The sequence below is a fragment of the Sphingomonas sp. SUN039 genome, assembly GCF_024758725.1.
Taxonomy (GTDB): Bacteria; Pseudomonadota; Alphaproteobacteria; order Sphingomonadales; family Sphingomonadaceae; genus Sphingomonas_O.
In genome coordinates this window covers 1,827,600-1,939,753 of the sequence record NZ_CP096972.1, presented here as the reverse complement: position 1 = coordinate 1,939,753, position 112,154 = coordinate 1,827,600, and the positions used below count along the sequence as shown (strand labels likewise).

General features: G+C 65.2%; 111 protein-coding genes and 1 tRNA gene (2 of these 112 cut by a window edge). 64 read left to right on the top strand and 48 right to left on the bottom strand.

Features of this window, described 5'->3' with window-relative positions; all coding sequences use genetic code 11:
• The 7 genes from M0209_RS09520 to M0209_RS09490 form a co-directional block, all read left to right on the top strand.
• On the top strand, window positions 1-556 hold the end of the coding sequence (locus M0209_RS09520; protein WP_258888038.1) for an NAD(P)/FAD-dependent oxidoreductase. It extends 1,031 nt beyond the left edge of the window; the window shows 556 of its 1,587 coding nt (coding positions 1,032-1,587); the start codon falls outside the window, past its left edge; the stop codon is at window positions 554-556.
• Window positions 553-756, top strand: a complete 204-nt coding sequence (locus tag M0209_RS09515) for a hypothetical protein (RefSeq protein ID WP_258888037.1) — start codon at window positions 553-555, stop codon at window positions 754-756. The genes M0209_RS09520 and M0209_RS09515 overlap by 4 nt, the downstream gene beginning before the upstream one ends.
• Window positions 757-834: 78 nt before the next feature.
• A complete protein-coding gene (locus M0209_RS09510; RefSeq protein ID WP_258888036.1) occupies window positions 835-1,905 on the top strand; it encodes a VOC family protein in 1,071 nt (356 codons plus the stop codon).
• Window positions 1,906-1,918: 13 nt separating this feature from the next.
• On the top strand, window positions 1,919-2,863 hold the full coding sequence (locus tag M0209_RS09505) for a fumarylacetoacetate hydrolase family protein (RefSeq protein ID WP_258888035.1): 945 nt from the start codon (window positions 1,919-1,921) through the stop codon (window positions 2,861-2,863).
• A complete protein-coding gene (locus M0209_RS09500; RefSeq protein ID WP_258888034.1) occupies window positions 2,860-3,381 on the top strand; it encodes a cupin domain-containing protein in 522 nt (173 codons plus the stop codon). Before M0209_RS09505 ends, M0209_RS09500 begins: the two co-directional genes overlap by 4 nt.
• Before the next feature lie 77 nt (window positions 3,382-3,458).
• Entirely contained in the window at window positions 3,459-4,784 is a 1,326-nt protein-coding gene (gene hisD, locus M0209_RS09495) for a histidinol dehydrogenase (RefSeq protein WP_258888033.1), read from the top strand.
• The gene (locus M0209_RS09490) at window positions 4,781-5,530 is read left to right on the top strand and encodes an SDR family NAD(P)-dependent oxidoreductase (protein WP_258888032.1); all 750 of its coding nucleotides are present in this window, start codon (window positions 4,781-4,783) and stop codon (window positions 5,528-5,530) included. Before hisD ends, M0209_RS09490 begins: the two co-directional genes overlap by 4 nt.
• Before the next feature lie 574 nt (window positions 5,531-6,104).
• On the opposite strand, the gene M0209_RS09485 is transcribed toward M0209_RS09490, so the two are convergent.
• Window positions 6,105-6,178 (bottom strand) — tRNA-Gly (locus tag M0209_RS09485).
• Window positions 6,179-6,225: 47 nt separating this feature from the next.
• Window positions 6,226-6,969, bottom strand: coding sequence for a class I SAM-dependent methyltransferase (locus M0209_RS09480; RefSeq protein ID WP_258888031.1), 744 nt, complete (start codon window positions 6,967-6,969; stop codon window positions 6,226-6,228).
• A gap of 171 nt (window positions 6,970-7,140) precedes the next feature.
• Between M0209_RS09480 and M0209_RS09475 the strand changes: the two genes are divergently transcribed.
• Window positions 7,141-8,571, top strand: a complete 1,431-nt coding sequence (locus tag M0209_RS09475) for an aldehyde dehydrogenase family protein (RefSeq protein WP_258889611.1) — start codon at window positions 7,141-7,143, stop codon at window positions 8,569-8,571.
• Window positions 8,572-8,708: 137 nt separating this feature from the next.
• On the opposite strand, the gene M0209_RS09470 is transcribed toward M0209_RS09475, so the two are convergent.
• The 4 genes from M0209_RS09470 to M0209_RS09455 form a co-directional block, all read right to left on the bottom strand.
• Window positions 8,709-10,574: a CHASE3 domain-containing protein gene (locus tag M0209_RS09470; protein WP_258888030.1), complete on the bottom strand. Its 1,866-nt coding sequence runs from the start codon at window positions 10,572-10,574 to the stop codon at window positions 8,709-8,711.
• 9 nt (window positions 10,575-10,583) lie between these two features.
• Window positions 10,584-14,705 (bottom strand): translocation/assembly module TamB domain-containing protein, encoded by a 4,122-nt coding sequence (locus M0209_RS09465; RefSeq protein ID WP_258888029.1) that lies wholly within the window; start codon window positions 14,703-14,705, stop codon window positions 10,584-10,586.
• Entirely contained in the window at window positions 14,702-16,666 is a 1,965-nt protein-coding gene (locus M0209_RS09460) for an autotransporter assembly complex family protein (protein WP_258888028.1), read from the bottom strand. Before M0209_RS09460 ends, M0209_RS09465 begins: the two co-directional genes overlap by 4 nt.
• A 317-nt stretch (window positions 16,667-16,983) precedes the next feature.
• A complete protein-coding gene (locus M0209_RS09455; protein WP_258888027.1) occupies window positions 16,984-17,226 on the bottom strand; it encodes a hypothetical protein in 243 nt (80 codons plus the stop codon).
• Between the two features lie 83 nt (window positions 17,227-17,309).
• On the opposite strand from M0209_RS09455, the gene M0209_RS09450 reads away from it, so the two are divergent.
• Entirely contained in the window at window positions 17,310-17,483 is a 174-nt protein-coding gene (locus M0209_RS09450; protein ID WP_258888026.1) for a hypothetical protein, read from the top strand.
• 91 nt (window positions 17,484-17,574) lie between these two features.
• On the opposite strand, the gene M0209_RS09445 is transcribed toward M0209_RS09450, so the two are convergent.
• From M0209_RS09445 to M0209_RS09425, 5 genes are all read right to left on the bottom strand, one after another.
• Window positions 17,575-18,465 carry a 50S ribosomal protein L11 methyltransferase gene (locus M0209_RS09445; RefSeq protein WP_258888025.1) on the bottom strand — a complete coding sequence of 297 codons (891 nt, stop codon included), beginning with the start codon at window positions 18,463-18,465 and terminating at the stop codon, window positions 17,575-17,577.
• 25 nt (window positions 18,466-18,490) lie between these two features.
• Entirely contained in the window at window positions 18,491-19,192 is a 702-nt protein-coding gene (locus tag M0209_RS09440; protein WP_258888024.1) for a L,D-transpeptidase family protein, read from the bottom strand.
• Window positions 19,193-19,238: 46 nt separating this feature from the next.
• Entirely contained in the window at window positions 19,239-20,138 is a 900-nt protein-coding gene (gene bla, locus M0209_RS09435) for a subclass B3 metallo-beta-lactamase (RefSeq protein WP_258888023.1), read from the bottom strand.
• Window positions 20,128-20,805, bottom strand: coding sequence for an SDR family NAD(P)-dependent oxidoreductase (locus tag M0209_RS09430; RefSeq protein ID WP_258888022.1), 678 nt, complete (start codon window positions 20,803-20,805; stop codon window positions 20,128-20,130). The genes bla and M0209_RS09430 overlap by 11 nt, the downstream gene beginning before the upstream one ends.
• 124 nt (window positions 20,806-20,929) lie before the next feature.
• The gene (locus tag M0209_RS09425) at window positions 20,930-22,288 is read right to left on the bottom strand and encodes a methyl-accepting chemotaxis protein (RefSeq protein WP_258888021.1); all 1,359 of its coding nucleotides are present in this window, start codon (window positions 22,286-22,288) and stop codon (window positions 20,930-20,932) included.
• Window positions 22,289-22,457: 169 nt separating this feature from the next.
• Here M0209_RS09425 and sdhC point away from each other — a divergent pair, with 169 nt between their 5' ends.
• The 3 genes from sdhC to sdhA are packed head-to-tail and all read left to right on the top strand — an operon-like array spanning window position 22,458 to window position 25,095.
• Window positions 22,458-22,910, top strand: coding sequence for a succinate dehydrogenase, cytochrome b556 subunit (sdhC, locus tag M0209_RS09420; protein ID WP_258888020.1), 453 nt, complete (start codon window positions 22,458-22,460; stop codon window positions 22,908-22,910).
• Complete coding sequence (gene sdhD, locus M0209_RS09415) at window positions 22,907-23,293, top strand: succinate dehydrogenase, hydrophobic membrane anchor protein (protein ID WP_258888019.1); 387 nt, start codon at window positions 22,907-22,909, stop codon at window positions 23,291-23,293. Before sdhC ends, sdhD begins: the two co-directional genes overlap by 4 nt.
• A complete protein-coding gene (gene sdhA, locus M0209_RS09410) occupies window positions 23,290-25,095 on the top strand; it encodes a succinate dehydrogenase flavoprotein subunit (protein WP_258888018.1) in 1,806 nt (601 codons plus the stop codon). Before sdhD ends, sdhA begins: the two co-directional genes overlap by 4 nt.
• 1 nt (window position 25,096) lies before the next feature.
• Here sdhA and M0209_RS09405 read toward each other — a convergent pair whose 3' ends face one another.
• The 4 genes from M0209_RS09405 to M0209_RS09390 all read right to left on the bottom strand — a co-directional run bounded on the left by M0209_RS09405 (window position 25,097) and on the right by M0209_RS09390 (window position 26,428).
• Window positions 25,097-25,420, bottom strand: a complete 324-nt coding sequence (locus M0209_RS09405) for a hypothetical protein (protein ID WP_258888017.1) — start codon at window positions 25,418-25,420, stop codon at window positions 25,097-25,099.
• A gap of 359 nt (window positions 25,421-25,779) precedes the next feature.
• Window positions 25,780-25,998 (bottom strand): hypothetical protein, encoded by a 219-nt coding sequence (locus M0209_RS09400; protein ID WP_258888016.1) that lies wholly within the window; start codon window positions 25,996-25,998, stop codon window positions 25,780-25,782.
• 1 nt (window position 25,999) lies between these two features.
• A complete protein-coding gene (locus M0209_RS09395; protein WP_258888015.1) occupies window positions 26,000-26,185 on the bottom strand; it encodes a PIN domain-containing protein in 186 nt (61 codons plus the stop codon).
• A 6-nt stretch (window positions 26,186-26,191) separates the two neighbouring features.
• Window positions 26,192-26,428 carry a ribbon-helix-helix domain-containing protein gene (locus M0209_RS09390; protein ID WP_258888014.1) on the bottom strand — a complete coding sequence of 79 codons (237 nt, stop codon included), beginning with the start codon at window positions 26,426-26,428 and terminating at the stop codon, window positions 26,192-26,194.
• 123 nt (window positions 26,429-26,551) lie between these two features.
• On the opposite strand from M0209_RS09390, the gene M0209_RS09385 reads away from it, so the two are divergent.
• From M0209_RS09385 to M0209_RS09375, 3 genes are all read left to right on the top strand, one after another.
• The gene (locus M0209_RS09385) at window positions 26,552-26,848 is read left to right on the top strand and encodes a nucleotidyltransferase family protein (RefSeq protein WP_258888013.1); all 297 of its coding nucleotides are present in this window, start codon (window positions 26,552-26,554) and stop codon (window positions 26,846-26,848) included.
• Window positions 26,838-27,191, top strand: a complete 354-nt coding sequence (locus tag M0209_RS09380; RefSeq protein WP_258888012.1) for a DUF86 domain-containing protein — start codon at window positions 26,838-26,840, stop codon at window positions 27,189-27,191. The genes M0209_RS09385 and M0209_RS09380 overlap by 11 nt, the downstream gene beginning before the upstream one ends.
• Window positions 27,192-27,819: 628 nt before the next feature.
• On the top strand, window positions 27,820-29,079 hold the full coding sequence (locus M0209_RS09375; protein ID WP_258888011.1) for a hypothetical protein: 1,260 nt from the start codon (window positions 27,820-27,822) through the stop codon (window positions 29,077-29,079).
• A gap of 24 nt (window positions 29,080-29,103) precedes the next feature.
• Here M0209_RS09375 and M0209_RS09370 read toward each other — a convergent pair whose 3' ends face one another.
• On the bottom strand, window positions 29,104-29,406 hold the full coding sequence (locus M0209_RS09370; protein ID WP_258888010.1) for a polyhydroxyalkanoic acid system family protein: 303 nt from the start codon (window positions 29,404-29,406) through the stop codon (window positions 29,104-29,106).
• A 90-nt stretch (window positions 29,407-29,496) separates the two neighbouring features.
• Between M0209_RS09370 and M0209_RS09365 the strand changes: the two genes are divergently transcribed.
• Entirely contained in the window at window positions 29,497-30,774 is a 1,278-nt protein-coding gene (locus tag M0209_RS09365; RefSeq protein ID WP_258888009.1) for an aminotransferase class V-fold PLP-dependent enzyme, read from the top strand.
• 64 nt (window positions 30,775-30,838) lie between these two features.
• A complete protein-coding gene (locus M0209_RS09360; protein ID WP_258888008.1) occupies window positions 30,839-31,807 on the top strand; it encodes a C13 family peptidase in 969 nt (322 codons plus the stop codon).
• Here the strand turns inward: M0209_RS09360 and M0209_RS09355 are convergent, their stop codons facing one another.
• Window positions 31,808-32,989, bottom strand: coding sequence for a cell wall hydrolase (locus M0209_RS09355; RefSeq protein ID WP_258888007.1), 1,182 nt, complete (start codon window positions 32,987-32,989; stop codon window positions 31,808-31,810).
• Here M0209_RS09355 and M0209_RS09350 point away from each other — a divergent pair.
• Window positions 32,988-33,245: a GlsB/YeaQ/YmgE family stress response membrane protein gene (locus M0209_RS09350; RefSeq protein WP_258888006.1), complete on the top strand. Its 258-nt coding sequence runs from the start codon at window positions 32,988-32,990 to the stop codon at window positions 33,243-33,245. The genes M0209_RS09355 and M0209_RS09350 overlap by 2 nt on opposite strands.
• 1 nt (window position 33,246) lies before the next feature.
• On the top strand, window positions 33,247-34,692 hold the full coding sequence (creD, locus tag M0209_RS09345; RefSeq protein ID WP_258888005.1) for a cell envelope integrity protein CreD: 1,446 nt from the start codon (window positions 33,247-33,249) through the stop codon (window positions 34,690-34,692).
• Here the strand turns inward: creD and M0209_RS09340 are convergent.
• On the bottom strand, window positions 34,689-35,150 hold the full coding sequence (locus M0209_RS09340) for an Hsp20 family protein (protein WP_258888004.1): 462 nt from the start codon (window positions 35,148-35,150) through the stop codon (window positions 34,689-34,691). The genes creD and M0209_RS09340 overlap by 4 nt on opposite strands.
• A 264-nt stretch (window positions 35,151-35,414) precedes the next feature.
• Between M0209_RS09340 and M0209_RS09335 the strand changes: the two genes are divergently transcribed.
• The 10 genes from M0209_RS09335 (at window position 35,415) to lpdA (ending at window position 47,742) form a co-directional block, all read left to right on the top strand.
• Window positions 35,415-36,200 carry a succinate dehydrogenase iron-sulfur subunit gene (locus M0209_RS09335; RefSeq protein WP_258888003.1) on the top strand — a complete coding sequence of 262 codons (786 nt, stop codon included), beginning with the start codon at window positions 35,415-35,417 and terminating at the stop codon, window positions 36,198-36,200.
• Between the two features lie 4 nt (window positions 36,201-36,204).
• Complete coding sequence (locus M0209_RS09330) at window positions 36,205-36,669, top strand: PaaI family thioesterase (RefSeq protein ID WP_258888002.1); 465 nt, start codon at window positions 36,205-36,207, stop codon at window positions 36,667-36,669.
• Window positions 36,666-37,787, top strand: coding sequence for a cell division protein ZapE (zapE, locus tag M0209_RS09325; protein WP_258888001.1), 1,122 nt, complete (start codon window positions 36,666-36,668; stop codon window positions 37,785-37,787). The genes M0209_RS09330 and zapE overlap by 4 nt, the downstream gene beginning before the upstream one ends.
• Window positions 37,784-38,587 (top strand): hypothetical protein, encoded by an 804-nt coding sequence (locus tag M0209_RS09320; protein WP_258888000.1) that lies wholly within the window; start codon window positions 37,784-37,786, stop codon window positions 38,585-38,587. Before zapE ends, M0209_RS09320 begins: the two co-directional genes overlap by 4 nt.
• A 56-nt stretch (window positions 38,588-38,643) precedes the next feature.
• Window positions 38,644-40,050: a M20/M25/M40 family metallo-hydrolase gene (locus tag M0209_RS09315; RefSeq protein ID WP_258887999.1), complete on the top strand. Its 1,407-nt coding sequence runs from the start codon at window positions 38,644-38,646 to the stop codon at window positions 40,048-40,050.
• Window positions 40,051-40,157: 107 nt separating this feature from the next.
• Window positions 40,158-41,120: a malate dehydrogenase gene (gene mdh / locus M0209_RS09310; protein ID WP_258887998.1), complete on the top strand. Its 963-nt coding sequence runs from the start codon at window positions 40,158-40,160 to the stop codon at window positions 41,118-41,120.
• Between the two features lie 274 nt (window positions 41,121-41,394).
• Entirely contained in the window at window positions 41,395-42,279 is an 885-nt protein-coding gene (gene sucD / locus M0209_RS09305; RefSeq protein ID WP_258887997.1) for a succinate--CoA ligase subunit alpha, read from the top strand.
• Window positions 42,280-42,296: 17 nt separating this feature from the next.
• Window positions 42,297-45,128: a 2-oxoglutarate dehydrogenase E1 component gene (locus M0209_RS09300; protein WP_258887996.1), complete on the top strand. Its 2,832-nt coding sequence runs from the start codon at window positions 42,297-42,299 to the stop codon at window positions 45,126-45,128.
• Window positions 45,129-45,137: 9 nt separating this feature from the next.
• The gene (gene odhB / locus M0209_RS09295) at window positions 45,138-46,334 is read left to right on the top strand and encodes a 2-oxoglutarate dehydrogenase complex dihydrolipoyllysine-residue succinyltransferase (RefSeq protein WP_258887995.1); all 1,197 of its coding nucleotides are present in this window, start codon (window positions 45,138-45,140) and stop codon (window positions 46,332-46,334) included.
• A gap of 13 nt (window positions 46,335-46,347) precedes the next feature.
• The gene (gene lpdA, locus M0209_RS09290; protein ID WP_258887994.1) at window positions 46,348-47,742 is read left to right on the top strand and encodes a dihydrolipoyl dehydrogenase; all 1,395 of its coding nucleotides are present in this window, start codon (window positions 46,348-46,350) and stop codon (window positions 47,740-47,742) included.
• A 20-nt stretch (window positions 47,743-47,762) separates the two neighbouring features.
• Here lpdA and M0209_RS09285 read toward each other — a convergent pair whose 3' ends face one another.
• From M0209_RS09285 to M0209_RS09275, 3 genes are read right to left on the bottom strand one after another with little or no spacing between them, the layout of a single operon-like run.
• Complete coding sequence (locus M0209_RS09285; RefSeq protein ID WP_258887993.1) at window positions 47,763-48,605, bottom strand: SDR family NAD(P)-dependent oxidoreductase; 843 nt, start codon at window positions 48,603-48,605, stop codon at window positions 47,763-47,765.
• Window positions 48,598-49,821, bottom strand: a complete 1,224-nt coding sequence (locus M0209_RS09280) for a nitrate/nitrite transporter (protein WP_258887992.1) — start codon at window positions 49,819-49,821, stop codon at window positions 48,598-48,600. Before M0209_RS09280 ends, M0209_RS09285 begins: the two co-directional genes overlap by 8 nt.
• A 15-nt stretch (window positions 49,822-49,836) precedes the next feature.
• Window positions 49,837-50,496 carry a TetR/AcrR family transcriptional regulator gene (locus M0209_RS09275; protein ID WP_258887991.1) on the bottom strand — a complete coding sequence of 220 codons (660 nt, stop codon included), beginning with the start codon at window positions 50,494-50,496 and terminating at the stop codon, window positions 49,837-49,839.
• Window positions 50,497-50,560: 64 nt separating this feature from the next.
• Here M0209_RS09275 and M0209_RS09270 point away from each other — a divergent pair, with 64 nt between their 5' ends.
• The 15 genes from M0209_RS09270 to M0209_RS09200 all read left to right on the top strand — a co-directional run bounded on the left by M0209_RS09270 (window position 50,561) and on the right by M0209_RS09200 (window position 64,447).
• Complete coding sequence (locus tag M0209_RS09270) at window positions 50,561-51,889, top strand: hypothetical protein (protein WP_258887990.1); 1,329 nt, start codon at window positions 50,561-50,563, stop codon at window positions 51,887-51,889.
• Entirely contained in the window at window positions 51,886-53,313 is a 1,428-nt protein-coding gene (locus tag M0209_RS09265) for an acyl-CoA reductase (RefSeq protein WP_258887989.1), read from the top strand. The genes M0209_RS09270 and M0209_RS09265 overlap by 4 nt, the downstream gene beginning before the upstream one ends.
• Complete coding sequence (locus tag M0209_RS09260; RefSeq protein WP_258889610.1) at window positions 53,313-54,125, top strand: SDR family oxidoreductase; 813 nt, start codon at window positions 53,313-53,315, stop codon at window positions 54,123-54,125. The genes M0209_RS09265 and M0209_RS09260 overlap by 1 nt, the downstream gene beginning before the upstream one ends.
• Window positions 54,126-54,187: 62 nt before the next feature.
• Window positions 54,188-55,681: a hypothetical protein gene (locus tag M0209_RS09255; RefSeq protein WP_258887988.1), complete on the top strand. Its 1,494-nt coding sequence runs from the start codon at window positions 54,188-54,190 to the stop codon at window positions 55,679-55,681.
• A gap of 86 nt (window positions 55,682-55,767) precedes the next feature.
• The gene (locus M0209_RS09250) at window positions 55,768-56,607 is read left to right on the top strand and encodes an SDR family NAD(P)-dependent oxidoreductase (RefSeq protein ID WP_258887987.1); all 840 of its coding nucleotides are present in this window, start codon (window positions 55,768-55,770) and stop codon (window positions 56,605-56,607) included.
• Between the two features lies 1 nt (window position 56,608).
• The gene (locus tag M0209_RS09245) at window positions 56,609-57,673 is read left to right on the top strand and encodes a hypothetical protein (RefSeq protein ID WP_258887986.1); all 1,065 of its coding nucleotides are present in this window, start codon (window positions 56,609-56,611) and stop codon (window positions 57,671-57,673) included.
• The gene (locus M0209_RS09240; protein WP_258887985.1) at window positions 57,670-58,419 is read left to right on the top strand and encodes an SDR family oxidoreductase; all 750 of its coding nucleotides are present in this window, start codon (window positions 57,670-57,672) and stop codon (window positions 58,417-58,419) included. Before M0209_RS09245 ends, M0209_RS09240 begins: the two co-directional genes overlap by 4 nt.
• A 10-nt stretch (window positions 58,420-58,429) precedes the next feature.
• The gene (locus M0209_RS09235) at window positions 58,430-58,723 is read left to right on the top strand and encodes a DUF1330 domain-containing protein (protein ID WP_258887984.1); all 294 of its coding nucleotides are present in this window, start codon (window positions 58,430-58,432) and stop codon (window positions 58,721-58,723) included.
• Window positions 58,723-59,520 carry a phosphatase PAP2 family protein gene (locus M0209_RS09230; RefSeq protein ID WP_258887983.1) on the top strand — a complete coding sequence of 266 codons (798 nt, stop codon included), beginning with the start codon at window positions 58,723-58,725 and terminating at the stop codon, window positions 59,518-59,520. The genes M0209_RS09235 and M0209_RS09230 overlap by 1 nt, the downstream gene beginning before the upstream one ends.
• A 12-nt stretch (window positions 59,521-59,532) precedes the next feature.
• A complete protein-coding gene (locus tag M0209_RS09225) occupies window positions 59,533-60,186 on the top strand; it encodes a carboxymuconolactone decarboxylase family protein (RefSeq protein WP_258887982.1) in 654 nt (217 codons plus the stop codon).
• Window positions 60,187-60,232: 46 nt separating this feature from the next.
• On the top strand, window positions 60,233-60,952 hold the full coding sequence (locus tag M0209_RS09220) for an alpha/beta fold hydrolase (protein WP_258887981.1): 720 nt from the start codon (window positions 60,233-60,235) through the stop codon (window positions 60,950-60,952).
• 140 nt (window positions 60,953-61,092) lie between these two features.
• Complete coding sequence (locus M0209_RS09215; protein WP_258887980.1) at window positions 61,093-61,323, top strand: lipoyl domain-containing protein; 231 nt, start codon at window positions 61,093-61,095, stop codon at window positions 61,321-61,323.
• Between the two features lie 4 nt (window positions 61,324-61,327).
• Window positions 61,328-62,431: a Gfo/Idh/MocA family protein gene (locus tag M0209_RS09210; RefSeq protein WP_258887979.1), complete on the top strand. Its 1,104-nt coding sequence runs from the start codon at window positions 61,328-61,330 to the stop codon at window positions 62,429-62,431.
• 10 nt (window positions 62,432-62,441) lie between these two features.
• A complete protein-coding gene (locus tag M0209_RS09205) occupies window positions 62,442-63,398 on the top strand; it encodes an alpha/beta hydrolase (protein WP_258887978.1) in 957 nt (318 codons plus the stop codon).
• On the top strand, window positions 63,395-64,447 hold the full coding sequence (locus M0209_RS09200; protein ID WP_258887977.1) for an alpha/beta hydrolase: 1,053 nt from the start codon (window positions 63,395-63,397) through the stop codon (window positions 64,445-64,447). The genes M0209_RS09205 and M0209_RS09200 overlap by 4 nt, the downstream gene beginning before the upstream one ends.
• On the opposite strand, the gene M0209_RS09195 is transcribed toward M0209_RS09200, so the two are convergent.
• Complete coding sequence (locus tag M0209_RS09195; RefSeq protein WP_258887976.1) at window positions 64,444-65,235, bottom strand: enoyl-CoA hydratase/isomerase family protein; 792 nt, start codon at window positions 65,233-65,235, stop codon at window positions 64,444-64,446. The genes M0209_RS09200 and M0209_RS09195 overlap by 4 nt on opposite strands.
• Before the next feature lie 102 nt (window positions 65,236-65,337).
• On the opposite strand from M0209_RS09195, the gene M0209_RS09190 reads away from it, so the two are divergent.
• On the top strand, window positions 65,338-66,996 hold the full coding sequence (locus tag M0209_RS09190) for an FAD-dependent oxidoreductase (RefSeq protein ID WP_258887975.1): 1,659 nt from the start codon (window positions 65,338-65,340) through the stop codon (window positions 66,994-66,996).
• Complete coding sequence (locus M0209_RS09185) at window positions 66,993-67,271, top strand: hypothetical protein (RefSeq protein WP_258887974.1); 279 nt, start codon at window positions 66,993-66,995, stop codon at window positions 67,269-67,271. The genes M0209_RS09190 and M0209_RS09185 overlap by 4 nt, the downstream gene beginning before the upstream one ends.
• Here the strand turns inward: M0209_RS09185 and M0209_RS09180 are convergent.
• Window positions 67,258-68,253 carry an NAD(P)-dependent alcohol dehydrogenase gene (locus M0209_RS09180; RefSeq protein WP_258887973.1) on the bottom strand — a complete coding sequence of 332 codons (996 nt, stop codon included), beginning with the start codon at window positions 68,251-68,253 and terminating at the stop codon, window positions 67,258-67,260. The genes M0209_RS09185 and M0209_RS09180 overlap by 14 nt on opposite strands.
• 142 nt (window positions 68,254-68,395) lie before the next feature.
• On the opposite strand from M0209_RS09180, the gene M0209_RS09175 reads away from it, so the two are divergent.
• The 4 genes from M0209_RS09175 to M0209_RS09160 are packed head-to-tail and all read left to right on the top strand — an operon-like array spanning window position 68,396 to window position 71,989.
• A complete protein-coding gene (locus M0209_RS09175) occupies window positions 68,396-69,391 on the top strand; it encodes a thiamine pyrophosphate-dependent dehydrogenase E1 component subunit alpha (protein WP_258887972.1) in 996 nt (331 codons plus the stop codon).
• A complete protein-coding gene (locus tag M0209_RS09170) occupies window positions 69,388-70,377 on the top strand; it encodes an alpha-ketoacid dehydrogenase subunit beta (protein WP_258887971.1) in 990 nt (329 codons plus the stop codon). The genes M0209_RS09175 and M0209_RS09170 overlap by 4 nt, the downstream gene beginning before the upstream one ends.
• Window positions 70,374-71,249, top strand: a complete 876-nt coding sequence (locus M0209_RS09165; RefSeq protein WP_258887970.1) for an SGNH/GDSL hydrolase family protein — start codon at window positions 70,374-70,376, stop codon at window positions 71,247-71,249. The genes M0209_RS09170 and M0209_RS09165 overlap by 4 nt, the downstream gene beginning before the upstream one ends.
• A complete protein-coding gene (locus M0209_RS09160) occupies window positions 71,246-71,989 on the top strand; it encodes an alpha/beta fold hydrolase (protein WP_258887969.1) in 744 nt (247 codons plus the stop codon). Before M0209_RS09165 ends, M0209_RS09160 begins: the two co-directional genes overlap by 4 nt.
• On the opposite strand, the gene M0209_RS09155 is transcribed toward M0209_RS09160, so the two are convergent.
• The 4 genes from M0209_RS09155 to M0209_RS09140 form a co-directional block, all read right to left on the bottom strand.
• Window positions 71,982-74,069 carry a PKD domain-containing protein gene (locus tag M0209_RS09155; RefSeq protein WP_258887968.1) on the bottom strand — a complete coding sequence of 696 codons (2,088 nt, stop codon included), beginning with the start codon at window positions 74,067-74,069 and terminating at the stop codon, window positions 71,982-71,984. The two genes, M0209_RS09160 and M0209_RS09155, sit on opposite strands and share 8 nt — an antisense overlap.
• Window positions 74,066-74,995 (bottom strand): acyl-CoA dehydrogenase family protein, encoded by a 930-nt coding sequence (locus M0209_RS09150; protein ID WP_258887967.1) that lies wholly within the window; start codon window positions 74,993-74,995, stop codon window positions 74,066-74,068. The genes M0209_RS09155 and M0209_RS09150 overlap by 4 nt, the downstream gene beginning before the upstream one ends.
• Window positions 74,992-76,170 (bottom strand): acyl-CoA dehydrogenase family protein, encoded by a 1,179-nt coding sequence (locus tag M0209_RS09145; RefSeq protein ID WP_258887966.1) that lies wholly within the window; start codon window positions 76,168-76,170, stop codon window positions 74,992-74,994. The genes M0209_RS09150 and M0209_RS09145 overlap by 4 nt, the downstream gene beginning before the upstream one ends.
• Before the next feature lie 74 nt (window positions 76,171-76,244).
• Window positions 76,245-76,562 (bottom strand): non-heme iron oxygenase ferredoxin subunit, encoded by a 318-nt coding sequence (locus tag M0209_RS09140; RefSeq protein ID WP_258889609.1) that lies wholly within the window; start codon window positions 76,560-76,562, stop codon window positions 76,245-76,247.
• 64 nt (window positions 76,563-76,626) lie between these two features.
• Between M0209_RS09140 and M0209_RS09135 the strand changes: the two genes are divergently transcribed.
• Together M0209_RS09135 and M0209_RS09130 are read left to right on the top strand one after the other, a co-directional pair.
• A complete protein-coding gene (locus tag M0209_RS09135) occupies window positions 76,627-77,772 on the top strand; it encodes an acyl-CoA dehydrogenase family protein (protein ID WP_258887965.1) in 1,146 nt (381 codons plus the stop codon).
• On the top strand, window positions 77,772-78,692 hold the full coding sequence (locus tag M0209_RS09130; protein ID WP_258887964.1) for an acyl-CoA dehydrogenase family protein: 921 nt from the start codon (window positions 77,772-77,774) through the stop codon (window positions 78,690-78,692). The genes M0209_RS09135 and M0209_RS09130 overlap by 1 nt, the downstream gene beginning before the upstream one ends.
• Here the strand turns inward: M0209_RS09130 and M0209_RS09125 are convergent.
• The 7 genes from M0209_RS09125 to M0209_RS09095 all read right to left on the bottom strand — a co-directional run bounded on the left by M0209_RS09125 (window position 78,689) and on the right by M0209_RS09095 (window position 85,389).
• Window positions 78,689-79,609, bottom strand: coding sequence for a TIGR03619 family F420-dependent LLM class oxidoreductase (locus M0209_RS09125; protein ID WP_258887963.1), 921 nt, complete (start codon window positions 79,607-79,609; stop codon window positions 78,689-78,691). The genes M0209_RS09130 and M0209_RS09125 overlap by 4 nt on opposite strands.
• Before the next feature lie 16 nt (window positions 79,610-79,625).
• Complete coding sequence (locus M0209_RS09120; RefSeq protein WP_258887962.1) at window positions 79,626-80,804, bottom strand: MaoC family dehydratase N-terminal domain-containing protein; 1,179 nt, start codon at window positions 80,802-80,804, stop codon at window positions 79,626-79,628.
• A gap of 103 nt (window positions 80,805-80,907) precedes the next feature.
• Window positions 80,908-81,258 carry an EthD domain-containing protein gene (locus M0209_RS09115; RefSeq protein ID WP_258887961.1) on the bottom strand — a complete coding sequence of 117 codons (351 nt, stop codon included), beginning with the start codon at window positions 81,256-81,258 and terminating at the stop codon, window positions 80,908-80,910.
• A gap of 4 nt (window positions 81,259-81,262) precedes the next feature.
• A complete protein-coding gene (locus M0209_RS09110) occupies window positions 81,263-82,639 on the bottom strand; it encodes an aromatic ring-hydroxylating dioxygenase subunit alpha (protein ID WP_258887960.1) in 1,377 nt (458 codons plus the stop codon).
• Between the two features lie 110 nt (window positions 82,640-82,749).
• Window positions 82,750-83,304 (bottom strand): nuclear transport factor 2 family protein, encoded by a 555-nt coding sequence (locus M0209_RS09105; RefSeq protein WP_258887959.1) that lies wholly within the window; start codon window positions 83,302-83,304, stop codon window positions 82,750-82,752.
• A 10-nt stretch (window positions 83,305-83,314) separates the two neighbouring features.
• Window positions 83,315-84,154, bottom strand: a complete 840-nt coding sequence (locus tag M0209_RS09100) for an SDR family NAD(P)-dependent oxidoreductase (protein ID WP_258887958.1) — start codon at window positions 84,152-84,154, stop codon at window positions 83,315-83,317.
• A gap of 2 nt (window positions 84,155-84,156) precedes the next feature.
• A complete protein-coding gene (locus M0209_RS09095; protein WP_258887957.1) occupies window positions 84,157-85,389 on the bottom strand; it encodes an MFS transporter in 1,233 nt (410 codons plus the stop codon).
• Between the two features lie 170 nt (window positions 85,390-85,559).
• Here M0209_RS09095 and M0209_RS09090 point away from each other — a divergent pair, with 170 nt between their 5' ends.
• The 5 genes from M0209_RS09090 to M0209_RS09070 are packed head-to-tail and all read left to right on the top strand — an operon-like array spanning window position 85,560 to window position 90,981.
• Entirely contained in the window at window positions 85,560-86,726 is a 1,167-nt protein-coding gene (locus tag M0209_RS09090; RefSeq protein WP_258887956.1) for an acyl-CoA dehydrogenase family protein, read from the top strand.
• A gap of 16 nt (window positions 86,727-86,742) precedes the next feature.
• Window positions 86,743-87,600 (top strand): CoA ester lyase, encoded by an 858-nt coding sequence (locus M0209_RS09085; protein ID WP_258887955.1) that lies wholly within the window; start codon window positions 86,743-86,745, stop codon window positions 87,598-87,600.
• On the top strand, window positions 87,597-88,871 hold the full coding sequence (locus M0209_RS09080; protein WP_258887954.1) for an acetyl-CoA hydrolase/transferase family protein: 1,275 nt from the start codon (window positions 87,597-87,599) through the stop codon (window positions 88,869-88,871). Before M0209_RS09085 ends, M0209_RS09080 begins: the two co-directional genes overlap by 4 nt.
• A complete protein-coding gene (locus tag M0209_RS09075) occupies window positions 88,871-89,638 on the top strand; it encodes an enoyl-CoA hydratase/isomerase family protein (RefSeq protein WP_258887953.1) in 768 nt (255 codons plus the stop codon). The genes M0209_RS09080 and M0209_RS09075 overlap by 1 nt, the downstream gene beginning before the upstream one ends.
• A gap of 2 nt (window positions 89,639-89,640) precedes the next feature.
• A complete protein-coding gene (locus M0209_RS09070) occupies window positions 89,641-90,981 on the top strand; it encodes an SRPBCC family protein (protein ID WP_258887952.1) in 1,341 nt (446 codons plus the stop codon).
• Here the strand turns inward: M0209_RS09070 and M0209_RS09065 are convergent.
• The 5 genes from M0209_RS09065 to M0209_RS09045 form a co-directional block, all read right to left on the bottom strand.
• Entirely contained in the window at window positions 90,978-92,210 is a 1,233-nt protein-coding gene (locus M0209_RS09065) for an MFS transporter (RefSeq protein ID WP_258887951.1), read from the bottom strand. The two genes, M0209_RS09070 and M0209_RS09065, sit on opposite strands and share 4 nt — an antisense overlap.
• A gap of 117 nt (window positions 92,211-92,327) precedes the next feature.
• Window positions 92,328-93,122, bottom strand: coding sequence for an SDR family NAD(P)-dependent oxidoreductase (locus tag M0209_RS09060; RefSeq protein ID WP_258887950.1), 795 nt, complete (start codon window positions 93,120-93,122; stop codon window positions 92,328-92,330).
• Entirely contained in the window at window positions 93,122-93,874 is a 753-nt protein-coding gene (locus tag M0209_RS09055) for an SDR family NAD(P)-dependent oxidoreductase (RefSeq protein ID WP_258887949.1), read from the bottom strand. Before M0209_RS09055 ends, M0209_RS09060 begins: the two co-directional genes overlap by 1 nt.
• Window positions 93,875-93,969: 95 nt before the next feature.
• A complete protein-coding gene (locus M0209_RS09050) occupies window positions 93,970-94,491 on the bottom strand; it encodes a nuclear transport factor 2 family protein (protein WP_258887948.1) in 522 nt (173 codons plus the stop codon).
• Entirely contained in the window at window positions 94,478-95,692 is a 1,215-nt protein-coding gene (locus M0209_RS09045; RefSeq protein ID WP_258887947.1) for a cytochrome P450, read from the bottom strand. Before M0209_RS09045 ends, M0209_RS09050 begins: the two co-directional genes overlap by 14 nt.
• 43 nt (window positions 95,693-95,735) lie before the next feature.
• On the opposite strand from M0209_RS09045, the gene M0209_RS09040 reads away from it, so the two are divergent.
• From M0209_RS09040 to M0209_RS09025, 4 genes are all read left to right on the top strand, one after another.
• Entirely contained in the window at window positions 95,736-96,299 is a 564-nt protein-coding gene (locus tag M0209_RS09040) for a TetR/AcrR family transcriptional regulator (protein ID WP_258887946.1), read from the top strand.
• 104 nt (window positions 96,300-96,403) lie between these two features.
• Window positions 96,404-97,549 carry a sulfotransferase gene (locus tag M0209_RS09035; protein ID WP_258887945.1) on the top strand — a complete coding sequence of 382 codons (1,146 nt, stop codon included), beginning with the start codon at window positions 96,404-96,406 and terminating at the stop codon, window positions 97,547-97,549.
• Window positions 97,546-98,583, top strand: coding sequence for a hypothetical protein (locus M0209_RS09030; protein WP_258887944.1), 1,038 nt, complete (start codon window positions 97,546-97,548; stop codon window positions 98,581-98,583). The genes M0209_RS09035 and M0209_RS09030 overlap by 4 nt, the downstream gene beginning before the upstream one ends.
• Window positions 98,584-98,597: 14 nt before the next feature.
• Window positions 98,598-99,677, top strand: a complete 1,080-nt coding sequence (locus tag M0209_RS09025) for an alpha/beta hydrolase (protein WP_258887943.1) — start codon at window positions 98,598-98,600, stop codon at window positions 99,675-99,677.
• A gap of 4 nt (window positions 99,678-99,681) precedes the next feature.
• On the opposite strand, the gene M0209_RS09020 is transcribed toward M0209_RS09025, so the two are convergent.
• From M0209_RS09020 to cofE, 5 genes are all read right to left on the bottom strand, one after another.
• Window positions 99,682-100,605, bottom strand: a complete 924-nt coding sequence (locus tag M0209_RS09020; RefSeq protein WP_258887942.1) for a TIGR03619 family F420-dependent LLM class oxidoreductase — start codon at window positions 100,603-100,605, stop codon at window positions 99,682-99,684.
• Window positions 100,602-101,471, bottom strand: coding sequence for an SDR family NAD(P)-dependent oxidoreductase (locus tag M0209_RS09015; RefSeq protein ID WP_258887941.1), 870 nt, complete (start codon window positions 101,469-101,471; stop codon window positions 100,602-100,604). The genes M0209_RS09020 and M0209_RS09015 overlap by 4 nt, the downstream gene beginning before the upstream one ends.
• A 62-nt stretch (window positions 101,472-101,533) precedes the next feature.
• A complete protein-coding gene (cofC, locus tag M0209_RS09010) occupies window positions 101,534-102,106 on the bottom strand; it encodes a 2-phospho-L-lactate guanylyltransferase (protein WP_258887940.1) in 573 nt (190 codons plus the stop codon).
• Window positions 102,103-103,023, bottom strand: a complete 921-nt coding sequence (gene cofD, locus M0209_RS09005) for a 2-phospho-L-lactate transferase (RefSeq protein ID WP_258887939.1) — start codon at window positions 103,021-103,023, stop codon at window positions 102,103-102,105. Before cofD ends, cofC begins: the two co-directional genes overlap by 4 nt.
• Complete coding sequence (cofE, locus tag M0209_RS09000) at window positions 103,020-103,769, bottom strand: coenzyme F420-0:L-glutamate ligase (RefSeq protein ID WP_258887938.1); 750 nt, start codon at window positions 103,767-103,769, stop codon at window positions 103,020-103,022. Before cofE ends, cofD begins: the two co-directional genes overlap by 4 nt.
• A gap of 82 nt (window positions 103,770-103,851) precedes the next feature.
• Here cofE and cofH point away from each other — a divergent pair, with 82 nt between their 5' ends.
• On the top strand, window positions 103,852-106,260 hold the full coding sequence (gene cofH, locus M0209_RS08995; RefSeq protein ID WP_258887937.1) for a 5-amino-6-(D-ribitylamino)uracil--L-tyrosine 4-hydroxyphenyl transferase CofH: 2,409 nt from the start codon (window positions 103,852-103,854) through the stop codon (window positions 106,258-106,260).
• A 17-nt stretch (window positions 106,261-106,277) separates the two neighbouring features.
• A complete protein-coding gene (gene npdG, locus M0209_RS08990) occupies window positions 106,278-106,934 on the top strand; it encodes an NADPH-dependent F420 reductase (protein WP_258887936.1) in 657 nt (218 codons plus the stop codon).
• Window positions 106,935-106,986: 52 nt separating this feature from the next.
• Here npdG and M0209_RS08985 read toward each other — a convergent pair whose 3' ends face one another.
• Both M0209_RS08985 and M0209_RS08980 read right to left on the bottom strand, forming a co-directional pair.
• Complete coding sequence (locus M0209_RS08985; RefSeq protein WP_258887935.1) at window positions 106,987-108,144, bottom strand: glycosyltransferase family 1 protein; 1,158 nt, start codon at window positions 108,142-108,144, stop codon at window positions 106,987-106,989.
• An 11-nt stretch (window positions 108,145-108,155) separates the two neighbouring features.
• Window positions 108,156-108,860 carry an endonuclease/exonuclease/phosphatase family protein gene (locus M0209_RS08980; protein ID WP_258887934.1) on the bottom strand — a complete coding sequence of 235 codons (705 nt, stop codon included), beginning with the start codon at window positions 108,858-108,860 and terminating at the stop codon, window positions 108,156-108,158.
• A gap of 170 nt (window positions 108,861-109,030) precedes the next feature.
• Between M0209_RS08980 and M0209_RS08975 the strand changes: the two genes are divergently transcribed.
• A complete protein-coding gene (locus M0209_RS08975) occupies window positions 109,031-109,642 on the top strand; it encodes a DUF2490 domain-containing protein (protein WP_258887933.1) in 612 nt (203 codons plus the stop codon).
• Window positions 109,643-109,659: 17 nt separating this feature from the next.
• On the opposite strand, the gene M0209_RS08970 is transcribed toward M0209_RS08975, so the two are convergent.
• Complete coding sequence (locus tag M0209_RS08970; protein ID WP_258887932.1) at window positions 109,660-110,481, bottom strand: sulfite exporter TauE/SafE family protein; 822 nt, start codon at window positions 110,479-110,481, stop codon at window positions 109,660-109,662.
• 123 nt (window positions 110,482-110,604) lie between these two features.
• Window positions 110,605-112,154, bottom strand: the end of a protein-coding gene (gene rpoC, locus M0209_RS08965) for a DNA-directed RNA polymerase subunit beta' (RefSeq protein WP_258887931.1). Its footprint extends 2,719 nt past the window's final position; 1,550 of the gene's 4,269 nt are visible here — the last part of the coding sequence; the start codon falls outside the window, past its right edge — the gene reads right to left on this strand; the stop codon is at window positions 110,605-110,607.

Genomic DNA, 112,154 nt, shown 5'->3' with positions numbered 1-112,154 from the left:
CAATTGCATCAACGCGACGAGCTTGCAGGGCTTTCTCGACAGCTTCGAGCCACTGCGCCGGGGACAGCCGGGGATCGAGAACCCGCTGCACGGCGGCGGGATCATCGATTTTCCGGGGCTGCAACCGGAGGGCAAGTCGCAGCTCTATCTCACCAGCTACCAGCCCTATAATCTAGGCCGTCAGGGTCCGGGGCGCTGGGACGAGATCAAGGAGGATGTCGCGGACCGGCTGATCGACAGTCTCTCGCACTTCTTCCCCGGCCTGAACGAAAGTGTGATCGCCCGCGAAGTGGACAGTCCGCTCGACATGGAACGCTGGTCGCCTAACAGTTTCGTGAATGGCGAGGTGCACGGCGCGGGGCTCCAATTCTTCCAGACCATGGGTTTCCGCCCGACGCCCGAGCTTTCCCGATATGCAGTGCCCGGCGTGGAGCGGCTCTACCTGTGCGGACCCTTTATGCATCCCGGCGGCGCGATCTTCGGCGTCGGGCGGCCCACTGCGATCAAGGTGATGGACGATCTGGGCATCGATTTCGACAAGGTGATCCGGCCATGAAAATCTACGACGCAAACAGCCAAGAACTGATGCAGGTCCGTGCCATCGAGCGCGACGGCAACGACCTAGTCATCCGGGGCAAGATTTTCGGCGCGATGCCGATGGTCGCCAAGCTCAAGCCCGCCGAAGCTCGGGCCGCGCTGAAATTGCTCGACGCGCGGACGATCCTGTTCCTGCTGACGCTCTTGTTCCGCCGATAGATAGGCTTCGATAAAATCGGCTTCGCGCACGTGCCCCGATGCGGCAAGCGGGGCGCAGGCAGATGAGCGAGTGGTGCAATGGGTGTCTTGGGAATCGAAAGCGCGGTCTTCGGTGTCGGCGATATTGCCGAGCATGCGCGCTTCTGGACCGACTTCGGCCTGACACCGGTTCGCATCGGCGTCGATGAGGCCGTGCTCGAAGTCGCCTCGGGCTCGCGCGTCGTGCTCTACCGCCACGGCGACCCGCGCCTCCCGTCGCCCGATCCGTTCGAGGGTGATGGCGTCAAGGAAACCGTCTGGGGCGTCGACAGCACCGAGACGCTGGAACGCCTCGCGGCAAACCTCGCCACCGACCGCGAGGTGCGCCGCGACGCCGACGGGACCGCGCATTGCGTCGCCGACGACGGCCAGCCGATTGCGCTCCGCGTCTGGGCGAAGCGCACGGTCGTTTCCGACACCAGCCCGGTCAACGCGCCGGGCAATATCCAGCGGCTCAACCAGCACCGCATCTGGCGCAAACGCGCGATGCCGAAGACGATCAACCACATCGTCTTCTTCTCGCCCGACTATGTCGCGAGCGCGGAATTCTACATCCATCGCCTCGGCTTCCGCTACACCGACCACAGCAAGGGCACCGGCATCTTTGCGCGCGCCGACGGGACCAGCGAGCACCATTCGATCTTCTGGGTGAATTGCGACCTGCCCGTCGCGCCCGATCATTTCAAATTCATGCACATCGCCTTCGGCTGCGACGACATCGATGAGGTGATGCTCGGTGCGAATTTGATGGAGTTCAAGGGCTGGAAGAACACGACGATGAACACCAGCGGCGGCATCTCGCGCCACCGCATCTCGTCGGCGATCTATTATTATTGCGAGATACCGGGCCATGCGGGCGAGGCCGAGTATCACGCCGATACCGATTACCTGAACGACGACTGGGTGCCGCGCGCCTGGGATTTCAAATTCGGCTCGCTGCTCTGGGCGAACGCGACGCCACCGATCTTCCGTGGCGACGACATCCCGTGGGACATGACGTTCGATCCGGAAATGAAGAGCTTCGACCCCTATCGCCGCGACAAGCCGGGCAAGCAGCCGATCGCCGGGCCGCTCGCCGAACTGACCCACGACGACGAACACGCGATCTGAACAGGAACACATGATGCGGCTTGCGACACTCAACGATGGTACGCGCGACGGACGGCTGGTCGTCATCGCGCCCGATGGGATGTCTTGCGCCGAAGCGCCGGTGGCAACGCTGCAGTCGGCGCTCGAAGACTGGGATGCAGTGTCGGCGGCGCTCGCGGCAGTGACCGACTTTCCGATCGCGCTCGACGGGACGAAGCTCGCAGCACCCTTGCCGCGCGCGTGGCAATGGCTCGACGGCTCGGTGTTCAAGAGCCACGGCGCGCTGATGGACAAGGTGCTCGGCATCGACAAGCCGCCGGTCGACTGGCCGCTGATGTATCAGGGCGTGTCGGACACTTTTTATGCGCCGCGTGCCGACGTGCCGATGGCCGATGAGGGGCTCGGCATCGATTTCGAAGGCGAGTTCGGCGTGATCATCGATGCGGTGCCCATGGGGACGGCCGCGCAGGATGCAATGCGACACATCCGCCTGGTCGTGCAGATCAACGACTGGTCGCTGCGGACGCTCGCGGGGCCGGAGATGAAGACCGGTTTCGGCTGGGTGCAGGCCAAGCCGCCGTGCGGCATGGCACCCTTTGCGGTGACACCCGACGAACTGGGCGCCGCCTGGGCGCAGGGCCGTGTCCACGCCGACCTGCTCGTCGACTGGAACGGGCGGCGTTTCGGCGCGGCGAACGGCGGGGCAATGGGGTACGGCTTTCACGAACTCGTCGCGCACGCCGCACGGACGCGCAGTCTCGTTGCGGGCACGGTGATCGGATCGGGGACCGTCTCGAACGAGAATTTCCGCGAGGTCGGATCTTCGTGCATCGCCGAACGGCGCGGGATCGAGATTGTCGACGAAGGCGCGGCGAAGACCGAGTTCATGCGCTTCGGCGACACCGTCCGCATGGAGGGACGACTGCCCGACGGGCGCTCGCCTTTTGGCATTCTCGAGCAAAAGGTGGTCAAGGCGTGAGCGAACTCAGCGATTCAGGCCTGCCGCTCGTCCAGCGCGTTGTCACCGGGCACGATGCGAACGGGCGCGCGATCGTCAAATCGGAAGACCGGTCGCCGACCAGGATGATCCCGAGCGGCGACGCGGCCTTCCTCCAGATCTGGACGACGCCTGCCGTCCCCGCCGACAACAATGACGAAACCGACGGACGCCATCGCGAAGTCGGTCTGACGCTGATGGGCGGCAGCGCCGCACGCGTCGTCGACATGCTGCCCGGCCAGCAATCGCCGATGCACCGAACCAACAGCCTCGATTTCGGAATCGTCGTCGAGGGCGAAATCGAGCTCGAACTCGACGACGGCGTCACAACGCGGGTGGGGAAGGGCGGAATCATCGTCCAGCGCGGGACCAACCACCTGTGGCGCAATCCCGGCGACACGGTCTGCCGGATCGCCTTCGTCCTGATCGAAGCGCCGGCCTATCTTCATGGCGGCGTGCCCTTGCCCGAGCACAAGCCGGAAGACGTCGGTACGCATTAGGCTCGGCACGCGCTTCGGGCGCCATCGGCCAACCTCGGCATCGACATGTTCGCTGCCACGAACGACAGGAGTTAGACATGGCGGAATGGCTGAAGCGCGGCGCGATGGCCGACCAGAAGGCGGCGATCGACCGGAAGGTTCGCGAGACTGTGGAAGCGACGCTCGCCGATATCGAGGCGCGGGGCGATGCGGCGGTGCGCGCGCTTTCGATCAAGTTCGACGGAATGGACCGTGATAGCTATCGCCTGACACAGGCGGAGATCGACCGGTGCGTCGATAGTCTCAACCCTCAGGACATTATCGACATTGAGTTCGCGCAAGCACAGGTGAAGAACTTCGCGCAGATCCAGCGCGCGACGATCCTCGACACCGAAGTCGAGACACTTCCCGGCGTGGTGCTCGGGCACAAAACAATCCCGGTGCAGAATGCGGGCTGCTATGTCCCCGGCGGCAAATATCCGCTGCTTGCTTCGGCGCATATGAGCGTGGTGACGGCGAAGGTCGCGGGCGTGCCGCGCGTCATCACCTGCGCGCCGCCGTTCGAGGGCAAGCTCGCCCCCGCCATTGTGGCGGCGCAAGCCATGGCGGGCGCGGACGAAATCTATTGCCTCGGCGGGATTCAGGCAGTCGGCGCTATGGCGCTGGGCACCGACAGCATCCGCCCCGTCGACATGCTCGTCGGCCCCGGCAACGCCTTTGTCGCGGAGGCCAAGCGCCAGCTGTTCGGGCGCGTCGGGATCGACCTGTTCGCCGGGCCGACCGAGACGATGGTGATCGCCGACGAGACGGTGGACGGCGAAATCTGCGCGACCGATCTGCTGGGCCAGGCCGAGCACGGGCCGGACTCGCCCGCGATCCTCATCACGACCTCGCGCAAGCTCGCCGAGGAGACGATGCGCGAGGTGACGCGCTTGCTCGAAATCCTGCCGACAGCGGGCATCGCGCGGGTCGCGTGGGAGAATTGGGGCGAGGTCATCCTGTGCGCCGACGACGAGGAAATGGCACAGGTCAGCGACCATATCGCCAACGAGCACGTCCAGGTGATGACGCGCGACCCCGACTGGTTCCTGAACCGTCTCGTCAATTACGGCGCGCTGTTCCTGGGGCCGCGCACCAATGTCGCCTATGGCGACAAGGTGATCGGGACGAACCATACGCTGCCGACGCGGAAGGCGGGGCGTTACACCGGCGGGCTGTGGGTCGGCAAGTTCCTGAAAACCCACACCTACCAGCGCATCACCACCGACGAAGCGTCGGCGATGATCGGCGAGTATTGTTCGCGGCTGTGTGCGCTCGAAGGATTTGCGGGCCACGGCGAACAGGCCAATCTCCGCGTGCGCCGCTATGGCGGGCGCAACATCCCCTATGCAGGCCGCGCCGAACCGCTCGAAGCGGTGGCATGATCCTGCCGAAGACCCCCAGCTTCCGCCTCGACGGGAAACGGGCGCTGGTAACAGGCGCAGGGCGCGGCATCGGCCTCGCGCTCGCGGCGGCGCTGGCGGAGGCGGGGGCGCACGTCACGCTGGTTGCCCGGACCGAAAACGAGATTGCGCCCGCCGCCGTCGAGATGCGTGGCGACTGGGCGACGCTAGATGTGTCGGACCTCGGCGCGGTCGCGACTTTTTTTGACGCGCGACCGGCGTTCGACATCCTCGTCAACAACGCCGGAACTAACCGTCCCAAGCCGATGACCGAAGTCAGCGAGGCGGATTTCGACGCGGTGCTCGACCTCAACGTCAAGAGCGCGTTCTTCGTGGCGCAGGGCTGCGTCCGCAAAATGCTGGCCGAGGGCAAGGGCGGCAGCCTGATCCATATCGGCAGCCAGATGGGCCATGTCGGCGGGCCGAACCGGAGTCTCTATTGCGCGTCCAAATGGGCGCTGGAGGGGATGAGCAAGGCCTTTGCGCTCGACCTTGCCGCGCGCGGCATCCGCAGCAACACGATCGCGCCCACCTTTATCGAAACCCCGCTGACCAGGCCCTATTTCGACGATCCCGCCTTCAAGGCCTCGGTACTCGCCAAGATCAAGCTGGGTCGGATCGGGCGTGTCGAGGATTTGATGGGCGCGGCATTGTTCCTCGCGTCCGAAGCCTCGGCGCTGGTCACCGGCACGAGTATTGTTGTCGATGGCGGCTGGACGGCGGACTAGCGCGTTAGTGGGTGACGGGGCCGGCGCTCGAAAGCGCGGCCCCTCATTCAGGATGTGGAGCGGGTGAAGGGAATCGAACCACGGCGTAGCGCGGCAGCGCGTAGCCCAACAAAAAACTCGAGGGTTCGGGCATGGGCAAAGCCCATGCCGTCGGTCAGTGCTGTGCACTGCCGTCCGAGCTTGCGCATGGCCGAAATAGGCGCAGCCTATTTCGGGCCTGCGCTGCGCTGGAGCGGGTGAAGGGAATCGAACCACAGCGTAGCGCGGCAGCGCGTAGCCCAACAAAAAACTCGAGGGTTCGGGCATGGGCAAAGCCCATGCCGTCGGTCAGTGCTGTGCACTGCCGTCCGAGCTTGCGCATGGTCGAAATAGGCGCAGCCTATTTCGGGCCTGCGCTGCGCTGGAGCGGGTGAAGGGAATCGAACCACAGCGTAGCGCGGCAGCGCGTAGCCCAACAAAAAACTCGAGGGTTCGGGCATGGGCAAAGCCCATGCCGTCGGTCAGTGCTGTGCACTGCCGTCCGAGCTTGCGCATGGTCGAAATAGGCGCAGCCTATTTCGGGCCTGCGCTGCGCTGGAGCGGGTGAAGGGAATCGAACCCTCGTCGTAAGCTTGGAAGGCTTCTGCTCTACCATTGAGCTACACCCGCATGCCCGCGCCATGGCGCGGCACGCTTCGCCGGTCAAGGTTGTGCCGTCAGCGCGGTTTGCGAAAGCGCATGATGAGTTTGTCGGTCTTTCCGCTGATCGAGGGATCGTTCGAGCGGGCGGTGTGCGGGTCGGCGGGATTGGCGAGCAGCGACGATTGCGCCTCCAGGCGGAAACCGGCAGCCTCGACCTGGCTGCGCACGACCGCGGGGTCGATGCGGTGCAAGGTCGAGGTCGCGCCGAGGCCTGTGCCGGGGGCCGAGTGGTCCTCGATATAATAGACCCCGCCGGGCTTCAGGGCGGCAAAGATCGCCTTGTTGACGGCGGCAGGGTCGGCGGTCGGGCCGTTCTGCAGGTCGTGATAATTCTCCGACGTCCACACCTCGTCGAGCGGCTCGGGCGCGGCGAATTTCGCCATCTCGACGGTAAGCACCGTCACATTGGGATAGGGTGCGGCGGCGGCATTGATCCGGTCCATTGCGCCCGGCCGCTGCAGCGCACTGAGCGGCATGACCGCATAGACCTTGCCCTTGGGGCCGACGGTCCGGGCAAAAATGCGCGTGAAATAGCCGCCACCCGGCAACAGGTCGGCTACCTTGTCGCCGGGTTTGATGCCGGCGAACGCCACGACTGCGGCGGGCTTGCGGTTGGCATCGCGCGCGGTATCGGCGGCTGGCCGCAGCGGATCGGCGACCGCCGCTGCAATGGCGGGCGAGGGTTTGGCGGAGGCGGCAACAGAGAGGGTCGATGCAATCAGCGCGGCTGCGCCCGCCAGAGCCAAAGGTCGATTCACGCTATCTCTCCCGATGCTGCCGATGCCGGAGAGTGCGTCAGACCGCGGCATCTGTCCAATCCGAAAGGCAGTCCGGCGGATCCTTCGCCCCGCTGCGGCGCTTTGCCATTGCAACCGGCGGGACGCTGGCCGAAACAGTCGCCAAACGAAACGCATATGGAGAGTCGGGTCATGGACAGCTATCTGAAACACTATATCGATGGACGCTGGGTCGACAGCATCGGCGGCGCGCGGCACGAGGTGATCTCGCCGTCGACCGAAGAGCCCTGCACCGAGATCAGCATCGGGACTGAGGCCGATGTCGACGCAGCGGTCGTGGCGGCGCGGCGTGCCTTTGCAACGTTCAGCCAGACCAGCGTCGAGGAGCGGTTGGCGCTGTTGGCCCGTATCGTCGAGGAGTTGAAAAAGCGCGTGCCCGACCTCGGTCGCTCGATGGCGATGGAAATGGGGGCGCCGGTCAGCTTTGCCTCGACGGCACAGGCGTTCGCCGGGATCGGCCATTTCGGGGTCACCGCGCGGGTGCTCAAGGATTTCGTGTTCGAAGAGACCATCGGCACCGTCCGCGTCGTGCATGAGCCGATGGGGGTCGTCGGCATGATCACGCCGTGGAACTGGCCGCTCAACCAGATCGCGCTGAAGGTCGCGCCGTGCATCGCGGCGGGCAATACGATGGTGCTGAAACCGTCCGAAGAATGCCCCGGCAACGCGGCGATCCTGGCCGAGGCGATGCATGCGGCGGGCGTCCCCGCAGGCGTGTTCAACCTGGTGCAGGGCAATGGGCCGCTGACCGGCAACGCAATCTCGTCGCATCCCGACATCGATATGGTCAGCTTTACGGGTTCCACCCGCGCGGGGATTTTGATCGCGAAGGCGGCGGCCGATACCGTCAAGCGTGTGCATACGGAATTGGGCGGAAAGGCGGCGAATGTCGTGCTGCCCGACGCCGATTTTGCCACGCATTTGCCGCCGACGGTGCAGGGCATCGTCGCCAATTCCGGGCAAAGCTGCATCGCGCCGACACGCATCCTCGTGCACAAGGACCGCGAGGTCGAGGCGGTCGGGTTCGTGAAGGCCTATCTCGAAGCGGTGCCGGTCGGCGATCCTATGACCGAAGGGCCGCACATCGGCCCGGTCGTCAACAAGGCGCAGTTCGACAAGATCCAGGGGCTGATCCAGTCGGCGATCGATGAAGGCGCCAAGCTCGAAACCGGCGGCACCGGCCGCCCTGCCGACATGAACCGCGGGTTTTATGTGCGCCCCACATTGTTCAGCGGCGTCACCCCCGATATGCGGATCGCGCAGGAGGAAGTGTTTGGGCCGGTTGCCACGATCATGACCTATGCCGATGAGGACGAAGCGGTGCGCGTGGCGAACGATACGCCGTTCGGCCTGTCGATGACAATCTCGGGCGACCCGGCCAAGGCGGCGGCACTGGCCCCGAAAATGCGCGCCGGGATCGTGACAATCAACAGCTGGGGACCGGATGCGGGCGCACCGTTCGGCGGTTACAAGCAATCGGGCAACGGGCGCGAAAACGGTGTCTACGGTCTGCGCGAATTCATGGAAGTGAAGTCGGTGATCGGCGCGCCGGTCGCGGCCTGAGATCGAACCGGTTGAGATGAGCACCTCGCCGAGCGCCAGCGAGGTGCCCTTTCGAGCGTTAGCGAGAACACTTTGCTTACGGCAAGAGACCTCGCTGGCGCTCGGCCGGGCTCCTCGCTAACGCTCGGAGAGGAAACTCACACCGTCCGGTTGACCCCGCCGCCGTCCAGTACATCGCGGATCTTCCGGGCCAGGTCACGCATCCCGTACGGCTTCGACAGAAACGCGACGCCCACGTCGATCATGCCATTATGGACGACGGCGTTGCGGGTATAGCCGGTGGTGAACAGGATTTTCAGGTCGGGGCGCTTGATCGCTGCGGCATCGGCCAATTGCCGGCCGGTCATCTCCGGCATTACGATGTCTGTAAACAACAGTGTGATTTCGGGCTGTTCGTCGAGGGCGCGAAGCGCTTCGGCGGGGGAGGCGGCGCTGATCGCGGTATAGCCCAGCTCGCGCAGGGCATCGACGGCGTAGTGGCGGACGCGCGCTTCGTCCTCGACGACGAGGATGACTTCGGTGCTGACGCCGCCGGGGAGAGCATCGGGCACGGACGCCACCGGATCGACGATATCAGCCCCGGTGAAACGCGGCAGGTACAGCTTGACCGTCGTGCCCTCGCCGATTTCTGAATAGGCGGCGACATGGCCGCCCGATTGCTTGGCAAAGCCGAACACCTGGCTGAGCCCGAGGCCGGTCCCCTTGCCCACCGGCTTGGTGGTGAAGAACGGGTCGAAGGCGCGTTCGATGGTTTCGGGCGACATGCCGCTGCCGGTATCGGTAACGCAGATCAGGACATATTGCCCCGCCGTGACCTCGGGCCGTGACCGTGCATAGGAATCGTCGATATGGGCGTTCGCGCTTTCAACAGTGAGCTTGCCCCCTTGAGGCATCGCGTCGCGGGCGTTGATCGCAAGGTTGAGGATCGCATTTTCGACTTCGCCAGGGTCGGCGTAGCAGCGCCACAGCCCTGCGCCATAGACGCACTCGACCTGCACGGCTTCGCCCAACGTCCGGTGGAGCATGTCGCACATCCCGCCGACCAGCTTGTTCACGTCGAGCGGGGTCGGGGCGAGCGGCTGGTTTCGGGCAAAGGCGAGCAGCCGCGCCGTCAGGGTCGCGGCGCGCGTTGCGCCCTCGCGCGCATTGTCGAGCAGCTGATCGGCCTTGTCGGGGTCGCTTCGTAACCGCCGTTTGGCCAGTTCGATCCCGCCCAGCACAACCGCGAGCATATTGTTGAAATCATGCGCGATCCCGCCGGTCAGCGCGCCCAATGATTCCATTTTCTGGAGTTGACGCACCTGTGATTCGGCCTTTTCGCGCGAGGCAACCTCGGTCTTCAGCGCCGAAAGCGACAATTCGGCATCGCCGCGCGCGCGGTCGACCTCGGCATATTGCCGCCGCGCCTGTGCCAGCCAGAGCAACGACAGCAGGATGACCGCTGCTGCCCCCGCGACGAGGCCGACAACCATCAGACGGAGCAGCGTCCGCGATGAATCGGTCAGTTCGTTCGTGCGCGCCACGCCCCATCGGCGTTCGTTCTCCGCGATCGCGCGGACGCGATCCATCATCACCCGGCCGCCGTCGTTCTGCACGATGGCAATGGCGGCATCGGCGCGACCCGCCTTGTCGAGTTCGATCGTTGTCCGCAATTCTTCGAGCTTGCCATCGAGCAACGTTTTCAATTGCGCCGAAACGCGCATGCCGCGCGCGCCCTCGCGCGACGCCACGCGGGCCAGCGCCGGCGCAATCTGGCTGACACTGGCTTCATAGGGGGCGAGGTATTTTTCGTCGCCGGTGAGCAGAAACCCGCGTTGCCCGGTTTCGGCATCGCGCGCTGCGTTGACCACATCGGTGACTGCGCGGCGATATTCGGACACCGCAACTAGGTCGTCGTTGTTTGCCGTCAACCGTACTGCGAGAAGCAGGCTGCCCATGACCATCAGGCCGAGCAGCACGAACGAGGCGATAATGGGAAGCGGGATGCGGCGCGAACGGGTCATCGGCATCGCTCAATAATCCTTCGACACACGCACGCTCGCACTTTGCCGTCCGACCGTCGAAATCGTCGACAGCAGCGACAGCCAGCGCGTGATTGCGAACTCGACACGCGTCGCGGAATAGCCTTGGCCGTCGGTGATCAATTCCACATAGGTGCGCCGCGTGATGTATTTGCCGACCGCTAGCGCGGTCTTGTTGCCGACGCTCGCATCCGCCGCGACGAAGCGCAAGCGGTCGAGGCCGATGGCCTTTCGCACCGCATTGATCGGGTCGAGCCCGCCGCCGCCGCGCAGGCTCGCAACCGCAGCGGCCAGTTGCAAAGCTTCAGGGGCGGACAAATTGGTGATCGAGGTGCCGAACAACAGCCGCGACAGCAGTTCATCCTGCGGCAGTGCGGGGATGCTGGTGAAGGCGATCACCGGTTTCTGGCCGGTGCCGGTCACGCTGACTGTGGCGTTGAGCGACTGGATGTTCGAGCTCGCGACAATGTCGAGCACCGGGTCGGGCGGGAACGCGCCCTGGAACCGGATAACGCCGCGCGTGAGTTCGAAACGTTTGCCGGCGAACTCGTACCCGCCGCGCACCACATCGGCGCGGCCAACGATGCGCGGCGCGTCGAGCGACCCGGTCACGTTCAGGTCGGCACTCCATTCGCTGTCGAGGCCGAGGCCGGTAACCGCAAGCTGGCTGTCGGCACGCGCCTTGACGTCGAGCGCCCAGAGCGTTGGCGCGGCGCGGATGCGCGGGGAGCCGAACGGGCGGTTGATCTCGCGGACCTTGAGTGTCGGCACCTGTTGCGCGGCGGTCGCCTGACCCAGCCGGAACGCCCCCCGGTCGATGACGACATCGCCGCTGATCCGGCCGTCGGGACCATTCGACACGATACGCAACGGCCCGGTAACGGTTGCGGCGAAATCGTCGCGGGCGATCAGCGATGCCTGTTTCGCGTCGATGCTGATGTCCATGCCGAAACCGCTGGCGGCGGCGAGGTCGAAGCTGGCTTTCCCCGCCACCGTGCCGCGTCCGGCATTGGCGGTGAACTGGTCGATAACAAGGCGCGACTGGTCGAAGCGTCCGAACGCTTTCAGGCCGGTCAACACTGTCCCGCTCACCGGGCTTTCGAGCCGCAGGTTTTCGGTGCGGAGCGATCCCTTGATGACCGGGCGGGCGATGCTGCCGGTCACATCCGCGCCGATGGCAAGCGGCCCCGATACGTCGAAACTTTCGACCCCGGTCAGCCGCCACAAGGTATCGGCAGGGCCGTTGTAGCGGAGTTGCGCGAACAGCGGCGCATTGTCGAGCCGGTCGTAGAGCGACGCCCCGCCGCCGAGCGGCGCGATGCGCGCCTGCGCCTGGCCGATGGTCTTGCCCGCCGACACCGCAATCGCGCGCACCGCAAGGCCATTGCCGTCGAGGACCGCGTTCACGCCCGCGTCGACCGGAGTCGAGACGAGCAACAGCCCGGCGCGGGTCAGGTTGCGGACGCGCAAGTTTGCGCTGCCGGTCGGCGTGCCACCGCCGGTCGGTTGGCGGAAGGTGATGCGCCCGCTCGCCGATCCACCAAGGCCGAGGTCGGGCTGGACGATGTCGAGGACGGTCAGGGGCAGCCGCTCCACCGTCGCGTCCAGTTCGGTCGCGGCACCGCCGAACTTGCCGCCGACCGTCGCACTGCCCCCGGCAAAGCTGACGGCGGTCGGCGCGAGCCGCCACGCATCGCCCTCGCGGGTGATCACGGCGGGCGAATTGAGCTTGATCGGGCGCTTGTCGACCGTCCCTTCGGCATTGACGACGAAACGGTCGGGCGACACGTCGACTACCGAGCGGATGTCGAAGCCGCGCCCGCGCGATCCGGCGAAATTCGCCTTCACCTGGCCCGTGCCATCGACCAGCTTGGCGTTCGCTGCTGCGCGGGCAAAGGCGAATTCGCCGTAGCGCAGCCCCTGGCCGACGAACGTCGCGTCGATGTCGGTGCCGCGCGGGTCGAGCAGCGCGACGGCATCGAGCCGCCCGCGCTGGATGACGATCAGCGGCGGTCCGACCAGCTTGACGTCGCGCGCGTTCAGATGCGCCTCGACGCGCTGGATGCCGCGTTCGATACCGAGCGCGACGGTGCCGGTGAGGCCGCCGCCCGAGACGGCAACTTGCCCGACCAGACCGCCGGTGACCGCGCGCAGGTCGCCGGTCGCCTTCACGCCCGAGGCGGTGAGCGAGGCGATGCGGATAACCGCCTGCCCGCCGTTCGGCAGCAGGATCTGGCCGTTCCCCTTGAACGGCCCCAGCCGCGACCCGCCGCTCGCGACCCATTCGAAGCCCTGCGCGGTCGGCACGAGCGACGCGCGGACGTCGCGCAGGCCGGCGGAGGGCAGCGGGTTGGCGAGGATCAGGTCGACCTTGGGCCGCGCGATATTACCGTCGAGGCGCAGGCGCACGGGGCCATAGCGGCGCTGTCGCCCGCTGCCCTCGAAGAAGAACGTCCCGTCGAGCCGCCGGTAGCCGCTGCCGGTGATCGCGATATCGCGCGCGGTCAGTTTCAGGCCGGTGAAGCGGATGACCCCGTCGGCACCGCGTTCGAGCGCGGTATCGATATAGGGCAGTCCGCCCGCCAGGCCGGCAAGGAAGCTGTTGTCGAGACGGCGGACCCACACCTGCCCGCGTCCGACGACACGCACGCCTCCGCGCGCATCGGGCACGACCTTCAGCACCGACTTCACATCGACGATGCCGAGGCCGGGGATGAGGTAGCGGTTGAGCTGGCCCGACAACCCGACGTCGTAGCGTCCGGTCGCAAGATCGAGCAGCAGCGAGATCGTGCCGTTGAGCTTGTCCGAGCGTAGCTTGAGCCCGTCGCCGGTGACCAGCTTCGAGGTGACGCGCAACAGTCCGTCGACCCGCAGATTGTTGAGGATGCCGCCCGCGATATCGCCGACGCCGGTGACGCGCCGGGCGGAGAGCGACACCGGCACGATCACCGGCTGCGGCGACAATTTGCCGCGTCCGGTGACGCGGACATCGTCGAACCCGGTCGCATCGAAGGCGATGCGCGGGGCAGTGACGCGGTAATCGAAATTCGCCGTCCCGAAAGGTCCGTCGAGCAGCACCAGCGCGGCGATGTCGCGGCCGGTCATATTGGGCAGCACCGCCTGCGGCTGGCGCAACTTTACCTCGACCCGCATTGCGTCGAAGCTGCTTCGGGCGAGATCGACGACCCCGTTCGCGCTCATCGCCAGCGCGGGTGAGGCCAGCGCCAAATGCGTGTCGAGTTGCCGGTTGGCGAGCGTTGCATTGCCGGTCACGCGCAGCTCGGCCCCGGTGAGCCGCGCGACCCGCCCGGTCGTCACCAGATCGGGGTGCAGCACGCCGTTCAGGCCGTAGCGCCCCGATGTAGCCGTCAGTGCAAGCCGCGCGAGTTCGCCGTTGCCAGCGCGGGCGACAAGAGCACCCTTCCAGTCTTTCCAGCTGCCATCGCCCTCGATCCTCAGCGCCAGCGGCTGCGTCGCGCCGAGCATGCCCGTAATCACCCCGCCCTTGGGTGCGTCCACCGTGGCGGCGATGTCGAACACATTGCGGTCGGGCGCGCTGTCGAGTTTGAGGACCAGCCGGTCGCCGCCGCGCGCGACACCGTTCAGGTCGATCAGCGCGCGTCCGCCCTGGATTTCGGCCTTGCCCGCGATCCGGGCCATCCGGGCGGGCTTCACGATCCCTTCGCCGAAGGTCATCCGCTCGATCTTCAACGCGCCGATGCGGATATCGAACGAAGGGAGGATCGGCTGCACGGTCTTGCTCGGGACGAGCGCGGGCAGGCGGTCGAGCGTCGCGGCGGGCGCAATCAGCCGGTCGATGTCGAGTCGGTTCGACAGCCACGCAAACGGCGACCAGTCGAGCGCCGCTTCGGGCACCGACAGGAACTGCCCCTTGGTGTCATAGAGCCGCAGGTCGCGGACGCGCGTCGCGCCATAGATCGACCCGTCGATCCGTCCGACCTTCACGCGCAGGCCGTTGACGGGCCGCAGCGCCTCGATCCGGTCGGCGATGAGCCGGTGGCCGATGCTGGTGTCGGCGATCCAGGCAATCACGGCGACGCCGATCAGTGCCAGCACAAGCAGCGCGCCGCCCCAGCGCAGCAACGCCCTCAAAACGCCTGCCCCAACGAGACCTGGATCGAGATGCGCGACTCGTTCGGCCGGCGCGAGAGCGGCGTGCCGACATCGATGCGGATCGGCCCGAAGTTCGAATAATAGCGCAGGCCGACGCCCACCCCGACGCGCAAGTCCGAAAAGCTGGGCAGCGACTTCTCATAGACATTGCCCGCATCGATGAACGGCACCACGCCGAAATTGCCACCGAACATCGGCAGACGTACCCGCGCCTCGAGCGAGAATTCGGCGAGCGAGCGCCCGCCGGTCGGCTGGTTGAGCGCGTTCAGCGGCCCGATCTGCTGGTAACCGAAACCGCGCACCGATCCGCCGCCGCCCGCATAGAACAGCCGCGACGGCGCGATCGTGCTTTGCGACGCGCCCGCGATGCCGCCCAGCCGCGCGCGGCCCGCGATCACCACGCGCTTGCCGACCGGCTGGTAATAGCTGCCGTCGAGCTGCACCTTCACATAGCCGAAGGTCTTCGATTCGAGCGACACTTCGGGCGAGATGCGCGCCGAAAGGCGGCCCCCGCGCTTGGGATCGAGCAGGTCGTCCGAACCGTCGTAAGACAAGGTCACCGGCAGCGCGCCGATGTAGAAATTCCGCCGGATCAGCGCGCCCCGCAGCGGATCGAAATTGCGCTCGCTCGAATACAGCACTTCGCCGCCGAAACTGTACGACCAGGGCTTTTGCCAGATGATCGTCGTCTGGCGTTCGAGATTGCCTGCGAGTTCGACGGTATAGGCGTCGTACGAAATCTTGTCCTCATGGCTCGCGAGCAACCGCGCGTTGAGCACCTGGTCGCGGCGTTTGAAATTGCCCATGCGGAGCGTCGCGCCGAGCAATTGCTCGCGGGTGCCGACAATCCCGCGCAGGGTCACCGCACCTTCGGGCTGGATCAGATTGCGGTGCTGCCAGCTCGCCTCGACGCGGAAGCCCTCGCCGGTGCCGTAGCCCGCTTCGCCCGCGATCGTGCGGAACGGGGCGGGGTCGAGCGTCGTCTGCATATCGACGGTGCCCGGTGTCGTCCCCTCGACCGGTGTGACCCGCACTTGCGAGACCAGACCGGTCGCGACCAGCGCGCGGCGGAAATCGTCGACCAGATAGCTGTCGTAGAGGTCGCCCGGATCCCAGCGCGCGATCACTTCGGCGTGCTTCGCGTTGAACGGCGGCTTGCCGCCGTCGTAGCGGATCGCGCCGAAATTGCGCTTGCCGCCGGGATCGACATTGAGGTCGAGCGTCGCCCCGCGCGTCTCGTGATCGACGACCACCGAGGGTTCGCCGACCTTGGCGAAGGGATAGCCCGTCCGCCCGAGCTTTTCGAGCAATGCCGCTTGCCCCGCGATGACGTCCTCCGCCACCACGGGTTTCGCGGGCGCGACGCCGAATGCGGTTTCGAGCGCGGGCTTCTGCCCGGTGGCGTCCACGCCTTTCACCTCGACATCGGTGAATTTGAACTGCTCGCCGGGGGTGACGGTCAGTTTGACGGTGACGCGCCCGCCGTCGGTCGCGGGCACAATGTCGGTCGTGATCGTCGCGTCGTAATAGCCCTCCGACCGCATGATCGCGTCGAGCAGTTCGGCGTCGTCGCGCGCGCGCCGGTCGATCTGCGCGACGTTCGCCGGTTTACCGTCGTTCTGGCGCAGCACCGACAGGCTGTCGAACCGCTCGCGCGCCTTGGGGATGTCGTCGACGCCGAGCAGTTGCACCGAGTAGCGCGGTGTCTCGTCGGGCCGCGCAACGGCGGTATCGGGTGCGGCTTCGAGCGCATCGCGGGTATTGAGGTCGGGCCAGTCGACGCCAAGGCCCGGCAGCGGCGCAAGCGGCGTTTCGGGATCGAGATCGCCCGGCGTCGAAACCGGCGGCGGGGCAGGGGGCGTAGCCGGTTGCGCCCGCGCCGCGCCCGAACACAGCACCGCCAAGGCGAAAACGGCACTGTACTTCAAACCCGAACCCATGATCGTTCCGCTACCCCCTGACACGCGGACGTGTCACGGCGAAATCGTGTGAGCGTATCCCAACGAGCTTGAAGCGTCGTGATTGCCCTGTGAAGTTCACCGGGGAGGAGCGGGGTGCAGCACGGGCTGCGTTGCCCGTGCAAACGCCGCGACGCGCCCGGTGGGCTTCACAGGGCAACCCCTTCGGGGCGGGCGTCTTTTGGCGCAGGGCTTCGTCGCTCATCGGTCGCGGGGGCAAAGCCCCGCTCGCCTCCTCGCTCCTTGCCCTGTGCCAAAATCTGCTCCGTCACGATGCTTCAAGCTCGTTGGGATACGCTCTAGTGGCGGGTTTGTTCCGTATCTGCCTCGGCAAGAACCCCGATCAGCCGCTCGATCTGGCGCCAGCGACAGAAGTGGATGACATTTCCCCGTCCGCGGCTGACTTCCGCGCGCGCCTTTGCCGCCGCCGCCGCATCGTCGCCGAGTTCGGCAAGCAGGCGCGCGGCATCGAGCGCAGAGGCACGGTCGGCAACAAAGGGGTGCTGGATCAAAATGCTCGGCCTCGCTGGTGAAACCGTCATGTGCCACGATCGGGTTTCGGCTTGGCGCACCGAAATGGTGAAGCGGTTCTTGACCACAAGATTTGCGCTGTCATGAGCGGCGCATGAAGGAACCACGTAACCCCGTCTCGGGCGGCTTCGCCGTCGGCCTCGGCGCGCTGGTCGGCGGCCTGTGGGGTGTCAGCCACGGGCAGGCGATCCTCGGGCTGGCGGGCGGTATCGCGGCTGGCGCGGCAATTGCGGTGCTGGTGTGGCTGGTGGACCGCGCACGCGGGTAACTCTGCAAAAATAGGGACAGCCACTAATTCCCAAAAATAGGGACAGGCACTAATTCCAAATAGGAATTAGTGCCTGTCCCTATTTATTGGTTCAGCGCCACCCCGGACGCGCGACCAGTGTCAGCACCGGCCATTCCCCATCTCCGGTCGCGACCAGCCGCATATTCTGGTCGACATAGGCCCGCGCCACCGCCGCAGCCTGTGTGTCGAGCAACCCGGCGAGGATCAGCGTGCCCCCCGGCGCGACGCTGGCCGCCACCCACGGCGCCATGTCGATCAGCGGCTGGGCAAGGATGTTGGCGATGACCAGATCGTAGGGCGCGCGCGAGACCAGGTCGCGGTGCGACAGCGCGTCGGCCACGACCATCTTCAGACGCTTGACCCTGTTGACCGCCGCATTCTCGCGGACCACCTCGATCGACACCGGGTCGATGTCCGACGCCGTCAGTTGCGCCATCGGCCACAGCCGCGCGGCGGCAAAGGCGAGCAGCCCGGTCCCCGTCCCCAGATCGAGCACATTGCGGAACACTTTGCCGCGCCGCTTCATCGCATCGAGCGTGGCAAGGCAGCCCGACGTCGTCGCATGCTGCCCCGTGCCGAACGCCAGCCCCGCCGGAATGACCAGATCGACTGCACCTGCCTGCGGCGGGTAATCGGGGGTGCGGACGTAAAACCGCCCGACGCTCAAGGGTTCGACCCCCGCCTGGCTCAACGTCACCCAGTCTTCCGCCGGGAGCGGCTTGGCGCGGGGCTCCTTTTCGCGCGCGCTCGGCACCAGCGCCGCAATGCGGCGCAGCACGTCGCGCGACGGCTTCCCCTCGAAATAGGCATCGACCTGCCAGCGGTCGGGGCTGGCCGCATCGGGTTCCGACGCGACGATGACCGGCATCGGGTCGAGGTCCGCCAGTTCGGCCAGTTCGCCGCTCATGCGTTCGGCGTCGGCGCGGTTGCAGGGCAGGGTGAGCTTCCAGGTCTCGGTCATGGCCGCGTCGCATAGCCGCAGACGTTCAGTTACGCACCCCCGGCCGGAAGGCGATCACGCGAAAGTCGTATTCGAGGTAGATCGGGCCGACATAGGGTTCGGGCGCAACCCCTTTCGTGGTGCCGGTCATGCCGGTCCAGTCCACTTCGAGATACACCGGCGTGTGCGGCGGCCAGTCGGCGACCGATACCGCTTCGCCCAGCGCCGTAATCCCGAACAGGGCCTGCGCGAAGCTGAGCGGCACCCGGATGCAACCGTGCGAAGCGGGGAAGCCGGGCAAATGCCCCGCGTGAATGGCAATCCCGGTCCAGGTCAGCCGTTGCATGAACGGCATCGGCGCGTTGCTGTAGATATTCGAGCGGTGCCAGCGCCGCTTTTGCAGAATCGTGAAATCGCCGAGCGGAGTGCGTTTGCCCGGCTTTCCGGTCGAAACCGTCGAGACGGCGACCAGCTCGGCACCGCGATAGACATAGAGTCGCTGCATCGCGATGCTGACCGCAATGGTAATGGGGGCGGCGGTCGAAAGACCGGTCCCGGTAAAGCCCGGACCCGGACGGTCGTCGTCGAGCACGAACTGTCCCGGGCGCATCGCGGCGGCGGCTTCGTCGAGCGCCGGATTACCGATCAACGATTGCGACGGGGCCGCCGTCGCGACGACGAGCGCGAACGCTGCCGATACCCTGTGCCACAGCTTCAACGAACGCGATCCATCGCGCCAGCATTTCACGCAGACGGGCAAATCGCAATCGGTTGTTAACCACGGCGACGTCCGATTATCGGACGGTTGCCGCCTCGGTCGCCAGCCGCGCCTCGAGCGCCGTCCGCGACCGCTCGACGAGCCGAGTGCACGCCGTACGGTCACGCAGCGGTGCTTTTCCACCCAGCCGATCGAACAAATTGCTGACCACTGGATGCGGCGTGACCAGCACGTCGCAATCGAGGCCCGCGACACGCGTAAAGGTCGTGCGGTAGGACGCCACGCGTTCCGGATGGTCGGTAAAGCGGTAGCCCCTGGCCGAAATGGCGCTCATGCTGTCGACATAGGCGAAGGCAACGCAGGCTTTCCCTTCGCAGCTGCGCCAGGTCCAGCTGGTGCCGCCGCTGGTGTGGCCGGGGGTCGCGCGTGCCGTGATCGCAATCGGGCCGAAGCGCAGGACCTGCCCGTCGCCCACCACGCCGTCCACAGTGACGGGGGCCATGTCGGGAATGGCGCCGGCCTGCGGATCGGCGGCATCGGTCTTGCCGGTTTCGACCGCTCGCCGCGCGGGTTGGCGCACCAGCAGGCGCGCGCCCGTCGCCGCCTTCAGCGCCGCAAAGCCGCCCATATGGTCAAGATGTTCGTGGCTGCCGATAATCAGCCGCACGTCCTTCGGATCGAACCCCAGCGTCCGGATATTGGCGAGGATCGACGGCGCGGCTTCGGCAGTGGCACCGTCGATCAGGATATGGCCCTTCGGCGACGCGACCAGCAGCACGGTGATGCCGCAAGTGCCGACATAATAGGTGTTGCCGAAAATACGTGCGGGTGGGGCGGCATCGCTCCACCCTTCGCGGCCCTTGCACGCCTCCACGAGCGCGCGGCCCTTTATCGTCGCATCGTTCGGGGTGGCGGCGGCAACCCCCGTCGCCCCTGTTGCAAGAGCGATCGCAAGTGCGGCCAGTTTAGCGGACATAGCTGGCTCCGTTGATATCGAGTACCGCACCGGTCATCGACGGCGGGGCCGATGTCGCGCAGAACGCCGCAACCTCGGCGACTTCCTCCGGGTCGGCAACCTTGCCGAGCGGGATATCGGCCAGCAATTTGTCGCCGCCCCGGCTTGCGAGATAGTCCTCGGCCATGCCGGTCATCGTGAAGCCCGGGCAGACAGCAAAGGCATAGATGCCCTGCGCCGCATAGGCGCGCGCGATGGTCTTGGTCATCGCGACCATCCCGCCTTTCGACGCCGCATAATGCCAATGCGCGGGACTGTCGCCGCGATGCGCGGCGCGGCTGGCGATGTTGACGATACGCCCGCCGCCTTGGCTGAGAAAGTGTTGCACGGCGAAGCGGCAGAGTTCGGCGCTGGCGGTGAGATTGACCTGCATCGTCCGCGCCCACCCCGCCGACCAGTCGGCATCGGGCAGGTCGATGGGGGTGGCCTCGAAAATCCCGGCGTTGTTGATCAGGACATCGATCCGCCCGTCGAACCGGTCGAGGGCGGCGGCCCAGAGCTTCGCAGGCGTGGCGGGATCGGCAAAATCGCCGTCGGCGCTACCGGTCGCGAAGACATTGTGGTCGGCCAGGCGGGTGGCAATGGCCGCGCCAATGCCGCGCGTGCCGCCGGTGAGGAGGATGTTCATGGGAACGCGCTAGCGCCCTCGGTCGAGAAAAAGAAGAAGGGGCTTCGACAAGCTCAGCCAAGTCGATTCGTGCGGACCGTCTCCACCCGACTTGGCTGAGCTTGTCGAAGCCCCTTCCTTCTTCTTACGCCACCAGCCTCACATAATCCCCCGCTGCGTCCTGCAGCATCGCCAGTTTCCGGTTCACATTGTCGAACCCGGTTTCCAGCTCGTCGATCTCGGTCGCCACCGTTTCGGTATCCTGCCGGATCGCCGCGATGGTCGAGGACATGGTGTCGGCCGCCAGCGCGGTTTCGTCGACCGCAGCCGTGATCATCGTTACCGTCTGCGCCTGGGTTTCCATGGCCTTGCGGATACGTGTCGCCGACAGCTGCACCTCGGCCACCGTCGCGCGGATCGAATCGTTGGTCGTGACCGTCGACTGGGTCGCCGACTGGATCGCGGCGATTTTCGAGGCGATGTCGTCGGTCGCCCGCGCGGTCTGATTGGCGAGCGATTTCACTTCCTGGGCGACGACCGCGAAACCGCGCCCGGCGTCCCCGGCGCGTGCCGCCTCGATGGTCGCGTTCAGCGCCAGCAAATTGGTCTGCCCCGCCACGTCGCGGATCAGGCCCAGAATCGATTCGATACTCTTTGCCGTTTCCGACAGCGTCTGCGACACTTTCACGGCGTCCGCCGCCTGCTCCGACGCGCGGGTCGCGATGTCGGCGGCGACTTCGACTTCGCCGCGTGCTTCCTCGATGGCGCGGATGAGGCCGGCAGCGGTATGTGCGGCATCGCGCATCGCGACCGCCGATTGTTCGGCGGCGGCGGCGACTTCGGATGCCTTGCCCAGCATCCCGCGCGTCGCACCCGACGCATCGGCAGCCTGGCCGCGCAACTGGGTGCCGAGGTCCGACGCGCTGGTCAGCTCGGCGGCGATCTTGTCGCTGAACATATCGGCACGTTCGACCCGCTGCTTCTCGACCGAACGCGCGGCGAGTGCCGCAATCGTTGCAGCCATGATTTCCGAATCGATCATCGCGAGCTTCACCACGGCACCGACCGCGCGGCGCAACAGGTCACGCTGGTCGTGGTATTTCACCCGGATTGCATCGATCGTCGCATGATGCGACGCCTCGAAGCTCGACAGGATCAGCGCGATCGGATCGCCCGAACGATAGCACATCTGGGCATGGGCGGTCGCCATATCGGCCCAGCGCTGCTCGGTCGGTGCCGAATATTTGACGGCAATATATTCGATTCCGCCCGTGCGGAGCGCGGCAAAGCCCGCTTCGTCGAGCGCGACCCGGCCGCCGCATTTGCGGTAATGATCCCAGAAAACATCGATGATCGCGTCTTCCTGTCCCGCAATCGCTTCACGGGCGAGCGCGGCATCGGTCGCGAGCGTTGCCTCGCGGTCGAAATAGGCAAGCCGTTCGGCAAGATCGATCCGCAGGCTTGACGACGAGGGGGCAGAAGCGTGCGGCGCGGATGCGGTCATGGTCGGGTCGTCCTGTACGAAAGCAGCCGGATAACTGTCCGCTTAAGGCTAGGCGCACCTAGTTAACGAAGCGTTAGAATGCACCCGGTGCAGGACCAACCGGTTGCATCGCCTATCCAACGGCGTAAGGACGCCGACGAGCACTGACTTTACCCAGCCGAGGGCACCGATGAGCCAATCTTCCGCGCGACCCCAAAGTCGCCCGTTATCGCCGCATCTGACCATCTGGAAATGGGGACCGCACATGCTGGTCTCGATCCTGCACCGGATGTGCGGGGTCGCGCTGGCGACGGTCGGAACGGTCATGTTCGTCTGGTGGCTGGCGGCGCTGGCGGGTGGGCCGGACAGCTATGCGGTGTTCCACAACTGGGTGGTGCAGCGCGCCGACAATAAAGCGGTCCTGCCCGGCATTGCCAACGGGCTGGCACTGGTCACGGCTGTCGGCCTGACCTGGGCATTCTTCCAGCACCTCGCCAATGGCATCCGCCATTTCATCCTCGATATCGGCGCGGGCTATGAATTGAAGATCAACCGCATGGGCGCGCTTGCGACGATTGCGTTCAGCGTGACCGCGACGGCGCTGACCTGGGCCTATATCGTGACCAAGGGGATGGCAGCATGAGGGGCGGCAGCGAAATCAAGCGCGTCCGCGGTCTCGGCTCGGCCAAGCATGGCGCGGGGCATTGGTGGCAACAGCGCGTCACCGCCTTCGCCAATGTCATCCTGATGCTGTGGCTGGTCGTCTCGCTCGTGCGCCTCCCGAACCTCGACTACGGCACCGTGCACGGCTGGATGCAGTCGCCGTTCGTGGCGGTGCCGCTGGCGCTGATCGTCATCAACACCTTCTGGCATTTCAAAATGGGCCTGCAGGTGGTGATCGAGGATTACCAGCATGGCGAGAGCCGCATTATCGCGCTCGGCCTGCTCAACATCTTTACCTTCGGTGCCGGTGCGCTCGCGCTGTTCGCCATCCTCAAGATCGCCCTCACAGGAAGCCCCGCGTGACCGATACCGCCTATAAGATCATCGACCACAGCTATGACACCGTCGTCGTCGGCGCCGGGGGATCGGGCCTGCGCGCCACGATGGGCAGCGCCGAGGCGGGCCTGCGCACCGCGTGCATCACCAAGGTCTTCCCGACGCGGTCGCACACGGTCGCGGCGCAGGGCGGGATCGCTGCGTCGCTCGGCAATAACAGCCCCGACCACTGGACGTGGCACATGTACGACACCGTCAAGGGTTCCGACTGGCTCGGCGACCAGGACGCGATCGAATATATGGTGCGCGAGGCCCCTGCGGCGGTTTACGAACTCGAGCACGCGGGCGTCCCGTTCAGCCGCAACGACAATGGCACGATCTACCAGCGCCCGTTCGGCGGGCACATGCAGAACATGGGCGCAGGGCCGCCGGTGCAGCGCACTGCCGCTGCTGCCGACCGGACCGGCCACGCAATGCTCCACGCGCTCTATCAGCAGAGCCTGAAGTACGACGCCGATTTCTACATCGAATATTTCGCGCTCGACCTCATCATGGAAAACGGTGCCTGCCGCGGCGTGATCGCGATGTGCATGGAGGATGGCAGCATCCACCGCTTCCGCGCCCACGCCGTCGTGCTCGCGACCGGCGGTTACGGGCGCAGCTATTTCACCGCGACCAGCGCGCACACCTGCACCGGCGACGGCGGCGGCATGGTGCTGCGCGCGGGGCTCCCGTTGCAGGACATGGAGTTCGTCCAGTTCCACCCGACCGGCATCTACGGCGCGGGCGTGCTGATTACCGAGGGCGCGCGCGGCGAGGGCGGGTATTTGACCAATTCCGAGGGCGAGCGGTTCATGGAACGCTACGCGCCGAGTGCGAAGGACCTCGCCTCGCGCGACGTCGTCAGCCGCTCGATGGCACTCGAAATCCGCGAGGGACGCGGCGTCGGCCCGAACAAGGACCATATCTACCTCCACCTCGACCATATCGATCCCAAGGTGCTGGCCGAGCGGCTCCCCGGCATTACCGAAAGCGGCAAGATTTTCGCGGGCGTCGATCTGACCCGCCAGCCGCTGCCGGTCGTGCCGACCGTCCATTACAACATGGGCGGCATCCCGTGTAACTTCCACGGCGAAGTCGTGACCTTGAAGGACGGCAACCCCGACAGCGTCGTCCCCGGCCTGTACGCGGTGGGCGAGGCGGCGTGCGTCAGCGTCCACGGCGCGAACCGGCTCGGCTCGAACAGCCTGATCGACCTCGTCGTCTTCGGCCGCGCGACGGGCCTGCGCCTCAAGGAAGTGCTGACCCCCGGCGCGAAGCATGCCGAACTGCCCAAGGGCTCCGAAGAACTGGCGCTCGCCCGCGTCGACCATTTCCGCAATGCCAGCGGCGGTTCGACGACCGCACAGGTCCGCACCGAAATGCAGCAGGCGATGAGCAAGCACGCCGCCGTCTTCCGCGACACCGCGCTGCTGGCGGAGGGCTGCAATGAGTTGCAGGCCGCGAACAAGCGCCTCGCCGACGTCAGCGTCGCCGACCGCAGCCTCATCTGGAACACCGACCTGATCGAGACGCTGGAACTCGACAATCTGATGGCGCAGGCGGTGTGCACGATGGAAGGCGCCAACGCCCGCCAGGAATCACGCGGCGCCCACGCGCACGAGGACTTCCCCAACCGCGACGACGCCAATTGGATGAAGCACACGATCAGTTGGTTCGAAGGCTGGGGCGGCAAGGGCGGCGCGGTGCGTTTGGACTACCGTCCGGTACACGAATACACGCTGACCGACGAGGTCGAGTATATCAAGCCGAAGGCTAGGGTGTATTGAGTTACCTTGCCGTCGGCTTACGGAAAATGACTACTGCCAATGCGACAAGCACAATGACGGTCATCGTGACGATCGGAACGCCATAGAACAGAGGTTCGCTAAAGCGGAACCCATGGCCAGCGATTTCGACTTTGGGATTGTGAGCTAGATATTCGTTGATGCGTCCATCACAGAGCGCATCGAAGAATCCATCTGGCTCTTTCGCGGCTGATGGTGGCAGATGGTAAATGTTATCGTTCCCAGGGCCGCCTTTGACATCATAACCCGGGCCGCCATCAAACGTAACGATGCAATCGTTCCCGCCACCACCGTCCAGAGTTGGCATTATATTTGGTCCTGTACAAAGCGGCCGCAGCCGAAGCTATCCGGTGTGTGGTAACAACGAGATATCGCTACTTTCTATAGGCGACATCTTTAGAAAATATGAGGGAGGTGGATTACGGTGGATTACGATGACAGCTTACTAAATCTCCCTCTCCCTCTGGGGAGAGGGCGACACGCGCTCCAGCGCGGCGGGGTGAGGGACGGACTACTGCTGCAATCGGAGAGCAGAAGTTCCCTCACCAACTCCGACTATGCCTTGCCAAGCGGCAAGGCCAAGTCTGCGTATCCTCTCCCCAGAGGGAGAGGAGGATAAAGGTGACAGCCTACTGAATTCGCTAAAACACTCCTTACCCTATATCCCTAACCCAACACCGCCTCCACAAACCCCGCAGGCGTCACGATCCTGCACCGTCCGTAACGCCCCATCTCCAACAGCCCCGCACGCCGGTCGCCGGTGACCAGCCAGTCGGCCTCGCCCGCCACCACCATGCCGAGCAGGAACGCGTCGAACGGGTCGGCTGCACCTTCGACATCGGGTAGGCGATCAAGCAATGTGGCTTCACGCAGGGCATTGACCATGTCACCGAAAATGAACGGCTTCGCGCATTCGCGCGTAACGGCTGACGCGGCGGATTTCCTCGATCTGCATTTCGCTCGTCAGAAGCTCGAACCGGCCGGACAGCCATTCTTGATAAACCGCATATGGCGCGCTGCGGCGCGAAATAAGGGCGCTCAGCAGGACGTTGCTATCGACGACGACGCGCAAGCGGCGCTACTGCGCCCGCGCCCAGGCAAGCGCCTCTTCGATCAGATCGTCGATTTCGTCTTCGCTCATCCCGGCAGTCGCGGCCCTGCCTGCCTTTGCCGACTGCTCGAACATCTGTCTGCGTACGGCACCCTCGATAAACCGCGACAGTTCGCCCTTCTTGCCGCGCCCCTGCTCGGCAAGATACATCCGCACCGATCGGTCGGTTTCGGGCGAGACAGCGATGTTCCAGCGGGTGGCCATATCGGTGTTTATACACCGATCTCGCATTTGCTTCAACAATTTCGGTGAGACCCACGACGCTTCGACGTCAGCTTGGTCCTCACGCTGTTGGCACGACGCCGCAGTTCGCGATATACCCGTCCCATGCAGCGCGCCGCCGCCCTTTCGCGTTTGACCGCATCCGAACGCGAGCTTCGCGCGATGGGGGTCACTGCGCTGTCGCTGTTCGGTTCGGTCGCGCGCGACGAGGCGGGACCGGCGTCGGACGTCGATATTGCGGTGAAGCTCGACGATGCGCGACATCTCGACCTGATCGACTTCGCGCAGATCAACCTGCGCTTGCAGGACATGCTCGGGGTCAAAGTCGATCTGGTCCGCGAACCCGCGCGCAAGCCGCGTTTTCAGGCGCAAATCGACCGCGACCGCGTTCATGCCTTCTAGCGACGAAGCCCAGCGGTTGCGCGATATCGTTGAGAATATCGACAACGCACGGGCCTATGTCGGCGAACGCAATCACGCGGCCTTTGCCGCCGACCAGATGCGCGTCGATGCGGTCGAGCGCTGCATCGAGCGCATGGCCGAAGCGATGATCAAGATCGGCGAGGCACGGATGGGCGAAATCGCGCCCGACATCCCGCTGCCCGCCTTGCGCCAACTCGGCAATATCCTGCGCCACGAATATGGCGAGGTCGATATCCGCCTGATCCATGCGATCGTGGCCGAACGCATGCCAATGCTTCGCGCCGCCTGTGATCGCGCGTTGAACGCTCTGGGTGACCAGTAAGTCGAATTGAAAACGACGGCAATTTTGTACGCATTTTGTTCTTGACAATGCTAACCGTATCGGTTACAGAGCGCATCTGCCCACCCGAACGTCCGATCAACGCAACGGCTGGCAGCGCGAACGGCGACGTTCGTGACATGCGACCGGCGCGGAGCCATCCGGTTTATCAAAGCCGATGCATCGCCGTCGGATCGCCGAGTTGCCCGGCTGTCCGGGGTGTACAGAACCCGAAACTTCTCTCGCGGTCCGGCAACGGACTTACGACGGCGATCATCGCCGCATAAGCGAGAGACTGACGCTGCGGTCACATCCGCAGAGAGTTCGTTTCTATAGGCACTCTTCGGCGCAGCCACACAGATGCGAAGCCGGGTACGATGGCGATACGGCACCCTCTAACCAAGCGTGCCTGACTGGAACGACCCACAAAGTCGTCCCGCCCGGATGCCCGTGGCAGGACGCGCCGGTCGCATTTTACGCGCCTCTGCTGCTGCCGGTGGACGGGTGCGCCCGCAGATGTTGGAGAATCCTTCTCCCTCTTCCTGAGGGGGAGGAACAAGCTCGCGCACCACCATTGACCTCGCTCCATTCCCCCTTATCGTCACTCCCGCGCAACGAAAGGACGGTCATAGTGGAAACGACCCTGACCGACCCCGGCCCTTATGAAACCGCCGCCGGTATCGCGCAGTCGATTGCGGTCAATGTGTTGTCGGAACAGGTTGCCGACCTGACCGATCCTGCCTTTGCGGCGCTGGGGCTGGACTCGGCGTCGGGCACGCAGGACGCCTATTACAAGCAGATATTAACCGCGCTGACCGCGATCGAGGGCGACCTGGCCGCCATCACCGCCAAGATGAACGCACTGTCGGCGGGGATCGACAAGATCGAGGCGCAGCTGACCCAGATTTCGTCGCAGATCACCGATGCCGAGCTACAGGCGGCGCTGTTGCAATATGCCCAGAACCTCAACGTCGTGGAGCAGAACTACCAGACCTTTGCCGCCGCGATCGTGGGCATGGCGAACGCCACGACCTTCGAACAGGGGACCAATTCGCTGTTCGACCTGTTCCAGGCGACCAATGTCGATGCGGTGGCAACGGCGATGCGGAACATCCACGATTTGCTGGTCGGGTCGGGCGAATTGCGCGGCATCATTTCCTATCAGGCGGTGGAAGTGACGCAGGCCTATGCCAAGGTCGCCGCAGACCCGGCGCAAACGACCCGGGTGATCAACACCGATCCGGCGCTCGCGGGGCTGTGGTTCGCGAGTTTTCCCGATGCGTCGATGATCCTCGATGCGCTGCCGGGCGTGCTCAGCGACACGTTCGGCAAGGTCATCGTTCCGGCGCTCACGGCGGCGCTCGCCTGTCAGGTCAAGGGGCTGAGCTTCCTGTGCGCGGCCTGGGGCGGCACGATCAATGCGTCGAGCCTGACGACGGTGACCGCGGATACGCAGGCGATCATTGGGGCCATGGGTACGTTGTTCGCCGGGATGCCGGTCGACGATCTGGCTGCAATCGCCATGAAAAACTATGCCACGCCGGTGCCGCTGAGCGCCCAGAGCGCGCAATGGGCGTTGCAGGGCGATACCGTTGGCTCGCCGTTCGACAATGACTGGGTTTTCTGGAACGTCGGCCCGCCGCCCGACCTGCCGAACAGCGGCCCGCGCGCGGGGCTGGTGGCGACCCCCTGGGCCTATGGCATACGTCCGTCCTTTTCTGTCGAGAACGAAGGGGGCAATATGGTGGAGAACCCCGACGGATCGTTCACCAACTGCCAATATGCCGCCTATCCGGTGCCGTTCAGCTATGTCTCGACGCCCACCCAGAACGGGGTCGGGATGCCCGCGAACTTCAAGGCGTTTCTGGCGACGCTACCGGCGGCAAGTTGATTGCTTCCGCCGGGGTTCGGAGCATCACTTCAACAATTTCGGCAACCCTGCGCCCAGCGCATCTCTGATTTTCGCCGCAAACAACCCCAGCATCGGCGGCAGGTCGACTTCGGCGTGGACTTTGTCCTCGAACACCGTCGCGGTGCAGTGCATCGTCTGGCCTATCGCAGTCACGGTGAAGGTCATCGTCTCGCCCGACCAGCTGTGTGTCACCTGCCCGCCGCCGGGGATCAGCTGGCCGATCTTGCCGATGCCGCGATCGAGCCGGTCGTGCGCAGCGACCTTGCCCAGGCTGTGCGGGATGTCGAGGGCGATGGGGGTGGACATGCGGGCGATTTCCTTTGGGCCGTGCAACGCCCTAGCGCGGGAGAGGGTTGCGCGGCTAGCATCGCCCGCACGCCATTGTCGGAGAGCCGCATGACCACCCTCGACCGCCGCGCGCTGCTCGCCGGTGCCGCCGTGCTGCCGATGGCTGCACAAGCTGCGGCATCGCTGCCGACCGGCGCGCCGAAGGGGCCGGACGATGAACGCTGGTGGCGCACCGTCGCCGCGCAGTACAACGTGAACCCCGACATTATCCAGCTCGAAAACGGCAATTGGGGCATCATGGCGCGGCCCGTGATGGCCGCGTATGAGCGCAACATCGAACGCGTGAACCGCGACAACAGTTACTATGCGCGGCGCGGGTTCGGGGCGGATCTCGATAGCATCCGCGCCCAGGTCGCGACGGGGCTCGGGGCCGCGCCCGACGAGATCGCCTTTGCCCGCAACGCGACCGAGGCACTGCGGACGCTCATCCAGAACTACAACCGCCTGCGCCCCGGTGACGCGGTGCTCTACGCCGATCTCGATTACGACGCGATGCAGGGGTTTATGGAGGGACTCCACCGGTCACGCGGGGTCGAAGTGATCAAGATCGCGCTGCCCGAACCGGCAACGCGGCAGGCGCTGATCGATAGTTATGCCCGCGCGTTCGACGCCAACCCGCGCATCCGGATGGTGCTCTTGACCCATCTCAGCCATCGCACCGGCCTCGCGCTGCCGCTGGCGGAGATCGTCGCGCTGGCGAAGTCGCGCGGGATCGATGCCATCGTCGATGCGGCGCACAGCTGGGGCCAGCTCGAGGCGGGAACCATCGCGGCGGGCGTGGACTTTGCCGGGTTCAACCTGCACAAATGGATGGGCGCGCCACTCGGTGTCGGGGCGTTCTACATCCGAAAGTCGCGGCTGGACGCTATCGACCCCGATCCGGGCAATGGGCTGCCGGTCGGCGCAACTGCCGAGAGCCGCATCCATACCGGCACCGTCGATATGGCGGCGCAGCTGACCGTACCGGCCGCGCTCGCCTTTCAGAATGCGGTGGGCGCGCCAAACCGCATCGCTCGCCTGCGCTGGCTGCGCGACCGCTGGGCGGAGGAGTTGCGCGGGCTGAACGGCCTCGAAATCCTGACCCCCGCCGACCCGACGCTTCATGCCGGGACGACAGCGTTCCGTATCCGGGGGCGGACGTCGGTCGCGGACAATATCGCGATTGCCAGGACGTTGCTCGACGAGTTCGGGATTTTCTCGGTCCATCGTACCGGCGTGGCAAGGGGCGCGTGCATCCGCATCTGCCCGGCCCTGTTCACGTCGCCCGCGCAGATCGACGCGCTGGTGCGCGCGCTGCGGATCGTCGTGCCGCGCATGGCGGTCTGACGTCGGCCGCTTTGGCTTGACGCCGCCGCGCGCGCTCCCCAGCATTAAGGGCAGGGGGTTGTTAATGTCATTCCGTCGTTTCGCCGTGCTTGCCGCGCTCGCTCTGCTCGGGGCCGCGCCCGCGCCGCCGCCGTTCAAGCCGGCCGAACATACCGCCGCGCCGCCGTTTCTCGACAAGCTCGGCCCCGGCGAGATCGCCTATGCTGCCGATATCGGGACGAGCATCGAACGGTCGCGGAGCGCGAAATACGAACTTGCCGAGCATCGCCGCCTTGCCGCCGCGCTGGCGCGGCTGACACCGGGGCGCAAAGGCGTGGTCGAGGCGTTCGTGCTGTCGGTCGGGCTCGACAGCGACGCGGTGTTCGGGCGCGAAGCAAGGGAAGCCGGACGCGTGCTCGCGCGGCGCTATGGCGCGACCGGCCATAGCCTGACCTTGGCGGGCACCGATGGCAGCGGGCCGAGCATGCAGCCGATGGGCAGTCCCGCCAATATCGCCGCCGTGCTTGCGCGCTTTGCCGAGCTGATGGGACCGGAGGATGCGCTGGTGCTCTATACCACCAGCCACGGTGCGCAGTTCGGTGTCGTCTATAATGACGGCGATGCGGGGTTCGGCCTGCTCGGTCCGTCGAAGCTGGCGGGGTTGCTGAACGAACTCGGCATCAAGAACCGGATGCTGCTGATCAGTGCCTGTTATTCGGGGGTGTTCGTGCCGACACTCGTGACCGACAGCACGGCGATCGTCACGGCCGCGTCATCGACCCGGACGTCGTTCGGGTGTCAGGCCGACAATGACTGGACCTTTTTCGGCGATGCCTTGATCAACCATGCGCTGCGGAAGCCGCAAGGGCTGGCGACCGCCGCGGCGGAGGCGACGATGACGATTGCCGAATGGGAGGCGAAGGGGCGGCTGCTCCCGTCGCAACCGCAGAGCTATATCGGATCGAAGGCGAAAACCTGGCTCGATGTGCTGGAGCGCGCCTTGCCCCCCGCGACCACGCCGGTCGGCAAGCCGGCAACCGATGCGCTGAAGTAGTTAGCGCGCGATCCATTTCCCGCTGTCGCGGAATTCCTCGCGGATCGTGCTGTCGGGCAGGGCGCCGGGGACATAGCGTTTGTCCTGGCTCGGCGCGATGCGGCTGTAGGTGACGGTCGGTGCCGACGCCGCAGTCGTCACCGGTCCGACCGCGACGGGCATGACCGGCGTTCCCGGCACGACCGGTACCGGCAGGCCGACTGCCATCAGCTGCGCGGGCGGGGCGACGCGCGGTAGCGGCCCCGGCGTCGGCTCGCGTCCGGCATAGAGCATCGGCAGCGACGACGCCTCGGGCGCATCGCCCGGCATCCGGTAGAATATATGCGCGCCGACGATGGCGACCGGCGTCATCCGGCGGCCCCAGGCGGGCGCGACCTGCATCGTGTGGTAGAAGGTTGCGCTGCCGACCGGCGCATAGACCTCACCCGCCAGCGCGCGTTCGGCAACACGTCGCGCGCGGATCCACGCGCCCAGCATCGGCGCGCGCGCCATCGCACCGTCGCAGGCGAAACTGAACTGGCAACCGGGCTGGTCCGACCCCTGATAGACGACGCCGCAGATTGTTTGCGGCCATTCGCGGTGGCGGACACGGTTGAGCACGACCTGCGCGACGGCGCGTTGCCCTTCATCGGGCTCGGTCGCTGCCTCGTAATAGATGGCGCTGGCCAGACACAGTGTCGCGCGCATGCGGTCGCGCTGACCGAGCGCCGCGACGAACGACGGCCCGGTTGGCGCAACGGGGGCGAGGTCGGCGACAGGAGCGGGCTCGGTTGCGGCCACCGGCGTTCCGGCGATCACCGGAATACCTGCGTAAGAGGGTGCAGCGGCAGTCGGCGCTGCAATGCTCGCGACCCGCGTTCCGCCATCGGCGACGCACGACAGCAGTGCGAAGGGGAGCAGCAAGACCCCTGCCAGCCGCATCCGTCGCGCCCGCCGTGCGGCGCGCGCACGGGCGCGCATCGCAAAGCGCTGGTGCGCGGAAAGGAAGGGCCGTGCCGTCATCGAGCGGCGCGCATAGCCGAAATGGTGAACGATTTCGCCCCCGTCTTCGAGGGTGTTCCACACAGGGACGTTTACAATATTCCACAGTGATTGGCGGGTGCGGGCGATGCCCAGCTTGCCAAGCCGGTGCACCCGCGCCAGTCTGCTCGCTCCACGCATTTCGGGGAGGACCTGCGTCATGTTGAATATCATCGGTTGGATCGTCATCGGTTTCCTGAGCGGCCTGCTCGCACGCTTCTTTTATCCGGGCGCGATCGAGATGGGCTGGATCTGGACGACTTTGCTCGGCATCGGCGGCTCGTTCGTCGGCGGCTTCATCGGCGGCCTGTTCACCAAGGAAAAGGATATGATGAAGCCGACGCCTGCCGGCTTTATCATGTCGGTGGTCGGCGCGATGGTGCTGATCTTCATCGCGCACCGTTTCGGCATTCGCTGAGATGGCACTGCCCCCGGCGACGCCCGTTTTCCGCAGCAAAGGCGGCGAACGGTCGCCGGGGGTAAAGCTTGCGCTGGTCATTCTTGTCGGCCTGTTGCTGGCGGTGCCGCTCGTGACCGTCTGGGCGCTGGTTTACGACCGGCAGAACCAGTCGACGACCGCGCAGGCCTCGATTGTCGAGGGCTGGGGCGGGCCGCAGGTGATCGCGGGGCCGGTGCTGGTCGTGCCCTATCAGGCGCAGACGACCGAAACCGTCGAGGAGGGCGGCAAGCAAGTTACGAAGACCTCCACCGTGTGGAAGGAAATGGCGCTGTCGCCCGAGACCGCGCAGATCGACGCGAAGCTCGATCCCAGCCGCCGCAAGCGGTCGATCTACGAAGCGGTGGTTTACGAGGCGCGGCTGACCGGCAGCGCACAGTTCGCCATGCCTGCCGACCTGTCGCGGCTGGGCATCGATGCCAAGGCTTTGGTGTGGAACCGTGCCGAGTTGCGCTTCGGCCTGTCCAACGCGCGCGGGCTGTTCGGCCCGCCGCCGGTGGTGCGTGTTGGGGGCAAGGCAGTGGTGCTCGAACCCGGCCATGGGTTGGGCGCGACGGGCAATTCGGGCTTTTTTGCCGGACTCGACGCATCGGGACTGCCGAGCGGGCCGATTGCGGCCGATTTCGATTACCGGTTCCGCGGCAATGCCTCGCTGACGCTGGCACCGCGCGCGGGCGATACCCAGTGGCACGTCACGTCGAGTTGGCCATCGCCGAGTTTCGGCGGCGGGTTCCTGCCGGTGAAGCGCGGCATCGGTCCCGCCGGGTTCGATGCAACCTACCGCGTCGGCAATCTTGCGCTGGGGCAGGCTCTCGTCGATGCCGAGGACAAGGCCGTCAGTACGCCGAAAGACGGTCGCTTGGCATCGCTAGAAATCGCCGACGGGAGCGCCGCGACCAGCGGCAGCATGAGCATCAGCCTGATCCAGCCCATCGACCTGTACGACCAGGTCAACCGCGCGACCAAATACGGGTTTCTGTTCATCGGCTTCACCTTCCTCGCCTTCCTGATGTTCGACGTCATCGGCGGGGTGCGGGTCTCGACGGTGGAATATCTGCTGGTCGGCGCGGCGCTGGTGCTGTTCTTCGTGCTGCTGCTGGCGTTCGCCGAGGTGGTCGGGTTTACGCTCGCCTATCTGATCGCGGGCGCGGGGATTATCGGGCTGATCACGGCCTATTCGGCAGCGGTACTGAAGAGCTGGCGGCGCGCGGCCTATATCGCGGGACTGCTGACCGCACTTTATGCGGTGCTCTATATCCTGTTGAGCCTGGAGGCTTACTCGCTGCTGATCGGCTCGCTAATGCTGTTCGTGGCACTCGCGGCGGTCATGTACGTGACGCGCCGCCTCGACTGGGGTGCGCGGAGAGGGGAGGAGACGGCAGCGCCCCCTCCCCAGGTTACCGCTTAGGCAGCCTTGGCGACTTCCAGCTGCGGGGTCTGGCCGCCGATGGCGATCTTTCGCGGACGCATCGCCTCCGGAACCTCGCGGACGAGGTCGATAGTCAGAAGCCCGTTGTCGAGATTGGCACCCGACACGGTGACATAATCGGCGAGTTCGAAGCGCCGCTCGAACGCGCGGGTCGCGATGCCGCGGTGGACGAACTGACGGGTGTCGTCGCCCTCGACCTCGGCCTTTTTACCGGTCACGACGAGCTTGTTCGCCTGCGCGACCATCTCGATTTCGTCGGCCTTGAAGCCGGCGATGGCGATGGTGATGCGGTAGCTGTCGTCGCCCGACCGTTCGATGTCGAAGGGCGGGTAGTTGTCGACGGTCGCCGCCCGCGTCGAGGTTTCGAGCAGGTCGAACAGATTGTCGAAGCCGACGGTGCTGCGGCGATACGGAGTGAAGTCGAAATTGGTACGCATGGGTTTAGTCCTTTCAAAGCGACTTGGTTGTTTCCGGACCCGTAAGCGGCATCCGGATTGCGGAAATGGGAAGCGGTTGCGGCGTTTCAAGCGGGATTATGTGAAATTATCTCGCCGTACTCCTGCGTATGCAGGAGCCTTGCCGACGAGCAACCCTGACGATCGTCAAGGCTCCTGCTTTCGCAGGAGCACATTTCACTGACACAGGGGTTGCACTCTCGCACTGGCAGCGCAAATGGGGAAGGGAACCGACAGGAAACCCCGATGGCCGAATTTCTGCTCCCCAAGAACTCGAAGATCAGCGGCAAGGGCCGCGTGCACAAGGCGGCGGCGGGCGCGAAACGGACCAAGGCGTTCAAAATCTACCGCTACGATCCCGACAGCGGCGAGAACCCGCGCTACGACAGCTTCGAGATCGACCTCGACACGACCGGCCCGATGGTCCTCGACGCGCTGATCAAGATCAAGGGCGAACAGGATAGCTCGCTGACCTTCCGCCGCTCGTGTCGCGAGGGGATTTGCGGGTCGTGCTCGATGAACATCGACGGCACCAACACACTGGCCTGCACCAAGGCGATCGAGGACGTGAAGGGCGAGGTGAAGATCACGCCGCTGCCGCACATGGAGGTCATCAAGGATCTGGTCCCCGACTTCACCCATTTCTACGCGCAGTACGCGAGCATCGAGCCGTGGCTGAAGACCAAGACGCCGACACCGTCGGGCAAGGAGCGACTGCAATCGCCGGACGACCGCGCGAAGCTCGATGGCCTGTACGAGTGCATATTATGCGCGTGCTGCTCGACGTCGTGCCCGTCCTATTGGTGGAACAGCGACAAGTTTCTCGGCCCCGCGATCCTGCTCCAGGCGTACCGCTGGCTGGCCGACAGCCGCGACGAGATGACCGGCGAGCGGCTCGACGAGCTGGAAGACCCGTTCCGCCTCTATCGCTGCCACACGATCATGAACTGCGCGAACGTGTGCCCCAAGGGATTGAACCCGGCAAAAGCCATCGCAGAAGTGAAGAAGATGGCGGTCGAGCGGGTCATCTGACCGCGTGTCCGACGAACCCGCATTCGCATTCGGCGAAGACCCCGATCATCCCGGCTGGCACAGCTGGCGGCTGCGCGATGCGACGCGGTATAATGCGTTTCTCGGGCCGTTGCTTGTCCGGCGCGAAGGCGATCTGGCGCGGGTGCGGATGCTGCCGCTCCGCCAGCACACCAATTTGCAGGACTCGATCCACGGCGGCACGACAATGGGTTTCGCCGATGTCGCGCTGTTCGCCGCCGCCCGGATGATGGGCATGATCGAGGCTGGGAGCGCGGTGACGCTCGACATGAGTTTCCAGTTCATCGGCACCGGCCGGCCCGACATTTTCCTCGATGCCGAGGTCGAGGTGTTGCGCGAAACCCGGCGGCTGATCTTCATGCGCGGGTTGGTGGTGCAGGGCGAGGCGCGGCTGGCGGCGTTCTCGGGCACAGTGCGAAAGGGTGTCGGCACGGGGATCGTAGCGGGGTGAAAGTCCTCGACCGCTACCACGCCCTTGTTACCGCTGGCGAACTTCGCCCCGACGCGACTCAGGCCGATGCCGCCGCCCGTCTCGACAGGCTGCAAACCGATCTGGAAGCCGTTCCCCCGCGCGGGTCGATCCTCTGGCGGCTCGGCAAGGCCAAAGCGCCGCCGCCGCGCGGGCTTTACCTGTGGGGCGGGGTCGGGCGCGGCAAGTCGATGCTGATGGATCTGTTCTTCGACTGCCTCGACATCCGCCGCAAACGCCGCGTCCATTTCCACGAATTCATGCTGGAGGTGCACGACCGTCTGCGCGACGAGCGGCGCAAGGAAGCGGGAGACCCGATTGCGCCGGTCGTGGCGGCGTTGGCCGACGAGGCGCGCTGTCTCGCGTTCGACGAGATGGTCGTCAACAACAGCGCCGATGCGATGATCATGTCGCGGCTGTTCACCGGGCTGATCGCGGCAGGGACGACGGTGGTGACGACCTCGAACCGTGCGCCGACCGAGCTCTACAAGGACGGCCTCAACCGCGAGCATTTCCTGCCCTTCATCGACCTGATCGGCCAGCGGCTCGATGTCGTCGCGCTCAACGGGCCGACCGATTACCGCATGGAGCGGATGGCGGGCGTCAAGACCTGGCACGTGCCCAACGGGGCGGAGGCAACGGCGGCGGTGCGGCAGGCATTTTTCCAGCTGACCGACTATCCACCCGAAGACGCGGTGCATGTGCCGACGGCGGAGATCGAGCTGGGCGGCGGCCGCACGCTGCATGTTCCTAAGAGCCTCAAAGGCGTTGCCGTCTTCTCCTTCAAGCGGCTTTGCGGCGAGGCGCGCGGGTCTAGCGATTACCTCGCCGTCGCGCGCCGCTATCACAGCGTCATCATGGTCGGCATCCCCAAGCTGGGGCCGGAAAACCGCAATGAGGCCGCGCGCTTCGTCACGCTGATCGACGCGCTCTACGAGCATAAGGTCAAGCTGATCGCAACCGCGGACGCCGAGCCTGCCGCGCTCTACGAGGAAGGCGACGGCCGCTTCGAGTTCGAGCGCACCGTGTCGCGGCTGATGGAAATGCAGTCGCGCGACTATCTCGCGTCCGGGCACGGCGTAAGCGGACATGCGCCATGACCGCCGACGACCTGAAGACCGTTGCCAAAGTCCCCGCCGTCACCCTGGGCTTCTGGCTCATCAAAATTCTGGCGACGACGCTGGGCGAAACGGGTGGCGATGCCGTGACGATGAGCTGGCTCGGCGAAACCACGCCGGAAGCAGGGGCATCGGGGGTCAGCGGCTATCTGATCGGGACCGCCATCTTCGGCATCCTGCTTGTCGGGCTGGTCTGGGTGCAAATCCGCGCCCGTGCCTTCAACCCCTGGTTGTACTGGGCGACGATCATTGCCTCGACCACGGCGGGCACGACGCTCGCGGACTTTGCGACGCGGTCGCTCGGTATCGGCTATACTGGCGGGTCGGCGATGCTGCTGGCGTGCGTTGTCGCCAGCCTCGCGCTGTGGCGAATGGTCGTCGGGTCGGTGTCGGTCGACGACATCCACACCCCGCGCGCCGAGACATGGTACTGGATCACGATCACCTTTTCGCAGACGCTCGGCACCGCGCTGGGCGATTGGGTCGCCGACACCAACGGTCTTGGCTACCTCGGTGGTGCGACGATGTTTGCGGCGGCGCTGGCGATCTGTGCAGCGCTGAATTTCTGGACCCGCGTGAATCGGGTGCTGCTGTTCTGGCTCGCTTTCATCCTGACCCGGCCCTTGGGTGCGACGGTCGGCGATTTCCTCGACAAGCCCTTTGCTAAGGGCGGCCTCGATCTCAGCCGTCCGCTGGCGACTGCCGTACTCGCGGTGGCGATCGTCGCGCTTGTCGCGTTCTTGCCCCAGCGCGCGCGGCGCGGCGAACGGGCCGACGCCTGACATCTGCTTGCGCTGGCCGTGCGCGGCGCTAGCGTGCGCGGCAACGGAGGACTCACATGAAATATCTGCTGCTTGCCGCAACCATGCTCGCTGCCACGCCCGCGCTCGCGGTGCCCCCCGCAATGTCGCCCGCCGACAGCGCCGCGACCAAGGACATGTTCCGCACGATCATCGACACGCCGACGGTGCTCGGGCGCGGCAAGGTGCCCGAAATGGCGACCTACCTGGCTGGCGAATTCAAAAAGGCGGGCTTTGCCGACGCCGATGTCATGGTCATGCCGTACGATACCAAAGGTGACAAAACCGCGGTGCTGATGGTCGTCTGGCGCGCCGCAGGGAAACCGGCCAAGCGCCCGGTCATGCTGATGGGCCATATGGATGTGGTCGAGGCGAAGCGCGAAGATTCGACCACTGATCCGTTCGTCCTGACCGAAAAGGACGGCTATTATTACGGGCGCGGGACGATCGACATGAAGGCGGGGATCGTCGGCATTTCCCGCGCGCTGATCCAGTTGAAAGCCTCAGGCTTCAAGCCGAAGCGCGACGTCGTCGTATTCTTCACCGGCGACGAGGAGACCAACGGCATCGGCGCGGAAAAGGGCGCGACCGAGTGGCGCGCAATGATGGGCAATCCCGAACTCGGGTTGAACGCCGACGGCGGCGGTATCGGCTTCCTGCCGGGCGACAAGCCGCTGGGGGCCAGCTTGCAGACGGCGGAAAAAACGTTCTCCGGCTATACTTTCACTGTCACCAACCGCGGCGGGCATTCGTCGAAACCGCGCAAGGACAACGCGATCTACGAACTGGCGCATGCGCTCGAGCGGCTCGAGGCGTACCGCTTCCAGCCGATGCTCAACGAGACGTCGCGCGCCTATTTCGCGGCGGCGGCGAAGATCGATCCGCGCCCGAATTTGACCGCGGCGATTACGAAATGGCTCGGCGGCGACGATATGGCAGCAGACATTGTCGAGGCGGACGAAACCTATGCGGGCCTGACGCGGACGCGCTGTGTGGCGACGCGCCTGTTCGGTGGGCACGCCGATAACGCGCTGCCGCAACTGGCAACCGCGATGGTCAATTGCCGCATCTTCCCCGGCATCGATCCGAATGCGACGCTCGCCGAGCTGCAAAAGATTGCGGGCGACGGCGTTAAGGTCACGCGCAACGACGATTATGTCGCCTCGTTGACCAGTCCGCTGCGCCCCGACGTCGTGGCTGCCTATACGAAGGCGGTTCAGACATTGCATCCCGGCATGCCGGTTGCACCCGAGATGTCCACCGGCGCGAGCGATGCGCGCCCGTTCCGCGTGGCAGGCATCCCGGTTTACGGCGTCGGCGGCGAATGGGTGCGGGTGCCGGTCGATCTCCGCGCGCATGGCAAGGACGAGCGGTTGCCGGTCGCAGCGCTCGATGACGGTGTGAAGCACTGGATGATATTGGTGCAGGAAATGGCGGGGAAGTGATGCTTCTCGCTATCGCGAACCATTTGCAAAGATAGCGGTTGCCCCGACTCTTCGCCTCCCCTACGGCGCGCGCAATTCCACGCACCGTAAGGGAAGGACTGCGCTTCATGGCACGCAAGAAAATCGCGCTGATCGGCGCAGGGAACATCGGCGGCACGCTCGCCCATCTCGCCGCGCAGAAAGAACTGGGTGACATCGTCCTGTTCGATGTCGTCGAGGGTGTGCCGCAGGGCAAGGCGCTCGACCTGTCGCAGTGCGGCCCGATCGAGGGCTTCGATGCGAAGATCACCGGCTCGAACGATTACAAGGACATCGCAGGCGCGGACGTGATCATCGTCACCGCCGGTGTTGCGCGCAAACCCGGCATGAGCCGCGACGACCTGCTCGGCATCAATCTGAAAGTGATGAAGGCGGTCGGCGAGGGGATCAAGAACAACGCGCCCGATGCGTTCGTCATCTGCATCACCAATCCGCTCGACGCGATGGTGTGGGCGCTGCGCGAATTCTCCGGCCTGCCCCATCACCGCGTTGTCGGCATGGCGGGCGTGCTCGATTCGGGCCGCTTCAGCCATTTCATTGCCGAGGAGTTCAAGGTGTCGGCGCGCGACGTGACGACCTTCGTGCTCGGCGGCCATGGCGACACGATGGTGCCGGTGGTCAACTACTCGACCGTCGCGGGCATCCCCGTCCCAGACCTGATCGCGATGGGCAAATCGACCAAGGAGCGCATCGACGCGATCGTCAAGCGCACGCGCGGCGGCGGCGGCGAGATCGTCGCGCTGCTCGGCACGGGTTCGGCCTATTACGCGCCCGCCACTAGCGGCATCGCGATGGCCGAGGCGTATCTCTACGACCAGAAGCGCCTGCTGCCCTGCGCGGCATATGTCGAGGGTAAATACGGCCTCGACGGACTCTATGTCGGCGTCCCGTGCATCATCGGTGCCGGTGGTGTCGAGGAAATCGTCGAAATCGCGCTCGACGATGAGGCGAAGGGCAACCTCCAGGTCAGCGTCGATGCGGTCAAGGAACTGCTGGTTGCGTGCAAGGCGATTGATAGCAGTCTAGCGTGACGACAAACCCGTTCATTATCCAAGCATTGATAGCCGGATTTTTAGTCCCGTGCGTCGCGAGCGCGTTGGGTCGTTGGAGTTCTCCTGCGGTTGGTCGAACGGGATTCATTCTCGGCAACATTCCAGGTTTGGGGCTTGCGGGCTGCGGGGCAATCTGGGGTACGCCGGAAGCGTGGATAATAAGTCTGCCAGGTCTTTTCGGGGGCGCAGTTGGCTACGGTGCATCCGCCTTTTTCAAGCAGCGCAACGAAAAATAGGAATAGGGACCCATTAAATGTCCATCCTCGTCGATAAGAACACCAAGGTCATCACACAGGGGATGACCGGCAAGACCGGTGAGTTCCACACGCTCGCCGCGCTCGAATATGGGTCGCAGATGGTCGGCGGTGTCACGCCGGGCAAGGGCGGGAGCGAGCATATCGGCCTGCCGGTGTTCGACACCGTGCACGAAGCGGTCGCGAAGACCGGCGCGACCGCGAGCGTCGTCTATGTCCCGCCGCCCTTTGCTGCGGACTCGATCCTCGAAGCCATCGATGCCGAGGTGCCGCTGATCGTGTGTATCACCGAAGGCATTCCGGTGCTCGACATGGTCAAGGTGAAGCGGTCGCTGTCGGGCAGCAAGTCGCGGCTGATCGGCCCCAACTGCCCCGGCGTCCTGACACCCGGCGAGTGCAAGATCGGCATCATGCCGGGGTCGATTTTCTCGAAGGGCAGTGTCGGCGTCGTGTCGCGATCGGGCACGCTGACTTATGAGGCGGTGTTCCAGACGACGGCCGAGGGGCTGGGCCAGACCACCGCCGTCGGCATCGGCGGCGATCCGGTCAACGGGACGAATTTCATCGACGTGCTCGAACTCTTCCTCGCCGACGACGCGACCGAAAGCATCATCATGATCGGCGAGATCGGTGGCGATGCCGAGGAACAGGCCGCGCAGTTCCTGATCGACGAGGCCAAGCGCGGTCGCAAAAAGCCGATGGTCGGCTTTATTGCGGGCCTGACCGCGCCGCCGGGACGTCGCATGGGCCATGCCGGGGCGATCGTGTCGGGCGGCAAGGGCGACGCAGGCAGCAAGATCGCGGCGATGGAGGCAGCGGGCATCCGCGTGTCGCCGAGCCCGAGCGAGCTGGGTGTGACCCTTAAGGCGCTGTTGAACGGCTGAAGCCAAGGAGAGTGACGATGGCACTCGACGACCCGACCGAAACCGAATCCGGCCCCAGCTGGGCGCGCCCGTCCTGGCGTATCGATACCGACGACCTGACCGCGGCGCTCGACCCGACGCAAATGGCGGTGGCGATCAAAGCAGTCGCGGCGAAGGCCGGTGTTGCGGTCAGCGAGACCGACCTGCAACGCGCCGCGTCCGACGCGATCAAGGCGATGCTGATCATCCGCACCTACCGCGTGCGCGGGCATCTGGCCGCCAATCTCGATCCGCTCGGCCTGTCGAAGCGCGAATTGCCGGCCGATCTCGATTCGAGCTTCTTCGATGTCGCCGACAGCGATCTCGACCGGCAGGTCTGGCTGAATGGTGCGCTCGGGCTGGAGCGTGCCTCGTTCCGCGAGATCATCGACATCCTGCGCGCGAATTACTGCGGCAATGTCGGCCTCGAATATATGCACATCGGCGATGTCGAGGAGCGCCGCTTTCTGCAGGAGCGCATGGAGGGCAAGGACAAGGCGATCACCTTCAGCCCCGAGGGCAAGAAGGCGATCCTCGCCAAGGTGATCGAAGCCGAGCAGTGGGAACGGTTCTGCGGCAAGAAATACGTCGGGACCAAACGCTTCGGCCTCGACGGCGGCGAAGCGATGATCCCGGCGATGGAAGCCGTCATCAAATACGGCGGCGCGATGGGCGTGCGCGAGATTGTGTACGGGATGGCGCATCGCGGGCGTCTCAACATGCTCGCGAACGTGATGGCCAAACCCTACCGCATCATCTTCCACGAATTTTCGGGCGGCACTGCGAACCCTGACGACGTCGGCGGCTCGGGCGATGTGAAGTATCACCTCGGCACCAGCACCGACCGCGAGTTCGACGGCATCAAGGTGCACATGTCGCTGGTGCCCAATCCGTCGCATCTCGAAGCCGCGGACCCCGTGGTGCTCGGCAAGGTCCGCGCGATCCAGACCGACCGCAACGATCTGGAGGACCATATCCAGGTGCTGCCGGTGCTGCTCCACGGCGATGCGGCGTTCGCGGGACAGGGCGTTATCTGGGAGTGCTTCGGCTTCTCTGGCGTGCGCGGCTACAACACCGGCGGCTGCCTGCATTTCGTCATCAACAACCAGATCGGCTTTACCACGAGCCCGCAATTCGCGCGCTCCTCGCCCTATCCGAGCGACGTGGCGAAGGGCGTGCAAGCCCCGATTTTCCACGTTAATGGCGACGATCCCGAAGCCGTGACCTTCGCGTGCAAGATGGCGATCGAATACCGCCAGCGGTTCCACCGCGACGTTGTGATCGACATGTGGTGCTACCGCCGGTTCGGCCATAACGAGGGTGACGAACCGATGTTCACCCAGCCTTTGATGTACAAGGTCATCAAGTCGCATCCCGGCGTCAGCGACGTCTATGCCGCGCGGCTGGTCGAACAGGGCGTGATCGACAGGAATTGGGCACCCGAACACACGCTGCGCTTCACCGCCATGCTGGAGGACCAGTTCGCCAGCGCCGCGTCGTACAAGGCGAACGAGGCCGACTGGTTCGGCGGTCGCTGGGCGGGGCTGCACAAGCCGACCGATGCCGAGACATCGCGGCGCAATGTCGAAACCGGTATCGAGAAGAAGCTGTTCGACGGCCTGGCCCGCACGCTGACCACCGTGCCTGCAGATCTGGCGATCCACCCGACGCTCAACCGAGTGCTCGACGCCAAACGCGCGATGTTTGCGAGCGGCGAAAACTTCGACTGGGCGACCGGCGAGGCGCTGGCGTTCGGCGCGCTGTTGTCGGAGGGCTATGGTGTCCGCCTGTCGGGGCAGGACTCGGGACGCGGTACCTTCAGCCAGCGTCATGCGGTCTGGGTCGACCAGACCGACGAGCGGAAATACATCCCGCTCTCGACCGTGCCGCACGGGCGGTTCGAAGTGCTCGACTCCACGCTTAGCGAATTCGGCGTGCTCGGTTTCGAATACGGGTTCGCGGGCGCCGATCCCAAGACGCTTGTCATGTGGGAGGCGCAGTTCGGCGACTTCGCCAATGGCGCGCAGGTGATGATCGACCAGTTCATCGCGTCGGGCGAGGCGAAATGGCTGCGCGCCAACGGCCTCGTGATGCTGTTGCCGCACGGGTACGAGGGCCAAGGGCCGGAGCATTCGTCCGCCCGCCCCGAACGCTATCTACAGCTCTGCGCCGAGGACAATATGCAGGTGGCGAACATCACGACGCCGGCGAATTATTTCCACGCGCTGCGCCGTCAAATGCACCGGTCGTTCCGCAAGCCCCTGATCATCATGACGCCGAAATCGCTGCTGCGTCACAAACGCGCGGTTTCGAAGGCGGCGGACTTTCAAGGCGCGTCGCATTTCATGCGGATCTTGTCCGATCCGAACGCGCCGGTTGATGCCGACGTGAAGCGCCTCGTGCTGTGCAGCGGCAAGGTCGCCTACGACCTGATGGACGCGCGCGATGCGGCGGGGCAGACCGATACGGCGATCGTCCGCATCGAACAGCTCTATCCTTTCCCCGGCGATCCGCTGGTCGCGCGGCTCGACCGCATGACCAACCTCGAAGAGGTTGTCTGGGCGCAGGAAGAGCCGAAGAACAACGGTTACTGGTTCTTCGTCGAACCGTTCATCGAGGAATGCCTGGCGCGCGCCAAGGTCGCCCCGCACCGCGCGCGCTATGCCGGACGCAAAGCGAGCGCATCGCCCGCGACCGGCCTGATGAAGCGCCACCAGGCCGAACAGGCGGCGCTCGTCGCCGATGCGCTGGGCCAAAGCGTGCGCGGCGAAATCCGCCGCCAGCGCAGCACGAAGACCACTGCCAAACCCGTCACCGGCAATCCCGGTTGAGGAGCTGAAATGAGCACCGAAGTCAAAGTGCCCGTGCTGGGCGAATCGATTACCGAAGCGACCTTGGGCGAATGGCTGAAGAAGCCGGGCGAAGCGGTTGCCGCCGACGAGCCGATTGCGTCGCTGGAGACCGACAAGGTGTCGGTCGAAGTGCCTGCGCCCGTCGCGGGCGTGATGGGCGAACAGCTGGTCAAGGTCGGCGATACGGTGAATGTGGGGTCGACGATTGCGACCGTGGAAGCCGGGGCCGGTGCGGTCGCTGCTGCCCCCGCAGCATCCGCGCCGGTGGCCGTACCGGCGACCGAAGCCGTTGCGCCGACCTTGTCGCCTTCGGTCCGTCGCCTTGTCCTTGAAAAGGGCGTCGATCCTTCTTCGATCAAGGGCACCGGCAAGGACGGTCGGCTCACAAAGGAGGATGTGATGTCGGCCCCCGCGCCGACGCCCGCCGCACCGGCTGCGCCGGCTGCCGCGCCTGCGCCCGCTGCTGCTCCCGCGCCGACGGGCGAACGCCGCGAGGAACGCATCCGCATGACGCGCCTGCGCCAGACCGTCGCGAAGCGGCTCAAGGACGCGCAGAACACTGCCGCGATGCTGACGACATTCAACGACGTCGATATGGGCGCGGTGATGGACGCGCGCGCGCGCTACAAGGACAGCTTCGAAAAGAAGCACGGTGTGCGCCTGGGGCTCATGAGCTTTTTCACCAAGGCGGTGGTGCTGGCGGCGAAGGACATCCCCGCCGTAAACGCGCAGATCGACGGCGAGGAAATCGTCTATTTCGACTATCTCGACGTGTCGGTCGCGGTCAGCGCGCCCAACGGCCTCGTCGTCCCCGTTGTCCGCAACGCCGACAAAATGTCGTTCGCGGGCATCGAGAAGGCCATCGGCGAACTCGGCGCAAAGGCCAAGGCCGGCACGCTGACCATGGACGACATGAAGGGCGGCACCTTCACGATCAGCAACGGCGGCGTGTTCGGCGGGCTGATGTCGACGCCGATCATCAATCCCCCGCAGTCGGCAGTACTGGGCCTCCACCGCATCGAGGACCGCCCCGTCGTCCGCGACGGCCAGATCGTGATCCGCCCGATGATGTACCTCGCGCTCAGCTACGACCACCGCCTCATCGACGGGCGCGAGGCGGTCACCTTCCTGAAAACCGTCAAGGAAGCGATCGAAGACCCGACGCGGTTGCTGATCGACCTGTAAGGAGTAGCCCCACGTGGCAGATTACGACTATGACGTCCTCGTCATCGGCAGCGGTCCCGGCGGCTATGTCGCGGCGATCCGTGCCGCGCAGCTCGGCCTCAAGACCGCGTGTGTCGAGAGCCGCGAGACGCTGGGCGGCACGTGCCTCAACGTCGGCTGCATTCCGTCGAAAGCGCTGCTCCACGCGTCCGAATTGTACGAGGAAGCGCACAGCGGCGCGCTCGCCAAATTCGGGATCAATATTGCCGGTGCGACGCTCGACCTCGACCAGATGCACGCGGAGAAGGCGCTCGCAGTCAAGGAACTGACCGGCGGCATCGCGTTCCTGTTCAAGAAGAACAAGGTCGAATGGCTGAAGGGCCGCGCCGCGTTCACCAGCGCCGATACAGTGGTTATCGCTGGGCAGTCGGTCCGCGCCAAGAACATCGTGATCGCTACCGGCTCGAGCGTTACCCCGCTCCCCGGCGTCGAGGTCGATCAGAAGGTCGTCGTGGACTCGACCGGCGCGCTCGCGCTGCCCAAGGTGCCCCAGCATCTGGTCGTCATCGGCGGCGGCATCATCGGGCTGGAGCTCGGGAGCGTCTGGCTGCGCCTCGGTGCCAAGGTCACGGTCGTCGAATATCTCGACCAGATCATGCCCGGCATGGACGGCGAAGTCCGCAAGGAAGCGGCCAAGATTTTCAAGAAACAGGGTTTCGAGTTCAAGACTTCGACCAAGGTGACGGGCGTTGCGGTCAAGGGCGGCAAGGCAACCGTCACCGTCGAACCCGCCGCCGGTGGCGCGGGCGAGACGCTCAGTGCCGACGCGGTCCTCGTCAGTATCGGTCGCCGTCCCAACACTGATGGCCTGTCGCTCGACAAGGCGGGCCTCGCCGTCAATGCGCGCGGACAGATCGAAATCGCGCATGATTTCCGCACTGCCGTCCCCGGCATCTGGGCAATCGGCGATGTCGTGCCCGGCCCGATGCTGGCGCACAAGGCCGAGGATGAGGGGATCGCGGTCGCCGAGAACATCGCGGGGCTGACCGGCATCGTGAACCACGACGTCATCCCCAGCGTCGCCTATACCCATCCCGAAATCGCGGGCGTCGGGCTGACCGAAGAAGCCGCCAAGGAGCGCGGCGAGATCAAGGTCGGCAAATTCCCCTTCGCAGGCAACAGCAGGGCCAAGACGAACCGCGACACCGACGGCTTCGTAAAAGTCATCGCGGACGCCAAGACCGACCGCGTGCTGGGCGTCCACATCATCTCGTCGCTCGCCGGCACCATGATCGCCCAGGCCGCACAGGCAATGGAATTCGGCGCGACCAGCGAGGACATCGCCTACACCTGCCACGCCCACCCGACGCACAGCGAGGCGCTGAAGGAAGCGGCGATGGGGGTCCGCGGGAAGGCGATCCACATCTAGCGGTAGCGTGGTTAGACGCGTCAGAACCCGGCTTGTGCGATCAGCTTTTCGCTCTCTGCCCACAGCCGAGCGGCGATTTCATCGTCGAGCGCGATCGGGTTGGGTGCCTCGCTGACGCCCTTGTTCCAGTATAGGCCGGTCGATGCTCCCGCCTCCGCCGATGTAGCCAGCCACACCAAAGGTTGCGCGGCGACTTCGGGCATCTGCGCGTCGAGCGTTGCCATATAAGTGCGGGTGGATTCGGGCACATGGCTGGTGAAATTGCTGCCGACCACGCCGGGATGGAAGGCGTGCGCGACGATGCCGTCCGCCGCGCCCCGCCTCGCCAGTTCGCGGGTGAACAGCACGTTGCACAGCTTGACCAGGCAATAGGACGCACCTGAATCCCATTTGTGCAGCAGTTGCAGATCGTCCCAGTCGATCCTCTTGCAATAAAAGCTGCCGTCCGACGTCGTGCTGATCACGCGGGCATGTCCGGCGGCGCGTAGCTGCGGCATCAACTGCTGGACGAGCAGGAAATGGCCGAGGTGATTGCCCGCGAAACTCGCGTCATTGCCCTCTGGGGTGACCACCAGTTCCTGCCGCATTCCGCCTGCGTTGCAGAGCATAACGTCGATGCAGGGCGTCAGTGCGGCGATCTCGTCGGCCATGCGCGCCGTGTCGGACAGCAGCGACAGATCGCAGCTCAGCATATCGACGCGACCGGTGGCGACAGCGCGGATTTCGGCCTCGGCAGCGGCGGACCGCGCGGCGTCGCGACCTTGTCCGATCACGTGCCACCCGCATGCGGCGAGCGCCTTGGCCGCTTCCTTGCCGATGCCCGAACTGGCACCGGTGATGACGGCGGTTCGCGTCTCAGTCATGAAGAGTTACCGGTTCTTCGGGCAGCATCGGATATCGCCCCATGAGGAACAGCGCGATTCCACCGAGCAGCGTGACCACGGCGGAGAAGATCAGGAACGGGACGTAATTGTCCCAGCGCGCGAGCATCGGTACCAGCACTGCGCCGCCCAGCGAAGCCCCGAGCGCGGTCGCGGCGTTGACCGGACCCATCGCCGAGGCGAAGATCGAGATCGGGAAGTGCCGCGCAACGGCATAGGCGGCGACATCGCCTTCCGCCCCTTGCGCCAGCCCCATCAGCAGGACCGAAAACCCGACCAGCAATGCGCCGTCATAAGGGCCGGCGAGCAGCACGAAGCCGAGTGCGGGCAGCGCAAGCCCGATGGCGCCCACGATATGGGTCGGATAACGGTCGAGCGCGGCGCCCGTGGCGAACCGCCCGATGACGACGCCGAACGGATAGAGCGCGACAAAGAAGGATGCCGACAGCGCGACGCCATTCTCTTGAAGCATCAGCATGAGCTGCGATGAGCCGAGCGCTTGCGGCAGGTTGCACAGGAACATGCCGAGCGACGCCAGCCAGAATACGGGGTGCCGCGCGATGGTGCCGAAATCCTTGCGGAGCGTAGATGGCTGGTGCTGGCGAACGGGCGATTTGGCCGGAAGCAGGATCAGCGCGAGAATGCCGAACACCAGCACCAGGCCCCCAAGAAACAGATAGCCGCCGCGCCATCCGTAATCGACCATCAACGGCCCCAACGCCCACGCCGCGAGTCCGCCCGACACTGGCGGCCCGGTCATGATGATCGCAAAGGCAATTCCGCGCGCGACGGTAAACCGCTCGGCGACGACACGGTTGAACACCGTCGAGGTCAGGAACCCGCCGGTCAGGATCTGCGCCACGGTCAGCGCGAAGAAGGTGTTGATGTTACCGCTCATGTTGGCGAGGCCGACAAAGGTGATCGGCATCCCGATCACCCCGATAGCGGCGGCAAAGCGGACGCCGAGCACGTCGGTCAGGCGACCGATGACGGGGAACATCGGCACCAGCAGGATGGCGAAGACAGCGATCTTGGCAAACTCGGCCTTGGCCCAGCCGAACTCGTGGATCAGCTGCGCACCGAACAGGCTGGACGTGTAGTTGTTGATCGACAACCCGAACGCGATGCCGATGGTCGCAGCGGCCAGCGGGCGCAGATGCGCCTTGAGCTCGTCCAGATACCCGGGCTGACTGTGCATATCCGGCCTCTTCTCCTAGCGTGTCCGGACCCCATCGAGGAACAAGCGCACGGCGAACGTCACGCGTTCGTCGATCTCTTGCTGGTTCAGCAGATTGCCCGACACGAGGATGCGGACGGGGCCGCTGACGACCATGCTCATGAAGACATTGGCTGCCATTTCGGGCCGGTCCACGCAAACCGCCCCCGCGTTATCGTGGCGGCGCAGCAGGTCGGCGAGGAAGGCGATCACCGGCCCCGCGCCCTGTTCGTACGACATGTTGAAAATCTGCGGGAAGCGGTAGGATTCGGTGTTGATGATGCGCTGGAGCTTGAGCCCCGCAGGCGTCATCACCTGCGCAACACGCATCCGTGCGACCGCCGTTAGCGTCGTTTCGAGGTCGCCGCTGTCGAGCGCGGCGAGCGTTTCGGGTGCGACGACCAGCCGTTCGATGGCGCGCTGGACGGTGGCGATGAACAGCGCTGCCTTATCGGCATAACGCGCATAGATGGTGCGCTTGGTCATGCCGACGGCGGCCGCGACCCCCTCCATCGTTGTCGGTTCGAACCCGCGATCGAGAAACATGTCGAGCGCCGTATCGAGCAGTTCTGCATGCCGAGCCGCCGCCTGATCGCTCGTCGGTCGACCGGCGGCGGGGCGGGAGCGGGGGCTTGCAATTTCCAGCGACTCGGTCATAATGAAACGTAGTAGGTGCCATTAAACGAGAGATCAAGCGATGGGTGCAGCAACGGAAAAACTGATGGCGATGGCCACTGATGCGGATCGTTTCGACCGGTCCGCCGCCGAGCTGCGCGCGACGCAGGTGGCGGCGCTCGATGAGCGGTTCCAGGAGCGGCGCGAGGCGATCAAATTGCTCAAGCACCGCGCCAGCGAGGCGGGGACCGAGACGATTGCCGAGATCGCCGACATCGTCCCGCTGCTGTTCCCGCACACCGCCTACAAGAGCTATCCCGAGAGCTTTCTGATCGACGAGCGGTGGGACCGGCTGACCAAATGGATGAATACGGTCTCACCGCACCCCATCGAGATCGATACCGACGGGATCGCCGATGTCGATGAATGGATCGCGCGGATGGAGGCCAAGGGGCATTATGTTTCCGCTTCGAGCGGCACCACCGGCAAGTCGGCGATGCTGATCGCGTCGGACAAGGACATGGACTGGTCCAAGGTCGATACGGTCAATGTCTTTTCATGGGGTTCGGGTGTGGAGGCCAGGCAGGACCGGCTTCAGGTCGGCATGGCGCCGGTCGCCGCCGTACCCAAAAACCGCAAGATCGCCGAAGCGCAGGCGGCGGCGTTCTGCGATCCGACGCTCGAACGCTGGACCTATCCGGTGCCGCCGATCACGGTCGGTGCGCTGACCAAGCAGATCGTCATGCGCAAGAAGATCGCCGACGGCAGCGCGCGGCCCGACGAGATCGCCGCGTTCGAAGCTACCTCACGCGAGCGCGCACAGTTCGTCGAACAGGCGATCCCCAAAACCGCCGATTTCCTGATCGCCAACCGCGACAAGAAGCTGATGGTCTCCGGGCTGTGGAGCGGACTCTACGCGGTCGCCAAGGCGGTGCGCGACAAAGGCTACAGCGCCAAGGACTTCAACCCCGACAACTGCCTGTACGTCGGCGGCGGATTGAAGCGCGCGCAGCTGCCGGCCGATTATCAGGAATTCGTCCACCAGACCTTCAACATTCCCGAAGGCCGACATTTCCAGAATTATTCGATGCAGGAACTCAATTCGGGCATGCCGAAATGCGGCGATACCGGCCGCTATCATGTGCCGCCCTGGGTCGTCCCGATCATCCTCGACAAGGAGGGCGATACCGCCGTCGCGCATAATTACGACGGCGAAGTCGAGGGGCGCGCGGCATTCTTCGACCTGTCGCTCGACGGGCGCTGGGGCGGGGTGATCACCGGCGACAGGATTTCGATCGACTACCGGCCCTGCCCGCATTGCGGCAACAAGGGCGTATCGATCCGCGACGATATCGCGCGCTTCGCCGACCTCGAGGGCGACGATAAGATCGGCTGCGCCGGAACCGTGGATGCTTATGTAAGAGGTGTGGCATGAACGCTCTGACCGAACTCAAGGCTCCCGAAGCCTCGACCGAAGCCGTTGTTTCAGCCCCGTTTTTCTATCGCGGAAAACTCGTCGAGGGGATGGACGAGACGCACCGTTCGCGCGATCTCGGCGTCACCTTCGCCACGCCGAAAATGCAGCTCGATCTCGCGGTGCCGCCGCGCACCGAAGTGCCGCCGCTGCTCAACGTGCCGACGTCCGAGATCATCGATTTTCTCGTCGAAACAGGCCAGCGGCTGGTCGCGCCGGACAACGACTACATCCATGAGTGTTTCGACCGGATGGCCTCGACACATATCCTGCCGCGGGCCGTGTTCGAAGCGGTCGGCAAGCATGCCGTCGCCTATCTCAACCGGGACATCCTGACCCGCGAGCTCGAACAGAATTTCCCAGATCCGAAGGCACTCGACGGCTGGGTACCGAAGCAGGATTTCACCGGGCGGAAGAGCTTCGTGCGTGCCTATGCGCCGCGGCTGATCCATGTGCTGCCGGGCAATTCGCCGGGCGTCGCGGTCAAGTCGGTGGCGCAGGGCGCGCTGGTCAAAGGCATCAACCTGTTCAAGATGTCCTCCGCCGATCCCTTCTACATGGTCGCGATCCTGCGGACGATGGCGGCGATCGATTCCGAACATCCGATCGTCAAATCCATGTCGGCGGTTTACTGGCGTGGCGGCGATGCAGCGGTCGAAAATGTGCTCTACCGCCCGCAATATTTCGACAAGATCGTTGCATGGGGCGGCGGCGACGCGATCAACAACGTCGTCAAATATATCGGCCCCGGTTTCCAGCTGGTGTCGTTCGATCCCAAGACCTCGATCTCGATGATCGGCAAGGAAGCGCTCGAAAGCGAAGAGACGATGGAGCGCGTCGCCGAACTCGCCGCGTCCGACCTGATGATGCTCAATCAGGAAGCCTGCGCCGCCAGCCGCTTCCAGTTCGTCGAGGGGCCAGAAGACAAGGTCGATGCGTTCTGCGCGAAGTTCCAGCGCCGCATCGCCGAAAAGGCCGCCGCGTCGGGCGACATCCGTCCGCTCGCGATCGACCTCAAGGAAGAGGTCGAGGCACTGATGATGATGGACGACGAATATGGTGTGTGGGGCCGCACCGACGGCAAGGGGCTGGTCATCCGCTCCGACGCGCCGGTCGATTTTCACCCGATCAACAAGATCGGCAATGTCGTGCGCGTCGATCGCCTCGACGACGCGGTGAAATACGTCAACGTCGCCACCCAGACGATCGGCTTTTACCCGTTCGACCGCATCGCCGATTATCGCGACCGGCTCGGCGCGGGCGGGGCGCAGCGGGTCAATCATTTGGGCGAGGCCGGACCTTCGACCGCCGGCAACCCGTGGGACGGCATGTATCCGCTCCACCGGTTCGTCCACTGGATGGTCAATGAGGACGGGGTGGCGTGATGCAGGTTGCGGGCAAGACCGCGTTCATCACGGGCGGCGGGGGCGGCATCGGCGGGGGCATTGCCGAGGCACTGGTCGAAAAGGGCGCACGGGTCGTGCTCGCCGATGTCGATCTGGACCACGCACAGGCCAAGGCGGCGGAGCTGGGCGATGCCGCATTGGCGCTGACGCTCGACGTGACCTCGCTGGAGAGCTGGGCGGCGGCGAAAGGGGCAACGGAGGCGCGGTTCGGGCCGGTCGATATCCTGTGCAACAATGCCGGGATTTCGACGCCGCGCATGGATTTGGAAGAGGTGCCGCCCGAATTGTTTGCGCGCGTGCTCGCGATCAACGTGACGGGCGTGCAGAACGGCATCGCCAGTTTCGCGGGCGAAATGAAGGCGCGCGGCAGCGGCCATATCGTCAACACCAGTTCGATGAACGGCCTCAATCCGTTCGGGACATTCGGTGCCTATTCGGCGAGCAAATTCGCGGTGCTCGGCCTGTCGGACGCGCTGCGCCAGGAATGCGCGCCGCACGGCGTGGGGGTCTCGACCTTGTTTCCTGGGCTGACCAAAAGCCGCATGTCGCTCGATCCGAAGGACGGCCCTGCGGCGGATCCGGAAACGCTCGCGGCACTCCTTCCGCGCATGATGGATCCGGTCTGGAGCGGCCGCGCGGTCGTCCGTGCGATCGAGGAGGGCCAAGCCTACATCGTCACCCATCCCGACTACCGCCCGATTTTCGCCGCGCGCTGCGAGGAAATTCTGGCGGCCTTCGGCGATCCCGCGCAGCCAGGATATGGAACCGGCGCGTCGGCGACGATGGCTTGACGCCCCCGCGATGCCCGCCCGAAAGGTCTTGCCTGTGCGGCGCGTGCCAGTAGCCTGATACGATGAAATCGTTCTTTGCGTTCTGTGCCGTACTAGCGCTGCCCGGCAGTCTTGCCGCCCAGCCCCTCGACCTGTCGAAGCTGCCCAAGGTGGCCGAGGTCGATCCGCGCTATCAGTCGTACAATGTCGAGATGGTCGAGGTGACCGGCGGGCGCTTCTGGGCACCCTATGGCGGACCGAAGGGCGAGCTGTACCGGATGCGGCCTCCGCTCGACCTGTCGGCACCACGCATCCGTGCGCTCGCGCGGGCGCTTGGGCCGGCCTATATGCGCGTTAGCGGAACCTGGGCGAATTCGACTTACGTGCCGCTGCCGGGCGAAAAAGTCACGGCACCGCCGGCCGGATTTCAGCAGGTGCTGAGACGCGACATGTGGCGCGGTGTGGTCGGTTTTGCCAAAGCGGTCGATGCGAAGATCGTTACCAGCTTTGCGTCGAGCGCGGGTGCGCGCGACGCGAATGGCGTCTGGACCCCGGTGCAGGCGCAGCGCTTGCTCGATCTGACCCGTGAATCGGGCGGGTCGATCTATGGTGCCGAACTCTTCAACGAACCCTCGGTGCCGCCGTTCGGTGGCTTTCCAAAGGGCTATAAGGCGACCGATTTCGCGCGCGACTTCCGGGTGTTTCACGCCTGGGCGCGCAAGGCGGCACCTGGCCTGAAGCTCACCGGGCCGGGGAGTGCGTCCGAAGGCACGATGCTGAAGCACACGCCCGAAAATGAAGCTCGCGGGTTCCTCGACTCCGAAAATCTGCTGCGTGACAATCCGGGCATGCTCGACGTGTTTTCCTATCATCATTATGGTTCGGCGTCTGTCCGGTGTGCGACCAGCGGGGGCGGGACAAAGGAACGCGCACTCGCTGCCGACTGGCTCGACCTGACCTTGACCGATCAGGCGTTTTACGCGTCGCTGCGTGACAAATATGCGCCGGGCAAGCCGATCTGGCTCAACGAAACCGCGCAGGCTGCCTGCGGCGGCAGCCCCTGGGCGGCGACATTTCTCGACAGCTTTCGCTACCTCAACCAGCTCGGCGCGCTGGCGCAGCGCGGCGTCCAAGTCGTCGCACATAATACGCTGGCGGCGTCGGATTATGGCCTGATCGATTACGACACGATGATGCCGCGACCGAATTACTGGGCCGCAGTGTTGTGGCGGCGGACGATGGGACCAATTGTGCTCGCATCGCCGCCGGTGTCGGAATCCACGCTGCGGCTCTACGCCCATTGCCTCGCCGGTCGGCGCGGGGTCGGCCTGCTCGCGATAAATACGGGAGATCGACCCGAGGCGTTGACGCTGAATGCCGGGGCCGAGGCGTGGGCGATGGCGGCAACGCCGCTCGACAGCGGCTCGGTGACGGTGAACGGCGCGATGCCGCGCATCGATGAAAAGGGGCGTGTCATGGGTCTCGATCCGGTCGCCGTGCGCGGCATGCTGTCGGTTCCTGCCCAGTCGATCGCCTTTGCCGCCGTGCGCGCCGACAATGCGGCGTGCCGCCGGTAACGGGTTGCCGGAGGGGAGGTGACGCCCCGGCGATGGTTGCTACCAAAGCATCCTTCGGCGGTTGATGTCGGTGTCGTATCGCCGTCATGCTCTACCGCGAGGATGACGAGAGACCTGCCATGGACCTGCAACTAAAGGGGCGGCGCGCGCTCGTCACCGGGAGCAGCAGCGGCATCGGCGAAGCGATTGCGCGGATGCTCAGCGAAGAGGGTGCAGCGGTCGTCGTCCATGGGCGCAACCGCGAGCGGGCGGAAAAGGTCGCGGCGCAGATCGGCGCCGCAGGTGTCGCCGTCGGCGCATTGTCCGACGACGCAGGCGCGGCTGCCGTCCATGCCGAGGCTGTAACGGCGCTTGGCGGCAACGTCGAAATTCTCGTCAACAACGCGGGTGGCAGTGCGACGGGCAACACGTCCAAGCCGCCAATCGACATCGGTGCCGACGACTGGATCGCGAATTATCACGGCAACACGCTGCCCGCGGTCCGGCTGTGCCGCCTTGCCGTTCCCGCGATGGTTGCGGCGAAATTCGGCCGGGTTATCAACGTCTCCAGCGCGGTCGCGCTTCAGCCCAACAACATGGGGTCCGACTATTCGGGGGCGAAGGCGGCGCTCAACAATTACACGGTGAGCCTGGCGGGGTCGCTGAAAGGCGTCGGCGTCACGGTCAACACGCTGACGCCGGGCGTTATTATGGTCGACGGCCTCATCCGCTTCGGCCGGACGCGCTATGGCGACGAAGCGATGTCGATCGAAGAGATCACCACGCGGCTGGCGGGCGAGGGCGTATTCGAACTGCCGCCGGCGGGGCGGCTCGGCACCCCGCAAGAACTGGCGATCATGGCCTGCACCCTGGCCAGCCCGATCATGGGGTTCGTGACCGGTTCCAACTACCGCGTCGACGGCGGTCAAGTGCGGGCGGTGCTTTGACATGACGCAGCGCAAATACCGCGTCATCCAATGGGCCACCGGCGTCGTCGGCCAGGCGGCATTGAAGCACTTTATCGAAAACCCGGTGATCGATCTGGTTGGCGTCGCGGTCACCAATCCCGACAAGTTGGGCAAGGATGCGGGCGACCTTGTCGGACTGCCGCCGACTGGCGTTATCGCGACCGACAATGTCGAGGCGCTGGTCGCACTCGATGCCGATTGCGTTTTCTTCGCGGGGCTGGTGAAGGACCTCGACCTGTTCGAGCGGCTGCTGCGGTCGGGCAAGAACATCGTCTCGCCCGCCGGGCCGTTCTTTCCGACCGACCGCTACAAGGCCGATTTCGACCGGCTCGAGGCGGCGTGTGCGGCGGGCGGCACGTCGTTTCACGGTTGCGGCGTGCATCCGGGGTTTTCGGGCGACATCCTGCCGCTGACGCTCACGCGCCTGATGAACCGGGTCGACCTGATCGAAGTGACCGAGGTCATCGACAAGATCCGCAATCCGATGGTCTACACCGAAATGATGGGCTTCGGTCGCGACCCGGAAGAGTTGCTCGCCAATCCCAGCCGTTCGGCAGAGGCGCCCTATGCGTTCGAGGGGTCGATGCGCATGGTCGTCGAAGGGCTGGGCAAGAGCATCGAGAGACTGACGACGCGGTTGGAAGTCGCGACCGCGATACAGGACATCCCCTATTCGCTCGGCATCGGCTTGCCCGACACCGGCGTGGTCAAGCAAGGCACGGTCGCGGGCCAGCATTTCGAATGGACCGCCTGGGCCGATGGCAAGCCGCTGATCGTCTATCACTTCTACTGGGTAATGGGCGAGCATGTGACGCCGCAGTGGCTGACGGGCCCGAGCTGCTACAAGGTTGCGATCCACGGCGATCCGCCGCTGGAAGTGCATTTGATGGGCGGCATCGGCGAGGACGGCGAGCGGCCGTTCCTCGGGCTGCCCTGGACCGGGCTGGTCGGCGCGACAGCGGTGCCGGCGGTGTGCGACGCCGCGCCGGGGATCGTCACGCATCTCGATCTCGGCATCGTCCAGCCGAAAGGGCTGGTGCGATGAGCCTAGGCGGCAAGGTCGCGCTGGTCACCGGCGCGTCGTCGGGCATCGGTGAGGCGGCGGCGCTGGCGCTGGCGGCGGCGGGTGCGGCCGTCGCGGTTTCCGGGCGGCGCAGGGAGCGGCTCGACGCGCTGGTGGCGAAGATCGAAGCGGCGGGGGGCAGGGCGCTCGCGCTGCCGGGCGATGTCGCAGTCGAGGCCGATGCCACTAGGTCGGTCGAGGACACCGTCGCGCAGCTCGGGCGCATCGATATCCTGATCAATTCGGCGGGGGTGAACGAGGCGGGCGGGGTGGAATCGCTGACGCTCGACCAGTGGCGGCGGGTGATCGACATCAACCTCTACGGCACGCTCTATACCTGCAAGGCAGCGGTCCCGCATATGAAGGCGCAGGGGGCAGGCGACATCGTCAACATTTCCTCGACCAGCGGACGCCGGGCGGCGGGGCTGTTCGGCCCCTATTCGACCAGCAAGTTCGGCGTCACCGGCCTGACCGAAGGACTGCGGCAGGAAGTCGGGCAGGCGGGTATCCGCGTGTCGATCATCGAACCCGGCGCGACCGAATCCGAAATCGCCGACAGCATCACCGACCCGACCTGGCGCGACGCGATCAAGGCGCATGTGTCGAAGGATGGCGTGATGAAAACGTCCGACATTGCCGATGCAATCCTGTTCATTGTGGGGCTGCCAAGGCGCGCGAATGTGTCCACGATCCTGATCCGCCCGACCATCGACACGGCGGCGATGTAAGGAGCCCCCGATGCCGGCATACGCCCTGTTTATTCGCGAAGGCGAAGTGTCCGATCCGGAAGAAATGGCGAAATACCAGGCGATGAACCGTGCCGGGACACGGCCCGTCAGCGTCAAGCCGCTGATCGTCTATGGCGCGATGGAGACGCTCGAGGGAGCGGCCCCCGACGGTATCGTCCTGCTCGAATTTCCGACGATGGCCGACGCCAAGGCGTGGTACCACAGCGACGCCTATCAGGCCGCTGCCGCGCACCGCAAAAGTGCGGCACCGTATCGGGCGATCTTTGTCGAGGGGTTGGGATGATGAATACAAAACTTGGGATTGCCTTGGGCGCAGCGGTGCTGCTGAGCGGGCAGTCGGCCCCGCCACCCGCGCCCATGTCCGCGCCATTGCCAGCTCGGACCAGCCTCGGCGCGGGCTATCTGGGACAGGCGAAGCTGCCCGACAGTGTCGCCCTGCTCCCGCCGCCATCGGCACCCGGTTCGCGCGCGCTGCGCCGCGACGAGCGTGCCCAAAAGCGCGCACTGGCGTTGCGCGGGACCGCGCGCTGGACGCTCGCCACCGCCGACGCCAATCTGGCGGGCGGCGGCAAGGCATTCATGTGCGCGGCGGGCATCGCCATCGGCGCGACCGAGACGCCGAAGATTGAGGCGCTGTTGCGCCGCGCCGCACCCGACCTCGGCCTCGCGGGCTATGGCGCGAAACGCAAGTACATGCGCGCGCGACCGTTCATGAACAACGGCCAGCCGACCTGCACGCCCGAGATGGAAACGGTTCTGCGCGGCGACGGCTCCTATCCGTCCGGCCATAGCGCGCTCGGCTATGGCTGGGGGATGATACTGGCCGACCTCGTGCCGGAACGCCGGGGGCAGCTGATCGCGCGGGGAGTGGTTTTCGGCGACAGCCGCCGCATCTGCAACGTGCATTATCTGAGCGACATCGAGGCTGGCCGGACGGTCGCCAAAGCTGTCGTGGCAAAGCTCCGCGCCGACCCTGGCTATCAGGCCGACTTTGCCGCTGCACAGGCCGAAATCCGTGCACTGCCCAAGGCGCGGCCGGACTGTGCCGCAGAGGCCGCCGCCATCCGCATGACCCGCTAGGACGACCTGCCCATGACCGAGATCGCGCCCCGCATCCCCTATCCGCCGAAGTCCGAATGGACCGACGAAACGCGTGAGGTTTTCTCCTTCTGGGGCGAGCCGAATTCATGGGAGGAAGGGTCGAAGACCAATGTCATCACGATGATGGGCAACCACCCGCCGCTGGGCAAGGTGTTCAACATCTGGGGCAAGCATTTCCTGATGGCGAACACGCTCAACACGCGCCAGCTGGAGATCGTCATCCTGCGCGTCAGCTGGCGGGTGAACTCGGCGTATGAATGGCACAATCACGTCGGTTACGCGATGAACGCGGGCATCACGCTGGAGGAAATCGCCGCGATCCGCGATTTCCCGGATGGCGGGAGCTGGACTGAGGAAGAGGCCGCGACGATGCGGGCCTGCGACGACCTGATCGACGACAATGTCATCAGCGACGCGACCTGGGCGACGCTGACCAAGACGCTCGACAAGCGCCAGATGATGGACCTGACCTTCACCATCGGCCACTACGTCATGACCAGCTGGGCGCTGGCCTCGTTCGGTGTGCCGATCGAGGGCGGTGCCGACGCGGTGGGCTTCGATCTGAAGACCTCGTCGGGGCGGATACCGGGGAAGACCTACAAGCCGGGCGAGCACGAGGAATGGGTCGAGACGCGGGGGTATTGACGGAGACCAACACCGCGACCGGCTAGCTCATTCCAAAGGATCATCGATGGCAGTTATCGTACTCGTGCATGGCGGAGGTCATGGGGGCTGGTGCTACGCAAAGGTGGCGCGTTTGCTCCGGGCAGCGGGACACGATGTTTATACGCCGACGCTCACAGGCTTGGGCGAAAGGCTACATCTCCTGACTTCGGAAACCAGCCTGTCGACCCACGTCACCGACGTGGTGAACCTGTTGATTTTCGAAAGTCTGCGCGACGTCATCCTTGTCGGTCACAGCTACGGCGGCATGGTGATTACCGGGGTCGCGGACCAGGCACCTGAGCGCATCCGCGAACTCGTCTATCTCGACGCGGCGCATCCCGATGACGGGGAGTCGCTTGCCGATATTGCGGCGGCATCGATGGCATTTGCGCGCAACTCGTCGCAGACCGTCGATGGTATCGAGCTCGTCATGTGGCCGAACGACGAGATGGTCGCCGCGATGGGCGTCAGCGCGCCCGACGATGTGGCGATGTTGCGCGAGAAGATGCTGCCGCATCCGTGGAAGTGCTTCGAAGAGCGCCTCCGCTTCACGAACGGCGACGCGATGGGCCGCATTCCGCGCACGAACATCAATTGCACCGCCTCGCTCCAGTATAGCTCCGAGGCCGATCGCGCGCGTCAACTCGACGGTCATCGCAACTTCGAAATCGACACCGGCCATGACCTGATGATGACCGAGCCGCAGCGGGTTGCCGATATGCTGCTGGAAATCGCGGCGACGTAAACATCGTTGGCCTGCGTTGCGATCTGTTACCCGCTCGACCATCGCGTCACCGATATGAAGTGCCATCTTCCGCTTTTCCCGCTTGCCCGTCGACATCGGCGCGATAGGCAGAGCATGAACGACCGCTAGGAACTGCGAAGATGGCGACCGAAATCCTCCTCCCCAAGATCGGCTTTTCGATGAACGAGGGGCAGATTGCCGAGTGGCTCGCCAAGGACGGCGATCAGGTGACCGAGGGGCAGCCGCTGTACCTGCTCGAGGCCGACAAATCGACCAACGAGGTCGAAGCACCCGCGACCGGCACACTGAGCATCGAGGCGGAGGCGGGCGAGACTTACGAGGTCGGGACGGTCATCGGTTATATCACGTAACGCCATGACGTTGCGCGTCGGCATCGTCAGTGCGGGCTGGGGGGCGTTCGCGCATCTGCCGGCATGGCGCGCGCTGCCGGGGGTCGAGGTCACCGCGATCTGCACCTCGCGACAGGAGACGGCGGCGGCGGCTGCGGCGCGACACGGTATCGCGCGGCCCTTCTGGGATGCGCTGGCGATGTGCGCCGACCCCGATATCGACATCGTCGATCTCGGCACGCGGCCGGTGGTTCGCAAACCGATGGTCTTGGCGGCACTGGCCAACGGCAAGCACATCTACAACGCCAGCCCCCACGCCCCCGATTGGGCAGGGGCGAAGGAAATCGATGCCGCATGGCGGGCCAGCGGGTGTGTGGGTGTGGTCGACGCCTTCTCCCAATGGATACCGGCGCACGCGCAGATGAAGGCGATGCTCGACGACGGCTATGTCGGGCAGCCGCTCGGTGGCACCTGCCGCTTCAATATCTCGCTGTTCAACGCGCCGAGCCGCCAGTTCCCGTACAACTGGTTCGGCGAAGGCGGGCAGGGTGTTTCCGCCGTCCGCAACAACGGCAGCCATATGCTCTATATGCTGCGGCACTTGTTCGGCCCGGTCGCCGAACTCGTTGCCGACGACAGCCAGGTACTCAAGCAATGGGTATTCCCCGATGGCGGCGTCACCGCCCCCGAGACCAATGATTTCGCCAACGTCATCCTGCGTTTCGCCAGCGGCCTGACAATGACGATGCAGATCGGCTGGAGCATGACGCTGCACAATGGATGGTCGATCGACGTTTTCGGCGACAAGGGACGGCTGGCCGCAAACTCGCCGACCTTCCCGACGAGCCGCGACTGCGTGCTGCGCGGCGGGCAATTGGGTGGGACGCTCGAGGACATCGCGATCCCTGACGCGCTGAAGTCCGCGCCCGGCGTCGCGCTCGACCGGCAGAGCGACCCGCAGCCGAGCTATCCCATGGCGCGTTCGATGCAGGCGATGGTCGCTGCAATCAGGGGCGAAGGGTCGGCGTCGCCCGACTTCGCCACCGCGCTGGAGATCGAGCGGCTGCAAGAGGCGATCCGGTTGTCGAACGAAGAACGGCGCTGGGTGCGCGTTGCCGATATTGTCTGAGGAACCGAGCATGACCGAACCCCCGGCTGACCCCTATGTCCGTCCCGATGTCCGCGCGTTCCTCGACATGATGGCGGCGAACCCGCGTCCGCCCTTCACCGCCGAATTCATCGCCCAGATCCGCAAGATGCCCATCGACATGGCGGCGATGATGGACCTGCCGGTCGGCGAACTGGGCGAAATCCGCGAACTGACCATGCCGGGTCCGGGCGGGGACATCGCGCTGCGGCTGTTCGATGTCCGCGCGTCACGCGATCCCGGGTCGGTGGTCGTGTTCTTCCACGGCGGCGGGTTTTGCCTCGGCAACATCGACAGCCATGCGGGCTTCTGCGGCGAAATGGCGCGGCAGCTCGACCTGCCGGTGGTGTCGGTCGATTACCGGCTCGCTCCTGAAAACCCCTGGCCTGCGGGCATGGACGACGGCGAGGCAGCCGCGCGCTGGATTACGGAAAACGGGGCCGCGTTCGGGCGCGAATTCACCGGCCTCATCCTGTGCGGTGACAGTGCGGGCGGCGATCTGTGTCTGGTCACGGCGCTGGCGTTGCGCGGCCGTCCGGCAGTTGTGCCGCTGCTCCTGCAGGTCCCGATCTATCCGCTGGCAGACCACAGCCGCCCGTATCCGTCGCGTGACACGTTTGGGAACGGATACGCGCTCGACAGCGCAGACATGGCGATGTTCGATCTGCATTATGCCTGCGACAAAACCCATTGGCGCGCCTCGCCGTTACTCGCCGATCTGGAGGGGATGGCGCCGACGGTGTTGGTCACCGCGTCGCTCGACCCGTTGCGCGACGGCGGCCGGGCGTTCGCGGCAAAACTGGTCGCCACAGGCGTGCCGACCTGCTATTATGAAGCAACGGGTTCGATCCATGGCTTTTGCTCGTACCGGCGCGTCGTGCCGTCGGCACAGGGCGATATCGACAAGATCATGGCGTTGGCGCGCACGATGCTGGGGATGCAGAAATGACGCTCATAATCGACCGTCGTGCACTGATCGGCGCCGCTGCGATGGCGGCACTGATACCGGTGCGCGCCCTCGCTCAATCTTCGTCGTCGTCGCTTTCCCTTGTCCACCCAGATTTGCGCGCGATCGTCCCGCAGATCGAGGCGTTTTCGAAGAATGTGCCCCCTTTGACGCGGGCGGGCCTTGCCAAGGCGCGCACCGGTAGCAACCCGCTCCAGCGTCCGCCGCGCACCGACGTTCCGTATAAAAAGCGTGTGATCGCCGTCGGGCGCGGGCAACCCGATGTCGCGATCTACATCATCAATTCAAAGCCCGGTACGTCGCGTCCTGCCATCCTCCATACCCACGGCGGCGGCTATGTGCTCGGCAGTGCCGAAAGCTCGGTGCGGGGCTTGCAGGATCTGTGTGCCGAGCTCGACTGCATCGCGGTGTCGGTCGAGTACCGGCTCGCGCCCGAGACGACCTATAAGGGGTCGGTCGAGGATAATTATGCAGGTTTGAAATGGCTCCACGCCAATGCCGCATCGCTTGGTGCCGATCCGAAACGCATCGCGGTGATGGGCGAGAGCGCGGGTGGCGGTCATGCTGCGCTCCTCGCCATAACGGCGCGCGACCGGGGCGAGGTGCCGCTGTGCTTCCAGTGCCTTATCTATCCGATGCTCGACGACCGCACCGGCACCAGCCGCAAGATGCCCGCGCATGTCGGGACGCTGATCTGGACGCCTGAGCGCAATCGCTTTGGCTGGGAGAGTTTCCTCGGGAGTTCTGCGGGCGGCACCCGCGTTCCCGCAGGCGGCGTTCCGGCGCGCGTTATGGACCTCAAGGGCTTGCCGCCGACGTGGATCGGCGTCGGCACGCTCGACCTCTTCGCCGATGAGGACGTCGACTATGCCCAGCGGCTGAACGCAGTCGGGGTGGCAACCGAACTGATCGTCGTACCCGGCGCATTCCACGGCTTCGACGGGATTGCGGCGGGCGTGCCCGTCGGGCGCTGGTTCAACACTGCCAAACACAATGCCCTGCGCCGCGCGTTCGGGATTGCGGTGGTCTAGCGGAATTTCGGCGCGCGTTTTTCTTTCAGCGCCGCTACCCCTTCGCGGTGATCCGCCGTGCGGACCGACAGTTTTTCATAGGCCAGACCGACATCGAGAACGGCCTCGGTTACCCGCTTCAGTTCGATGTTGGTCAGCTGCTTGGTCATCCGGATCGCTTGCTGCGCACCCGCCAGAAGTTTTGCGCACAGCGCATCGACGCGCGCGTCGAGCTCCTCGGCGGGTACGGCGTCATTGATCAAGCCGATCTCGGCAGCGCGGGTCGCGGTCAACAATTCGCCGGTCAGGAGGTACTCCTTCGCGCGCGCCAGCCCGATGCGCGCGGGCCAGATGATCGCGCCGCCATCCCCGGCGACAAGGCCGAGCGCAACATGCGGGTCGCCGATCTTGGCGCGTGCGTCAGCGATGACAATGTCGGCGAACAAGGCGATGGTCGCACCCAGCCCGACGGCGTGTCCGTTCATCCGGCACACCACCGGCTTGTCGATGTCGAGCAGTGTCGTGACGATTGCACGCGCCTGTTCGACCTCATGATCGAAGCGTTCGGGTTCGGCGGCGTTACGGGCAATATGGTCGAGGTCGCCGCCAGCGGAAAAGGCGCGGCCCGCGCCGGTCAGCAGAATGACGTCCGACCCGGTATCGACGCGTGCGAATTCCAGCACCTCGGGAAGCTCGTCGTGCATCGCCAGATCGACCGCGTTCATCGCGTCGGGGCGGTTGAAGGTCACGACCAGCAGCCTTCCGCGCCGTTCGAGCGCGATGGTGCTGAATGTGGGCAGGTCGGTCATCGGCCCCGCTTATCACGCCATGGCGATATGGGAATGCCGCCCGGGCGATAAGGCTTGTGGCCCCGCGCGCACGGCGGTCTAGTCCGACGCGAGGAGAGCTTCATGGCCGGTTTCGACGAGACATTCGACTGGGTGGTGGTCGGCAGCGGCGCGGGGTCGATGGCGTCGGCGCTGGTGATGCGCGCTGCGGGGAAATCGGTGCTGATCGTCGAGAAAACGCCATTCATCGGCGGCACGACCGCGAAGTCGGGCGGCGTCATCTGGGTGCCGAACAACCGGTTCCTGAAAGCCGACGAACCCGACGAGAGCGCGGAAAAAGCGATCACCTATCTCGATGCGGTGTGCGAGGACTTGCCGGGGTCGAGCCACGAAAAGCGTGTGGCCTATGTCGCCGAAGCCCCCAAAATGGTCGACTTCCTGATCGCACAGGGAATTGCGCTCGAACGCGGATCGAACTTCTGGCCCGATTATTACGACGATGCGCCGGGCGGATGCAGCACCAGCCGCACCGTCGTCGCCAAGCCGTTCAACAAAAAGGAACTGGGTGCCTGGGAGGGCAAGCTGCGTCAGGGCTTCATGCACATGAAGGTCAAGCTCGATGACGGCATGAAATTCGCCTATCTGGGCAAGAGCCGCGCAATCGCCTGGTCGTTCCTGAAAACCGGCGTGGGCATGACGATGGGCAAGCTGCTCGGCCAGCACTGGGTCGCGGCGGGGGCGGCGCTGCAAGGGCGGATGTTGCAGGCATCGTTGAAGGCGGGTGTCGAGCTCCGCACCGATTGCCCGGTCACCGAACTGATCGTCGAAGACGGCAAGGTGACGGGCGTGGTGATGCCGCAGGGGCGGATCGGCGCGCGGCTGGGCGTGCTCGTCAACGCGGGTGGCTATGCCCAGAACCAGGCGATGCGCGACAAATACATGCCGGGGACACGGGCGGAATGGTCGAATACGCCCGAAGGCGACACCGGCGATCTGCATGCCGAAATGGAACGCATCGGCGGCGTGCTCGCGCAGATGGACCAGATGGTCGGCTATCAGCTGACGACGATGCCGGGCTGGGACAGGGGCTATGTCAAACCGCCCGCGCAAGGGATGACCGGCAAGCCGCACGCGATTCTGGTCGATCAATCGGGCGTCCGCTATATGAACGAGGGCGGCAGCTACGAACTCTATTGCCAGACGATGCGCGAGCGAAACGCCATCGCCCCCGCCATTCCGAGTTGGGCGATCTTCGATGCGACTTACGCAAAGCGCTATCCGGTGGGCGGTGTGAAGATGAAGAAATATTACGCGATGTGGAAAAGCGCGGGCTATCTGAAGGAAGCCGCCAGCCCCGAGGATCTGGCGGTGCAGATCGGCTGCGACCCCGCCACCCTGCGCGCCACGCTCGACCGCTGGAACGGCTTCGTCGATGCGGGGCATGATGCCGATTTCCACCGTGGCGCGCGCAAATACGACCAGTGGCTCGGCGACCCCTTCCATGGGCCGAACCCGGCGCTGGGCCGTATCGACACCGGCCCGTTCTACGCCGTCGAGGTCGTGCCAGGCGACGTCTCGACCTATGGCGGCGCCGTAACCGACGCGCATGGTCGCGTCGTCCGCGCCGACGGTACGCCGATCGAGGGGCTGTACGCCTGTGGCGTCTCGACCGCATCGGTGATGGGCGGCGTTTATCCGGGGGCAGGGGCCAGCATCGGCCCTTCGCTGACGTTCGGCTATGTCGCGGCGAAACATGCGGCGGGTGTGGGAAACAGGCTGTGAGCGAGAACCTTCGCGACAAGGCCGACCGCGTGGTCAAGCTTGCCGAAGAAGTCGAGGTCTCGGGCGAGATCACGCTCGACGCGGATGCCCTCGCACGCGACCGCGCCGCGCTTCACGCGTGGATCGACACGGCGGTGGGCGTCGTCCTGACGCCGGGGTTCGCGCGGGTGACGTTGCTCCACGAGAATGGGACGCAATCGACGATCGGGTCGTGGGATTTGTGTCTGGCGATGAGTTTGGAGCGGAACGGGCCGGTCGATCCTAAAGCAGATTGATCCCCACCTTCCCGAACATTGCCCCACTCTCCAGATGCCGCATCGCATCTGGCAACCGCGTCAGGTCGAACACGGTGTCCACCACAGGCCGCACGGCGTGGGTCGCGCAGAACGCCAGCATCGCTTCATGCTCGTCGCGGTTGCCGACCGAGATGCGGCCTAATCGCTTGTCTTCGAACTGGTCCGCGCCCCATGAGAAATGCGCGGCGAGCATGCCGATGGCGGCAACGAGGCCGCCCTCGTTAAGTAGAGACAGGTTGAGGTCGAGCTGGTCCTTGCCGACGACATCGACCACGACATCGACGCCACCGCCCACGCCTTTGCGGATCTCCGCGGCGAGGTCGGGGACGGTGCGATAGTTGATCGCGACATCGGCCCCGAGCGCGCGGGCGCGGGCGAGTTTGGCGTCGGACGAGGACGTCATCACGACGTATGCGCCCGCCGCCTTGGCGAATTGCAGCGCGGCAAGACTGACCCCGCCGGTGCCGGGGCAATAGACCCATTCACCGGGCCGGACCGGGCGGTGCTGGAACAGCGCATTCCACGCGGTCAGCCCCGCGCAGGGCAAGGTGGCTGCGTCGAGGTCGCCGAGTTCGGGCGGGTTGAGCACCAGGCCCTCGGCATCGAACACCGCATATTGCCGCGCAGTGCCGTCCGCCGATCCGCCGAGCATGGCCATCGATGGCATCCGCCCGGTCAGCCAGACTTGCGAGAAGAGCGGGCTGACCCGGTCGCCGACCTTCACGCGGGTAACGCCATCACCAACCGCAACGACTTCGCCCGCGCCGCATGACAGCGGGACATATTCGGGTTCTTTGGTGAGGCCGGTCAGCCCGCCGGTCGCGAACAGAAGGTCGCGATAGTTAAGCGTCGCCGCCTTCAGCCGGACCAGCGCCGCGCCCGGGCCGGCTTCGGGCACTGCGACCTCGCGCACCTCGATGGCGTCGATCCCTTGGCCGCCCATTGCGTAGGCACTCAGCATGTCACCGGCTCCCGAATTTCCGTCCAAGTCCATCGCGCGTGCCGCCCGCGCAACGTCGCCGCGCACATATCGCCATGGCGTGATTGACCTGACCCTGCCGACTGCCGATTGATCGTCGCTTCAAAACCAATCGAGGAAGCCCATGCCAGAGCTGAGCAACGCGCCGGTGCCGAGCCCGGAAACGCTGGTCGATATCTATCGCCGCATGGTCCGGATCGAGCGCAATGACGATGCGATCCGCCAGACGGTGCGGCGCGGGCGGCTGACCATGCCGTATTATTCGGCGCGGGGGCAGGAGGTGATCCCGTCGGCGATTTCGACCCTGCTGACCAAGGACGACCAGATCTGCACCATCTATCGCGGCATCCACGACATGGTTGCAAAGGACATGCCGCTGCGCCCGTTGTGGGCGGAAATCGCGGGACGCGTCGACGGCACCTGCAAGGGCAAGGGCGGCCCGATGCACCTCACGCATCCCGAAAGCGGGATCATGGTGACGACGGGCATCGTCGGGTCGTCGATGCCCATTGCCAATGGGTTGGCCTGGGCGGCACAGCTCGACGGCAGCAAGCGCGTGGTCATCGCCAATTTCGGCGACGGCGCATCGAACATCGGCGCGTTCCATGAATCGCTGAACCTCGCATCGATATGGAAGTTACCGGTGATCTTCGTCTGCCAGAACAACGGCTTTGCCGAGCATACCCGCTACGAAAATGCGACGTCGGTCGATTTCATTGCGAAGCGCGCGGCGAGCTACAACATGCCGGGCTATACCGTCGACGGCAACGACCCGCTCGATATGTACGCGCACGCCCATGTTGCCATCGAACGTGCGCGGGCGGGGGAGGGGCCGACCCTGCTTGAGTGCAAGACCTTCCGGTTCTTGGGGCACGTGCTGGGCGACGACGATTTCTACATGACCAAGGAAGAGAAAGCGGCGGCGATGGCGAAGGATCCGTTGCCCGCGCTGCGCGCCAGCCTGATTGCTGATGGACATGCCACCGAAGCGCAGCTCGACAAGATCGTCGCCGATATCGAGGCTGAGGTCGCCGACGCGCAGGAGTTCGGGTTGAACAGCCCGCTGCCCGATGTGGCCGAACTGCGCCGCGATGTGTTCGCCGAGGAGATCGCGGCATGACCGAGATGCTCAAAATGAACGGCATTCAGGCAATCAACGCCGCGATGTTCGAAGCCATGGCGGCCGACGACAAGGTGCTGGTGCTGGGCGAGGATATCGCCGACCGCGAGGGCGGCGGCGTCACCGGCACGATGAAGGGGCTGTCGACCAAGTTCGGCGACCACCGCGTCCGCACGACGCCGATTTCGGAACAGGCGATCATCGGTGCGGCCATCGGCGCGGCCATGGCGGGCTACAAGCCGGTCGCCGAGATCATGCTGATGAACTTCACCACCGTAGCGATGGACATGATCTTCAACCATGCGGCGAAGCTGCGCTTCATGTCGGGTGGGCAGACCAGCGTGCCGCTCACCATCCGCACGTTGACCGGCGCGGGCTGGCAGACCGCGGGGCAGCACAGCGACCATCTCGAGGGCTGGTTTGCCCATGCGGCAGGGATCAAGGTCGTGTGCCCGTCGAACCCGGCGGACATGAAGGGCCTGCTGATGTCGTGCATCGCCGATCCCGACCCCTGCATCTTCGTCGAAAACGGCATGACCCTGTTCGTGCCGGGCGAAGTCGCCGCCGACCAGGGGCCGATCCCGCTCGGCAAGGCCAAGGTCGTGGTCGAGGGCACCGATCTGACCATCGTCACCTGGTCGGCGCAGGTGATGCGGAGTCAGATGGCGCTGGCGGGTCTGGCCGAAGCCGGGATTAGTGCCGAAATCGTCGATCTGCGGACGATTTCGCCCTGGGACAAGGAAACGGTGCTGGCCTCGGTCGTCAAGACCGGTCGCGCGCTGGTGGTGCATGAGGCTGTCCGCAATTTCGGTCCCGGTGCCGAGATTGCCGCGACGATCAACGAGGAACTCTTCGGCCAGCTGAAAGCGCCGGTGAAGCGCCTCGGCGGGGCCTATTGCGCGGTGCCGTTCGCCAAGGTGCTCGAGGACGCGTTCGTGCCGCAGCCCGACGACATCGTCGCGGCGGCCAAGGCGATGATGGGGTGATCGGCCGCGCGGCTGTCGCGGCGCTGGCGCTGGTTGCGGGCGCGGCAAGCGCCAGGTCTCCGGCGGCGGGCTCACATTATGTCGCTATGGGCAGTTCCTATGCGGCGGGGCCGGGGATCGCGCAGTCGGCAGATGCGCCGCCGACGCGCTGTACGCGTTCGACCGGGAACTACGCGCATCAACTCGCGGCGCGCTACCGGTTGCGGCTGACCGATGTCAGTTGCGGCGGCGCGACCACCGCGCACCTGCTCGGGCCGTGGAACGAGTTGCCGCCGCAGATCGACGCGCTGCGTCCGGATACTGCGCTGGTAACCGTCACCATCGGCGGGAACGATGTCGGCTTCGTCGCGGGGCTGTTCAAGGGATCGTGCGAAGGGGAGGGCGCATCGGCGACCCCCTTTTGTCGTGGGATGGCGCAGCGCGCTGCCTCGGTGACGCCCCCGGCGATCGACGCGACGGCCTGGCAGCGCGCCGAGGCGGGCCTAACCGCAATTGCGGCGGCGGTTCGTGTGCGCTCACCCAAGGCAAGGCTGGTCTTTGTCGATTATCTGACCGTGTTGCCGTCGCGCGGCGGGTGCAGCGCCGTCCCGTTATCGCCTGCGGCCCTGCGCCAGTCGCGGGAGACGGCAGCGCGGCTGGTGCGATTGACGGCCAAGGTCGCGGCACGCTCGGGTGCGACACTGATCCGCGCGTCGAAGCTGTCGGTGCAGCACAATGCTTGCGCTACCCAGCCATGGACGACCGGGATCATGGCGCCGCCCGGAGGGGGTGCCTTTGTCCCCTATCACCCCAATCTCGCGGGCATGACGGCGATTGCCGACGCCATCGCCACGCGGCTCGAGGTGCCAGGCCGCCCCTTGCACCCGAAATGACCGGTCGCCCGGCCTTCGCGCTGCTGCACGGCGGCGGGCAGGGGAGTTGGGTGTGGGACGATGTCGTCGCCTTGCTGCGTGCGGACGGTGCGCGGGTCCTGGCGCTCGATGTCCCCGGTTGCGGGGTCAAGCGCGGGCGCGATGTGGCCACCCTCGATGCCGACGCCGTGGCGACGGAACTCGTCGAGGACATGCGTGCGGCGGACTTGTCAGATGCGATCCTTGTCGGTCATTCGCTGGCAGGGGCAATCCTGCCGCGCGTGGCGGCGATTGCGCCCGAACTCATCCGCAGGCTCGTCTATATCACCTGCACCGCGCCCGCACCGGGCATCAGCTTTCGCGGGCAAATGGGGACGGGGTTGCAAGGGTCGAACCCCGACGAGGTCGGCTGGCCGGTCGATCCTGCGACGCACAGCGCTGACGCGCGCTACCGCTTGATGTTCTGCAACGACATGGACCCTGACTTCGCGACGGATTTCCTCGCCCAGATGGGCAAGGACGACTGGCCGATGGATGTGCTGACGCGCAGCGACCATCGCTACGACCACCTCGCTGCCACCCCTTCGACCTATATCGTCTGCGAGCGCGACAATGGCCTGCGACCCACGTGGCAGCGTCGCTTTGCCGAACGGCTGCACTGCGCGCGGATCGTGTCGCTCGACTCAGGTCATCAGGCGATGACGACCCAGCCGGAGCGCCTCGCCGAAATGCTGCTCGCCGAAGCGACCCTGCCTATCTGACGACGACGCGCACGCGCGCCAGATTGGGAATGCGCGCATACGGACTTGCTGCATTGCCGCTGCGTTCGGACTCGACACGGAGCGTGACGAAATACGTGCCGGGCTTCGCAAAGCTATGTGTCGTTGACACTGTTGCGCGCGCCGCAGGTATCGCGGGCAGCACGCCCTTTTCGGCAAAACTGCCGCTGCCGTCGAAATCCCAAGCCGCGGCGATGATTTTGCCGGTTGCGGGCGGCACGTCGATTGTTGCGGTCAGTTTTACGGGCAGTCCGGCCTTTGCCAACACGCGCCCGCGCGCGAAACTTACGACCGGCTGGATGCCTTTTCGCGCGGCTGCCGTCGGCGCGAGCACGACCTGCCCGTCGTCGATGCGGTAACCGGTATTCGCCGGCGGCGGCATCCCCTTTTCGACCCAGGCGGACACGTCGCGCAGCGCCTGTTGCAGCACGGGCAGATAGCTGACGACGCGGGTACGCGCATCCTTGTCCTCGTTATAGCCGTGCAGCGCGCGGTCGGTGAACCAGACGCGGTAGCGGTTGGGCGCATCCTTGCCGAAATGTTCGTCGAAGCGGTGGGCGTACCAGTCGGCGTTCCAGGCGAAGGCCTCGCGGTCGAGGCCCGATTCGACGAGGATGATCTTGCCGTTGAACTTGCCGGTCGGGACGGTGCCTGCCGCGCCCCGCGCGAACAGCGGACCGAGCAGCATCCGGCGCTGTGGATAGAGCGGCATGCCGTCGGTACCTCGGAACTGGTTGTAGGTGTAATAGCTCGCATCGGGCACCTGGTGCCGGTGATAGGTCTGCGCGGCGAGGAAGTTGCTGTTGTCGATGCGGACCTGATCGCCTGCTTTCAGCTTGGCGACAGTCGCGAGATCGACGACGCCGAGGGTGGCAACCTTGCCGTTCAGCCCGAGCAGCGCGATCCTTTTGCCCTTTGCCTCGCCCGACAGCACGTACAGATCGCCGCCGATGAAATCGACATCGGGCGGCGTGTCGCCGAGCTCGAAGGCAAGCGTGCGCGCCGAGCCGTCGTTGACCAGCGCCTTCCACGCGAGATCGGCGGTGCCGCGCCCGTCGTCGCGCGGCTGGCCGGGGCGGCGCTTGGGCGTCAGGCCGCGCGTTTCGAGATCGGTCGCCGACAGCGCCAGCTTGACCGTCGTCGGAAACTGGAGCCGCGCCTTGGCAAAAGTGGCCGGGTTGTCGAAACCGAGATAGCCGGGCTTGGTCCAGAAATCCTCGAAATAGGTCGGGTCCGCCATCACCATACCTTGGTAGACGGCCGTGAAACCGTGGACGCCCATCGTTTTGTACCCGAACCAGCTTTGCAGCGGGAAACCCATGCGGGTGGCTTCTCGCAATGCGGCCGCCTGTTCGGCGTTTAGTCCGGCATAGGGATCGCCGCTGCCGCCCGAGTCCATCGCATCGATAATTCCCGGAAATTTGTCCTTGAGCAGCCGCATCGCGTGCATGCGGATCGAAAAATTATTGGGCGACGCCATCGGCGACCCGGCGACGAACGGTACCGCGCCGTCCCACACCGTGGTATTCTCGATGCTGCCGAAGGTGCGATAGGCCCCGCCCGAGCCGCCGTAGATATAGCCGTAGATGCGCTTGACCCCATACATCTCACTAGCGAGCTTGCGCGAATATTCTGCGACGGCGGCATTGGCGCGATAGGCACCAATGGTGGGGTCGGTCATGAAGGCAGGGCCTGCGGTAATCGCGGTGCCGCCGCCATTGGTTTCGACGAAATAGGCACCGGACGACGCGGCAAAGCCGATATTGTCGTCGCCCGCCTGTACCGTCTGCGACAGGTTCTCGCTGTCGGGAACCGGCGTCACATATTGGAAGAACCGCCCCTGAAACCGCTCCTTGGGCGGTAGGTAGAGCGAGAATTTCGTCCCCGTACCCTTGAATCCGCCATGGACATAACGGTGACGGACGGGCGTTGTGCGCCATTCGTCGATGTCGACATAGGGCTCTTTGAACATCGCGTCCGCAGCCGGTGTGGCTGGCGTCTGCGCGAGCAGTGGTGTCGCGGCGGTCGCGGCAAGGAGTACCGCCGACAGGATCGATTTCATGCGTAGGTCTCCATCAAGGCGCGCCCGGTCGCTTCGTGCAGGGTGTCGTTGTCGTCGCCCAGCGCGGCATTGAGCAGCGCGCGCTTCAGGAACCGGTGGCAATGATGCTCGGCGGTCAGACCGATGCCGCCGTGGAGCTGGATCGCTTCCTCGGCGATGGCGCAGTAAGTGGCCGTCGCGAATGCCTTGAGCGCACCTGCCTCGGCAAGGGTCGGCGTCCCCGTTGCACGCGCCCAGAGCAGAGCCTGAGCAGCTTCGAGTTGGACCTTCAGATCGGCAACGCGGTGCTTCAACGCCTGAAACATGGCCAGCGGACGGTCGAACTGGCGGCGCGTCTTCAGATAGTCGACCGTCATTTCGAGTATGGCATCTGCCCCGCCGAGCGAGTCCGCCGCGATGGCGAGATAGGCAGCCGACATCGCCCGCTGATAGACCCCGGACGCGAGACCATCATCGAGTGGCACCTGGTCGCTCTCACTCGTTCCGACAGCGAACAGGCGGCGCGTTTCATCCCAGGTTGGCCGATGGGTGGCATCGCCGATCGAACCGAACCCTGTCCGGTCGGGGCTCAGGAAGAGCGCGCTGGATGCCTCGTCCGCATCCATGAAGCCGAGCCGCGAGACCGTTATTTTTTCGCCGGTCATCGCCCGTTCGAGCATTTCGGTCCGGCCGGTCGCCACCAAGGCTTCGATCGCCGCCGACTGTGCGATGGCCGGCCCCGGGACCAGCGCGCGCCCCAGTTCGTAATGGATCGCAGCCAGTGCCTCATAGCCGAGACCGAGCCCGCCCAGCTCCTCAGGTGCGGTCATCATGAACCAGCCCATTTCGGCAAGTGTTTGCCAGCTGGTTGCGGCATCGGGTGCCAATCCGGCTTCGCCGAACGCCTTGCGCGCCGAATCGCGGAGTTCTTCGCGGGTCATGCTCATGCGCCGACCCAGGATTTCGGCTCGCGCGGCATGTCGAGCATCCGTTCGGCGATGATGTCGCGCTGCACCTCCTCGCTGCCGCCCGCGATCGTCCAGGCGTAGCTGTTCATGAAATCGGCCATCCAGTTGCCGGTATTCAGATCGCCGAAAGTGATCGGCGCGCGGTACTGCTCGTCCAGCCCGCCGAGCCGCAGCCCGAGCGCGGTCCAGGCCCGCAGCGCGCGCGAGTAGCTGTTCTTGACGACTGAGGCGTCGCCGATGTTCTCGATGCCGTTTATGCGGTTTTCGAGGAAACGGTCGGCGAGTGCGCACGCGGCATCGACCTGCGTCGCGAGCCGCCCGAAATCGCGCAGCACCCCCGCATCGTCCTGTCGTCCGTTCGTGCGAATCAGTTCGGCGATCCGCCACATCCCGCCGCGCATCCGGTAGGAAAGCTCCATCAAGGTCAGCCCGCGTTCGGACGCCAGCGTTGCCTTCGACACTGCCCAGCCCGCGCCCTCCTCGCCGACGCGCTCGCTGACCGGCACTTCGACATTGTCGAGGAAGATTTCGGCAAACTCCTCGTCGCCCTGAATCTGGTGAATGGGGCGCACGGTAACGCCGGGTGCCTTCATGTCCATCAGCAGGAAGGTGATACCCGCCTGCTTGGGGCCGTCGCTCGACGTGCGGACAAGCAATAGGCATCTGTCGGCGTACTGCGCCATGGTCGACCAGATTTTCTGGCCGTTGACGACGTACACATCGCCTTTCCGCTCGGCCTTGCACTTAAGTGCGGCGAGGTCCGACCCCGCGCCCGGCTCGGAAAACCCCTGACACCAGGTTTCGCCTTCCAGAATTGCGGGCAGGTAGCGCGCCTTTTGCGCGTCGCTGCCGCATTCCTCGATCGTCGAATAGGCGTGATAGGTCGAGACGAAACTCAGCAGCAGGCGCGGCGCATCGGCGCGGGCGAGCTCCTCGTAGATGATTTTCTGTTCGGCCAGACTGCGCCCGCCGCCGGGCCATTCGGCGGGCCAGTGCGGCACCGCATAGCCGCCCGCGACCAATGCCTTGAACCAGGCCCGTTGTGTTGCGAGAAAGTCGGCGTGCGTGGCGCTTGCCGCGCGCCAGTCCTGCGGTGCACTCGCGGCGACCCACGACCGGACTTCATGTCGAAAACTGTCGAGCTCAACTGTCACATATTGCTCTAGGCACCTGTTCGGCACTCTCCCGCAAGCGAAGTCGCGACATATCGTCGCAGCGGTGCGCGGGCCTAGCTGAGCAAGACCGAAATCGTATCGCCGTCGATACGAACCGGAAATGTCCTGATCGGCGCCGTGGCAGGCGGGGTGAGCGGTTCCCCCGTCTCCAGATCGAAGCGTGCGCCGTGTGCCGGGCAGGCGATCCAGCCGTACTTCACGCGGCCGCAGGCCAGCGGTTCCTCGGCATGCGAACAGCGGTTTTCGACCGCAAAAATGCCGCCTTCGGTATGGACGAGCAGGACCGAAAGCGTGTCGACCGTGACTGCTTTGACGGAGTCGCGGGGGACGCTTGCGACATCGGCCGCGGGATGAAACTTGGGTTCGACCATCACCCCGGCGTTGTCTGGCGCGCGGCCCTGTTCGTCAACGGGCGGCTGAATTATCGACAGCGCGATGGACTTCGACTGGACCGAGGAAGAGGCTACCTTTCGGCAACGCCTGCGCGACTTTCTCGCGGCGACGTTGCCAGAGGACTGGGAACGCTTTTCGCAGCACGGCCCCGCGTCCCCGGCGCTCACCGAATATGCCAAGACCTTTTGCGGTAAGCTTGCCGACGACGGGCTGCTGACGCCGCATTGGCCGAAGGAAATCGGCGGCGAAGGACTCGATCCGTGGCATCAGACGATCCTCGCCGAGGAAATGTGGATCGCGGGCGAGCCGCGCGGCGGGCAGTATATGAACGTCAACTGGGTCGGCCCGACGCTCATCAAATACGGGACGCCCGAACAGCAAGCGCAATATCTGCCCGCAATTACGTCGGGTAAGGCCTTGTGGTGTCAGGGTTTTTCGGAGCCGGGGTCCGGGTCGGACCTTGCTAGCCTGCGTACCCGGGCGGTTCGCGACGGCGACACCTACCGCGTCACCGGCCAGAAAATTTGGACGAGTTACGCGACGCTTGCCGACACGTGCTTCCTGCTGTGCCGCACCAGCGAGGACCGCAAGCGCGGCATTTCGATCCTGCTCGTGCCGATGGACACGCCGGGCATCACCGTGCGGCAAATCCCCTCGCTGATCGGCGAAGGCGACATCCATGAGGTGTTCTTCGACGACATGGTCATCCCCGCGACCGCATTGTTCGGCGAAGAGGGGCAGGCGTGGGAGATCATCGGCTTTTCGCTGACCAACGAGCGGCTGGGCATCCCGCGCTATTCGTTGGCGCGGGCGGCCCTCGACCGGGCGGTGGCGGTGCTGAAGGATCAGGGCGGCTGGGACGGCGAGGCGGTGAAAATCGAGGCGGCGCAGGCAGCGGCCTTGTGCGAGGCGGCGCGAATGGCGAGCTATGCCATCGTCGGTGCGCGGGCGCGCGGCGAGGGGGTGGGCGCGGAGTCCTCGTCGGCGCGGTTTGCGACGATCATGGCCGAGCGGCGGGTGGCAGAGTTCGTCGTCGAGTACCTGCCCGAGGCACTGGCCGACGCGCACCCCTATCTCAAGATGCACCACCAGCGCGGGATCGTGGCGGGCATTGCGGCGGGCGCGGCGGAGATTCAGCTCAACATCATTGCGACCGACGTCCTCAAACTCCCGCGCGAGCCGCGCTGATGGATCTGGCGCTCACCCCCGACCATCTGGCGATCCTCGACGCGCTGGACTCGCTGGCGAAACCCTATGAGGCGGTGCCGATCGGCGATCATAGCTGCGCGCTGACGAGCGAGACGTTCGACCGCGAGTTGGCCGAAGGCGGGTTCCTCGACGTGGCGTTCGATCCCGATTTGGGGACGGTCGCGGCGGCACTGATCATAGAGAGGCTGGCGCGGCTGCCGTTCACGACCGAGGCAGCGATGAGTTCGCTCGTGCGCCCGCTGCTCGGCGAAGAGGTGAAAGGCCCGCTGTGTCTCGTCGAGGAAAGTAAGGGCAAGCGCCTGCTGCGGTTCCTGCGACCCGGCGCGACCGTCGTGATGATCGGCGACCATTGCGTATGCTCGATGACGGTGACTGCGGATCAGTTGCGGCCCGAGCCGGAGGCGCTGTTCGGCTATCCGATGGCGACCTTGCTGGTCGATCCCGAGCTGTCGCATTTGAAGAACCATTTCGTGTCACCCGCCGAGGTGATGACCCGCTGGCGCATCGCGCTGGCGGCGGAGGCAGCGGGGCTGCTGGCGGCGGCGCTCGCCAGCACCGCGAGCTATGTTACCGACCGCAACCAGTTCGGTCGCCCACTCGCGACATTCCAGGCGATCCGCCACCGGCTGGCCGAAGCGCAGGTGCGAACGAACGGCGTGTACTGGCTGGCGATGAAGGCGGCGGGTACGCTCGATGCGGGGGATGCCGCGCTGGCGGCGCTCCACGCGCAGGAATCGGCGCGGGCCTGCGTGTACGACTTCCACCAGTTCCTGGGCGCAATGGGCATGACGCTCGAACACCCGCTGCACCTGTGGACGTACCGCCTGAAAGCACTGATCGGCGAACTCGGCGGGCGCGGCGGACAGGCGCTAGCGGCGGCGGACGCGATCTGGCGCTAAACCAGCTTCGGCTTGATCTCCTCGATCACCCACTGGGCGTAATCGGCATATTCATCGATGCTTCGCACCGCCGGAATCGGGACCGAGCTCATCGTCACACCAAGCTCACCGAACCAGCCGAGCCGGTCGACAATTTCGGGCGCCGTCATGCCGGGCCGGGCGCGGGGGTCGTCGAGCACCTTGTGACCCTCGCCGATGCGGCTGGTTGCGAACCCGTACATCACGTCGAAGGGGCGACCGTCATAGCCGGACTGCGACTTGATGAAGTCGATCTTCGCCGGGATGTCTTCCGGTTTCGTCAGATAGGGCCACCACCCGCTGGCGAACTTCGCCGCGCGTTTCAGCACGGCATCGGCCTCTCCGCCCATCCAGATCGGCAGGTGCGGTTTTTGCACCGGGCGCGGCGCGAAGGCGACGTTGCGGAACTGCACGAACTCACCGTCGAAGACGGGATCGTCGCTGGTCCACAGCTCGACGATGGCGGCGAGGTAGTCGTCGCACATCGCGCCGCGCCGATGGAAATCGACGCCAAGCAGGTCGAACTCCTCTTTCAGCCACCCCGCGCCGAACGTCACCATCGCGCGGCCCGAGGACATCCAGTCGAGCGTCGCGAGCGCCTTGGCCGTAATGATGGGATGCTGGAGCGGTAAGATCGCGATCGAGGAATTGATGCGGATGCGCTCCGTTGCGCCCGCATAATAGCCCATGCCGGTAAAGCCGTGGAAATGATGCGGGCCGGATAAGTCGACATGCGCCTTGGGCATGATGAAATGTTCGGGGACGCTGATCATGTCGTAGCCGATGCGGTCGGCCAGTTTGGCCAACCGCGTCTGGTCCGCGCCGGTAACAGTCAGCTCCCACGGCTGCATGGTCGCCTTGAGCTCGATCAGGCGCGGCATGCCGAAGGCGAATTTCACCGGCGTTGGGCTCCAGTCAGACCGGCCGTTTGGGCAACTGGATTTCGGCCTTGGCTGTCGCCAGCACGGCACCGTTCTGGTTGGCCATCTTGCAATCGACCGAAATGATATGCCGCCCCTCGGCATCGACCGATTTGCCTAGGATATTGCCGGTCATCACGGTGATGTCGCCGGTCAGCGCAGGGCTGCGGTAGTTCGCGGTCGAGTGCGTCACCATGCCCCATTCGCCGACCCAGCCCGCGAAATAATCGGTCACCCATGCGCCCATCGACGCGCCATACCCGTAACCGCGCGGCATGCCGATGAAGCGGGCCCAGCGCGGGAACAGATGACCGCGCGACGGGCCGATATACGCGCCGTCGGTGTTCTCGGGATTGTTCTTCTCTTCGGTGGGGTCCTGCTCAGGCCCGGCCATCGGTCCGGTGAAGCCCAACTCTGCCATGTCGAGATCGGTGCGGCGGTGCATCGAGCCCCATTGGGTGAAGGTGTAGCTGCGCCATTCGGTGGTGAAGCTGACGATACTGTGCGGGCCGAAGACGCGCGCGGGCAGTTCGCCGGTCGCAGGCACATCGTCCCAGTAACGCGGCGAATGGCCGAGGTCGTGGAGCATCTTGATCCACTCATACTTGCGCGCCTCGAGCGCTTCGAGCTCGTCGTCGGTCCAGACCGGATCGTCCTGCGCCTCGCTCGTCCCCGACTGTGCCGCTTCGCCCGCCGACTGGTTGTAGCGGATCGAGGTCGAGCGCTGCTTGGCGACGAGGTCGCCGTGCTGATTGTAGTAGAAATTGTCGCCGCGCTGGAAACAGGTCGGGCCGAACGACGAGGTGTTCTTGATTGTGTAATCGAACGGCACGCGCTCGTTCCAGATGCGGTCGCCGCCCTTTACGCGCGGGCCGTAGAACCACCATTCATCGCCGCCGAACAGCATGTGCGAATTGGGGATGAGACCGATGCATGACGGGGCCGAGCCATGGCCGTCGTCCATCGTCACCGGAAAGCTTTGCGGCGCGATCAACTCGCCGAAACGGCTCTGCATTGCGTAGTTGTGGTCGTAGTGCAGCCGGTTGGGGTAATGCATCGCCTGCACCCAGCGGCGGATGTCGTTGTTCGCGAAGGGGTCGACCATCCGCGCGGGCTGCATCGGCTTGCCGATATAGCGGTCGAGGTCGGAGCAATCTAGGGCGAGATCGGACATGGGCAAGCGCTCCTGAAACAGTTGCGGAAAGCTGTCCGATGCCGGTCGGGGAAACGCAACCGCGCGGCACACCTTATCGCGCGGGCGTTGGGCAGCCCTTAGATCAGACTGTCGTCTCGCATTCGGTTATCGCGAACGCCCGTGTCTTCGCCCGCTCGAACACGTTCATTTCATCGGCGATCACATCGGCGGGCATCGCATCGCGCGCCAGCGTGTCGAGGACGACGTCGCGTGTTCTCGCCTCGGCAAAGCCCAATTCGGTGATGACGTCGAAGTCCATCTCCGCGCCGTCGGTTGCCGGTTCGAGGTAACGGCGACGATAGCATTCGACACCGCGCATATAGGTCATGCACAAGGGGATATGGCGGTTTTCGTAATAGTCGCGGAATTCGGTCAGGCTCATGCCGGGCCTGCGCTTCATGAATATCAACAGCTTGTACACCGATTCGGCCATCGGCTCAGAAGTCATACTCGAAGATCTTACCGTCGAAATTGCCCGCCAGCGTATTGGTCGCCGCCGCAAGCTTGGCCGGGTCGGCCCCGCCCAGATGCCCGTCGATGATGCGGTTATAGTTGCTGATCATCCCTTCGATGTCCTTGCCCAGCCGCATGAAATCGAACCCTTCGGCATGCAGCCCCTTTTGCTGGATCGGGATGTTCGAATAATCCTGGCGCGGGATCGGCGGGAACTTGTCGCTGTCGAACGGCAGCACGGTTGGCTCCATCGGCGTCTCGTGCGCCTGTCCCTCGGCGACATGGGTCAGCGACCACAGCTCAAAGATGCAGCTCTCCGGACCGTTGGGACGGATGCGGTAGGCCGACATCGAGCTGAACATCGGCAGCAGGAAATAATGCGGGAAAAAGAACTCGACCGCGTTGACCGGGTGGGACACCGCAACGGCGTTGAGATCGGGCACGTCCTCTCCGGCGGCGCGAAGCTGTTCGGTAATCTGGTGATTGACCGCGCCGAACCAGTGCATGATCGCCATCTGCGGATCGTCGACCTGGATGTCGGTGATCTGGCTGGCAATCGCGACTTCCTTGGCGTGGACCATACCCGCCATGCCTTCGCTCAGCAGGCCCAGATGTTTGATCTGCGCGGCGATATTGCCCTTGATGTCGAGGTTCGGGTTGATCGGGACACCGATTCCGCCGGTGTCCATGCCGTACATCGAATTGTAGAGCATCGGCGCGGCCTGTTGCAGCTGCGGATGCGTCCGCATGACGTGATAGCCCTCCATGAAGGCCTCCATCGCCAGCTTCCAGTTCGCCGGGAGCACGGTGGCATACCACCATTCGGCGCGCAGCTTGCTCGCGCCATGCGCTTCCATCCGGTCGAGGATCGGCCCCATGGTGTCGCGCAGGGTCGGCGCCGCATCGTCGAAGTTGATGAACGCGCATCCCAGCGCCGTTTCCAGCCTGCAGGGCTTCAGCGCGAGATCGGCCTGGTCGAGCTGGGCTTCGCTGAACATGTGCTTGCCATAGACGAAGGTATTCTGCCCCTCCGCGTTCCAGCGCCAGCCGTGGAAGGGGCAGATGAACCCCTGCGTCTTGCAATTGCCGTGACCGCCTTCGCTCGCGAGCGGTACACCGCGGTGACGGCAGGCGTTGTGGAACGCCTTCACCCCGTCTTTGGTGCGGACGACAATGACCGACTTGCCGAGGTTCGAATATTCGACCCAGTCGCCGACATTTTCGACCTGCTCCAGCCGGCACGCCATCTGCCAGACGTGCGGCCACAGCTTCTCGTTTTCGAGAGCCGCAAACCCTGCGTCGTAATAGCGTTTGGCCGGAATGCGCTCGGGATCGGTAACCCGGAACGGAATGTCAGCCATTGCATACCTCTCAAGCGTGTTCGATCCGAGGGTGGTAAGGACGGCCTAACCGCGTGCAAGCATCATCGGCGCGGCATGTTCATTCATCGCTGCGCCGATAGGTGCCAGGGTCACCAGCGTGTCACGGGATCTTCGAGCGTGAGCGGACGGCGATAAGCGAGATCGCCGGTATCGCGCGCGCCCTTGACGAACCCGCCCGCCTTGAACTGCGGCATGTCGAGGATCGATGCATCGCCCGCGATCAGCACATCGACGGTGCAGCGCCGCAGCGCGATTTTCCACGCGCCGTCCCGCTTTTCGAGCCGGTCGATGTAGCGCCCGTTGATGAACCGCGCCGACTTGCCGCCGGGGTTCAGCAGACCGACCAGAACATAGCTTTCGGTGTGCGCGGTATCGCCGTCGATCTCGCAGATGTGCGTTGTGATATTGTGGAGGCACAGGTCCGACCCGCCGCGGTGGATGGCGTTGGCCCATTCGGCATAGTCGGTCCCGCTGTTGATCGCCGCTGAGCCGTGCTCGTCCACGCCGTCGGGATGATAGGCGGCGGTGATCAAATCGGCATCGCAGCGATCGTGCCCGCGTGCGTGTCCGTTGACGCAATCCTCGATCGCGCGCCGGTCCATCAGATACGCAACGTCGCGTTGCAGCTGGTCGAGGTCGGGCATGACGGTCCTTTCAGCGGATGATATGCGGGTGCGCGACATGCGGCTCGACGCCAAGCGTCTCGCGCACCGATGGCGGATAGCGTCCGTTGGCGTCGGGGACGCCGTAGCGTTTGCCCATGTCGGCGCCGATGACGGCCCGGCCCGACAGGCTCATCAGTTCCGGATCGTTGAACAACCCCCAGATGATGTGCCCGGTATATTCAGGGGTTTCGAGCGTGTCGCTCAGCCGCCCGTATTTCGCCGGATCGGCAGCGATCAGGTCGAGGACGCGTCCGGTGGCAAGCGATCCCATCCAGACCGACAGCGCCGCCACCCCGAACTCGCGGAAATCGACCGCCATGTCGGCGGCCATCTTGTCGACGCCCGCCTTGTGCGCGCCATAGGCGGGGCCGAAGACATAATGGACCGCGCCGGGGGCCGAGGTGAACACGACCAGCCCGCTGCGTTGCGCGGCCATCACCGGCGCAGCGTACCAGCTCGCGACGAAACCGCTGCGGACCCCCACGTCGATCATATTGCCGATCTCGAGCGGCTTTTCCCAGAAATGGCCCGAATCGGTCAGCCGGTCGTGGATGGCGCAGGCATTGTTGACGAGGATGTCGAGGCGGCCTCGCTCGCGCGACACCCGGTCGAACAACGCGGCAACCTGCGCGTCGTCGGCGTGATCGGTTACGGCGGCAATGCCCTGTCCACCGGCGGCGGTGACGGCGGCGGCTGTCGCGTCGAGCGCTGCGACCGAGCGGCCCGTGACATAAACGGTGCAGCCATGGCTGCCGAGCGCAAGGGCAATCCCGCGTCCCGCGCCCTGACTGGCCCCGGTGACAATCGCGACGGGCGGGCGTTGCGCCACCGTCACCCCTTCGCCGCGTCGAAGGTCGGTCGGGGCAGGGTGACCAGCGCGAGGCTGCTCGCGATCATGAAGGCGATGGTGAGCCACAGGAACGGCGTGTAGTTGCCGTACGTATCGAACACCGCCGATGCACCGAGCGGTCCCGTTGCCGTGCCGATCGACAGTGCTGTCAGCAGGCCGCCGTAAAGCGCGCCGAAGTTTTTCAGACCGAAATGGCGGGCGGTCAGGTACACCAGGACATCGACTTCGGCACCCAAGGTCAGGCCGATCAGCGCGGCGGCGGCGGCAGTGCCGATCGCGCTGGTGCCGCCTGCGATCAGGATCAGGCATCCCCCCACCGGCAACAGGAAAACGACCGCGCCGACGCGCGCGGCGCGATACCGGTCGAGCAACACCCCGGTGCCGAGGCGGCCGGCAATCGAAAACAGCCCGACGAGGCCTGCAAGACCCGCCGCTTCGAGCTTGCCCATGCCGCGCCCGGTCAGGATCGGCACGAAATGTACGACCAGCGCGATGATCGTGAAGGTGAATAACAGGCTGGCCAGCCACAACCGCCAATAGACGCTGGACGACAGACCCTCGGCCAGCGTTGCGCCGGACAGCGGTGCACGCTCGAGCTTGGTCTCGCCTCTACCGGGAGCCGTATCGTGCGCCCCGCGAAAGAACAGCAGCAGCAGGGGCAGCGCGACCGCACACCACAGCCCGGCCTGCGTCGCCACCGCGCTTTGCCAGCCATAGGCCGCAATCAGCTTCGCCCCCAGAAACGGAAAAATCGCCTGGGCGACCGACGCGCCGCACAGGGTGACGGCAAAGGCCATGCCGCGTGATGCCTCGAACCGGGTGGCGACGGCGCTGGTCCAGATCGTCGTCTGAACGAAGAGCGCGGCGATGGCCAGCAGGCTCCAGAGTGCCAGCCAGTTGGCGAGGCTGCCGGTCGCGGTGCCGAGCAGCGCGAATGCGCCGGTCGTCGCGACGACCCCGAACAGCGCGAGGCGGCGCGGGCCGATGCGATCGACGAGCATCCCCATCGGGATGGCAAATACGGCGGCGACCAAGGTCTGGAGCGTCAGCCCCAAGGTGGTTTGCGTACGCGACCAACCGAAGGCGGTGCTGATCGGCTCGATATAGGGGCCGAGGCCGTAGATATGGATGACGCTGGTCGCATAGCCGAGTGCAGCGGCAACCGGCAGCATCGGATAGCGCCGCCATTCGCTCGCGGCTTCCGGTGCAGCCATGTCGATCTCCCCCTAATTTTTGTGCGAACGTGCTAGGCGAGACAGTCGGCGAAAAACAGGCCTGCGCCTTCGCCGGGCCGATATGTGCACGGGCTTCGGTTGTGCGGCCCTGTTGCCGCAGCTACCTCGTGAATCCGCGACCGGGCCGGTCGCCGAGGGACAGCGCGCACGTGGACTTTGCCTTTACCGAGGACCAGCAGAACATCCGGGACACGATCCTGAAGCACTGCGCGCCCTATCCGGACGAATATTGGCTGGCGCGCGACCGCGAGGGCAAGTTTCCGGAGGATTTCTATCGCTCGATGGCCGATGCCGGCTGGCTCGGCATCGCCATGCCCGAGGATTGCGGCGGCTCCGGCCTCGGCATCACCGAAGCCGCGATCATGATGCAGGCGGTGGCCGAATCCGGCGGCGGCATGGCGGGCGCGTCGAGCATCCACGGCCCTGTGTTCAGCATGGAGCCGGTGCGCCTGTTCGGCACGCCCGAGCAGCAACAACGGATGATCCCGCCGGTACTGAGCGGCGCAGAGAAAATCTGTTTCGGCGTCACCGAACCCAACACCGGCCTCGACACGACCAAGCTCAAGACGCGCGCGGTGAAGTGCGACGGCGGTTATCTGGTCACCGGCGAGAAGATCTGGATCACCAACGCGCATGTCGCTGACAAGATCATGCTGCTCGTTCGCACCACGCCCATTGAGGAGGTCGAACGCAAGACGCAAGGACTGTCGTTGTTCTTCACCACGCTCGACCGGACCAAGATCGAGCACCGGCTGATCCCCAAAATGGGGCGGCACGCGGTCGGTTCGACGATGCTGTTCATCAACGACCTCTTCGTGCCCGAGGAGGACCGGATCGGCGCCGAGGGCGACGGGTTCAAGATCATCCTCCATGGCCTCAATCCCGAGCGCATCCTGCTTGCGGCCGAAGCGGTCGGGCTGGGGCGGGCGGCAATAAAGCGCGCGGCGACTTATGCCCGCGAACGCATCGTCTTCGACCGGCCCATCGGCATGAACCAGGGCATCCAGCACCCGCTCGCCAAATGCTGGGCGCAACTGGAGGCGGCGAACCTGATGGCGATGAAGGCCGCGACCTTGTTCGACAAGGGCGAGGAGTGCGGGGTCGAGGCGAACGCCGCCAAATATCTTGCAGGGGAGTTCGGGTTCGAGGCATGCCATACGGCGATGCTGTCATTGGGCGGCATGGGTTATGCGCAGGAATATCATGTCGAACGCTATTTGCGCGAAAGCCTTATCCCGCGCACGGCGCCGGTCAGCCCGCACATGATCCTGAATTTCATTGCGGAGAAGGTGCTTGACCTCCCCAAATCCTATTGAGCCTGCGCCCCTGAAAATGCGCTCCTGGCTGTTTGCGCCGGGTGACAGCGACAAGAAGATGGGCAAGGCTGCGGAGAGTGCGGCGGACATCGCGCTGTTCGATCTCGAAGATGCGGTGACGCCCGAAAACAAGCCGCTCGCGCGCCGCATGGTGCACGACTTTCTGGCTGGGTATGCTGGCGACCGCAGCCGTTTGTGGGTGAGGATCAATCCGCTCGACGGCCCGTGGACGCTCGATGATCTGGCTGCCGTAATGCCCGCAAAACCGGGCGGGATCATGTTGCCCAAGGTTTATGGGCGTGCCGATGTGGAGAGGCTCGACAACTATCTGTCGGCGTTCGAGGCGGCGCATGACATCGCGATTGGGTCGACGCCGGTGATCGTGCTGGTGACCGAAACTGCCGAGGCCATGTTCCACACCGGCAGCTATAAGGGCGCGCCGCGTGTTGTCGCGCTGACCTGGGGTGCGGAAGATTTGGCCGACTCCATTGGCGCGAGTTCGAACCGCAATCCCGATGGCAGCTATGGCTTCACCTATGAACTCGCGCGCAGCCTGTGCCTGCTTGGTGCAGCGACGGCAGGGGTGACGGCGGTCGAGACGATCCAGGGCGACTTCCGTGATTTGGAGAGTCTTAAGGCGCGCGCCGAAAAGGTGCGGCGCGACGGCTACCGCGGGATGCTCGCGATCCATCCGGCGCAGGTCGATGTCATCAACGCGGCGTTCACGCCGACGGCGGAAGAGATCGAAGAAGCGCAGACCATTGTCGATGTGTTCGCGGCCAACCCGGGCGTCGGTGCGATCGGGTACAAGGGCGGGATGCTCGACCGGCCCTATCTGTCGCGCGCACAGGCGCTGCTCGCGTCGGTGCGATGACCGTCGAAACCGATGCTGCCGGACTCGATCTCGGCCAATATCTGCGGCACGGCGACCGTATCGTCATGGGGCAGGCGTGCGGCGAGCCGGCGACTTTGGTCGAGGCGCTCATCGCGCAAGGGGCGGGCATCGGCGACTTGTCCGCCTTCATCGCGACCAGCTTTTCGGGCCGGTTTACGCCGGAAACGTCGGACAGCTTTGCCTTGTCGAGCATGGGTGCCATTGGCGTGCTGCGGACGATGGCGGCGGCGCACAAGCTGGGCATTATTCCCTGTCATGTCGGTCAGATCGGGCCAATGATCGCCGACGGCATCATCGGCTGCGACGTTGCATTCGTGCAGGTCAGCCCCGCCGATGCTGACGGCAATCACAGCTTCGGCCTGATTGCCGACCACCTCCGCGACATGGTGGCGAAGGCACGGGTCGTGATCGCCGAGGTCAACGACCAGATGCCGTTCGTCTATGGCGATAGCCTGCTCGCCGGGTCCGATATCGACGTCGCGGTCCACGTCGCGCGCCCGCCGGTCGAGGTCGCGCCTGCCAAGATCGGCCCGACCGACGAAGCCATCGCGCGCCATATCGCGGGCTATATCGAGGATGGATCGGTGCTCCAGACCGGCGTCGGCGCAGTTCCCGACGCGGTGCTGCGCCTTATCGGCGACCGCAAGGATCTGGGCGTGCACTCGGGGATGCTCGGCGACGGGCTGGTCGATCTCGCCGAGGCCGGCGTGCTGACCAACGCGCGCAAGCCGATCGATACCGGTGTGTCGATCAATGGCGCGCTGATCGGAACGAAGCGGCTCTATGATTTCGCGCACCGCAACCCCGCGATCCGCATGTGCAGCGCTGACTATACCCACAGCGCCGCCGTCCACGCGCTGATCCCGCAGATGGTCACGATCAATTCGGCGCTGGAAGTCGACCTGACCGGGCAGGTCAATGCCGAGCAGAGCGGGAGCAGCTATTTCGGCGGCACGGGCGGGCAGGTCGACTATGTCCGCGCCGGGGCACGCTCGCCGGGCGGGCGCTCGATCATGGCGCTTGCCGCGACGGCCAAGGGCGGCACGATCAGCAAGATCGTGACCGCGCTGTCGGGACCGGTCACCACCGCGCGCAGCGAAGTCGATGTCGTCGTCACCGAATATGGCGCGGCGGAGCTGAAGGGCCGGTCGCTTGCCGAACGGGCAAAGCGGATGGTCGCCATCGCGCATCCCGACTTCCGCGAGGAACTCGATCGCGCGGCATTCGACATAGCAAGGCGAGGTTTTTGATGGGCGATGCTGTCCGCTACGACGTGACCGGCGACGGGATCGCGATCCTGACCATCGACCGGCCCGAGCAACGCAATGCCCTGGCGAAGGAAGTGCGTGACGGGCTGCGTGCGGCATGGGCGCGCTTCGATGCCGACAACAGCGCGCGCATCGCCATTCTGACCGGCGCGGGCGAAAAGGCATTCTGCGCGGGCGGCGACCTCAAGGAAATGGTCGAGACGGGCCTCAAAACTCCGCCGCGCGACATGTTCCCGGTGCCGTACGAGAATATCGCGCTGTCGAAACCGACGATAGCCGCGGTCAACGGTGTCGCCTTTGCGGGCGGCTGGATGATCGCGCAGGGGTGCGACCTGTGCGTCGCCTCGACCGAGGCGAAATTCGCGATCACCGAGGTCAAGGTCGGTCGCGGATCTCCATGGTCGACGCCGCTGATTCACATGATCCCGCAACGCATCTATATGGAAATCGTGCTGACGGGGAAGCCGATCAGCGCACAGCGCGCCTATGAGATCGGCCTCGTCAACCGCCTCGCCGAGCCGGGCAAGACGCTCGATGTCGCACTGGAACTCGCGCGCGAGGTGATCGAGGGCGCCCCGCTGTCGGTCGATGCCGCACGGCGCACGGTGATGCTCGCGACCGAGATGGGCCGGAGCGCGGCGCTCGACGCGGGCTATGCAGCGCATGAGACGGCTTACAACAGCGACGACGCGCAGGAAGGGCCGCGCGCCTTCTCCGAAAAGCGCAAACCGGTTTGGAAGGGACGCTGATCATGACGACCACACTCGATATTGCCCGGCCCGTCACCATCGGCCCCGAAGCTTACACGTCGCCCGATTACGCCCGTGCCGAGCAGGAGCGACTGTGGCGCAAGACCTGGTTGCAAGCGGGGCGCGTCGAGGACATTCCCGAGGTCGGCAACTACATCACTTACGATATCGGCCCGGATTCGGTCATCATCGTGCGGACCGCGCCCGATAGCCTGCGCGCCTATCACAATGTCTGTCCGCATCGCGGCCGCCGCCTGATCGATACGCCTGCGGGCGCCCGCAACGCGCGCGGCACAAAGGCGAATTTCATTTGCGGGTTCCATGGCTGGACCTTCGACCTGCACGGCAAGAATACGTACGTCGAACACAAGGATGACTGGCAGGGCTGCCTCGACGAACATCGCACCAGCCTCGGCACGGTGCAGGTCGATGAGTGGGGCGGCTGGCTGTGGATCAATCTCGATCCCGACGCCGGGCCGTTGGCAGATTATCTCGATCCCGCCGCCTCGCTGCTCGAACCCTATGAACTCCAGAACATGCGCCCGCGCTGGCGCAAATGGGTGGTGTTCGAGTGCAACTGGAAGGTCGCGATGGAGGCCTTCGCCGAGACCTATCACGTTTCGACCACGCATCCCGAGTTCAACGAGTTCGGCCAGTTCCGCGGCTGGGCGCGCAGCCACGGCCTGCACACCCATATCGGCTATGAAGCGCCCAAAGACATCGGCGAGGACGCGGGCAAGCTGCGGCTGGGCAGCGGCGCCGACCCGCGCGTCTCGACCGCCGAGATGCAGGTCTTCACCTGGGAAAACGCCAACACCAACACGACGATGACCCTGGTCGATGCGGCACGGCGGCTGGTCGACGAGCTGCCCGAGGATACGCCCGCCGCCGACGTGTCGAAACACTGGATCCAGTCCGCCCGCGCCGCCGATGCCGCGCGCGGTGTCGTCTGGCCGACGGTCGACCCGGCGCATACCGCCAAGGCCGGGACCGCATGGCAGATCTTCCCCAATTTCCAGATCGGGCAGGCGGTCAACAACATGCTCTGCTACGCGGCGCGGCCCTATGGCACCGACCCCGACAAATGCATCTTCGAGGCGGCGGTGTACGAGCTTTATCCGGCAGGTGAAGCGCCCGCGACCGAATGGGCCTACACCGAACCGAACGACTGGCCGCCCGTCCTGCAACAGGATTTCACCAACATGGCCGCCGTGCAGCAGGGGATGAAAAACGTCGGGTTCCGGGGCACCCAGCCCAATCCTTATATGGAACGCAGCATCGTCAGCCTGCACCGCAATCTGGCGGCATACATGGGAGCGGGCGCGCCGGAGCCGCTGGGTTAAGCGAAGGCCGCCTCTTCCGCGACGACGGGGTCTGCAACCGGCGTCGGCTGTCGCGGCATCAATGCGAACAACAGGCTGCCGATGGCGGCGGTGGTGCCCGCGATCAGCATGAATGCAGTATAGCCGTCGGTCATCTTCAGGGTCACGCTGATCAGGATGGCACCGAGAGCTGCGGATACCGAGATGATTCCGGTCATCAGACCCATCACGCTGCTGAACACGCGGACACCGAAATGCTGGACGACGAGATAGGTGATCAGGTCGCCTTCGGCCCCGAAGGCAAGCCCGATCAGCAGGACAGCGAGCGTCAGCACGGCGGTCGAGTCATAGGGCGACGCGATCAGCCAAAGCCCAATGGCTGGCAGGCCGAGGCTGACCATGGCAACGATCCATGACGGGAACCGGTCGAGCGCCAGGCCGCTGATGAACCGCCCCACCAGCACGCCGATCGGCAGGACCGCCACCATGCCGGTCACGCCGGCCGATGTGACTCCGTTGGCGAGCAATACCAGGTTGATCTGGGTAAGTGCGATGACCTGCGGCAGGTTGCACAGGATCATGGCCGCGCCCAGCACCCAAAACGCACGATTGGCGAATATCGCGCCGTAATCTTCGCGAGCCGCCTTGCGGCGCGGCGGTGCATTGGGATCCTTCTTCTCGGGCGGCATCAGCAGCAGCGCCGTAGCCCCGGCGACTGCCGTAAAGCCCATCACCACCCAATAACCCGCTCGCCACCCGTGCCCTTCGACGAATGCGTTGAGCAGCGGCCCGCCAATGGCCCCGGTCAGCGCGGAACCCGACGCCGCGATGGCAAGTGCGAGACCGCGCGCGCCCTTCACATATTGCACGACGATACGCGCATAGACGGTGGCCGTCGTCGTGATGCAAATGATGCCCTGAACCAGATAGAGCGCGACATACATGCGGATGTCGCCGTTCATGTGGCTCAGCCCGAAAAAGCACAGCGGCCCGACGATCACGCCGATCATGGCGGTGGCCCTGACGCCGAACATATCGGTGAGGCGCCCGACCAGCGGGAAGAAGGGAACGCTGAACAGGCCTAGAGCGCCGACTGCGGCGAAGGTCGCACGGGTCCAGCCGAAATCCTGGATCAGATGCGGCGCCATGATGCTCATCACATAGCTGTTCATGCCGAGCCCGCAGCCGAGGCCGATGGTCGCGGCCAGCAGCGGACGCCAGTTCTTCAGCAGTTCCGACAGATAGCCCATGTCCGATCCTCGTCCCGCCCATTCGTGCAAAACTGGTCGCTTTCGACCTTCGGGCGGAGCGTAATGACGGCGTGGGGTAAAGACTATCGCGCGATCCGGATAACGGCGGGGCGATGCTCAGCCAGCCGGATCGGGCGCGCCGCTATGTTCGGCACCCATCCCCGAAAAGCCGATGCAATATCCCCCGTCAACCGGCAGGATAACCCCCGTGATGTACGCGGCCTCGTCGCTCGCGAGGAACAGTGCGGCGTTGGCGATGTCGGTCGATGTGCCCCAGCGGTCCATCGGGATGCCGGGCAGCCGCCAGCCGCCTGCGGGCGGTTCCGACACCTCCTTCGACTGGGGGACGAGGCCGGTCCACATCGTTCCCGGCGCGATGGCGTTCACGCGGATGCCCGCCTTGGCATAATCGAGCGCGGCGACGCGGGTCATCTGGTGCACGCCCGCCTTGGCCGCGCCGTACACGCCATGCCCTTTCCAGCCGATCACGGCGGATGCCGACCCGGTGTTCACGATCGCCCCGCCGCCGGTCTTGAGCATCGACAATATGCCGTATTTCATGCCGAGGAAGACGCCGCGGATGTTGACCGCATGGACGCGGTCCCAATGCTCGCTGGTCTGCTCGGCCAGCGGGGCCATCCCGCCGCCGAACCCGGCATTGTTGCACAGGATGTCGAGCCGCCCGAAGCGGTTCTCGGCGGTCGCGATCAGGGCCTGGACCTGATCCTCGTCGGCGACATCGCAATGGACCGCGACGGCAGCATCGCGAAGCGGCATCGCCACCGCATCCTGCTCACCGCTGATGTCGGCCAGCACGACCTTCGCACCTTCGCGAACGAAGACCTCCGCCATTGCCTTGCCCATGCCCGACCCGGCACCGGTGATGATCGCGACTTTGCCGACAAGGCGCATCAGTGCGAGCCCATATACCTGCCGCCGTTGGTGCTGATGGTCTGGCCGGTGATGTAGCTTGCCTCTTCCGACGCGAGATAGGCGGCGGCGGCCGCAATATCTTCGGGCTTGCCGATGCGCTTCATCGGAAGGGTCTGGGCAAATGCTTCGGCGTCGATGGGGGCCGCGCGCAGCATCGGGGTGTCGATGAAGCCGGGCGGAATCACGTTGAACGTGACGCCTGTGGGCGCAAATTCGAGCGCCAGCGCCTTGGTCATGCCCAGCAACCCGCCTTTAGATGCGACGTAGTGGCCCTGCGCCGGAGATCCGGTCTGCACCGACGAGGAAGTGATATTGATAACCCGCCCCCATCCGGCGGCGAGCATGTCTGGCAGGATTTCCTTGGTCATCAGCCATGGCCCGCGCAGGTTGATGCGGATCACTTTGTCGAACAGGTCGTCGTCGCTGTCGAGGAAGGGCGTGAACGGCGCAATGCCGGCGTTGTTGACGAGGATCGCAATCTTGCCGAGCGTGGCGCGGGTCTGATCTGCGGCGGCTTTGATCGCGGCTTTGTCGGAGCAATCGGCATCGAGCGCCAGCGCAACCCCGCCCGCGCTGCGGATCATTGCAGCGGTTTCCTCCGCCCCGGCTGCATTGATGTCCCAGATCGCGACCTTGGCGGTATCCTCGGCCAGCCGGATCGCGATCGCGCGCCCGATGCCCGAACCGCCGCCAGTGACGACCGCCACCCGGCCCTGAAGCGATCGTGTCATGCTGTTTTCCTCGATTGGGCAGGTCTAGACGCACAGCCGTCATCCATCTGCAGGGCGCTAGTCAACGCCTCACCCGACATACCGCCGCAGCGAAGTTACACGCCGCGCGTGAACAGGACCGATGTCAGCTCGGCATAGCTGAGGTCGCGCGTCGGATCTGGTTTCGCGCCATGATCGTCGGCGGGACGGACGATCTTCGTGTCGAATGATACGGTCCGCTTGGCGAAGCGCCAGTGCCCGTCCTCGCGCCGGTAGCGGTCGATGTAGCGCACGCCCTGAATGTCGTGCTTCAGCCCGCCCGTGCCGTCAGGGATCAGGTGCCAGGCGATGGCATAGACCTCACCCTCGCCCGTATCGCCATCGACCGAGATCAAATGGTTGCACACGAAGTGATTGCCGATGTGCATGTGCGGCAGGCTGTGTTCGAGGAAATCGACATAGGCCTGCGCGTGGCCGTCGAAATGGCTCCCGTGCGAATCCCACCCGTCCGAAGTGTAAAGCGTCCGCAACAGCGCGAAATCCTGGCGGTCGACCCCGCGCGAATAGAGCGAGGCGAGTTGGCGAATTTCCTCGCGGGCGATCAGCGTCTCAAGCGCGGTGGTGCTATTTGACGTCACAGGCCACCACCGCGTTCCGCAGTTCGTAACTCTGCAACAGATCGATCCAGCCGATATCGGGCGCGCGGTCGAGGCGGATGCCCGGAACACGCAACAGCGCGTCGAGGAACAGCCGCGTCTCGTGCAGCGCAACCTGCCAGCCGGGGCAATGATGCGCGCCGTCGCCGAAGCTGAGGAACGACCCGTTGGTCTTGAGCCGCGCCGCGCGGTCAGGATCGATGGCCAGGGGACAGGCGCCGACGATAGCCTCGTCGACGTTGGCAGCGCGCAAGTCGAGCGCGTAATTGACACCGCGCTCGATGGGCTCGGCGGCGAGTTCCACCCCCTCCAAGTCGGTGCGGCGATAGAGGAAGTGCGCGATGGGATCGAGCCGCAGGATTTCGAGCAGAATCGCAAATTGTTCGGCTTCGTCTCCTTTCAGGAACCGCGCTTTCAGCTCGGGCCGGTCGAACATCTGCCATGCCGCCACCACAATGAACTCGCGTGTCGTGACCATCCCGGCGGCGGCATAGGTCATGCATTCCATCAGGATGGCTTTTTCGCGATAGCCTTCGCGCAGCAGGTGCGACAGGATATCGTCCTGCGGATTAGCCCGCCGCGCGCGGATGGCGGGCTTCACATCGCGGTAGAAAAAATCGATCGCGTTCAGCGCCTTTTTTGCCGACAGATAGAGGCGACCTACATAATTGGCTTTGTAGACGAACGCTGCGGAGAGCGAGACCGCCAGACGGCGTGCCATCCTGCCCCGGTCGCTGTTGTTGAGGCCGACAATGTCGGCGGCAACCGCGACCGCCAGATCGAAGCTCATCAGATCGAGGCGTCCACGACCGGTACGTTGCAATTCACCCAGCTGCGTCGCGATGACCTGTTCGATGATATTACGATAGCGCGTGGTGATGATCTTGGGCGTGAAATAGCGCGCAATCGTCGCGCGCTTTTTCTTGTGCGGCGCGCCTTCCAGAAAAAACACCGGCGCTTTGTCAGGCTCGCTGGTGTCGAAAAATTCCGCCCCCCCGCCGCCCTGGACCATCGCCGGACTTCGCAGAGCGTCGCGCGCGAAAGCGAACGAGCCGTTCAGTTTGGTGCCTTTGTCGTGCCTGGCCCGGCGTGCCGCGACCTGCGCGGTCTTGCGGTCGTCGCGGTCGGCGTGGAAGGGGCAAGCATCGGCGCTTTCGCCGACCATATCTAATGCCAACGTCATCACAGGCCTCGCCTTTTTATGATCTATAGTGTATCATAAACAAATGAACGACGCGCCGTCAACTCAGACTGATGCCCGGCAGGTGCGGACCCGCCAGGTGCTGCTCGACGCCTTGTTGCGCCTGATCGAGATGCGACCGTTCGATCAGGTCACGATCCGTGAAATCGCCAAGGAAGCGGGTATCGGCTACGCGACGTTCTTTCGCCACTACCCCTCCAAGGATGCGCTGCTCCACGACCTTGCCGCGGGAGAAATCGCGGCGTTGCTTCAGCGGGCGCTGCCGGTGCTGTTCGCGGCGGACACGCGCCAGTCGTGCATCACCCTATTCGACTATGTCGCGTTGCGCCGTGCGCTCTGGTCCGCGCTGCTGACGGGCGGGGCAGCGGCGGCGCTCAAACAGGAATTCATTGCGCAGGCAAAACGGATTGCGGACTCCGAAGGCGAAGTCGGCGGGTGGCTTCCTGACGAATTGCGGGTCGTGTTTGCCGTCAGCGCGACCGTCGAGATTATTGCGTGGTGGCTACACCAAGATCCGGATTTCGGGGTCGATCGCATCGCGGAAATCCTCGACCGGCTGGTGGTTATCCCGGCGATGGCGGCCGACTGACCGGCGGCAAGTCGCATCGCCGCGCCGATGGATGGAGACCGGACAGTGACCCGCGTCCGGCATTGACGTTAGCCTGCTCTCCCAAGCCGGGAGAGGCCAAGGCCATGGCGCGCGTTACAGAATTGATGGACCGCGCCTGTGCGACCACAGGACTTGCCGAATTTGGTGACGATAGTTTCCGCGAAGGTCTGGAGATTCTGGTCGAAGCGGCGGACCGCGAGGCACGTTTTACCGAAATGGGTGCGGCGGCGTTCGACGCGCAGATCGTCGATCTGCTGTCGTGCCGGTTGCAGGTCGAGCACTGGTACGCCCGGCATCCTGAAATCGACGAACAACAGATCGTCGCCCCGCTGATCGGGCTTGGGCTGCCGCGCACCGGATCGACCGCGCTGTCGTGCCTGCTTGCCGAAGACCCTGCCGCGCGCTCGATCCGCAACTGGGAGGCGCAGGCACCTTGTCCGCCGCCCGAGCTTGAGAAGCAGGACAGCGACCCGCGCATCGCCCGTGCCGAAGCCGCGATGGAACGCCGCGACCGCTTGTTCCCGCGCATGAAGGCAATGGTCCCGTCGAGCGCGACAAGCCCAAGCGAATGCCAGACCTTCATGGGTTACGACTTCAAGTCGCAGCTGTTCCAGGCGTTTGCAAACGTGCCGAGCTATACCGAATGGCTCAACCACCGCGCCGATCTCGTCCCGACCTACCGCTATGTGAAGCGCGTGCTGAAACTGCTGCAATGGCGATGTCCCCCGACGCGCTGGCGGCTCAAGAACCCGAGCCACTCGCTCTTCATCGGCGCACTAGATAGCGTATTTCCCGACGCGCGTTTCTGGATGACGCATCGGAATGTCGCGCAGGTCATCCCCTCGGTCGCCGACCTGTATTTCGAACTGGGCAGCGCCTATTCGGATGCTGCCGACAAGCCCGCACTCGGCGACCTGACCACCGATTTCTGCGAACTGGGCATGAGCCGGATGATCGCGTTCCGCGATGCGGGCAACGACCACCGCTTCTTCGACGTCCACTTTGCGCCGTTTCAGGCCGATCCCTTTATGGTCATCGAGCAACTCTACGACTGGCTGGGCGAGGAACTGACCGACACGACCCGCGCGCGGATGCAGGCGTGGCGCGCGGCCAATGCGCGCGAAAAGCACGGCAGCCACAAGGTCGATCCGACGGATTTCGGGATCGACGTGGCCACCCTTGCCGCGCGGTTCGCCTTCTACACCGGTCGCTTCGGAGTTGCAGGATGACGGGCGGAGAACTCAGCAGTGGCCTCGCCCTCGACAAGGACCATGTCTTCGCCGCCTGCCCGACCGACCCCGAGATGCGCGAGAGCGTGTCCTTGTGGTTCGTCGAGGAGAATGGCGCATTCGCCTTTCCGCGCACGGGGATCGAGGCCGAGGCGAAAAGCTGGGACGACCGGCTGTTTCAGTTCAACATGGCGTTTCCCGGCGGCCGCGTGCTGATCGGACCCGGGCGCGGCCCTGCACCGAAGCCAGTCGATGCGGCTGGTCGGCCGACCATTATCGGCGCGGGGCCGCTGGTGTTTCAGTGTGTCGAGCCGTTCAAACGCTGGACCGCGCGTTTCGACGGTGACGCGGCGGACGGCGATGTGGCGGACCAGATCGCGGGTCGGCTCGACACGGCGCGGCGCTCGCCGGTGAAATTCGAGATCGATATGGTGATGGCGACCTCCGCCTGGGTGCAGGAGAACGCTTCGCTCGACCTGTCGAAACTCAGCGCTGCCGAGCGCGCCGACGCCGAAAGCATGGGCATCGGCTATCGCTTCGAACACCTCTTCCGTGCGACCGGGACTTACGAAATCGACGGCACTACGCGACCCTTCAAGGGCACGGGCCTTCGCATCCACCGCCAGAGCGCGCGACCGCTCGGCGGGTTTCGTGGACATTGCTGGCAGTCGTGCCTGTTCCCCGGCGGTCGGGCGTTCGGTTATATCGCCTATCCGCCGCGCGACGACGGCAGCGTCACCTATAACGAGGGGTACCTCTACCTCGACGGACGGATGATCTCCGCGCGTGTTGTCGACGCGCCGTGGCTCAGGCGGATCGTGCCGCGCGGCGACGACGTCTCGCTGGTGCTCGAATCCGAACTCGGCCTGACCCGCATCGCAGGGGAGACGGTGCTGTCGACCTTCCGAATCGGCAATCCCGATATCGGGGGGCTCAACCTGCAACAGGCGGGCGTGCGCTACAGCTGGGACGGCGAAGTCGCTTACGGGATGATCGAGCGGTCGGATCAGGCCAGGCTGATGACATTCGAATGAGAGGGAGATCGACGATGCACGGACACAGGATGTTCAAACTGGCGGTTGGGCTCGCCGCGCTCGGGCTTGGCCAAACCGCACTCCGCGCGCAGGACAGCAAGGGCGGTACGATCGAAGCCGATGGCACTGTCGTCGTACCGTCGTTCAAGCTGCCGCCCTCGATTTACACCAGCGAGGAAGCGAAAAAGGCCCTGCCGCGCACGCCCGCCGATCCCGAAGCGGGCATGTTCCGCGCGCTCGCCTCGGGCCGGGTCGGCGAGGCGCGCAAGATGATGCCTCAACTGATGGGCGCGCGGCTCAAGCGGCTGACCGAGATGTATGGCGTCACGACGCGCGCGACCGAAATTGCCGGTGTGCCCGCCGTCTATGCGACGCCGGTCAAAGCGATCCCGACGGCGAACCGCAAGAAGATCATGCTCAACCTGCCCGGCGGCGGCTTTGTCATGGGTGTCGCGGGCGGCACCGGGATGGTCGAATCGATCCCGCTCGCCGCCCTCGCGCAGGTCGAGATCGTCAGCATCACCTATCGCCAGGCGCCCGACGCGATGTTCCCGGCCGCGAGCGAGGACGTCGTCAAAGTATATCGCGAGCTGCTCAAGACCCACAAAGCGCAGGATATCGCCGTGTTCGGCTGTTCGGCTGGCGGGCTGCTAACCGCAGAGGCGATGGCGGCGTTCCAGAAGGAAAAACTGCCGCTGCCGGCCGCCGTCGGCATTTTCTGCGCGTCGGCGGATGCACGCTGGGGCGGGGACAGTCGCGCGTTCGGGCGACCGTTTCAGGCCCTGCCGTCCAACGATGCGCCGCGCCGCTATTTTGCCGAGGGCGACCTGACCGATCCGCTGGCTTCGCCTGTCCTCGATACCGCAGTCCTCAAACGCTTCCCGCCGACGTTGCTGATTACCGCAACGCGGGCGATGGAAATGAGTGCGGCGGTCAACACCCACCGCGAACTGGTCAAGGCAGGGGTCGACGCCGACCTGCACGTCTGGGACGGCCTCGGCCACGCGTTCTTCTACGACATCGGCCTGCCCGAATCGAAGGAAGCGTTTGCGGTCATGACAACGTTTTTCCGCAAGCATTTGCGGCTGAAATAGCGGGTCAGGCAGCGCCGAGCTTCGCGATCACGCTTTCCCCGAACGCCTCGGCATTGTCGCACCATTCGGCGCGGGTGCGGCCCGCGATATTCATGCCCGCTGCGACCAACCCCATGTCGGCAAATTGTCCGGCGCGGTCGACGATCATTTGCGGCGTCCATTCCTCGCCGGGCTTGACGATGCTGCCGATGGCGACCGTCGGCGGCGTCTCGCGCCCGACGGTTTCGCAATGGGCGTGCATATAGGCGAGCGCCTCGGCCAGCTCGGCCTCATTTGTGATCTCTGCCGTCCGCGTCGTCGCAGTCGAGACGCCGCCCACCGTGAAAAAGGGATACCAGCCGTCGCCGAGCTCGACCGCACGGCGGATCGCGCGGCGGGCATTGCCGCCGACGAGCAGCGGCGGGTGCGGCGTCTGGATCGGGCCGGGCAGGATGCGGTTGCCGAACGCCTCATATCCCGTGCCCTCAAAAGCGAACTCCTCGCCGGACAGGGCCAGTTTCAGCGCGCGGAGATACTCGTCCATCAACTCGTTACGCTGCTCGAAATCGACACCGAGCGCGCGATATTCGCCTTTCAGATAGCCCGCGCCGACACCGATGGTCACGCGGCCGCCCGAGAAACGATCTAGTGTGGCGACGGCGCGCGCCACGATGAACGGGTTGCGGTAAGGGAGTACGAGGATGCCGGTCTGGAGCCGCACTTTCGTCGTCGCCGCCGCGACCAGCGACAGCATGACGAGCGGGTCGTGCGCAAGGTGTCCGCCTGCATCGAGCCAACGCCCGGTCGGGACCGGGTGATCGGTCACCAGCGCGGCGGCGAAGCCCGCGCGTTCGATGGCCGCGCCGATCTCCGCCACCCCTTCCATCGTACAGAATTCGCTGTCGGGGTCGTGACGGTCGAAGGGCAGCGGAATGTTGAACGCGATCATGCGGGGGGCTCCTCGAGATTGGGATAGGCTTCGGCGAGCACCCATTTGCCCGCACGGTCGCGGACCCAGCCGCCCGACGCCCAGGCGCCGCCATCGACGGGCAAGATGGTGCCGGTGATATAGCTGCTCGCGGGCGAGACGAGGAACAATGCCGCCTGTCCGCATTCCTCGGCGATCCCCGCGCGCTGGAGCGGAATTCTGCGTGCGGTGGCGTCGTGCTGCGCCGGGGTCGGCTGGAACCAGATGCTTTCGTCGACCGGCCCGCTGGTGTTGCCGCTGGTGCCCGGTGTGACGGTGTAGTCGGGCGCAATCGCATTGACGCGGATGCCATGATGGCCGAGTTCGAGCGCCATCGTACGGTTGAAGTTGTTCATCCCCGCCTTGCACGCGGCATAGACGGCGTAGAGCGGCGCGGCGCGCGACCCCTCGATGCTGGTCACGTTGAGGATGGCACCGCCGCGTCCGCCCCGGATCATCAGCGGAACCGCTGCGGAGGTGGCAGCGAACAGGCTGACGAGGTTGAAGTCGATGTGCTTGCGCCATGAGCGCTCGGACTGGTCGGCAAAGGGCCGTGCCGACACGCCGCCGGCATTGTTGACGAGGATGTCGAGCCGACCGAACTCACGGTCGGCGGTGGCGATTGCCGCGCGGATCTGGTCGGTATCGCAGACGTCGGTAGGGCAGGGCAGCGCGCGTCGGCCCAGTTCCCCGACCCGTGCGGCGACCTCGTCGCACCGTTCGGGAACGATGTCGGCAATGACGATATCCGCACCTGCTCCGGCCAGGGCGAGGGCAATGGCGCGCCCGATACCACCGCCGCCACCGGTGACGAGCGCGACTTGTCCGATCAGCGATCCCTCGGCCATTCCGTTCCTCCAAGCGTCGACGGTGGGCGCGCGGCAAAGCTCAAGTCAAACGGGGCGGGGTGTCATATCGGGCAGGCGATGGGCAACGCGCCAGAAGCGCGTGCAGCGTCGAGATCGTCCGGGGTGTCGATGTCGAGCGCCAGTCCCGCGCGTTCGACAACCGCGGCATCGGACAAGAGCGCGCGATGCCGCGCGAAGCTGCCCTCGCCGAAACAGGGTATTAGCTGTGCGGCACTAGCCAGCGCCAGCCCGTTGGTCCCGGTCCCGGTCCGGTCGGGGGCGATGGCAGCACCTGCGGCTTCCGCTGCCACGATCAGTGCACCGATATCGTCAGCGCCGAGCAGCGGCAGGTCGGCGTGGACGACGAGCACCGATGTCTGGCCGAAAAGAAGGGCGAGTTCGGCGTTCAGGCCGCGCCCGCAATCCCGTGCCCAAACGACGCCGGCTGTCTGCGGCGTTTCGGGTGACAGCATGACGATCCGCTCGACGTCTTTTGCTGCCCGCAACTGGGCGACGACATGATCGGCCATTGCCGCGACGAGCAGATCGCGCTTTGCACGCGACAGCCGTCCCGCGAGCCGCGTCTTGCAGTCGCGGCCCAGATTGAGCGGGACAATGGCGGTCCAGCCGGTCATCCCGCCAGCGTGCGTGCAAAATCGCATGCTGCCTGCGCGACGCGGATCTTGTCGCTGAGGTCGCTCATCAGCGTCGCTGTCGCGCATGCGGGCAGCGATGCCGGTCCCGCATCGCCTGCGTCATGGATCATCCCGTCAATGATGCCCTCGTAATGCGCGGCGATGGCGCGGTTGTCGGGATCGATACCCAGTTCGGACATCAGCTTTGTCGTCGGACCCTTCACGGCTTTGCCGCCCACCAGCGGCGAGATGGCGATGACGGGCGCGGCAGTGTTGCGGAGTGCCGTGGCGATGTCGCGGACGGCGAGCAGCGGATCGACCGACAGATAGGGGTTCGACGGCGCGATAAACACCATGTCGGCCTCCTCGATCGCCGCAACGACGCCTGGTGCGGGCTTGGCACCCGCAGCACCTTCGAAGCGGATTTTGCCGACGACGGGACGGCACTGGCGCTCGACGAAGTAGTTCTGGAACGCCAGCGACCCTTCGTCGGTGTCGAGCCATGTCGCAACCGGGTCATCGCTCATCGGCAGGATCGTCGCGCCGATCCCCCAGCATTCGGCGATTTCAGTCGTGATTGCTGACGGCGTTTTCCCCTGTCGCAGCTGGTCGCTGCGCCACACGTGCAGCGCCAGGTCGCCGTCGCCGAGGTTGAACCAGTCCGGCCCGCCCAGCGCCTTCAGCGCCGCCATGAATGCCCATCTTTCGCCCGCGCGCCCCCAGCCCTGCACCGCGTCGGACTGGCCCGACAGCGTGTAGAGCAACGTGTCGATATCGGGCGAGATGTGCAGGCCGAGGTGGCGAAAATCGTCGCCGGTGTTGACGATGGCGGTCAGCCGCTCGATCCCGGCGCAGTGCTGCAGGCCGAGCACGAACTTTGCGCCCCCGACGCCGCCGGTGAGAACCGCGACCTTCACCGGAACAGATCCTCGTCGGGCGCGCGCACCAGTGCGGTGGCGGGGCAGGGTGCGCCCGGGAGGACCAGCCCGCGCACCAGAGCTGCGGGGACGCCTTCGCTGCCTTCGCCCATCGCAAGGCCTGCGGCGGAGGCAATCAGGTCGCCATAAGCGATCAACGTGGCCTGCATCGCGCGGCCGTCGCGGTCGCGCTCGCCGCGCTTGTCGTAAAGTGCTGGGATGCCCGCGCAGCCGATGGCGACATTGACGACGCCGTGCCGCCACGGTCGCCCGAAGCTGTCCGAGACGACTACCCCGGGACGAACGCCGATAGCGGCCTCGACCGCATCGGCGATCCGCGCCGCCGATGCATCGGGATCGACCGGCAGCAACAGCGCAAAGTCATCATGCCCGGGGCCGAGATTCGATGCGTCGATCCCCGCATTGGCCATCACCAGTCCCAGCCGGTGGCGCGTAATGAGTACGCCGGGCGCGGCGCGCACGACCTCGACAGACTCCGCCAGCACGAGTTCGACCAGCCGCGCGTCTTTGCCAATCGCTCCTGCGATTTCGGTGGCGCGCGATCCCGGCACGACGTCTGCCAGCGCCACCATCCGCCCTTCGGCTTTCGATACGATCTTTTGGGTGACGACGAGAATATCGCCTTCTTTCAGTGACATTCGTGTCAGCGCTTCGACGAGAACAGCACCCGGATCATCGCCCTTTGCGACCTCGCCGATGCCAGTGACGGGACGAATCTCGATCATTGTCCGCCCTTTACGAACCTGCTTAGCATGATGCCGAGCCGCCCTGCGATTGAAGGTGCGGCGGGCAAGGAGTCAATCGCGCGTGCCGTTCGCAGCCGACCATATCGCGGGGGGGGATCGGCTGCTGCGCGCGTACCTGCTCGGCGGGGCGGCGGACGGCCTGCTTGCCGAGGCACGGACCCTGCGCGATGCCGGGCATGGCCTGCTCCAGAGCTTCTCGCCCAAGGTGTTCATTCCCTTGACGCAGCTGTGCCGCGACTATTGCCATTATTGCACCTTCTCGCGCCCGCTCGACCGCCACGAACGGGCCTATCTGACGCCCGACGACGTGCTGGCGATTGCGCGGGCTGGCGCTGCGCAGGGATGCACCGAGGCGCTGTTCACGATCGGCGACAAGCCCGAGCTTCGTCACCGTGCTTCACGCGATGCGCTTGCTACGATGGGCCATGCGACGACTATCGACTATCTGGTCGAGATGTGCGCGCTGGTTCTGGGCAAGACCGGGCTGTTGCCGCACGTCAACGCCGGGGTGATGGCGCGCGAGGATTTGCGGCGGCTGCGCGACGTGTCGGCGTCGCAGGGGCTGATGCTCGAAACCGTTGCCGACCGGCTGGGGGAGAAGGGCGGCCCGCACTACCGGTCGCCCGACAAACGGCCGGCGGCGCGGCTGGAAACGATCCGGATGGCGGGCGAACTCGCAATCCCCTTCACCAGCGGCATATTGATCGGCATCGGCGAGACGCGTGGCGAGCGGCTCGATGCGCTGTTCGCCCTCCGCAACCTTCACCGCGACTATGGCCATATCCAGGAAATCATCGTCCAGAATTTCCGCGCCAAGCCGCGCACGCCGATGGCCGATGCAGCGGAGCCCGCCCTGGACGATCTGCTTTGGACGATTGCGGCGGCCCGCCTGATCTTCGGACCGGAAATGAACATCCAGGCCCCGCCCAATTTGTCGGCGGACGATTTCGGGGAGTTGATGGACGCCGGCATCAACGACTGGGGCGGGATTTCCCCGGTGACGCCCGATCATGTGAACCCAGAAGCGCCGTGGCCCGAGTTCACGCGGCTCGAAGCGGAAACACGCAAGCGCGGACGGATCCTCGTCCGCCGTCTGCCGGTTTACCCGCGCTTGATCGCCGAAGCGCGACGCTGGATTGCGCCGGAGGTTTTGCCCGCAATCCGGCGACACTGCGACGCGCACGGCTGGGGCCGGGAGGATGGGTGGCACAGCGGGGACAATGCTGTTCTGCCGCCGACGCCGGGAACCGCTTCGGGGTCGGCCGATCCGGCTATCGCCGATGCACTTGCCGCATTGACCGACGGTGCCGAACCCGCCACCGCCCTGATCGAAACGCTGTTCTCGGCGCGTGGTCTGGATGTCGATTACGTTTGCGAAGCTGCCGACCGCCTTCGCCAGGCCATAAACGGCGACAGCATCGGCTATGTCGTCAACCGCAATCTCAACTATACCAATATCTGCGCCTATAACTGCGGCTTCTGCGCCTTTTCCAAGGGCAGCATGCACGATGACCTGCGCGGGCGACCCTATGACCTCGACCATGCCGAGATTGCCCGCCGTGTGCGCGAGGCATCGGCGCGGGGCGCGAGCGAGGTCTGCCTTCAAGGGGGCATCCACCCTGCCTACACCGGCCACACCTATCTCGACATTCTCGGGACGGTGAAATCGGCGGTACCCGACATCCACGTCCACGCCTTCTCGCCGCTGGAGGTCATGCACGGCGCGCATACGCTGGGCATGAGCGTGCGGACCTTCCTCGAGCGGCTGAAGGCTGCGGGTCTCGGTTCGCTTCCCGGCACGGCGGCAGAAATCCTCGATGACGATGTCCGCGCGGTCATCTGTCCCGACAAGCTGACCACCGCCGAATGGCTCGACGTTATCGGCACGGCCCATGACGTCGGGCTGAAGACCACTGCGACGATCATGTTCGGGCACGTCGAAAGTCCGGCGCACTGGGCGCGGCATTTGCTGTCGGTGCGCGATCTCGCGGCCCGCACCGGCGGCATCACCGAATTCGTGCCGCTGCCCTTCGTCCATATGGAAGCGCCGCTATCACGCCGGGGTCGAACCCGCGCAGGGCCGACCTTCCGTGAGGTGCGGTTGATGCACGCGGTTGCGCGGCTGGTATTGCATCCGCATGTTGCCAATATCCAGGCAAGCTGGACAAAGCTGGGGCCGCAAGGCGCGGCGATCTGCCTGCAAGGCGGCGCAAACGATCTTGGCGGCACGTTGATGAACGAGAGCATCTCGCGCGCCGCCGGCAGCGCCCACGGGCAGGAGATGTCGCCGGGGGCGATGAAGGCGCTGATCGACAGCCTTGGGCGGATTCCGCGCCCCCGCACGACGCTTTATGCCGATGCCGATCCTGCGCTGGTTGGCCGCGCGCGCGTTGCCGCGCCGCTGACCCCTGTCGTCCAGACCCCGCCGCGCAAGCACCGCACTGAACCCGTACTGGAGTCCGTTTCTTGACCATCGAAATCCCCCGTATGACCATCGCGATTCTCGGCGGCGCGGGCAAGGAAGGCAGTGGCCTCGCGCTGCGCTGGGCGGATGCGGGACACAGGGTTGTCATCGGGAGCCGCGACCCCGCCCGCGCCGTCGAAGCCGCTGCGGAAATCAACGCGGCGATCGGGCGAGAGGCAGCGGCCGGGGCAGATAATATGTCTGCGGCCGCTGCGGCAGATCTCGTGGTGCTCGCCGTCCCCTATGCAGCGCAACGCGCCACGGTCGAAGGGGTGCGGACCTCGCTTGCGGGAAAGATCCTGATCGACGTCACCGTCCCTCTGGTCCCGCCGAAGGTCAGCCGCGTGCAATTGCCAGAGGGCGGTTCGGCGGTCGAAGCGATCCAGAAGCTGCTGGGCGGGGATGTTCGGGTGGTGTCGGCGTTCCAGAACATCTCGGCGCATCATCTGAAGCACCTTGGTGCCGAGATCGATTGCGACGTGCTGGTCTGTGCCGACGATAAGGAAGCGGGGGAACTGGTCGTCGGTCTCGCGCGCGAAATCGGACTCGGCGCATTCTATGGCGGGGTGCTCGCCAATTCGGTGGTGGCCGAGGCTTTGACCAGCGTGCTGATCGCGCTCAACCAGCGTTACAAGGTGCCGGGTGCGGGTATCCGGATTACCGGCATTCCGCGCGACTGAACGACAGTGGAAAACATCGGGAGCCGATGGGGCGCAACCCCATACAGGCGCTTCATCCTTTGCCTGCTGCCCGACGGCGTGCGATGATATCGATATATTTCGCGGCCAACGTCCCGTTGACCGCGTCCCAGGTATAGCCATCGGCAACGCGCTCTCCGGCTTTCCCTGCCGCATGAGCCGCCGTGCAGTCGTCGGCATAATGGGCGATGGCATCGGCGTAGCCGGCGATATCGCGCGGGGCGATCAGCGCGCCGGTAACGCCGTGGGTGACCAGGCTGCGCGTCCCCGTTGCGTCCGCGCCGACGACGGGCAGCGCGCACGCCATCGCCTCCGATGTGACATTGCCGAAGGTTTCGGTGACGCTGGGCTGGAGCAGCAGGTCGGCCGAAGCGATAGCACGACCGAGGTCGGTCCCCGCCTGATGACCCGCAAAAATGGCTTCGGGCACTTGCGCGGCAAAGGTGTCGCGGGCCGGTCCGTCGCCGATCACCAGAACTTTGTGCGCAATGCCGCGCCGCTTCAGTTCGACGATGACGTCGCCGAACACGTCGATTCCCTTTTCCAGCACGATTCGCCCGAAAAAGGCGATGACGAAGTCGTCGTCCGCAATGCCCAGCGACCGTCGCCAGTCAAGACTGCGGCGAGCGGGATTGAACACATCCCGGTCGATGCCGCGCGACCATATGCCGACATCGGCGTTCATGCGCTCCTCGCGGAGTACATCGGCCATCGAGTCGGATGGCGCAACGATCGCATCGCACTGCTGGTAGAAGCGCCGCTGAATCGCGACCCCCAGCGGCTCGAGAAACCCGATCCCGTAATAGCGGAAATAGGTTTCGAAGCGGGTGTGGACCGACGCCAGTACCGGGAGCTTGCGCGATTTGGCATAGCGCAGCGTACTGTGGCCGAGCAGTTCGGGAGAGGACAGATGCATGATGTTCGGCTTGAACGCATCGATGTCGCGCTTGGCCGCGCCCAGCCCCAGCGGTACCTGATATTCGGGGCGAAACGGCAGCGGAACTGAGCGCACCGCGACCAGATCGCCCGTCGGCGCAAAGGCGGGTTCGGCGACCACCGGCGCGTAGACCCGCACCGCCGCACCCCGGTCGAGCAGCCAGCCGACAAGATTGTTCAGCGCCCGGTTCGCCCCGTCGCGCACGTAATTATAGTTCCCGCTGGTCAGCGCGATGCGGAGGTCGGAAATCTGCATTGCGGGTGGCGTTAGCGCGCCTTGCCTGCGAGTTCCACATCCGCCCATACCGGAAGGTGATCGCTTGCCCGTGCAGCGAGGGCGCTGGTGTGGACACCGCATGCGATAATACGGGTGTCGTGATCGACCATGATGCGGTCGAGACGGCCGACCGGGCGACGGCTGTGATAGCTGGCCCCGGTGGGGGCGATACGGAATTTATGCGCGAAATCGATCAGGCACCCCGCATGCGGCCGCCATTCGTTGGTGTCGCCCATGACGATGGTCGGCCGGGTCGCGCGCTCGGCAAGTGCCGCAGTGATGGCGTGCCCCTGTCGTCGTCGATGCAGGCCCGAAAGGTCGAGATGCATGCCGACGACGCGTAAGGACCTGCCGCCGATTTCGAGGTCGGCCAGCACCGCACCGCGGGGCTCCAGGGTCGGCAGGGTAAGGCGCGAAATGCTTTCGATTTTTGTGCCGTGCCGGACGAGCAGGGCATTGCCGTGCCAGCCGATACTTCCCGCGCGTGCCGCGATGTCGACGACGGCATAGGGTGTGTGGTGCGCGATCAAGGCCGCCGGCAATGCCGCCAACCGCGCGCCGAAACGCCTGTCGGCTTCCTGCAAAGCCACCACATCGGCATCGATCTCGTTCAACACGTCGAGGATGCGTAGCGGCGCGCGTCGCCGGTCGGTGCCGACCGCTTTGCGAATATTATAGGTTGCGACCCGGAGCATCGAATGGCGGTTAGCGGCAACACGATCGCGATGCACCCAATCTTCTGGTAACCAGCCGGTTCACGCGATAGGGGCCATCACGAAAATGTCATGATCGGGGGACGGGCAAAGTGGGATCGGTACGGGTTGCTGCAGCATTGGCGTTAGTCGCCATATTGCCGGAACCGGTCGTGGCAGCGACCGAAGACATTCAGGGCTGGTCGACTGCATCGCTCACTGGGAAAATTGCCGACGGCGTGTTGGGGTCGGCCGAGGTTGTCGAGCGCTTCACCAACGATGCCAGCCGGTTGGGGCAACTCGAGGTCCGCACCCAGATCGGGCATCCGGTCAGCAAGAATGTCACGCTGTGGCTCGGCTATGTCCATGTCGTGACTTACGCCCGGACAGGACGCGACGGGATCGAGGATCAGGCGGTCCAGCAGATCAGCTGGAACATGGGCAAGCTGCTCGGCGGCTCGCTGTCGTCGCGGACCCGGCTGGAGCAGCGGTTCCAGCGCGGTGTCACCGATGTTGCGGTGCGCTTTCGCGAACAAGTCAAACTCGTCATTCCGCTCAAGAAAAAGGGGCTGAGTACCGTGCTGTGGGTCGAGCCTTTCGTTTCGCTCAACCGAACGAGCGCGGCGCGTCCGGGCATCGATCAGGTGCGGAGCTTTGCGGGCCTCGGCTTCAAGCTGTCGAAGCATGCCGATCTGGAGGCGGGGTATCTCAACCAGTACCTCGACCGCGCGAACGGCGATTTCAGCAACCATGCGCTGTCGGTTAGCCTGGGATATAAATTCTGACCGGTTAGCCGATCAGATTACCAGAGCTTGAGCAGCTTCGTCGCGACCGCCAACAGGACGAGCGCGAGCATGACACGTAGCAGGCGTTCGGGCGCGCGGCTGCCGATCAGGCTGCCGATGACGACGGCGGGGACCGAACCGGCGAGCAGGCTGAGCAACAGGTCCAGGTCGACCGTACCGATCAGCCAATGGCCGATGCCCGCCACCAGAGTCAGCGGCACGGCATGGGCAATGTCGCTGCCGACGATGCGCGCAACCGGCATTCCGGGATAAAGGATTAGCAGTGCAGTCACGCCGATCGCACCTGCGCCGACCGATGTCATCGAGACAAGCGTACCGAGGATAGCCCCCAGTATGATGGTCGCCAGCGCGCGATGTCCGGCGTCGCGCGTACCGAAGGTCCGCGTCGCCCAGACGACGATGCGGGTGCGGAAGAAGACGGCGGCGGCAGTGCCGAGCAAAGTGATCGCGAGCGTTGTCGTGATCAGCCGTTCGGTGCCGGTATCGAGCTTGCCGAGGCGGTTGATGAGGAAAAGGGTCGCGATTGCCGCCGGGATGCTGCCGCTCGCCAGCCGCCGGACGATCTTCCAGTCGACCGTGCCGCGAAAGCCGTGAACGCCGCTGCCGACCGTCTTGGTCGCGCTGGCGAACAACAGGTCGGTCCCGACGGCGGTCGAGGGGGCAAAGCCGAACATCAGCACCAGCAGGGGCGTCATCAGCGACCCGCCGCCGACGCCGGTAATCCCGACGAGCAGCCCGACGAGCGCGCCCGCAATCGCGTGATACGGATCGATATGCGGCAGTGTCGTGGCTCCCCCTGAACGAGCGGAGGATAGCACAGCGGCGGGGTAGGGGAAGGAAGGGAATGTTGGGGCGCACCACCACGCGCTTTCAGAGGAAACGAAAACGGCCCCCCGGATCGCTCCGGAGGGCCGCCTTCGTAACCGTCGCGGTTGCTACGGTCAGTCGTTCAGATACTCGCCCGCATCCGCATCGGTGCCATGGCCCGATGTGATGACCGCGGCGAGTGCGTCGTCACCGGTGTCGCCTTCGACCGGCTGGCGCAGTTCGGCAGCATGCTCTTCGGCCGCCGACTGCGGCGCGATGAGCGAGGCCTGCCACGCGCGCTGCTGGGCACGGAGCGCCGCGTCCTTGCTGTTCGCGGTCACGCGCAGGCGGTTCATGCCGGCACCCGTGCCCGCCGGGATCAGACGCCCGACGATCACGTTTTCCTTCAGACCCGTCAGCGTGTCCTTCTTGCCCTCGACCGCCGCCTGCGTGAGCACGCGGGTGGTTTCCTGGAACGACGCCGCCGAGATGAAGCTGCGGGTTTGCAGCGACGCCTTGGTGATGCCGAGCAGGATGGGCTTGCCTTCGGCGAACGCCTGACCCTTTTCGAGCTTGGCGTTGATCTCGTCCATCTCGACCCGGTCGACCTGTTCGCCGGCCAGCAGCGTGGTGTCGCCACCGTTGGTGATCTCGACCTTTTGCAGCATCTGGCGAACGATCGTTTCGATGTGCTTGTCGTTGATCTTCACGCCCTGCAGTCGATAGACCTCCTGGATTTCGGCGACGAGATATTCGGCAAGCGGCTCGATCCCCATGACTTCGAGAATGTCATGCGGGTTGGGCGAACCGCCGATGAGGTTGTCGCCGCGCTTGACGTAATCGCCTTCCTGAACGTCGATAACCTTCGACTTCGGGATGAGGTATTCCGCCAGCTCGCCGCCATCCTCGGGCTGAATGCCGATCTTGCGCTTTGCCTTGTAATCCTTGCCGAACACGACCCGGCCGGAAGCGCGCGCGATGATCGCGTTCTCCTTGGGGATGCGTGCCTCGAACAGCTCGGCCACCCGCGGCAGGCCGCCGGTGATGTCGCGCGTCTTGGCGGCCTCGCGGCTGACACGGGCAAGCACGTCGCCCGCCACAACCGTGGCCCCGTCCTCGACTGACAAGGTCGCGCCGATAGCGAGCATATAGCGCGCGGCATCGGCCGAATCCTCACCCAGCAGGGTCAGGCGCGGACGCAGATCCTCCTTGGTGCGGCCCTGGCGATATTCGGTCACGACCTTGTTAGCGATGCCAGTGGCTTCGTCGACCTGCTCGGTCAGCGTCTGGCCCTCGATCAGGTCCTGATACTTCACGATACCACCAGTTTCGGTGATGACCGGCGCCGTGAACGGATCCCATTCGACCAGCCGGTCGCCCTGCTTCACCAGTGCCCCGTCGTCGAACAACAGGTATGCGCCGTACGGAATGCGGTGCACCGCACGCTCGCGGCCGTCGGCATCGACGATCGCGATTTCGCCTTGACGCGACAGCGACACGCGCCGACCCGCCTTGTCCTTGATGATGCGGACGCCGCGATATTCGAAGCTGCCGTCGGCCATCGCATCGATGTTCGACTGTTCGTTGACCTGCGCCGCGCCGCCGATGTGGAAGGTCCGCATCGTCAGCTGGGTGCCGGGCTCGCCGATCGACTGCGCCGCGATCACGCCGACCGCTTCGCCGA

Excerpts from the sequence above, each read along its gene's own strand:
- M0209_RS09515 (WP_258888037.1), top strand. The coding sequence starts at position 553 with ATGAAAATCTACGACGCAAACAGCCAAGAACTGATGCAGGTCCGTGCC.
- M0209_RS09510 (WP_258888036.1), top strand. The coding sequence starts at position 835 with ATGGGTGTCTTGGGAATCGAAAGCGCGGTCTTCGGTGTCGGCGATATT.
- M0209_RS09505 (WP_258888035.1), top strand. The coding sequence starts at position 1,919 with ATGCGGCTTGCGACACTCAACGATGGTACGCGCGACGGACGGCTGGTC.
- hisD (WP_258888033.1), top strand. The coding sequence starts at position 3,459 with ATGGCGGAATGGCTGAAGCGCGGCGCGATGGCCGACCAGAAGGCGGCG.
- M0209_RS09490 (WP_258888032.1), top strand. The coding sequence starts at position 4,781 with ATGATCCTGCCGAAGACCCCCAGCTTCCGCCTCGACGGGAAACGGGCG.
- M0209_RS09475 (WP_258889611.1), top strand. The coding sequence starts at position 7,141 with ATGGACAGCTATCTGAAACACTATATCGATGGACGCTGGGTCGACAGC.
- M0209_RS09470 (WP_258888030.1), bottom strand. The coding sequence starts at position 10,574 with ATGACCCGTTCGCGCCGCATCCCGCTTCCCATTATCGCCTCGTTCGTG.
- M0209_RS09460 (WP_258888028.1), bottom strand. The coding sequence starts at position 16,666 with ATGGGTTCGGGTTTGAAGTACAGTGCCGTTTTCGCCTTGGCGGTGCTG.
- M0209_RS09455 (WP_258888027.1), bottom strand. The coding sequence starts at position 17,226 with ATGACGGTTTCACCAGCGAGGCCGAGCATTTTGATCCAGCACCCCTTT.
- M0209_RS09450 (WP_258888026.1), top strand. The coding sequence starts at position 17,310 with ATGAAGGAACCACGTAACCCCGTCTCGGGCGGCTTCGCCGTCGGCCTC.
- M0209_RS09445 (WP_258888025.1), bottom strand. The coding sequence starts at position 18,465 with ATGACCGAGACCTGGAAGCTCACCCTGCCCTGCAACCGCGCCGACGCC.
- bla (WP_258888023.1), bottom strand. The coding sequence starts at position 20,138 with ATGTCCGCTAAACTGGCCGCACTTGCGATCGCTCTTGCAACAGGGGCG.
- M0209_RS09430 (WP_258888022.1), bottom strand. The coding sequence starts at position 20,805 with ATGAACATCCTCCTCACCGGCGGCACGCGCGGCATTGGCGCGGCCATT.
- M0209_RS09425 (WP_258888021.1), bottom strand. The coding sequence starts at position 22,288 with ATGACCGCATCCGCGCCGCACGCTTCTGCCCCCTCGTCGTCAAGCCTG.
- sdhC (WP_258888020.1), top strand. The coding sequence starts at position 22,458 with ATGAGCCAATCTTCCGCGCGACCCCAAAGTCGCCCGTTATCGCCGCAT.
- sdhD (WP_258888019.1), top strand. The coding sequence starts at position 22,907 with ATGAGGGGCGGCAGCGAAATCAAGCGCGTCCGCGGTCTCGGCTCGGCC.
- M0209_RS09405 (WP_258888017.1), bottom strand. The coding sequence starts at position 25,420 with ATGCCAACTCTGGACGGTGGTGGCGGGAACGATTGCATCGTTACGTTT.
- M0209_RS09400 (WP_258888016.1), bottom strand. The coding sequence starts at position 25,998 with ATGGTCAATGCCCTGCGTGAAGCCACATTGCTTGATCGCCTACCCGAT.
- M0209_RS09390 (WP_258888014.1), bottom strand. The coding sequence starts at position 26,428 with ATGGCCACCCGCTGGAACATCGCTGTCTCGCCCGAAACCGACCGATCG.
- M0209_RS09385 (WP_258888013.1), top strand. The coding sequence starts at position 26,552 with ATGCAGCGCGCCGCCGCCCTTTCGCGTTTGACCGCATCCGAACGCGAG.
- M0209_RS09380 (WP_258888012.1), top strand. The coding sequence starts at position 26,838 with ATGCCTTCTAGCGACGAAGCCCAGCGGTTGCGCGATATCGTTGAGAAT.
- M0209_RS09370 (WP_258888010.1), bottom strand. The coding sequence starts at position 29,406 with ATGTCCACCCCCATCGCCCTCGACATCCCGCACAGCCTGGGCAAGGTC.
- M0209_RS09365 (WP_258888009.1), top strand. The coding sequence starts at position 29,497 with ATGACCACCCTCGACCGCCGCGCGCTGCTCGCCGGTGCCGCCGTGCTG.
- M0209_RS09360 (WP_258888008.1), top strand. The coding sequence starts at position 30,839 with ATGTCATTCCGTCGTTTCGCCGTGCTTGCCGCGCTCGCTCTGCTCGGG.
- M0209_RS09350 (WP_258888006.1), top strand. The coding sequence starts at position 32,988 with ATGTTGAATATCATCGGTTGGATCGTCATCGGTTTCCTGAGCGGCCTG.
- M0209_RS09355 (WP_258888007.1), bottom strand. The coding sequence starts at position 32,989 with ATGACGCAGGTCCTCCCCGAAATGCGTGGAGCGAGCAGACTGGCGCGG.
- creD (WP_258888005.1), top strand. The coding sequence starts at position 33,247 with ATGGCACTGCCCCCGGCGACGCCCGTTTTCCGCAGCAAAGGCGGCGAA.
- M0209_RS09340 (WP_258888004.1), bottom strand. The coding sequence starts at position 35,150 with ATGCGTACCAATTTCGACTTCACTCCGTATCGCCGCAGCACCGTCGGC.
- M0209_RS09335 (WP_258888003.1), top strand. The coding sequence starts at position 35,415 with ATGGCCGAATTTCTGCTCCCCAAGAACTCGAAGATCAGCGGCAAGGGC.
- M0209_RS09320 (WP_258888000.1), top strand. The coding sequence starts at position 37,784 with ATGACCGCCGACGACCTGAAGACCGTTGCCAAAGTCCCCGCCGTCACC.
- M0209_RS09315 (WP_258887999.1), top strand. The coding sequence starts at position 38,644 with ATGAAATATCTGCTGCTTGCCGCAACCATGCTCGCTGCCACGCCCGCG.
- mdh (WP_258887998.1), top strand. The coding sequence starts at position 40,158 with ATGGCACGCAAGAAAATCGCGCTGATCGGCGCAGGGAACATCGGCGGC.
- sucD (WP_258887997.1), top strand. The coding sequence starts at position 41,395 with ATGTCCATCCTCGTCGATAAGAACACCAAGGTCATCACACAGGGGATG.
- M0209_RS09300 (WP_258887996.1), top strand. The coding sequence starts at position 42,297 with ATGGCACTCGACGACCCGACCGAAACCGAATCCGGCCCCAGCTGGGCG.
- odhB (WP_258887995.1), top strand. The coding sequence starts at position 45,138 with ATGAGCACCGAAGTCAAAGTGCCCGTGCTGGGCGAATCGATTACCGAA.
- M0209_RS09285 (WP_258887993.1), bottom strand. The coding sequence starts at position 48,605 with ATGACTGAGACGCGAACCGCCGTCATCACCGGTGCCAGTTCGGGCATC.
- M0209_RS09280 (WP_258887992.1), bottom strand. The coding sequence starts at position 49,821 with ATGCACAGTCAGCCCGGGTATCTGGACGAGCTCAAGGCGCATCTGCGC.
- M0209_RS09275 (WP_258887991.1), bottom strand. The coding sequence starts at position 50,496 with ATGACCGAGTCGCTGGAAATTGCAAGCCCCCGCTCCCGCCCCGCCGCC.
- M0209_RS09270 (WP_258887990.1), top strand. The coding sequence starts at position 50,561 with ATGGCGATGGCCACTGATGCGGATCGTTTCGACCGGTCCGCCGCCGAG.
- M0209_RS09265 (WP_258887989.1), top strand. The coding sequence starts at position 51,886 with ATGAACGCTCTGACCGAACTCAAGGCTCCCGAAGCCTCGACCGAAGCC.
- M0209_RS09260 (WP_258889610.1), top strand. The coding sequence starts at position 53,313 with ATGCAGGTTGCGGGCAAGACCGCGTTCATCACGGGCGGCGGGGGCGGC.
- M0209_RS09255 (WP_258887988.1), top strand. The coding sequence starts at position 54,188 with ATGAAATCGTTCTTTGCGTTCTGTGCCGTACTAGCGCTGCCCGGCAGT.
- M0209_RS09250 (WP_258887987.1), top strand. The coding sequence starts at position 55,768 with ATGCTCTACCGCGAGGATGACGAGAGACCTGCCATGGACCTGCAACTA.
- M0209_RS09245 (WP_258887986.1), top strand. The coding sequence starts at position 56,609 with ATGACGCAGCGCAAATACCGCGTCATCCAATGGGCCACCGGCGTCGTC.
- M0209_RS09240 (WP_258887985.1), top strand. The coding sequence starts at position 57,670 with ATGAGCCTAGGCGGCAAGGTCGCGCTGGTCACCGGCGCGTCGTCGGGC.
- M0209_RS09235 (WP_258887984.1), top strand. The coding sequence starts at position 58,430 with ATGCCGGCATACGCCCTGTTTATTCGCGAAGGCGAAGTGTCCGATCCG.
- M0209_RS09230 (WP_258887983.1), top strand. The coding sequence starts at position 58,723 with ATGAATACAAAACTTGGGATTGCCTTGGGCGCAGCGGTGCTGCTGAGC.
- M0209_RS09225 (WP_258887982.1), top strand. The coding sequence starts at position 59,533 with ATGACCGAGATCGCGCCCCGCATCCCCTATCCGCCGAAGTCCGAATGG.
- M0209_RS09220 (WP_258887981.1), top strand. The coding sequence starts at position 60,233 with ATGGCAGTTATCGTACTCGTGCATGGCGGAGGTCATGGGGGCTGGTGC.
- M0209_RS09215 (WP_258887980.1), top strand. The coding sequence starts at position 61,093 with ATGGCGACCGAAATCCTCCTCCCCAAGATCGGCTTTTCGATGAACGAG.
- M0209_RS09210 (WP_258887979.1), top strand. The coding sequence starts at position 61,328 with ATGACGTTGCGCGTCGGCATCGTCAGTGCGGGCTGGGGGGCGTTCGCG.
- M0209_RS09205 (WP_258887978.1), top strand. The coding sequence starts at position 62,442 with ATGACCGAACCCCCGGCTGACCCCTATGTCCGTCCCGATGTCCGCGCG.
- M0209_RS09200 (WP_258887977.1), top strand. The coding sequence starts at position 63,395 with ATGACGCTCATAATCGACCGTCGTGCACTGATCGGCGCCGCTGCGATG.
- M0209_RS09195 (WP_258887976.1), bottom strand. The coding sequence starts at position 65,235 with ATGACCGACCTGCCCACATTCAGCACCATCGCGCTCGAACGGCGCGGA.
- M0209_RS09190 (WP_258887975.1), top strand. The coding sequence starts at position 65,338 with ATGGCCGGTTTCGACGAGACATTCGACTGGGTGGTGGTCGGCAGCGGC.
- M0209_RS09180 (WP_258887973.1), bottom strand. The coding sequence starts at position 68,253 with ATGCTGAGTGCCTACGCAATGGGCGGCCAAGGGATCGACGCCATCGAG.
- M0209_RS09175 (WP_258887972.1), top strand. The coding sequence starts at position 68,396 with ATGCCAGAGCTGAGCAACGCGCCGGTGCCGAGCCCGGAAACGCTGGTC.
- M0209_RS09170 (WP_258887971.1), top strand. The coding sequence starts at position 69,388 with ATGACCGAGATGCTCAAAATGAACGGCATTCAGGCAATCAACGCCGCG.
- M0209_RS09160 (WP_258887969.1), top strand. The coding sequence starts at position 71,246 with ATGACCGGTCGCCCGGCCTTCGCGCTGCTGCACGGCGGCGGGCAGGGG.
- M0209_RS09155 (WP_258887968.1), bottom strand. The coding sequence starts at position 74,069 with ATGAAATCGATCCTGTCGGCGGTACTCCTTGCCGCGACCGCCGCGACA.
- M0209_RS09150 (WP_258887967.1), bottom strand. The coding sequence starts at position 74,995 with ATGAGCATGACCCGCGAAGAACTCCGCGATTCGGCGCGCAAGGCGTTC.
- M0209_RS09140 (WP_258889609.1), bottom strand. The coding sequence starts at position 76,562 with ATGGTCGAACCCAAGTTTCATCCCGCGGCCGATGTCGCAAGCGTCCCC.
- M0209_RS09135 (WP_258887965.1), top strand. The coding sequence starts at position 76,627 with ATGGACTTCGACTGGACCGAGGAAGAGGCTACCTTTCGGCAACGCCTG.
- M0209_RS09130 (WP_258887964.1), top strand. The coding sequence starts at position 77,772 with ATGGATCTGGCGCTCACCCCCGACCATCTGGCGATCCTCGACGCGCTG.
- M0209_RS09120 (WP_258887962.1), bottom strand. The coding sequence starts at position 80,804 with ATGTCCGATCTCGCCCTAGATTGCTCCGACCTCGACCGCTATATCGGC.
- M0209_RS09115 (WP_258887961.1), bottom strand. The coding sequence starts at position 81,258 with ATGGCCGAATCGGTGTACAAGCTGTTGATATTCATGAAGCGCAGGCCC.
- M0209_RS09110 (WP_258887960.1), bottom strand. The coding sequence starts at position 82,639 with ATGGCTGACATTCCGTTCCGGGTTACCGATCCCGAGCGCATTCCGGCC.
- M0209_RS09105 (WP_258887959.1), bottom strand. The coding sequence starts at position 83,304 with ATGCCCGACCTCGACCAGCTGCAACGCGACGTTGCGTATCTGATGGAC.
- M0209_RS09095 (WP_258887957.1), bottom strand. The coding sequence starts at position 85,389 with ATGGCTGCACCGGAAGCCGCGAGCGAATGGCGGCGCTATCCGATGCTG.
- M0209_RS09085 (WP_258887955.1), top strand. The coding sequence starts at position 86,743 with ATGCGCTCCTGGCTGTTTGCGCCGGGTGACAGCGACAAGAAGATGGGC.
- M0209_RS09080 (WP_258887954.1), top strand. The coding sequence starts at position 87,597 with ATGACCGTCGAAACCGATGCTGCCGGACTCGATCTCGGCCAATATCTG.
- M0209_RS09075 (WP_258887953.1), top strand. The coding sequence starts at position 88,871 with ATGGGCGATGCTGTCCGCTACGACGTGACCGGCGACGGGATCGCGATC.
- M0209_RS09070 (WP_258887952.1), top strand. The coding sequence starts at position 89,641 with ATGACGACCACACTCGATATTGCCCGGCCCGTCACCATCGGCCCCGAA.
- M0209_RS09065 (WP_258887951.1), bottom strand. The coding sequence starts at position 92,210 with ATGGGCTATCTGTCGGAACTGCTGAAGAACTGGCGTCCGCTGCTGGCC.
- M0209_RS09060 (WP_258887950.1), bottom strand. The coding sequence starts at position 93,122 with ATGCGCCTTGTCGGCAAAGTCGCGATCATCACCGGTGCCGGGTCGGGC.
- M0209_RS09055 (WP_258887949.1), bottom strand. The coding sequence starts at position 93,874 with ATGACACGATCGCTTCAGGGCCGGGTGGCGGTCGTCACTGGCGGCGGT.
- M0209_RS09045 (WP_258887947.1), bottom strand. The coding sequence starts at position 95,692 with ATGACGTTGGCATTAGATATGGTCGGCGAAAGCGCCGATGCTTGCCCC.
- M0209_RS09040 (WP_258887946.1), top strand. The coding sequence starts at position 95,736 with ATGAACGACGCGCCGTCAACTCAGACTGATGCCCGGCAGGTGCGGACC.
- M0209_RS09035 (WP_258887945.1), top strand. The coding sequence starts at position 96,404 with ATGGCGCGCGTTACAGAATTGATGGACCGCGCCTGTGCGACCACAGGA.
- M0209_RS09030 (WP_258887944.1), top strand. The coding sequence starts at position 97,546 with ATGACGGGCGGAGAACTCAGCAGTGGCCTCGCCCTCGACAAGGACCAT.
- M0209_RS09025 (WP_258887943.1), top strand. The coding sequence starts at position 98,598 with ATGCACGGACACAGGATGTTCAAACTGGCGGTTGGGCTCGCCGCGCTC.
- M0209_RS09020 (WP_258887942.1), bottom strand. The coding sequence starts at position 100,605 with ATGATCGCGTTCAACATTCCGCTGCCCTTCGACCGTCACGACCCCGAC.
- M0209_RS09015 (WP_258887941.1), bottom strand. The coding sequence starts at position 101,471 with ATGGCCGAGGGATCGCTGATCGGACAAGTCGCGCTCGTCACCGGTGGC.
- cofC (WP_258887940.1), bottom strand. The coding sequence starts at position 102,106 with ATGACCGGCTGGACCGCCATTGTCCCGCTCAATCTGGGCCGCGACTGC.
- cofE (WP_258887938.1), bottom strand. The coding sequence starts at position 103,769 with ATGATCGAGATTCGTCCCGTCACTGGCATCGGCGAGGTCGCAAAGGGC.
- npdG (WP_258887936.1), top strand. The coding sequence starts at position 106,278 with ATGACCATCGCGATTCTCGGCGGCGCGGGCAAGGAAGGCAGTGGCCTC.
- M0209_RS08985 (WP_258887935.1), bottom strand. The coding sequence starts at position 108,144 with ATGCAGATTTCCGACCTCCGCATCGCGCTGACCAGCGGGAACTATAAT.
- M0209_RS08980 (WP_258887934.1), bottom strand. The coding sequence starts at position 108,860 with ATGCTCCGGGTCGCAACCTATAATATTCGCAAAGCGGTCGGCACCGAC.